99 protein-coding genes, 2 tRNA genes and 3 rRNA genes (2 of these 104 cut by a window edge) are annotated in these 115,343 nt (G+C 67.4%); 31 read left to right on the plus strand and 73 right to left on the minus strand.

Translation table 11 applies throughout. The features are described 5' to 3' along the window. A protein-coding gene (locus ACZ5QD_RS06380; RefSeq protein WP_045538900.1) for a 3-hydroxyacyl-CoA dehydrogenase family protein crosses the window boundary here: on the minus strand, window positions 1-500 show its 5' portion. Its footprint begins 343 nt before the window's first position; only the first 500 of its 843 coding nucleotides appear in the window; it begins with the start codon at window positions 498-500; its stop codon lies off the left edge, out of view. A 92-nt stretch (window positions 501-592) separates the two neighbouring features. Continuing rightward, window positions 593-1,477 (minus strand): AMP-binding protein, encoded by an 885-nt coding sequence (locus ACZ5QD_RS06385; RefSeq protein WP_231650261.1) that lies wholly within the window; start codon window positions 1,475-1,477, stop codon window positions 593-595. A 1-nt stretch (window position 1,478) separates the two neighbouring features. Here ACZ5QD_RS06385 and ACZ5QD_RS06390 point away from each other — a divergent pair, with 1 nt between their 5' ends. Beyond that, the gene (locus tag ACZ5QD_RS06390; protein WP_081598069.1) at window positions 1,479-2,030 is read left to right on the plus strand and encodes a phage major capsid protein; all 552 of its coding nucleotides are present in this window, start codon (window positions 1,479-1,481) and stop codon (window positions 2,028-2,030) included. A gap of 91 nt (window positions 2,031-2,121) precedes the next feature. Then, the gene (locus ACZ5QD_RS06395; RefSeq protein WP_006895126.1) at window positions 2,122-2,658 is read left to right on the plus strand and encodes a hypothetical protein; all 537 of its coding nucleotides are present in this window, start codon (window positions 2,122-2,124) and stop codon (window positions 2,656-2,658) included. A 43-nt stretch (window positions 2,659-2,701) separates the two neighbouring features. Here ACZ5QD_RS06395 and ACZ5QD_RS06400 read toward each other — a convergent pair whose 3' ends face one another. The 10 genes from ACZ5QD_RS06400 to ACZ5QD_RS06445 all read right to left on the minus strand — a co-directional run bounded on the left by ACZ5QD_RS06400 (window position 2,702) and on the right by ACZ5QD_RS06445 (window position 12,051). Further along, window positions 2,702-4,054, minus strand: a complete 1,353-nt coding sequence (locus ACZ5QD_RS06400; protein ID WP_375003997.1) for an ApeA N-terminal domain 1-containing protein — start codon at window positions 4,052-4,054, stop codon at window positions 2,702-2,704. A gap of 102 nt (window positions 4,055-4,156) precedes the next feature. Beyond that, window positions 4,157-4,230, minus strand: a tRNA-Pro gene (locus tag ACZ5QD_RS06405). Between the two features lie 71 nt (window positions 4,231-4,301). After that, window positions 4,302-4,565 (minus strand): hypothetical protein, encoded by a 264-nt coding sequence (locus ACZ5QD_RS06410; protein WP_045537997.1) that lies wholly within the window; start codon window positions 4,563-4,565, stop codon window positions 4,302-4,304. Between the two features lie 59 nt (window positions 4,566-4,624). After that, the gene (der, locus tag ACZ5QD_RS06415; RefSeq protein WP_006898304.1) at window positions 4,625-6,064 is read right to left on the minus strand and encodes a ribosome biogenesis GTPase Der; all 1,440 of its coding nucleotides are present in this window, start codon (window positions 6,062-6,064) and stop codon (window positions 4,625-4,627) included. Continuing rightward, window positions 6,061-6,741, minus strand: coding sequence for a (d)CMP kinase (gene cmk / locus ACZ5QD_RS06420; protein WP_039868219.1), 681 nt, complete (start codon window positions 6,739-6,741; stop codon window positions 6,061-6,063). The genes der and cmk overlap by 4 nt, the downstream gene beginning before the upstream one ends. Before the next feature lie 32 nt (window positions 6,742-6,773). Beyond that, window positions 6,774-7,808: a pseudouridine synthase gene (locus tag ACZ5QD_RS06425; protein WP_062367681.1), complete on the minus strand. Its 1,035-nt coding sequence runs from the start codon at window positions 7,806-7,808 to the stop codon at window positions 6,774-6,776. A gap of 53 nt (window positions 7,809-7,861) precedes the next feature. After that, on the minus strand, window positions 7,862-8,536 hold the full coding sequence (gene scpB, locus ACZ5QD_RS06430) for an SMC-Scp complex subunit ScpB (protein ID WP_412475731.1): 675 nt from the start codon (window positions 8,534-8,536) through the stop codon (window positions 7,862-7,864). Between the two features lie 50 nt (window positions 8,537-8,586). After that, the gene (locus ACZ5QD_RS06435; RefSeq protein WP_045537992.1) at window positions 8,587-9,462 is read right to left on the minus strand and encodes a segregation and condensation protein A; all 876 of its coding nucleotides are present in this window, start codon (window positions 9,460-9,462) and stop codon (window positions 8,587-8,589) included. Then, window positions 9,459-10,361, minus strand: a complete 903-nt coding sequence (locus ACZ5QD_RS06440) for a ParA family protein (protein ID WP_006898309.1) — start codon at window positions 10,359-10,361, stop codon at window positions 9,459-9,461. The genes ACZ5QD_RS06435 and ACZ5QD_RS06440 overlap by 4 nt, the downstream gene beginning before the upstream one ends. A 247-nt stretch (window positions 10,362-10,608) precedes the next feature. After that, entirely contained in the window at window positions 10,609-12,051 is a 1,443-nt protein-coding gene (locus ACZ5QD_RS06445; RefSeq protein WP_412475168.1) for an HNH endonuclease signature motif containing protein, read from the minus strand. 138 nt (window positions 12,052-12,189) lie between these two features. On the opposite strand from ACZ5QD_RS06445, the gene ACZ5QD_RS06450 reads away from it, so the two are divergent. Beyond that, entirely contained in the window at window positions 12,190-13,089 is a 900-nt protein-coding gene (locus ACZ5QD_RS06450; RefSeq protein WP_278123858.1) for an LLM class flavin-dependent oxidoreductase, read from the plus strand. A gap of 19 nt (window positions 13,090-13,108) precedes the next feature. Here ACZ5QD_RS06450 and xerD read toward each other — a convergent pair whose 3' ends face one another. The 25 genes from xerD to pheS all read right to left on the minus strand — a co-directional run bounded on the left by xerD (window position 13,109) and on the right by pheS (window position 47,076). Next, on the minus strand, window positions 13,109-14,035 hold the full coding sequence (gene xerD, locus ACZ5QD_RS06455) for a site-specific tyrosine recombinase XerD (RefSeq protein ID WP_045537988.1): 927 nt from the start codon (window positions 14,033-14,035) through the stop codon (window positions 13,109-13,111). An 11-nt stretch (window positions 14,036-14,046) separates the two neighbouring features. Continuing rightward, entirely contained in the window at window positions 14,047-14,673 is a 627-nt protein-coding gene (locus ACZ5QD_RS06460) for an NUDIX domain-containing protein (protein WP_006898313.1), read from the minus strand. Window positions 14,674-14,685: 12 nt separating this feature from the next. Further along, on the minus strand, window positions 14,686-16,422 hold the full coding sequence (locus ACZ5QD_RS06465; RefSeq protein ID WP_006898314.1) for a CTP synthase: 1,737 nt from the start codon (window positions 16,420-16,422) through the stop codon (window positions 14,686-14,688). 132 nt (window positions 16,423-16,554) lie between these two features. After that, window positions 16,555-17,484 carry a copper transporter gene (locus ACZ5QD_RS06470; RefSeq protein ID WP_006898315.1) on the minus strand — a complete coding sequence of 310 codons (930 nt, stop codon included), beginning with the start codon at window positions 17,482-17,484 and terminating at the stop codon, window positions 16,555-16,557. Continuing rightward, complete coding sequence (gene steA, locus ACZ5QD_RS06475) at window positions 17,481-18,674, minus strand: putative cytokinetic ring protein SteA (RefSeq protein WP_039868216.1); 1,194 nt, start codon at window positions 18,672-18,674, stop codon at window positions 17,481-17,483. The genes ACZ5QD_RS06470 and steA overlap by 4 nt, the downstream gene beginning before the upstream one ends. Window positions 18,675-18,789: 115 nt before the next feature. Further along, window positions 18,790-20,532 (minus strand): DNA repair protein RecN, encoded by a 1,743-nt coding sequence (gene recN, locus ACZ5QD_RS06480; protein WP_045537986.1) that lies wholly within the window; start codon window positions 20,530-20,532, stop codon window positions 18,790-18,792. A gap of 6 nt (window positions 20,533-20,538) precedes the next feature. Further along, window positions 20,539-21,507, minus strand: a complete 969-nt coding sequence (locus ACZ5QD_RS06485) for an NAD kinase (RefSeq protein ID WP_006898318.1) — start codon at window positions 21,505-21,507, stop codon at window positions 20,539-20,541. Window positions 21,508-21,521: 14 nt separating this feature from the next. After that, the gene (locus ACZ5QD_RS06490) at window positions 21,522-22,439 is read right to left on the minus strand and encodes a TlyA family RNA methyltransferase (protein WP_045538021.1); all 918 of its coding nucleotides are present in this window, start codon (window positions 22,437-22,439) and stop codon (window positions 21,522-21,524) included. Between the two features lie 57 nt (window positions 22,440-22,496). Then, window positions 22,497-22,757, minus strand: a complete 261-nt coding sequence (locus tag ACZ5QD_RS06495) for a hypothetical protein (RefSeq protein WP_045537983.1) — start codon at window positions 22,755-22,757, stop codon at window positions 22,497-22,499. A 12-nt stretch (window positions 22,758-22,769) separates the two neighbouring features. Then, the gene (locus tag ACZ5QD_RS06500) at window positions 22,770-24,416 is read right to left on the minus strand and encodes an HAD-IIA family hydrolase (RefSeq protein ID WP_045537981.1); all 1,647 of its coding nucleotides are present in this window, start codon (window positions 24,414-24,416) and stop codon (window positions 22,770-22,772) included. 947 nt (window positions 24,417-25,363) lie between these two features. Beyond that, window positions 25,364-25,480 (minus strand): 5S ribosomal RNA (gene rrf, locus ACZ5QD_RS06505). 181 nt (window positions 25,481-25,661) lie between these two features. Continuing rightward, window positions 25,662-28,805: ribosomal RNA gene (locus ACZ5QD_RS06510) — 23S ribosomal RNA — on the minus strand. Window positions 28,806-29,259: 454 nt separating this feature from the next. Next, window positions 29,260-30,780, minus strand: a 16S ribosomal RNA gene (locus ACZ5QD_RS06515). The 16S, 23S and 5S rRNA genes sit together here, the layout of an rRNA operon. Before the next feature lie 533 nt (window positions 30,781-31,313). Beyond that, the gene (gene tyrS / locus ACZ5QD_RS06520) at window positions 31,314-32,585 is read right to left on the minus strand and encodes a tyrosine--tRNA ligase (protein WP_006895479.1); all 1,272 of its coding nucleotides are present in this window, start codon (window positions 32,583-32,585) and stop codon (window positions 31,314-31,316) included. A 7-nt stretch (window positions 32,586-32,592) separates the two neighbouring features. Next, window positions 32,593-32,811: a Trm112 family protein gene (locus tag ACZ5QD_RS06525; protein WP_039867034.1), complete on the minus strand. Its 219-nt coding sequence runs from the start codon at window positions 32,809-32,811 to the stop codon at window positions 32,593-32,595. A 69-nt stretch (window positions 32,812-32,880) separates the two neighbouring features. After that, complete coding sequence (locus ACZ5QD_RS06530; protein ID WP_006895477.1) at window positions 32,881-35,871, minus strand: AMP-binding protein; 2,991 nt, start codon at window positions 35,869-35,871, stop codon at window positions 32,881-32,883. A 174-nt stretch (window positions 35,872-36,045) separates the two neighbouring features. Beyond that, window positions 36,046-37,494 carry an argininosuccinate lyase gene (gene argH, locus ACZ5QD_RS06535; RefSeq protein ID WP_006895476.1) on the minus strand — a complete coding sequence of 483 codons (1,449 nt, stop codon included), beginning with the start codon at window positions 37,492-37,494 and terminating at the stop codon, window positions 36,046-36,048. 63 nt (window positions 37,495-37,557) lie between these two features. Next, window positions 37,558-38,094: an arginine repressor gene (locus ACZ5QD_RS06540; protein WP_006895475.1), complete on the minus strand. Its 537-nt coding sequence runs from the start codon at window positions 38,092-38,094 to the stop codon at window positions 37,558-37,560. Then, a complete protein-coding gene (gene argF, locus ACZ5QD_RS06545) occupies window positions 38,094-39,023 on the minus strand; it encodes an ornithine carbamoyltransferase (protein ID WP_006895474.1) in 930 nt (309 codons plus the stop codon). Before argF ends, ACZ5QD_RS06540 begins: the two co-directional genes overlap by 1 nt. Before the next feature lies 1 nt (window position 39,024). Then, complete coding sequence (locus ACZ5QD_RS06550) at window positions 39,025-40,215, minus strand: acetylornithine transaminase (RefSeq protein ID WP_006895473.1); 1,191 nt, start codon at window positions 40,213-40,215, stop codon at window positions 39,025-39,027. Next, the gene (gene argB / locus ACZ5QD_RS06555; protein ID WP_006895472.1) at window positions 40,212-41,132 is read right to left on the minus strand and encodes an acetylglutamate kinase; all 921 of its coding nucleotides are present in this window, start codon (window positions 41,130-41,132) and stop codon (window positions 40,212-40,214) included. The genes ACZ5QD_RS06550 and argB overlap by 4 nt, the downstream gene beginning before the upstream one ends. Beyond that, entirely contained in the window at window positions 41,129-42,316 is a 1,188-nt protein-coding gene (gene argJ / locus ACZ5QD_RS06560; RefSeq protein WP_231650268.1) for a bifunctional glutamate N-acetyltransferase/amino-acid acetyltransferase ArgJ, read from the minus strand. The genes argB and argJ overlap by 4 nt, the downstream gene beginning before the upstream one ends. 98 nt (window positions 42,317-42,414) lie before the next feature. Next, the gene (gene argC, locus ACZ5QD_RS06565) at window positions 42,415-43,452 is read right to left on the minus strand and encodes an N-acetyl-gamma-glutamyl-phosphate reductase (RefSeq protein ID WP_006895470.1); all 1,038 of its coding nucleotides are present in this window, start codon (window positions 43,450-43,452) and stop codon (window positions 42,415-42,417) included. A 51-nt stretch (window positions 43,453-43,503) separates the two neighbouring features. After that, window positions 43,504-45,981, minus strand: coding sequence for a phenylalanine--tRNA ligase subunit beta (gene pheT / locus ACZ5QD_RS06570; protein ID WP_006895469.1), 2,478 nt, complete (start codon window positions 45,979-45,981; stop codon window positions 43,504-43,506). A 42-nt stretch (window positions 45,982-46,023) separates the two neighbouring features. Continuing rightward, complete coding sequence (gene pheS, locus ACZ5QD_RS06575) at window positions 46,024-47,076, minus strand: phenylalanine--tRNA ligase subunit alpha (RefSeq protein WP_006895468.1); 1,053 nt, start codon at window positions 47,074-47,076, stop codon at window positions 46,024-46,026. 241 nt (window positions 47,077-47,317) lie between these two features. Here pheS and ACZ5QD_RS06580 point away from each other — a divergent pair, with 241 nt between their 5' ends. Continuing rightward, a complete protein-coding gene (locus ACZ5QD_RS06580; protein ID WP_464367187.1) occupies window positions 47,318-49,681 on the plus strand; it encodes a protein kinase domain-containing protein in 2,364 nt (787 codons plus the stop codon). On the opposite strand, the gene ACZ5QD_RS06585 is transcribed toward ACZ5QD_RS06580, so the two are convergent. The 6 genes from ACZ5QD_RS06585 to infC form a co-directional block, all read right to left on the minus strand. Next, complete coding sequence (locus ACZ5QD_RS06585) at window positions 49,682-50,536, minus strand: ABC transporter ATP-binding protein (RefSeq protein ID WP_082083861.1); 855 nt, start codon at window positions 50,534-50,536, stop codon at window positions 49,682-49,684. 73 nt (window positions 50,537-50,609) lie between these two features. Beyond that, complete coding sequence (locus ACZ5QD_RS06590) at window positions 50,610-50,963, minus strand: gamma-glutamylcyclotransferase family protein (protein ID WP_006895465.1); 354 nt, start codon at window positions 50,961-50,963, stop codon at window positions 50,610-50,612. 62 nt (window positions 50,964-51,025) lie between these two features. After that, a complete protein-coding gene (locus tag ACZ5QD_RS06595) occupies window positions 51,026-51,853 on the minus strand; it encodes a TrmH family RNA methyltransferase (RefSeq protein WP_039867011.1) in 828 nt (275 codons plus the stop codon). Between the two features lie 11 nt (window positions 51,854-51,864). Next, complete coding sequence (gene rplT, locus ACZ5QD_RS06600) at window positions 51,865-52,245, minus strand: 50S ribosomal protein L20 (protein ID WP_006895463.1); 381 nt, start codon at window positions 52,243-52,245, stop codon at window positions 51,865-51,867. 34 nt (window positions 52,246-52,279) lie between these two features. After that, window positions 52,280-52,474, minus strand: coding sequence for a 50S ribosomal protein L35 (gene rpmI / locus ACZ5QD_RS06605; RefSeq protein ID WP_006895462.1), 195 nt, complete (start codon window positions 52,472-52,474; stop codon window positions 52,280-52,282). A gap of 84 nt (window positions 52,475-52,558) precedes the next feature. Then, window positions 52,559-53,131, minus strand: a complete 573-nt coding sequence (gene infC / locus ACZ5QD_RS06610; protein ID WP_006895461.1) for a translation initiation factor IF-3 — start codon at window positions 53,129-53,131, stop codon at window positions 52,559-52,561. A gap of 218 nt (window positions 53,132-53,349) precedes the next feature. Here infC and ACZ5QD_RS06615 point away from each other — a divergent pair, with 218 nt between their 5' ends. Together ACZ5QD_RS06615 and ACZ5QD_RS06620 are read left to right on the plus strand one after the other, a co-directional pair. Continuing rightward, on the plus strand, window positions 53,350-53,766 hold the full coding sequence (locus ACZ5QD_RS06615) for a DUF1844 domain-containing protein (protein ID WP_006895460.1): 417 nt from the start codon (window positions 53,350-53,352) through the stop codon (window positions 53,764-53,766). Window positions 53,767-53,854: 88 nt separating this feature from the next. Then, window positions 53,855-54,145, plus strand: a complete 291-nt coding sequence (locus ACZ5QD_RS06620; RefSeq protein WP_006895459.1) for a hypothetical protein — start codon at window positions 53,855-53,857, stop codon at window positions 54,143-54,145. Here ACZ5QD_RS06620 and ACZ5QD_RS06625 read toward each other — a convergent pair. Together ACZ5QD_RS06625 and uvrA are read right to left on the minus strand one after the other, a co-directional pair. Then, window positions 54,142-54,930 (minus strand): class I SAM-dependent methyltransferase, encoded by a 789-nt coding sequence (locus ACZ5QD_RS06625; RefSeq protein WP_006895458.1) that lies wholly within the window; start codon window positions 54,928-54,930, stop codon window positions 54,142-54,144. The two genes, ACZ5QD_RS06620 and ACZ5QD_RS06625, sit on opposite strands and share 4 nt — an antisense overlap. After that, on the minus strand, window positions 54,927-57,785 hold the full coding sequence (gene uvrA / locus ACZ5QD_RS06630) for an excinuclease ABC subunit UvrA (RefSeq protein ID WP_006895457.1): 2,859 nt from the start codon (window positions 57,783-57,785) through the stop codon (window positions 54,927-54,929). The genes ACZ5QD_RS06625 and uvrA overlap by 4 nt, the downstream gene beginning before the upstream one ends. A 106-nt stretch (window positions 57,786-57,891) precedes the next feature. Here uvrA and ACZ5QD_RS06635 point away from each other — a divergent pair, with 106 nt between their 5' ends. The 3 genes from ACZ5QD_RS06635 to ACZ5QD_RS06645 all read left to right on the plus strand — a co-directional run bounded on the left by ACZ5QD_RS06635 (window position 57,892) and on the right by ACZ5QD_RS06645 (window position 61,843). Beyond that, on the plus strand, window positions 57,892-58,590 hold the full coding sequence (locus ACZ5QD_RS06635) for an MBL fold metallo-hydrolase (RefSeq protein ID WP_006895456.1): 699 nt from the start codon (window positions 57,892-57,894) through the stop codon (window positions 58,588-58,590). Between the two features lie 114 nt (window positions 58,591-58,704). Next, window positions 58,705-59,451 (plus strand): DoxX family protein, encoded by a 747-nt coding sequence (locus ACZ5QD_RS06640; protein WP_006895455.1) that lies wholly within the window; start codon window positions 58,705-58,707, stop codon window positions 59,449-59,451. 67 nt (window positions 59,452-59,518) lie between these two features. Beyond that, complete coding sequence (locus ACZ5QD_RS06645; protein ID WP_045536807.1) at window positions 59,519-61,843, plus strand: HelD family protein; 2,325 nt, start codon at window positions 59,519-59,521, stop codon at window positions 61,841-61,843. Between the two features lie 94 nt (window positions 61,844-61,937). Here the strand turns inward: ACZ5QD_RS06645 and ACZ5QD_RS06650 are convergent, their stop codons facing one another. Next, complete coding sequence (locus ACZ5QD_RS06650) at window positions 61,938-62,381, minus strand: universal stress protein (protein ID WP_006895453.1); 444 nt, start codon at window positions 62,379-62,381, stop codon at window positions 61,938-61,940. A gap of 112 nt (window positions 62,382-62,493) precedes the next feature. After that, on the minus strand, window positions 62,494-64,647 hold the full coding sequence (uvrB, locus tag ACZ5QD_RS06655) for an excinuclease ABC subunit UvrB (protein WP_039867008.1): 2,154 nt from the start codon (window positions 64,645-64,647) through the stop codon (window positions 62,494-62,496). A 124-nt stretch (window positions 64,648-64,771) separates the two neighbouring features. Between uvrB and ACZ5QD_RS06660 the strand changes: the two genes are divergently transcribed. The 8 genes from ACZ5QD_RS06660 (at window position 64,772) to ACZ5QD_RS06695 (ending at window position 73,402) form a co-directional block, all read left to right on the plus strand. Continuing rightward, window positions 64,772-65,215: a VOC family protein gene (locus tag ACZ5QD_RS06660; RefSeq protein ID WP_006895451.1), complete on the plus strand. Its 444-nt coding sequence runs from the start codon at window positions 64,772-64,774 to the stop codon at window positions 65,213-65,215. Between the two features lie 68 nt (window positions 65,216-65,283). Next, complete coding sequence (locus tag ACZ5QD_RS06665; RefSeq protein ID WP_006895449.1) at window positions 65,284-65,730, plus strand: QcrA and Rieske domain-containing protein; 447 nt, start codon at window positions 65,284-65,286, stop codon at window positions 65,728-65,730. 121 nt (window positions 65,731-65,851) lie between these two features. Continuing rightward, window positions 65,852-67,306, plus strand: a complete 1,455-nt coding sequence (locus ACZ5QD_RS06670; RefSeq protein ID WP_464367188.1) for a class I adenylate-forming enzyme family protein — start codon at window positions 65,852-65,854, stop codon at window positions 67,304-67,306. Between the two features lie 109 nt (window positions 67,307-67,415). Beyond that, window positions 67,416-69,329 carry a DUF3556 domain-containing protein gene (locus tag ACZ5QD_RS06675; RefSeq protein ID WP_464367189.1) on the plus strand — a complete coding sequence of 638 codons (1,914 nt, stop codon included), beginning with the start codon at window positions 67,416-67,418 and terminating at the stop codon, window positions 69,327-69,329. Beyond that, window positions 69,329-70,765, plus strand: a complete 1,437-nt coding sequence (locus ACZ5QD_RS06680) for a phytoene desaturase family protein (RefSeq protein WP_464367190.1) — start codon at window positions 69,329-69,331, stop codon at window positions 70,763-70,765. The genes ACZ5QD_RS06675 and ACZ5QD_RS06680 overlap by 1 nt, the downstream gene beginning before the upstream one ends. Beyond that, window positions 70,762-72,006: a PucR family transcriptional regulator gene (locus tag ACZ5QD_RS06685; protein ID WP_222111411.1), complete on the plus strand. Its 1,245-nt coding sequence runs from the start codon at window positions 70,762-70,764 to the stop codon at window positions 72,004-72,006. The genes ACZ5QD_RS06680 and ACZ5QD_RS06685 overlap by 4 nt, the downstream gene beginning before the upstream one ends. A 47-nt stretch (window positions 72,007-72,053) precedes the next feature. Beyond that, window positions 72,054-72,575, plus strand: a complete 522-nt coding sequence (locus tag ACZ5QD_RS06690) for a ribonuclease FAU-1 family protein (RefSeq protein WP_006895441.1) — start codon at window positions 72,054-72,056, stop codon at window positions 72,573-72,575. 299 nt (window positions 72,576-72,874) lie between these two features. Further along, window positions 72,875-73,402, plus strand: a complete 528-nt coding sequence (locus ACZ5QD_RS06695) for an LppU/SCO3897 family protein (RefSeq protein ID WP_308128715.1) — start codon at window positions 72,875-72,877, stop codon at window positions 73,400-73,402. A gap of 44 nt (window positions 73,403-73,446) precedes the next feature. Here the strand turns inward: ACZ5QD_RS06695 and ACZ5QD_RS06700 are convergent, their stop codons facing one another. Further along, window positions 73,447-74,205, minus strand: coding sequence for a TetR/AcrR family transcriptional regulator C-terminal domain-containing protein (locus ACZ5QD_RS06700; RefSeq protein WP_062367750.1), 759 nt, complete (start codon window positions 74,203-74,205; stop codon window positions 73,447-73,449). Window positions 74,206-74,362: 157 nt separating this feature from the next. Here ACZ5QD_RS06700 and ACZ5QD_RS06705 point away from each other — a divergent pair, with 157 nt between their 5' ends. Continuing rightward, complete coding sequence (locus tag ACZ5QD_RS06705; protein ID WP_278123921.1) at window positions 74,363-76,054, plus strand: DEAD/DEAH box helicase; 1,692 nt, start codon at window positions 74,363-74,365, stop codon at window positions 76,052-76,054. Then, window positions 76,051-76,596: an SWIM zinc finger family protein gene (locus ACZ5QD_RS06710; protein ID WP_006895437.1), complete on the plus strand. Its 546-nt coding sequence runs from the start codon at window positions 76,051-76,053 to the stop codon at window positions 76,594-76,596. The genes ACZ5QD_RS06705 and ACZ5QD_RS06710 overlap by 4 nt, the downstream gene beginning before the upstream one ends. A 53-nt stretch (window positions 76,597-76,649) precedes the next feature. Here ACZ5QD_RS06710 and ACZ5QD_RS06715 read toward each other — a convergent pair whose 3' ends face one another. Next, window positions 76,650-78,164, minus strand: a complete 1,515-nt coding sequence (locus tag ACZ5QD_RS06715; protein ID WP_464367191.1) for a PQQ-binding-like beta-propeller repeat protein — start codon at window positions 78,162-78,164, stop codon at window positions 76,650-76,652. A gap of 62 nt (window positions 78,165-78,226) precedes the next feature. On the opposite strand from ACZ5QD_RS06715, the gene coaE reads away from it, so the two are divergent. Continuing rightward, entirely contained in the window at window positions 78,227-79,174 is a 948-nt protein-coding gene (gene coaE / locus ACZ5QD_RS06720) for a dephospho-CoA kinase (RefSeq protein ID WP_197078043.1), read from the plus strand. 139 nt (window positions 79,175-79,313) lie between these two features. Here coaE and dmpG read toward each other — a convergent pair whose 3' ends face one another. The 3 genes from dmpG to ACZ5QD_RS06735 are packed head-to-tail and all read right to left on the minus strand — an operon-like array spanning window position 79,314 to window position 82,133. Next, window positions 79,314-80,339, minus strand: a complete 1,026-nt coding sequence (gene dmpG / locus ACZ5QD_RS06725; RefSeq protein ID WP_006895434.1) for a 4-hydroxy-2-oxovalerate aldolase — start codon at window positions 80,337-80,339, stop codon at window positions 79,314-79,316. After that, complete coding sequence (locus ACZ5QD_RS06730; protein WP_006895433.1) at window positions 80,336-81,301, minus strand: acetaldehyde dehydrogenase (acetylating); 966 nt, start codon at window positions 81,299-81,301, stop codon at window positions 80,336-80,338. The genes dmpG and ACZ5QD_RS06730 overlap by 4 nt, the downstream gene beginning before the upstream one ends. Further along, window positions 81,294-82,133: a 2-keto-4-pentenoate hydratase gene (locus ACZ5QD_RS06735; RefSeq protein WP_222111416.1), complete on the minus strand. Its 840-nt coding sequence runs from the start codon at window positions 82,131-82,133 to the stop codon at window positions 81,294-81,296. Before ACZ5QD_RS06735 ends, ACZ5QD_RS06730 begins: the two co-directional genes overlap by 8 nt. Window positions 82,134-82,205: 72 nt before the next feature. Here ACZ5QD_RS06735 and ACZ5QD_RS06740 point away from each other — a divergent pair, with 72 nt between their 5' ends. Continuing rightward, window positions 82,206-83,012 (plus strand): IclR family transcriptional regulator, encoded by an 807-nt coding sequence (locus ACZ5QD_RS06740; protein WP_045536798.1) that lies wholly within the window; start codon window positions 82,206-82,208, stop codon window positions 83,010-83,012. Window positions 83,013-83,072: 60 nt separating this feature from the next. Here the strand turns inward: ACZ5QD_RS06740 and ACZ5QD_RS06745 are convergent, their stop codons facing one another. From ACZ5QD_RS06745 to ACZ5QD_RS06770, 6 genes are all read right to left on the minus strand, one after another. Then, on the minus strand, window positions 83,073-84,404 hold the full coding sequence (locus ACZ5QD_RS06745) for an MFS transporter (protein ID WP_222111851.1): 1,332 nt from the start codon (window positions 84,402-84,404) through the stop codon (window positions 83,073-83,075). Between the two features lie 201 nt (window positions 84,405-84,605). Then, on the minus strand, window positions 84,606-85,598 hold the full coding sequence (locus tag ACZ5QD_RS06750; protein WP_464367192.1) for an amidohydrolase family protein: 993 nt from the start codon (window positions 85,596-85,598) through the stop codon (window positions 84,606-84,608). 1 nt (window position 85,599) lies between these two features. After that, window positions 85,600-86,121, minus strand: a complete 522-nt coding sequence (locus tag ACZ5QD_RS06755) for a 3-hydroxyanthranilate 3,4-dioxygenase (protein ID WP_006895426.1) — start codon at window positions 86,119-86,121, stop codon at window positions 85,600-85,602. A gap of 33 nt (window positions 86,122-86,154) precedes the next feature. Next, a complete protein-coding gene (locus ACZ5QD_RS06760; protein ID WP_006895424.1) occupies window positions 86,155-86,583 on the minus strand; it encodes a RidA family protein in 429 nt (142 codons plus the stop codon). Continuing rightward, window positions 86,580-87,392 carry a 2-keto-4-pentenoate hydratase gene (locus ACZ5QD_RS06765; RefSeq protein ID WP_464367193.1) on the minus strand — a complete coding sequence of 271 codons (813 nt, stop codon included), beginning with the start codon at window positions 87,390-87,392 and terminating at the stop codon, window positions 86,580-86,582. Before ACZ5QD_RS06765 ends, ACZ5QD_RS06760 begins: the two co-directional genes overlap by 4 nt. 35 nt (window positions 87,393-87,427) lie before the next feature. Further along, window positions 87,428-88,903 (minus strand): 2-hydroxymuconic semialdehyde dehydrogenase, encoded by a 1,476-nt coding sequence (locus ACZ5QD_RS06770; protein ID WP_006895421.1) that lies wholly within the window; start codon window positions 88,901-88,903, stop codon window positions 87,428-87,430. 168 nt (window positions 88,904-89,071) lie between these two features. On the opposite strand from ACZ5QD_RS06770, the gene ACZ5QD_RS06775 reads away from it, so the two are divergent. From ACZ5QD_RS06775 to ACZ5QD_RS06785, 3 genes are read left to right on the plus strand one after another with little or no spacing between them, the layout of a single operon-like run. After that, complete coding sequence (locus ACZ5QD_RS06775) at window positions 89,072-89,986, plus strand: alpha/beta hydrolase (RefSeq protein WP_231649987.1); 915 nt, start codon at window positions 89,072-89,074, stop codon at window positions 89,984-89,986. An 11-nt stretch (window positions 89,987-89,997) separates the two neighbouring features. Next, window positions 89,998-93,393 (plus strand): pyruvate carboxylase, encoded by a 3,396-nt coding sequence (locus ACZ5QD_RS06780; RefSeq protein ID WP_006895419.1) that lies wholly within the window; start codon window positions 89,998-90,000, stop codon window positions 93,391-93,393. Further along, entirely contained in the window at window positions 93,390-94,337 is a 948-nt protein-coding gene (locus tag ACZ5QD_RS06785; RefSeq protein ID WP_006895418.1) for a LysR substrate-binding domain-containing protein, read from the plus strand. The genes ACZ5QD_RS06780 and ACZ5QD_RS06785 overlap by 4 nt, the downstream gene beginning before the upstream one ends. Before the next feature lie 35 nt (window positions 94,338-94,372). Here ACZ5QD_RS06785 and ACZ5QD_RS06790 read toward each other — a convergent pair whose 3' ends face one another. The 3 genes from ACZ5QD_RS06790 to rpsA form a co-directional block, all read right to left on the minus strand. Then, window positions 94,373-94,744 carry a hypothetical protein gene (locus ACZ5QD_RS06790; RefSeq protein WP_062367743.1) on the minus strand — a complete coding sequence of 124 codons (372 nt, stop codon included), beginning with the start codon at window positions 94,742-94,744 and terminating at the stop codon, window positions 94,373-94,375. 202 nt (window positions 94,745-94,946) lie between these two features. After that, complete coding sequence (locus tag ACZ5QD_RS06795) at window positions 94,947-95,621, minus strand: DUF1361 domain-containing protein (protein ID WP_062367742.1); 675 nt, start codon at window positions 95,619-95,621, stop codon at window positions 94,947-94,949. A gap of 124 nt (window positions 95,622-95,745) precedes the next feature. Next, window positions 95,746-97,215 (minus strand): 30S ribosomal protein S1, encoded by a 1,470-nt coding sequence (gene rpsA / locus ACZ5QD_RS06800; RefSeq protein ID WP_006895416.1) that lies wholly within the window; start codon window positions 97,213-97,215, stop codon window positions 95,746-95,748. A 216-nt stretch (window positions 97,216-97,431) separates the two neighbouring features. Between rpsA and ACZ5QD_RS06805 the strand changes: the two genes are divergently transcribed. The 4 genes from ACZ5QD_RS06805 (at window position 97,432) to ACZ5QD_RS06820 (ending at window position 99,791) form a co-directional block, all read left to right on the plus strand. After that, on the plus strand, window positions 97,432-97,962 hold the full coding sequence (locus ACZ5QD_RS06805) for a 2'-5' RNA ligase family protein (protein ID WP_006895415.1): 531 nt from the start codon (window positions 97,432-97,434) through the stop codon (window positions 97,960-97,962). 83 nt (window positions 97,963-98,045) lie between these two features. Further along, the gene (locus ACZ5QD_RS06810; protein WP_006895414.1) at window positions 98,046-98,861 is read left to right on the plus strand and encodes a class I SAM-dependent methyltransferase; all 816 of its coding nucleotides are present in this window, start codon (window positions 98,046-98,048) and stop codon (window positions 98,859-98,861) included. A gap of 165 nt (window positions 98,862-99,026) precedes the next feature. Further along, complete coding sequence (locus tag ACZ5QD_RS06815; protein WP_062367741.1) at window positions 99,027-99,488, plus strand: DnaJ family domain-containing protein; 462 nt, start codon at window positions 99,027-99,029, stop codon at window positions 99,486-99,488. 9 nt (window positions 99,489-99,497) lie between these two features. Beyond that, a complete protein-coding gene (locus ACZ5QD_RS06820; RefSeq protein ID WP_006895412.1) occupies window positions 99,498-99,791 on the plus strand; it encodes a DUF2277 domain-containing protein in 294 nt (97 codons plus the stop codon). Here the strand turns inward: ACZ5QD_RS06820 and ACZ5QD_RS06825 are convergent. Continuing rightward, the gene (locus ACZ5QD_RS06825) at window positions 99,779-100,231 is read right to left on the minus strand and encodes a MarR family winged helix-turn-helix transcriptional regulator (RefSeq protein ID WP_006895411.1); all 453 of its coding nucleotides are present in this window, start codon (window positions 100,229-100,231) and stop codon (window positions 99,779-99,781) included. The two genes, ACZ5QD_RS06820 and ACZ5QD_RS06825, sit on opposite strands and share 13 nt — an antisense overlap. A 324-nt stretch (window positions 100,232-100,555) precedes the next feature. On the opposite strand from ACZ5QD_RS06825, the gene ACZ5QD_RS06830 reads away from it, so the two are divergent. After that, complete coding sequence (locus ACZ5QD_RS06830) at window positions 100,556-101,266, plus strand: VOC family protein (protein ID WP_222111393.1); 711 nt, start codon at window positions 100,556-100,558, stop codon at window positions 101,264-101,266. 9 nt (window positions 101,267-101,275) lie between these two features. Here ACZ5QD_RS06830 and ACZ5QD_RS06835 read toward each other — a convergent pair whose 3' ends face one another. From ACZ5QD_RS06835 to ACZ5QD_RS06865, 7 genes are all read right to left on the minus strand, one after another. Then, window positions 101,276-102,028 carry an amino acid ABC transporter ATP-binding protein gene (locus ACZ5QD_RS06835; protein WP_222111398.1) on the minus strand — a complete coding sequence of 251 codons (753 nt, stop codon included), beginning with the start codon at window positions 102,026-102,028 and terminating at the stop codon, window positions 101,276-101,278. Window positions 102,029-102,063: 35 nt separating this feature from the next. Then, on the minus strand, window positions 102,064-103,008 hold the full coding sequence (locus ACZ5QD_RS06840) for an amino acid ABC transporter permease (RefSeq protein WP_006895408.1): 945 nt from the start codon (window positions 103,006-103,008) through the stop codon (window positions 102,064-102,066). 4 nt (window positions 103,009-103,012) lie between these two features. Beyond that, window positions 103,013-103,915 (minus strand): ABC transporter substrate-binding protein, encoded by a 903-nt coding sequence (locus ACZ5QD_RS06845; RefSeq protein ID WP_045536784.1) that lies wholly within the window; start codon window positions 103,913-103,915, stop codon window positions 103,013-103,015. A gap of 95 nt (window positions 103,916-104,010) precedes the next feature. Further along, entirely contained in the window at window positions 104,011-105,075 is a 1,065-nt protein-coding gene (locus tag ACZ5QD_RS06850; RefSeq protein WP_222111392.1) for an isocitrate/isopropylmalate dehydrogenase family protein, read from the minus strand. A gap of 154 nt (window positions 105,076-105,229) precedes the next feature. After that, a complete protein-coding gene (gene polA / locus ACZ5QD_RS06855; protein WP_260868703.1) occupies window positions 105,230-107,923 on the minus strand; it encodes a DNA polymerase I in 2,694 nt (897 codons plus the stop codon). A gap of 121 nt (window positions 107,924-108,044) precedes the next feature. Further along, on the minus strand, window positions 108,045-108,656 hold the full coding sequence (locus ACZ5QD_RS06860) for an ANTAR domain-containing response regulator (protein ID WP_006895403.1): 612 nt from the start codon (window positions 108,654-108,656) through the stop codon (window positions 108,045-108,047). A 59-nt stretch (window positions 108,657-108,715) separates the two neighbouring features. Then, window positions 108,716-108,797: transfer RNA gene (locus ACZ5QD_RS06865), tRNA-Leu, on the minus strand. 203 nt (window positions 108,798-109,000) lie between these two features. On the opposite strand from ACZ5QD_RS06865, the gene ACZ5QD_RS06870 reads away from it, so the two are divergent. Together ACZ5QD_RS06870 and ACZ5QD_RS06875 are read left to right on the plus strand one after the other, a co-directional pair. Then, window positions 109,001-111,049 (plus strand): CocE/NonD family hydrolase, encoded by a 2,049-nt coding sequence (locus tag ACZ5QD_RS06870; protein WP_045536777.1) that lies wholly within the window; start codon window positions 109,001-109,003, stop codon window positions 111,047-111,049. 7 nt (window positions 111,050-111,056) lie between these two features. Continuing rightward, a complete protein-coding gene (locus ACZ5QD_RS06875; protein WP_411815544.1) occupies window positions 111,057-111,863 on the plus strand; it encodes a copper homeostasis protein CutC in 807 nt (268 codons plus the stop codon). On the opposite strand, the gene ACZ5QD_RS06880 is transcribed toward ACZ5QD_RS06875, so the two are convergent. The 4 genes from ACZ5QD_RS06880 to lgt form a co-directional block, all read right to left on the minus strand. Next, window positions 111,785-112,288: a hypothetical protein gene (locus tag ACZ5QD_RS06880; RefSeq protein ID WP_045538804.1), complete on the minus strand. Its 504-nt coding sequence runs from the start codon at window positions 112,286-112,288 to the stop codon at window positions 111,785-111,787. The genes ACZ5QD_RS06875 and ACZ5QD_RS06880 overlap by 79 nt on opposite strands. A 9-nt stretch (window positions 112,289-112,297) precedes the next feature. After that, entirely contained in the window at window positions 112,298-113,197 is a 900-nt protein-coding gene (locus tag ACZ5QD_RS06885) for an acyl-CoA thioesterase (RefSeq protein ID WP_045538805.1), read from the minus strand. A 79-nt stretch (window positions 113,198-113,276) separates the two neighbouring features. Continuing rightward, window positions 113,277-114,710, minus strand: a complete 1,434-nt coding sequence (gene pyk, locus ACZ5QD_RS06890; protein WP_045538806.1) for a pyruvate kinase — start codon at window positions 114,708-114,710, stop codon at window positions 113,277-113,279. Between the two features lie 68 nt (window positions 114,711-114,778). Continuing rightward, window positions 114,779-115,343 carry the 3' end of a prolipoprotein diacylglyceryl transferase gene (gene lgt / locus ACZ5QD_RS06895; protein ID WP_278123955.1) on the minus strand. Its footprint extends 1,040 nt past the window's final position, so only the last 565 of its 1,605 coding nucleotides appear in the window; its start codon lies beyond the right edge, outside the window — the gene reads right to left on this strand; the stop codon is at window positions 114,779-114,781.

Consider the following 115,343-nt stretch of genomic DNA (forward strand, 5'->3'; position numbering starts at 1 on the left):
TGAGCATCGGCGACCAGTGTCTCGGACGTCTTCGTGCCGACGACGATCTCGACGAGGTCGCTGGCCGGCACCGGGTTGAAGAAGTGCAGACCGATGAACTTCTCCGGTGAGGTGAGTGAATCGGCCAGACCGTCGATCGACAGCGAACTGGTGTTGGTCGCCACGACGGCGAGCGGAGCGGTCTTCTCTATGCGCGCCAGGACCTCCGCTTTGACCTCGACGATCTCCGGCACCGCCTCGATGACCAGTCCGCATTCGGCGAGGTTCTCAGCGCCGGTGGTGACGTCGGCTCGGCGAAGTACGTCGTCGACGGAATCGGCGAGCACGCCCCTCTCCGCCGCTTTGGTCAGACTCGAAGCGATCCGATCGCGAGCGCGGTCGGCGGCGGAGTCGTCCGCTTCGATCACCGTGACCGCGGTGCCGGAACACAGGAAGGCGTGCGCGATCCCGGCTCCCATCCGTCCGCCTCCGTACACCCCGACCCTGGTGGGCAAGCTCATCTTCGTCTCCGTCTCTTGCATGGTCTGGTCCGGCCTGCGGGAGTTCCGCAGCACCTCGATGTAGTCGTCGATACATGACATGGCGCGTCGATTCAGCCCGCGCCACCGACTCCGTCAGTCAGCGATTCCCGCAGTCGGAACTTCTGAATCTTGCCGCTGGGCGTGATCGGCAATTCACCGCGCGTGACAATACGTTCGGGGAGGTAGTGCTTCGAGAGCCCTTGCGCGAGAAGGTATTCCGACAGCCCTGCGAGCGTGCGCGCGGGCCGGCCGTCCTTCATCACGAGCACCGCGCAGACACGTTCACCGAGCCGTTCGTCGGGAATGCCGATGACGGCCGTGTTCAACACGTCGGGGTGGTCGAAGATCAACGACTCGATGTCGGTCACCGGGACGTTCTCGCCGCCCCGGATGACGATGTCCTTGCTCCGTCCCGACAGGGAGATCCAGCCGTGTTCGTCGATGCCGGCTCGGTCGCCGGTCGAGAACCACAGTCCCGGGCGATAGTCTCGCGTTGTGGCATCGGGTCGGTCGAAGTAGCCGTAGACCACACCTGGGCTCCGCATCAGGAGGTCGCCGACCACTCCGGCCGGGCACTCGTTGCCGTCGACATCGACCACGCGCATCTCCGAGCCCTCGAAGACCGACCCGTCGGTGCGCAGAATGGCGTCCGACTCCTTCGGCGTACACGAGACGAGGATGCTGCACTCGGTCATCCCCCAGGCGGGAGCCACGTAGGCGCCGAGAGCCTCCGCGGCTTGGACCGGCAGATTCCGCGGTACCGACGATCCGGCGATCACCAGGCACGAGAGCGGGTTGTCCGCATCACCGGCGAGATCGGTGCGCATCATGTCCTGCAGGAACGTGGGTGCGCCGAAGAAGGTGGTCACCCCTTCCTCCCGGATCACCTGCACGCCCCAGTCCGGGTCCCATCGGTCGACGTGCACGGCGGTACCGCCGAGAACGACGGTGAACACGATGCCGGCGCCACGAGCTCGCCGCCGGTCTTGTACAGTTCTCGTCTACGGCCTGGACAAGGCCCTGGAGGTCGAGGTGATCGGCGGAGACGGCACCGGCGCCCACCTGACCGGACTCCTCAACACCAGCGGCGTGCAGATCCAGGCGTTCGCCACCAACGCCCTGACGTCCATCCGTAAGGCCATCACGGCCCAGGAAACCCTCGGCTACGAGCCGAGCGTCCTGTTCATCTCCCCGGCCGATTGGGAGGCCGTGGAACTCCTGGCCACCTCGGACGACGCCATCGCATTCCGAGTCGTCCCGATTGACCTCATGGAACGTGAGCTGTGGGGACTCCGCGCGGTCCTGACCACCGCGCTCCCGGCAAAGACAGCCGTGGTCCTGGACCCGTCGGCAGTGAGCGTGGACGTCGTGGGCGCGGCCGTCGATATCGAGTGGGACACCTCGGGCGAACTGTTCGAGCGCAACCAGACCCGCGTCCGTGTCGAGGGCCGGTTCGGCGTGAGCGTCTACCGCCCCGAGGCCATCGTCAAGGTCGGCACCGCCGCCTGACAATGACCCTCTGACTCCGAGGCCCAGGTTCCGCACTCCGCCGCGCGGCGCCTGGGCCTCGGTTCCGTTTCAACACAAGGAGATTCACGCCGTGGGCATCATGGACCATATCCCGCACTTCGGCATGGAGTGGAGCGGATCACGAGTCACCTGGCTGGCGAAGAACCTACCGTTCGTTGGGGACGTCGATCTCAGTTCCGCTGGCATCTCCCCGTTCCGCGATGGCGGCCAGATTCCGAACTTCCGCAACGGGGGCCAGATCCCCGACGACCGAGCCGCCCGGCCCCAAGTCTCACTAGCCCGTCTCCACCGCCAACACGGCACCAGCGGAGAGCGCGCGACGTCTGCGCAGCGAGCCGGCGGAGCACTCCCGACCAACCGCGCCCAGGCCACGGAGGCCAACATGGCCGCCCGCCGGCGCCAGGGCGGGGCGTCGGCACCGACCCGACGCCGGCCGAACCCACCACGAGCTCCACGGCACTCCGCCGGCCAGCACACCGGCATCGGCGCCGACATGGCCGCCCTCACTCCGGCATCGGCCGGACTCAGCGGAGGCGGACCCGTCGGACTCCACGCCGTCACCGGCGCGCGGCGCCAGAAACACGAGTTCTGTCCCGGCGTGGCCTGACCGTCATGCGCGGCCGGGATCACCACGCCTGTGAGGTAACGCGCTACCGCCGAAAGAGCTTCGGATTACTCGCCATGAGGTCCCGCGTGCGCTCGCCCAAGTGATAGAACTGGGTGGACTGACAGATCCACCTCGTGGGCGCTTTAGAACCTGCTACCCGGTTGAGTAGAGCACACATCAGGAGTATCCGTCCGCTCCTCATCAGGGTCGAAACCTCGTACGAGTCATACGAAACCAATGGGTCGTGTTTCAGAGCTGTGTATCGGTCCCAGAACAGACGCGCCCACTTGCACTCATCACCACCGACGAACTTCCGGAACGCTGAACCAACGTGCATAGCCAGCAATTCGGCGTACCCCTTGTTCTTGACCTTGGTCCACTTCGGCCTCGTAGTCGACTCCTTCTTGCACGCTCCGACCCAGTACTCGATAGCGACGGCGATGTTCATTAGCTCGACCTCGACCGTCGTCATGCCGAATCGGCGAGCGCTGGTCAACGGCCCCACCGCGCGGGGATGCGTCTCAGCCAACAACAGCCATCGCCGCACGCCTGGCGCACCACCAATTGCCCCGAGTGAGAAGGCCGGCCGCTCGGACTTCTCCGAGGCACGCTTTACCCCCTCGGGAACGTCCATGAGCGAATTGCTCCACAGCGCACCCTTGCTCGGCTCAACGTCCTTCCGGTAGTGAGGGACTAGCGAACCGCCGACGCACGGGACGAAAGCGTCGTAGGCCAAGTTGATTAGATCCTGGAAGGCAATCACCGGGCGAATGAGTTCATACCATGTACCGGGCCTAGATCTGGTGATGGTGAATGTCAGTGGTGTCGACGCCGAGAACTGATCGAACTGGCGCTCGCTAGCTTCCCAACTGACACCAATCTCCAGGGTCCGCCGGTCGCTGATCTCCGCAGTGATCGGAGTCACCCGGCGAACCGTGTAGGTCATTGTGTTGACCCGGCCGTCTGGCTGCCGGTCGTAGTCGATGTGAGCGCCCTTCGCTCCGCTCCACATGACAAGTCCATAGAAGTTCGCGGTGATCGAGACAACCTTCGCACTGGCTAGCTCGCTCGGGTCAACACCGACAACGAATCCGCGCGCGAGGTAGGAGCGTACAGAGATCTTGTTACCCCCCATTACGCTGTTCTCGGGGACACTTCGAATGTCGTAGGCAACCGTCCCGCCGACCTCAGTAGCGCCATAAACGGCGTCTGGCATGGGAGTACTCCCCGGCTGTGGGAGTCCCTCGTCGGGTCGTTTGATAGTCCGAATGGCGAGGTAGTCGTCCTGTTGCTCGGCATGCCCTTGCCAGGAGGTGTCGGCTCGGTTGTAGGTCGCCAGGTCTACCCAAAAATGACCCATAGTTCCACCGAGAGTCTCATCTACCTTCTTGTCCACCGCGTAATCAAAGCACGGACGAAGATTGCGGATTGACGCGCAAGAGTGGGCACGTAGAGGGCACACACGACTGTGACCAGCACATAAGTGCTGGTCACGACGTCGGGCTGACAGGATTTGAACCTGCGACCACTTGACCCCCAGTCAAGTGCGCTACCAAACTGCGCCACAGCCCGTCTGCTCCGCCTGGCGAAGCGAATTCACCTTAGCTCACCCGACGGCCAGACTGCTAATCGCCTGCGTACGGCTACTTTTCGGCGCGCTGACGGTCGACCGCGATCCAGATCGCGGAGACGATCAGAGCCCCGATGATGGAGCCGATGATGCCGCTGGGACGGAACTCGATACCGTCACCGGCGATCAGGCTGATCAAGAGTCCGCCCACGAATGAGCCGATGAGGCCCGAGGCCAGAGCCATGCCCCAGTTGAGCCCCTTGCGGCCGGTTCCGAGGATCAGTTGGGCGGCAGCACCGATGAGCATGCCCCAGAGGACGATTCCGATGATCAACATGCCGGAATTGTGCCACAGCGCCCGAGCACTACTCGTACTCAGGCGCTGTGGGCACGTAGTTACTTCTTTCGGTCGCGCTTGTCGCGCACACGGACGTTGATCCGCACGGGCGAACCGTCGAAGCCGAACCGCTCGCGCAGTTTCCGCTCCAGGAAGCGGCGGTACCCCGCCTCCAGGAAGCCGGTGGTGAACAACACGAAGGTCGGAGGTCTGGTCGCGGCCTGCGTGGCGAACATGACACGCGGCTGTCGCCCTCCGCGCACCGGCGGCGGCGTGGCGGCGATGATCTCCTTGAGCCACGAGTTGAGCTGACCGGTGGAGATGCGCTTGTCCCACGACTCCAGCGCGCCCTCGAGCGCGGGAACCAGCTTCTGGACGCTCCGCCCGGTCATCGCCGAGATGTTCACCCGCCGTGCCCATGGAACGCGCGCCAACTCACGGTCGATCTCGTTGTCGAGTTCGTAGCGGCGGTCCTCGTCGACGAGGTCCCACTTGTTGAACACGACGACGAGCGCACGACCGCTGTCGACGATCATCGACAGCACGCGCAGGTCCTGCTCGGTGATCGTCTGACTGGCATCGATCAGCAGCAGAGCCACCTCGGCCGAGTCCAGTGCCGCACGGGTCCGCAGCGACGCGTAGTACTCGTGCCCGGTGGCGTTCCGCACCTTGCGGCGCAATCCGGCGGTGTCGACGAACTGCCAGGGCTTGCCGCCCAGTTCGATCAACTCGTCGACGGGGTCGACGGTGGTGCCCGCGACGTTGTCGACCACAGCGCGTTCCTCACCGGCCAACTTGTTCAGCAGCGAGCTCTTACCGACGTTCGGCTTTCCGACGAGCGCGACACGCCGCGGACCGCCGACGGCGAATCGTTCGCGCGGCGACTCCGGCAGAACCTCGAGGATCTTGTCCAGGAGATCTCCGGTACCGCGGCCGTGAGCAGCCGAAATGGTGTGCGGCTCCCCCAGCCCGAGCGACCACAGCGATGCAGCCTCGGCTTCCATCCGCTCAGAGTCGACCTTGTTCGCCGCCAGCAGCACCGGGGTCTTCGACCGCCTCAGCACACGGGCGACGGCCTCATCGGTGGCAGTGGCGCCGACGGTGGCGTCCACGACGAGGACGATCGCATCAGCCGTGCGCATCGCGTACTCGGCCTGGGCGGCGATCGCCAGGCCCATCCCCTTGGCATCCGGCTCCCAGCCACCGGTGTCGGTGACCATGAACTGGCGGCCGATCCAGTCGGCCTTGTACGACACACGGTCGCGCGTGACACCCGGGACGTCTTCGACGACCGCCTCACGACGACCGAGAATGCGGTTCACCAAGGTCGACTTGCCGACGTTGGGCCGTCCCACGATCGCGACCACCGGCAGTGCGGCGCTCTCTCCCGCGGCGTCGTCGGTCACGAAATCGGACAGGTCCCAATCGCCCTCGTCCGACCATGTGCCGTCGCCGGCCAGGTTGGGGTCGGCGAACTCGGTGGAGAAATCGTCACTCATGGGCGGACTCCGATCCGCTCGGCGACCAGCTCGGCGAGCCGGTCGATCACTTGCTCAAGGGTCATGTCGCTGGTGTCGACCAGCACCGCGTCGTCGGCCGCGCGCAGCGGCGACACCGCTCGGGTCGAATCCAGATGGTCGCGACGGTTCACGCTGTCGAGGACCTCGGAGAGAATGCTCTCGCGGCCGGCAGCGAGATTCTGCCGGTGACGCCGCTCGGCCCGGGCCTCGGGCGTCGCGGTCAGGAACACTTTGAGTGCGGCGTCCGGGAACACCACGGTGCCGATGTCACGTCCTTCGACGACCAGGTACGCGTCGTCGGCGTGCGCGCGCTGCAGTTCGACGAGCTTCTCGCGCACCCGCGGGTTCGCCGACACCGCGGACACCGCCGCGGTGACCTCGTCGGTGCGGATCTCTCGGGAGACGTCTTCACCGTCGAGGAACACCTGGGTGTCCCCCGCGTCGTCGCCGCCGACCGTCAGCCGGATGTCGGCGGCGTCGACGATGTCGCCGACCTCGTCACCGTCGGGCCGAACTCCCGCCCGCAGGACGGCGAGCGTCGCGGCACGGTACATCGCGCCGGTGTCGAGCATGTGGGCCCCGATGCGGGACGCCAGCTTGCCCGAGACCGTCGATTTGCCGGTTCCCGCGGGGCCGTCGATCGCGACGACCCTCATCGACTCAGCAGCACTCGGTTCGCTGACGCCGGTCACATTCCCACCGCCTTGTACAGCGCGCCGATCTCCTTGTTGTCGAGGACGCGCAGGCTGCCGGGACGCTGCTTGCCGAGCGCCACCGGACCGATGTCGGTACGGACCAGTCGTGTCACGGGGAAACCGACCTCGGCGAGCAGGCGACGCACGACTCGCTTGCGGCCTTCGTGCAGGGTCAACCGGATCAACGACTTGCCCTGATTCACCTCCAGGAGTGCGAACGAGTCGACGCTCACCGGGCCGTCCTCGAGCTCCACTCCCCGACGCAGCTCTCGACCGAGCCCGCGGTTGACCTCGCCGCGCACCGTCGCCAGGTACGTCTTCGGCACCTCGTACGACGGGTGCATCAGGCGATGCGCGAGCTCGCCGTCGTTGGTGAGCAGGAGCAGTCCTTCGGTGTCGGCGTCGAGCCGCCCGACGTGGAAGAGGCGCTGACCGGCCATCACACGCTCGGCGACGATGTCACCGATGCAGGGTCGGCCGTGCTCGTCGCTCATCGTGGAGTGCCAGCCCTTGGGCTTGTTCAGCGCCAGGTACTGCTTGGACTCGTCGATGACGACGCGGGCGCCGTCGACCTTGATGATCGCGGTGTTCGGGTCGATCCGCAGTCCCTGCTCGACGACCACTTCGCCGTCGACCTCGACACGTCCGGCGGCGATCAGTTCCTCGGCGCCTCGACGGGAGGCGACGCCCGCCGCCGCGAGGACCTTCTGCAGTCGCATCCCGTCGGAGACGTAGGTGACGCCGTCGCCCTCCACCTCAGCCACCTGGTGGCGGGCGGGTTTGGAGTTGTTGAGGCGGATCTTGCCCGACTCGACGTCGACGCGGGAGCTGCCTTTGCGATGCGGCTTGCGGCTCGACGGCTGCTGTCCCGGACCACCCCGTTTGGCCGGCGCGCCGCGCTTGCCCGAGGGAGCGCCCTTCTTGCCTGCCGCGTTCTTGCCGCGTGCATTCTGTTTGTCCGACGACGAGCGGTTGGTCCCGCTCCCTCGTCGCTTTCCCGGTGTGCCGTCTCGGCTAGCGGATGCCATGAAGTGTCCTTCGACTGTATTGATTTTCAGGTGGTGTCACGGCCCGAGGCGGCTCAGCCCTCATCGGCCTCCGCCAATGCCTGCGCCGAGACATCAACATTCGATTGTGCCTGGCCACCGCCCAGTTTGGCGAATCGCGGATCGTCGAGGAGTTCCTCGCCGAGGTCGTCGATCACGTCGACGCCCGGAAGCAGGGGTGCGATGTCGGGCAGATCACTCAAGGACGCGAGACCGAGCCGCTCGAGAAAGAGCTCGGTGGTGACATACAGCGTGCCGTTCGTCGTCTCGTCGGTCCCGGCCTCGCTGATGAGCCCGCGTGCGAGCAGTGTCCGCACCACTCCGTCGACGTTGACTCCGCGGATCGCGCTCACGCGAGCACGGGTGACGGGTTGCCGGTAGGCGACCACGGCGAGCGTTTCGAGCGCCGCTCGCGTCAGCTTGCTCCGCGTGCCGTCGAGCAGCAGCTTCTCGACGTAGGGCGCGTAGTCGGAACGGGTGTAGAAGCGCCATCCGTCGCCGGCGAAGCGAAGGTCGATCCCACTGCATGCCGCGGTGAGGTCGGCGCTCATCCGCCGAAGCATCTGCCGGACGCGTGTGCGGTCCTGACCGACAGCGGACGCGAGTTCGTCCACCGTGGCCGGCGTGTCGACGACGAGGAGCACCGCTTCCAGAGCGGCCCGCAACTCGTCGTCTTCCAGGTGATCGCCCTCGTCGATGCCGGCGTCCATGTCGGGTTCGTCCGTCCGCCCATGATCGCTCGTCATCCCCGGTTCTGTCGTCATCCGTAGTCCTCCGACTTCTCGATGTCGATCTCCTGTGCTTCGCGGTCGCCGGTCCAACAGACTTTGAGCTCACCGAGCGGCTCCGGCTGCTCGAACTGCACCGCGCGCTCCCGATACAGCTCGAGCAATCCCAGGAACCGGGCCACCACCTCGAGCCCGTTCGCGCACTCTGCCACCAATGCCCCGAACGTCAACCACTGACCATCCGCCGCGGTGAGCAGTTCGGTGAGCCGTTTGGCCTGTTCGGGCACCGACACCGTGGATCCGTGCAGGTGGTCGAGCCCGACGGTCGGCTTCGGCTTCGGTACGACGGCCGCCGCAGCGATCTCCGCGAATCGCTGCGGATTCACTCCCAGATCCACCTCGGGCAGGAGATCTTCGAACCTCGCCTCCAGCGAAACAGCGCGCGGATACCGTTGCAGCGCTGCCGCCTCCAGTTCGCCGAACAGGACGGCGACCTGCTTGTAGGCACGGTACTGCAGAAGCCTCGCGAACAGGAGGTCGCGGGCTTCGAGCAGCGCCAGGTCTTCGGGGTCCTCCACCTCGCCGGAGGGCAGCAACCGCGCGGCTTTGAGATCGAGCAGGGTTGCGGCGATCACCAGGAACTCAGTGGTCTGTTCGAGGTCGGCCTCGGCGCCCAGCGCCTTGGTGTATGCGATGAAATCGTCGGTCACCACGTGGAGCGCCACCTCTGTGACGTCGAGGCGGTGCTGGCTGATCAGGTTGAGCAGTAGGTCGAACGGCCCGGAGAAGTTGGCGAGGCGGACCTGGAAGCCGTCGCTCCGCCCGCCCGCCTCGGCGTCTGCCGTCTCCGGGCCGGAGGTCGCGGGCCCGTCGCCGACGGGGGTCAGAGTCTCCTCGGTCCCGGTCACGCCTGAGTCTCGTTGCGGGCGATCACCTCACGTGCGAGGTCGCGATACGCTTTCGCCCCCGACGACTTCGGCGCCCATGACGTGATCGGCTCACCGGCGACCGACGTCTCCGGGAACCGCACGGTTCGGTTGATGACGGTGTCGTACACGGCGTCGCCGAACACCTCGACCACGCGGGCCATCACTTCCCGCGAGTGCAGAGTGCGCTGGTCGAACATGGTGACCAAAATGCCCCCGAGTTCCAGCTTGGGGTTGAGTCGATCGTGAACCTTCTCGATGGTGTCGGTGAGAAGTGCGAGCCCGCGAAGGCTGAAGTACTCGCACTCCATGGGAATCACGACGTTGTCGGCGCACGCCAGCGCATTCACGGTGAGCAGGCCGAGCGACGGCTGACAGTCGATGAGGATGTAGTCGTAGCGGTCGGCCACCGGGTGCAGCGCACGGGCGAGCGCCTGTTCGCGCCCGACCTCGGTGACGAGCTGGATCTCGGCCGCCGACAGATCGATGTTCGACGGGAGCAGATCGAGTCCGTCGACGCGGGTGCGCATGAGGACGTCGTCGGTCGCCGCGTACGGCGGGACCAGGAGGTTGTGGACCGTCTCTTCGAGTTCATGGTGCGCCACCCCGAGACCGGCGGACAGCGCCCCCTGCGGGTCGAGGTCGACGAGCAGTACGCGTCGACCGCATTCGGCAAGTGCGGCACCGAGATTGATCGTCGAGGTGGTTTTGCCGACGCCGCCCTTCTGGTTGCACATCGCGACGATGACCGCCGGGCCGTGCTTCTCGCGGGGCGCGGGGTCTGGAATGTCGCGGTAGGGGCGTCCCGTCGGCCCGAGCTTGTCCGCCGGCACGTCGAGTTGACCCTGCTGTGCTTTGCCGCGGGGGTTGGATGCACTCACCTGTTCGATGCTCCTCCCCGGTTGTGCACGCTGCGAAACTGGTCGTCTCGATCCTAATGTGTCGAGACGGACGTCCACGGCAGGCACTCCGCAGACCTGCTGCACCCGGCCGGTCCGTCCATGATCGCCCGACGTCGCAGCCGCAATCGGCGGCGTCGGAGTGTCGGCCGAGTCCTCAACCTCGCCTTGAGACTGAAGCCGACCGCCCGTCGGCGGCTGAACGGGATAGCCGTCGCGACAGCGCGATTCACAGCCTCGGGTGCGGCAACGGCGGCGGCTGGGGTCGGTGGCCCGGGAGGAGTTCGGCGTGGTGGATCTGGTTGACCCGCCACCCGGGCCGCGTTCTCCTGCCGCTGGTTGTGCCGCTGGGTCGCCAGACGACGCGGCCGGCGTGGGGTCCGTCGATCAGGATGGTGGTCTGCCATTGCCCGGGGCGGGGGCCGACGGAGCGGTTGTGACGCCCGCATGCGGCGCCGAGGTGGTCGATGTCGGTGGGTCCGCCGTCGGCCCAGTCCGGGAAATGATGGGCCTGCGTCCGGGTGAACGGGGCTGCGCAGCCGGGGGCGGTGCAGCCGCGGTCGCGGGCGAAGAGCATCAACCGCTGCGCCCGCGACGCCAGCCGGCGTCCCCGTCCGAGGTAGAGGGCTTGTCCGGTGTGGGCGGAGAAGACGGCCAGGTGCGGGGTCGCGGCGGCGGCGACCTCGATCAACTCCGCCACCGGCACCCGAGTCCCGGTCGCGGTCAACGCCACCCCCGCCCGCTCGGCCAACTCCCGGTCGGTGACAGTGATGACCAGATCACCCGACCGCCGACCACCCCCAACACCAGTGCGGGAGGCGCGCAGCAGCGCCTGCAGACCATCGTGGGTGCGCTGCCCGGGCGTGCGAGTATCACGCTCCACCGCGGCCGCCAGAGCGGCCGGGTCGGCCGACTCCACGGTCCCCGACGGGGAGTCCGGGTCGTCGGGATTGTTCATCCCCGGTGCCGCCCACGACGGCAGTGCCGCCTCCATCTCCGCGCGCAACGCCGGGGTGAGGTAGCCGCGGACTTTGCTCATCAGCCGCAGATCCTGGGGCAGGATCGTGAAGCCGCGCAGGCGTTTGCGGTCGCGTTCGTCGGTGACGGTTCCGTCCGGATCCAGGTGCGCCAGCAGTCGGATGCCGGCGGTGCGGACACCGGCCGGACTCAACTCACGCGCGACCCACGCCAACTGCACCTCGGCCCGTGCCCGGGTCTGCGCGTCGATCGCGGTGGGAATCTTGTCCATGACGGCGTCGATCTCCCGGACGTGGTCGGCACCGATCGCACCCTCGCCCACCGCGACCGCAGTCGCCGGCAGTACCGGTTCGCGGGTCTGGCCTTGCAGGTCGGTGAATCGTCCGATGCCGGCGGCGCTGACGCGTCGGCGTCGGGCGGCACCGTCACCGAGCCGCAACCCCTGCGCCAAATACTGATGCACCGACAAATACCCGACCTTGCGGTAGGCGCCGCGGTCGGAGACCTCCACCAGCACCGCGGCGTCCACACCGTCGAGACGACGATGAGTACGTTCCAACGTCTCGACCGTCTCCAGCAGGGTGTCTTCGGTCACCGCGGACAGCGGCAGCGACGCGAACTTGGTCGCCGCAGCCTCCAACAGGCGGGCGAGGGCGGCCGGATCGTCCGGCAGCAGCACTTCTGACGCGACCATCGAACCCACCCCCCGCGACCTGCACAGTGTCCGAGAACACTTCTGCTGTGCTTCTATGTTCGAATCATACGGCCGACCTCTGACAAAACAGTCGGCGCTCGCCTGCGCTCGCGCACTCGTCGTCGTAGTCTGCGAACCATGAGCGACTACGGTCTCGACCTTCGTTTCGGCGTCTTCGTCACAGGTACGTCAAAGGCACCTCAGCAGGCCGTCGACCTGGCTCTGACCGCCGAAGACGCCGGCATCGACATGGTGACGATCCAGGACCACCCGTACCAACCGGCGTTCCTCGACACCTGGACCCTGCTGAGCTTCATCGCCGCGCGGACCGAGCGCGTGATTCTGTCCGGAAACGTCCTCAACCTCCCGCTGCGGCCTCCCGCTGTTCTCGCCCGCGCCGCTGCGAGCCTCGATCTGCTCTCCGCCGGTCGATGCGAGATCGCACTGGGTGCAGGCGGCTTCGTCGACGCGATCGCGGCGATGGGAGGTCCGCGTCGCACCCCCGGAGAAAGCCGTCGTGCACTGGACGAGGCGATCGACGTGATGCGCGCGATCTGGGACACCTCGGCCCGCGGCGGCGTTCATCTCAGCGGTGACTTCTACCAGGTGGACGGCGCCAAACGCGGCCCGGCGCCCGCCCACCCGATCGGCATCACCGTCGGCGCGTACAAACCGCGCATGCTCCGACTCGTCGGCCGCAAATGCGACGGCTGCCTGCCGTCGCTCAGCTATCTGCCGAACGGGGTCAGCGATCTGACCTCGATGAATGCCGTGATCGACGCAGCCGCGATCGACGCCGGCCGTGACCCCTCGGCTATCCGGCGATACCTGAACGTCGGCGGTCACTTCAACGACGCTCGCGGAGATCTGCTCAGCGGTCCGCCGGCATCCTGGGTGGACGAGCTCGCCGGTCTCACCCGCGACTACGGCATCACCGGGTTCATCTTCGCGACGGACGACGCGGCCGAGATCGAGACCATCGGCACCCAGGTGGCACCCGCTGTGCGGGAACTGGTCGCCGAGCACCGGTCGGCGTGAGGGTGGCGAGGGGCGGTACTCAGCGCGCCCGCGGGTGCGCGGTCGCATACACCTCGCGCATCGTGTTGACCGTGACCAGCGTGTACACCTGAGTCGTCGTCACCGACGAGTGACCGAGCAATTCCTGCACCACGCGAACGTCAGCGCCGCCGTCGAGCAGATGCGTGGCGAAACTGTGCCGCAGAGTGTGCGGCGAGACCTCCTTGTCGACACCGGCACGTTCCGCGGCGTCGACGAGCACCTGCCAGGCACTCTGCCGGGACAGTCTTCCGCCCCGGACGTTCAGGAACAGCGCCGGCGTCGCCCGTTTCACCAACGCCGGCCGGCCGCGCACGAGGTACGCGTCCACGGCGTCGATCGCCGGTCCGCCGACCGGCACGATCCGCTCCTTCCCGCCCTTGCCGCGCAAGACGACCGCGCGGTGCTCCAGATCGAGGTCGTCGAGGTCGAGCGAGGTGACCTCCGAAATCCGGGCACCACAGCTGTAGAGCAGTTCGACGAGCGCTCGATCGCGCAGGCTGCGCGGCCCGTCGCCGGAGCCCGCGGCGTCGAGGATCGCGAGAACATCGTCTACCGGCAACGATTTCGGGAGGCGCCGCGGCGGCTTAGGCGGACGTACCGCATGCGCGACGTCGGATCCGGCCAACCCTTCGGCCGTACAGAATTTGTGAAAGCCACGCGCCGCCACCAGCGTCCGCGCGACCGACGAGTCGGCCAGTCCCGGAACACCGCTGCCAGGGTCCCCGCGCCGCAGAGCGACGAGGAAGTCGCGCACATCCTCCTCGGTGATGGCGGCGATCTCGGAGATTCCGCGCCCGTCGAGAAACGACCGATACCGTTCGAGGTCGCGACGGTAGGAGGCGACGGTGTTGACCGCCGACCCGCGTTCCACCGTGAGATGGTCGAGGTAGCGGGCGATCGCGTCGTCGACGGTCGCGGTGGACATCTGTCGCCGCCCTATCGGCGTGCCGCGAAGGCCGTCGGCTCATCTCGCCACGGTGCGTCCGTGGCGCGGAGTTCCGTACCGCTCGCGTCGGCCGCCGCCGCGGCGAGCACTCCGGACACGGCCGTCGCGTTGACGATCTCGCCCGACAGGCACATCCGCACCGCGTCGGCCAACGGCACCCATTCCAGGACGAGATCCGCCTCCTCGTCCTCACGATCAGCGGCGTGCAACTGATGGAGACTCTCCGCCAGATAGACGCGCAACGCCTCGTCGGTGAACCCCGGAGACACGACCAGGTCGACGAGCACTCGCCACCGGTCCGCAGCCAGATCCGCCTCCTCGGCGAGTTCCCGCTGTGCGGCCGACAACGGCGATTCCTGCGGTCCGCCGTCGAGCAGACCCGCGGGCAGTTCCAGCAACCGGCGTCCGATCGGGTGACGATACTGCCGCACCATCGCGATCCGACCTTCGTCGTCGCGTGCCACCACGGCGACGGCACCGTGGTGCTCGACCACCTCGCGGCGGGCCGTCCGGCCCCCTGGCATCTCCACCTCGTCGATGCGCAGAGCCAGGATCGCTCCGGTGTACTCGGTCCGCGACGACCGCGTGACGAACTCGTGCGATCCCGGCTCGCTCATCGGCTCAGCACCTCATTCCCCGTCTGCGACGGTCTCGAGGATCTCGACTCCGCTCGCGTCGTAACCTTCCAGTTCCACCGGCAGCCGCACTGCGGTCTTGTACTTCAACGCGGCCTCGATGAACGCCTTGAACAACGGGTGCGGGCGAGTGGGACGGCTCTTGAGCTCCGGATGCGCCTGGGTGGCGACCAGGAACGGATGGACGTCCTTCGGATATTCGACGAACTCGACGAGCTTGCCGTCCGGCGACGTGCCCGAGAACACCAGACCGGACTCGGCGATCTTGTCCCGATAGGCATTGTTGACCTCGAAGCGGTGGCGGTGCCGCTCGCTCACCTCGGTGGCGCCGTACGCCCGCGCCACCTGAGATCCCGGGATCAGCGTGGCCGGGTACGCGCCCAGCCGCATCGTCCCGCCGAGGTCCGCATCGCCCGCCACGGCCGCTTCCTGATCCGCCATCGTCGCGATGACCGGCGAAGGGGTATCGGGATCGAACTCGGTGGAACTGGCATCGGCCAGTCCCGCCTGCCGCGCGGCCTCGATCACGACGCACTGCAGACCGAGGCACAGTCCCAGCAGCGGGATCCCGTTCTCCCGCGCGTACTTGATGGCACCCAGCTTGCCCTCGATCCCGCGGATCCCGAACCCGCCGGGCACCAGAACCGCGTCGACGTCCCGCAGGGCCGCGTGCGCACCCTCGTAGGTCTCGCAGTCGTCCGACGGAACCCAGGAGATCTCGGTGCGCGTGTGGTGGGCGAAGCCGCCGGCACGGATCGCCTCGGTGACCGACAGATACGCGTCCGGCAGGTCGATGTACTTGCCGACCAACGCGATCCGCACCGTCTCGCGCGGCGAATGGACCCGGTCGAGGAGATCGCCCCACACGGTCCAGTCGACGTCGCGGAAGGGCAGTCCCAGCTGACGGACCACGTAGGCGTCGAGTTGCTCCGAGTGCAGCACCTTGGGGATGTCGTAGATCGACGGTGCGTCCGGCGTCGAGATGCATCCGTCGATGTCGACGTCGCACATCAGGGCGATCTTCTTCTTGAGCGCCTCCGGCACGGGCCGATCGCACCGCAGGATCAGTGCGTCGGGCTGGATGCCGATGCTCCGCAGCGCCGCCACGGAATGCTGGGTCGGCTTGGTCTTCAGCTCGCCGGAGGGCGCCAGGTACGGAACCAGGGAGACGTGCAGGAAGAAGACGTTGTCGCGCCCGAGGTCGTGGCGGATCTGCCGAGCCGCTTCGATGAACGGCTGCGACTCGATGTCGCCGACGGTTCCGCCGATCTCCGTGATGACGACATCCGGCTCCTCGCCGTCGGCGTCGGGGTCGTGCATCGCCATCATCCGCGATTTCAGCTCGTCCGTGATATGCGGAATCACCTGCACGGTGTCGCCGAGGTACTCACCGCGGCGTTCCTTCGCGATGACGGTCGAGTACACCTGCCCGGTGGTCACATTCGCCGATCCGGACAGATTGCGGTCGAGGAAGCGCTCGTAATGACCGATGTCCAGGTCGGTCTCGGCGCCGTCCTCGGTGACGAAGACCTCGCCGTGCTGGAACGGATTCATCGTGCCCGGATCGACGTTCAGGTACGGATCGACCTTCTGCATCGTCACCCGCATACCGCGGGCGGTCAGGAGCTGGCCGAGGCTCGAGGCCGTCAGACCTTTGCCGAGTGACGAGGCGACACCGCCGGTCACGAAGATGTGCTTTGCTCCGGCGCGCTGGTCACGCAATGATCGCAATTTTTCTCCCGTCGGGCGGTTCAAGCCTCTGCGAAATCTTGAATACCTACGGGACTTCAGCCTAACAGCATCGGCGCGGAATGCCGCTACGAGCAGCCGACTCCACCGTCGCCGGGAGTGTCGCGGCTCCGGTCACTTCGAGGGAGCAGCTCCCACCGTGATCGCCGTCGCACCCGGTCCGGTGCCGTACGCGCCGGTGCGGCCGTCGGTCTCATCGCCGAGAGCGAGCACCGTGGTCAGCTGACCGGTCTGTTGGTCGACGTTGTCGACGGTGCTGACGGCATTGTTCAGCGACGGGTCGGACCGGACCACACCGATCGGTGAACCGCCCTCGGCGGAACCGGACCGCCCGGCGAGTACGCCACCGGAACCGCGTGCCGCCATCGCTGCGGAGAACCTGCCGACGAACTGCCCCTGCGCACCGGAGTCCGACGACATCTCCCCGCCCGTCACGACCAGCACCAAGTCGGCCGGCCGCACCGCACCGTCCGGATACTCGAGGAACCCGGCCTGCCGAAGCGTCTGAAGTGCGGTGGACCGATCACTGTCCGACGCGGGCGCCTGTCCGGGCCGGGTCAGAAGTGCGGTGCCCAGCAGATCACCGAGCCGCGAGCCCGAATCGGTGTACTCCACGCGCAGCTGAGCGCCGGCAGGGATCGATTGGTCGACGACGGTGCGCAGCTTGGACGCCTGCTCGTCGCGGACCAGCGCGGTGGTCAACGCGATCTGGCCGGTCACCGTGCCTCCCGCACCGTTGACCAGCCCCTTCAGCGCTTCCACATCGCCGTCGGCGGCGTCGGGCGCGGTGACGATGAGCACGCCGCGCTTGTTCAGAACACCCTTCGTCAGTTCGGGACCGATCGCCTTGATGAAGGCGGTGTCGTTCCCGACCTCTTTGTCGAGGGCATCGCGCTCGTCTTGCAGCTTCCCGATTCTGTCGCGATCGGTGCCGGTCAGGGCATTCACTCGGTCACCGATGAACCCGGAACCGAGGAACAGGCCCAGAGTCAGAGCCAAGAAGACTGCGATCAGCGAAACGGCGTGCTGGCGCAAAGAGATCATTTGGTATTCCACACACTGCTGACCCAATCGGTCAGCGAGTGCCACTGGTCGACCATCCAGTCGCTGGCGGCTGCCCCGCCGCCCTGGGTGATCACAACCGCCACGATGATCGCGATCAGTGCCGCGACCATCAGCATGGCGATCAACGTTCCGCTGATCCGACTGCGGTACAGCGTGGCGACAGCCTTCGCATCCACCAACTTCGCTCCGACCTTCAGTCGCGTGAGGAAGCGCGAAGGGATCTGGTCACGCATCGTGCGGTCGAAGAAGTCGTTCATCGAGCCGCTGAGTCCGGCGGTCACGATCAGGTCGGCACCGTGGTAGTCGGCCAGCAGGAGCGCGAGGTCCGGCGCCGACCCGGCGGCCGGGAAGGTGGTGGCGCCGATGCCGAGATCCTGGATCCTCTCCAGGCCCGGTGCGTGGCCATCGGGGTCGGCCGGCAGAACCACCTCGGCGCCGGACTTGAGCGTCTCGGTGCGGATGTCGTCCGGGTCCCCGACGATGAGGGCCGGGCGGTAACCGGCCTTGATCAAGGTGTCCGCACCGGCGCCGACGCCGACGAGCACCGGTTGGTATTCCTTGATGAAGGGTTTGAGCGATTTGAGGTCTGCGGCGCGGTCGGAGCCGTCGGCCACGATCACGACATGCCTGCGGTCGAATTTGACGTTCACCTTCGGCACGCCGACGCCGTCGATCAGCAGCGGCGACTCGCTGCGGATGAACTCGATCGTGTTGCCGGAGAAGGCTTCGAGATGATCGACGAGGCCGGTCTTCGCGTCGAGCATCAGGTCGGCGATCTCGCGTTCGCCGAGTTCCTGACCTCGAGCGATGACGCGTTCGCCGATGTACAGCTTGCCCTCGTTGAGGCGTACCTTGGTGCCGTCCTTGACTCGCGAGAACACTTCGCTGCCGACGTTGTCGATCAGCGGGATGCCGGAAGCCGCGAGCACTTCGGGACCGAGGTTCGGGTATCGGCCGGTGATCGACTGCGAGACGTTCACCACCGCCGCGACCTCGGCCTCCACCAGCGCGTCAGCGGTGACCCGGTCCAGGTCGACCTGGTCCAGGATCACGACCGCACCGTGGTCGACTCGGTTGACGAGGCGTTTGACGTCCTTGTCGATCCGGGCGATGCCGGTGAGTCCGGGGAGTGCTTCGGTGTTCCGCGAGAGCAGGGCTGGCATCCTCATGGGTCCCATAGTGACCTTCAGGCACATCAGTCACACGGAGGCGCGCCGTATCAATATCAACTTTCGTCACACTGGAAACACTCGCCTCCGGCGGCGAAACAATGGCGGCTCCCCGTCAGGAATCCGCGCGCGCCCGCTCCGCGGTGTCGAGGAGTTCCTCCGCATGAGCCCTGCCGGTCTCCGAGTCCCCGAGACCGGCGAGCATTCGGGCGAGCTCCGCGATGCGTTCGTCGCGGTCGAGCATGGTCAGCGTCGAGGTCTGCCTGCCCTTGCTTCCACCACCGGACTTGCCGATCACGAGGTGGTTGTCGGCAAAGGCGGCCACTTGCGGAAGGTGCGTCACCACGATCACCTGATGGCGTCGAGCCAACCGTGCGAGGCGCGCACCGATCTGCACGGCGGCCGCGCCGCCGACGCCTGCGTCGACTTCGTCGAACACCATCACCCCGCCAGAATCCGGCTCGGCCAGAACCACTTCCAACGCGAGCATCACCCGCGACAGTTCGCCTCCCGACGCCGATTTGGCGATCGGCAGAGGCGCCGCGCCCTTATGCGCCACGAGTCCGAATTCGACGCGGTCGGCACCGTCTCCGCCCGCGTGCGCACGCCGTCCGCCGACGTCGATCGCGAGCCGGTCGTCGTCTGCGGGCAGCAGCGAGACCGAGACGGCCAGTGCGCTGCCGCCCATCGCCAAGCCCGCCAGTTCGGCCGAGACCTTGCTCGCGAGGCTCTTGGCCGACTTCGTCCGCACGGTGTGCAGCTTGCCGGCCAGTTCTGCCACCTTGTCCCGCGCGGCCGCGGCCCGAGCCTCGAGTTGTTCGATCGCACCCTCGGGGTCCTCGATCTCGCTCAGGCGTTCACGTGCGTCGTCACGCCAGGCCAGGACGCCGTCGATGTCCGCGGCGTACTTGCGCGTCAACGACTTGAGTTCCGCTTGACGGTTCAGCAGGCCGTCGAGGTCACCCGCGTCGTCCGGCAGGCCTCCGAGAAACGAAGTCAGCTCTGCGCCGAGGTCGGTGACGACCGTCAGTGCTTCGGCAACGCGCGGCTGCAGATCGCGCAATGCGTCATCCGACGCCGACTCCAACAGCGAGCGGACGGTGCCGAGACCGTCGACCACCGACGCGCCTTCGGCACCCGCCACGATCTCCTGTGCTTGATACGCAGTGGACCTGATCTCCTCGAGATCGGTCATCCTCCGGATGGTCGCGATCAGATCGGTGTCCTCACCGGGCTCGGGTCCGACGGCGTCGATCTCGTCGATTCCGAACCGCAACCGGTCGGCCTCCTGGGCCAGTTCTCGGGCGCTGTCACGACGCCGGTCGAGTTCGTCGAGCAGTTCCACCCAGTCCGCGCGCGCCGCGCGGTACTTCTTGAGCGTCGAGGCCGCCGCCGGACCGGCGTACCGGTCCAACGCGGAGCGCTGCTGCTCCGGCCGGATCAACCGCAACTGATCGTTCTGCCCGTGGATCGCGAGCAGTTCGCCCGTCAGCTGCGCGAGCGTGCCCACGGGTACGGCGCGGCCGCCCAGATGTGCGCGCGAGCGACCATCGGCATTGACCGTCCGCGCCGCGATCAGGGTGTCGTCGTCATCGACGTCGGCACCGGTCTCGTCGAGGACTGCGGCCACCGATGACCGATCCTCGGGAAGGCGGAACCGGCCTTCGACGATCGCCTTCGCGTCTCCGGTCCGGACACGTCCCGCGTCCGCTCGTGCTCCGGACAGCAGCCGCAGGCTGGTGACGATCATCGTCTTGCCCGCACCCGTCTCACCGGTCAGAACGGTGAATCCGGGATGGAACTGCGCGCTCGCGGATTCGAGCACACCGAGACTGCGGATCGACAGTTCTTCCAGCAACGGGTCTCAGCTCCTTCCCCGCCAGCCGGTGACCGGCAGCGAGAACTTGGTGACGAGTCGGTCGGCGAAGGGCTCCGAATCGATGCGGACCCAGCGAAGCGAACGCTGCGCCCGCACCACCTCCACCCTGGACCCCGCGGGTACGTCGAAGATCCGGCGGCCGTCGCACAAGGCGACGCCGTCGCGCCCCTCGCGGTGGACTTCCACCGCCACGCGCGATCGCGGACTGGTGACCATCGGGCGGGCGAACAGCGCGTGGGCGTTGCTCGGCACCACGAGGATCGCCTCCAGATCCGGCCACATCACCGGACCGCCGGCGGAGAACGCGTACGCAGTGGAACCGGTGGGCGTGGCGACGAGCAGTCCGTCGGCGCCGTAGGCCGCAACCGGCCGCCCGTCGACCTCGGTGACGAGTTCGAGAACACCGTTGTGCGACGTGTTCTGAATGACGACCTCGTTGAGCACCCAGTCGCGCGCACGGGGCTCATCGCTCCCCGGGTCGATCACCGATACGTCCAGCACCATCCGGTCGACGACCCGGTAGTCGCCGGCGATCAGCAGGTCGAGCACTTCGTCGATCCGGTGCGCCTCCGCCTCCGCGAGGAATCCGATGTGGCCGAGATTGATCCCCATCAATGGGACGCCCGCGGGGTACGCCAGTTCGGCGGCACGCAGGAAAGTGCCGTCTCCGCCGAGCACAAGCACCAATTCACACCCCTGCGCCGACACCGAGTCGGCGTGAGCGACCTCCACATCCGCTCCGGCGTCGCGCAGCATCTCCGGATCGACCGGGTGGGTCTCGACGTTCGGAGGCGGCGGCCGGCGGGTGTCGTGGTCGACGACACGGACCGCGATACCGGCGTCACCGCAGCGCTTCGCGATGGTCAGGAGCGTATCGGTGACCTCGTCACGGCCGGTGTGCGCCACGACCAGGAAGGTCCGGGTACCGTCCGGCGACCCGCTCGATGATGTCATCACCCTCCCCCTCCCTATTGCGGACCGTCGGCGACGGCTTGATCGATCAGAGCGCGGACGCGTGTGGCCTCATCCTGATCCACCCAATCGTGATCGGTACCGTCCGAGCCGATCTTCGAGTCAACGGTATCGCCGGGGTGTGACATCTGCTCACTCAGGACCTTCGGCTCCGAAACGACGCCGTCGTCCTTGTGCAACCAGAGGAAGAATTCCACATTGCCGGACGGTCCGGGAAGCGGGCTCGCCACGACCGCTCGAGTGGTGAGCCCGAGAGATGCCGCCATCGCCGCGACGTCCTCGACCGCCTCTGCCCGCAGTCGCGGGTCACGGACCACCCCACCCGCTCCGACACGGTTCTTTCCGACCTCGAACTGCGGCTTCACCATCGGCAATGCGTCGCCCCCGGGGCGGAGACAGCCGGCGAGCGCAGGCAGCACCAGCTTGAGCGAGATGAAGGAGAGGTCTCCGACGATGAGATCGACCGGGCCGCCGATCACTTCCGGCGTGAGATGACGGACGTTGGTCCGATCGTGGACGTGCACCCGCTCGTCGGTCTGCAGCTTCCACACCAGCTGCCCGTAGCCGACGTCGACCGCTTCCACTTCACGAGCACCGCGTCGCAGCAGCACGTCGGTGAAACCGCCTGTGGACGCGCCTGCGTCCAGACACCGTTTACCGTCGACGGACACCCCGAGCGGTTCGAATGCGGCGAGGGCGCCGAGCAGCTTGTGCGCCCCGCGGGAGGCCCAGTCGTCGGTCTGCCCTTCAGTCACCACGATCGGCGTGTCCCTGGCGACATTGGTCGCAGGCTTGCTGGCCGGCGTTCCGTTGACTTTGACATTCCCGGCGTCGATCAGCTCGCGGGCCTGCTCGCGGGACCTGGCGAGTCCGCGCCGCACGAGTTCGGCGTCGAGCCGTGCACGAGCAGCCATCATCGGCCTTTCTGTCTAGGGCAACGGATCCTTCTACGGCAGCAGATGCGGTTGCGTTCAGCCACGGCCGGCGTCTTCCAGCGCCGCGGCGAGTCTGTCGTGTGCGCTGGTGAGCAGTTCCGCCTGCCGGGCGAGCGCACCGAGGTCGAGTTCGTCACCGGCGGCCGATCGAACCATCTCCGCCTCCTCCAGCAACTGCGCGGCAGCGGCCAGCGCCGGATGCTCTGCCGGGTCTGCGGGCGGCGCATTGCGTGCGGCCAGATCCGCGGCGACCGACGCCGGTGACGGACCGGGGCGGGGTGTATTCGGCTCACTCATGACGAGACCAGGCTAACGCAGCGGTGTCAGTCCGAGGGCGGTGAGAGTCTCCGCCGCCACGTCGTCCTGGGCGGCGATCCGCAGATCGAACGAACCGACGTCGGCAGTCCACACCGCGTGCGCGAGCGCCGCGGCGAGACTCGCCTCGGTTCCCGTCGAACGCGCGGCGACCGCGACGTGCTGGCCGTTGATCTCGATGCTCCACTCGGGACGGGGACCGATCGCGGACTCCGCCGCCGGCTCCTTGAGCGCGTCCAGCCCGGACGCGATGTACGTCGGCCGCTGCCGCGGTTCGGCGGCGAGCAGTTCGGGTCCGCTCGTGACGCCGCCCAGGACGAGCAGACTGTCGATCCCCACGGTGTGCGCGCCCTCGATGTCCGTATCGAGCCGGTCCCCGACCATCAGGGGCCGCTTGCCGTCGGTGCGCGACAGTGCGCCTCGCATGATCGGTGCCGCGGGCTTCCCTGCCACGGTGGGCTCCTGGCCGGTCGCCGAGGCGATCGCCGCTACCATCGATCCGTTTCCGACCATCAGTCCGCGCTCGGTCGGCAGGGTCGAGTCGACGTTGGTCGCCACCCAGGCAGCGCCACGTCGCACCGCCAGAGCGCCCTCAGACAGCTGCGCCCAACCGGTCTCCGGGGAGTGGCCCTGGACGACAGCCGCCGGCTCATCGTCGGCGGAGTCGACCACAGTCAGCCCGCGCGCCCTGATCTCATCGCGAAGAGCATCAGCACCGACGACGAGGACCTTCGAACCCGTCTCGACCGTCTCCGCAACCAGGTCCGCTCCGGCCTGAGCGCTGGTGACCACCTGCTCGGACTTCGCGTCGAACCCCAGTGAGAGGAGATGATCGCGCACCTGCTCGGGACTACGGCTGGCATTGTTCGTGACGAACAGCGCGGTGCCGTGTGTTTGCGCCACGGCCTCGATCGCGCCGGGCAGTGCTGTGGAACCGGTGTACAGAGTTCCGTCGAGATCGAGCAGAAGCACGTCGTACGCATCGCCCAGAGCCACGGAGGCCGACGACGGTTCACTATGGCCGGAGGTCGACGTATCTACGCTCGGTGTGCTCTCGAGCAGGTCCATCAGCCGGAACTCGGCGTCGGTCTGGTCATCGATATCGGCGGCTGCCGCATTCTGGAACCAGGTCACCGCGTCGGCTCGACGGCCAGCAGCCTCGAGGGCCGAAGCGTAGGCGAAGAACAGCCGCGCGGCCTGGGTTCCGGTCCGACCTGGACGCAGGTCCTGATCACTCAGCGCACGCACCGCCGACTCGGGATCTTTCAGGTCGATGAGAGCACCGGCCTTGACCATGGCCATCTCGAGCGCAGCCTCAGCGCTGAGATCGCGTGCCTCGTCGCTGTCGGCGATCTCGACCGCACGTCGGGGCTGTCCCAGCCCGCGTTCGCTGTCGGCGATCAGCGGCAGCAGCGCATCGCTCCCGCTCATCCTTCGCGCGGCACGCAATTCGGAGATCGCTTCCTGCCATTCCCCGGCCGAGTACGCCACAATGCCCGCGGTCTCGCGGACGACGGCGATCCGTGCGGCCCGAGCCCGAGCGGCACGGGCGTGCGCCAACGCCTCCTGCGGATCGTCCTCCAGCAACGACGACGCCATCACCAGATGACGTGCGACCCGGTCGGCCGTCGGCTTGTCCAAAGCTGACAGATCCCGCCTGACTTCCGGATCGAGATCCGATGCCGAGACGTCGTCGGGAATCCCGGGTCCGGATGACGCATGGTCGTCCGTCCGTCGCTGCCGCCCGTTTCGCCGGCCGCCCGGATTCCGTCCGCCACCAGTAGTACTCATAACCGTCTAATCTATTCGCCGACCTGCGAACAAGCTAACTGAGAACGAGTGGATGGCCAGCCGCTGGTCCGTACCGAGACACCGCGCCACTGTTTGTGCTGAGTTTCGTTGGCTCAGCAAGCGTGATGAATGGCCATGACGGTGGTGCGGCCCCGAGGACGGGGCACGATCCGCTGCATTCTCGCTTGGTTTCGACTCGCTCCGCTCGCTCAACCGGCCTGCAGCGGGTGCGCGCTCAACCAGCCTGCGGGAACCGCTCTCCGACCCCCCGCGGTTTGTCGAGTAGGCGGGTGAGCGCAGCGAGCACGCCGTATCGAGACCACTCTGCCCGTCGTGTGGTGGTTTCGACTCGCTTCGCTCGCTCAACAAGCCTAAGAGGGTGCGCGCTCAACCAACCTGGAAAGAACGTCGCCCGAGGTTTGTCGAGTAGGCGAGCGAGCGTAGCGAGCACGCCGTATCGAGACCACTCTCCTCCCGTGTCGTGGTTTCGACTCGCTTCGCTCGCTCAACCAGCCTAAGAGGGGTGCGCGCTCGACCGGACTGGAAAAGACGGCCCCTCGAGGTTTGTCGAGTAGGCGAGCGAGCGTAGCGAGCACGCCGTATCGAGACCAGCCTGCCCGTCGTGTGGTGGTTTCGACTCGCTTCGCTCGCTCAACCAGCCTGAAGCCAGCCTGAAGAGTGCGCGTTCGCGGTCCGTCAGGCGCGCCGTACCCCAGACAACACTCGCCGGGGGGCACGTCCCGGGAAATGGGTTGAGCCCCGATCAGACGGTGTCTGATCGGGGCTCAACAAGTTGTGTTCGGCGGTGTCCTACTCTCCCACACCCATTACAGTGCAGTACCATCGGCGCAGGTGGGCTTAGCTTCCGGGTTCGGAATGGGACCGGGCGTTTCCCCACCGCTATAGCCGCCGTAACAATATGAAACCATCCACACCACAACCCCTCACCAGAGTTGTGGTCTGTGTGTTGTTTCAGAAGTACATAGTGGATGAACGAGCAAACATTCTGTGTGCGTGTACGCAATCACCGAAACCGACTCACACAACCCATCCGTCGTGATTCGTTGAATCCGAAAAGAATTGTTGGTGAGTGTTGTTGGTAAGTCCTCGGCCGATTAGTACCGGTCACCTGAACACATTACTGTGCGTACAGTTCCGGCCTATCAACCCCATCATCTGTAGGGGGCCTTACCCCACCCGAAGGTGGGTGAGAAACCTCATCTTGGAACAGGCTTCCCGCTTAGATGCTTTCAGCGGTTATCCCTTCCGAACGTAGCTAACCAGCAGTGCTCCTGGCGGAACAACTGGCACACCAGAGGTTCGTCCGTCCCGGTCCTCTCGTACTAGGGACAGGTTTCCTCAAGTTTCTACACGCGCGCGGCGGATAGAGACCGAACTGTCTCACGACGTTCTAAACCCAGCTCGCGTGCCGCTTTAATGGGCGAACAGCCCAACCCTTGGGACCTACTCCAGCCCCAGGATGCGACGAGCCGACATCGAGGTGCCAAACCATCCCGTCGATATGGACTCTTGGGGAAGATCAGCCTGTTATCCCCGGGGTACCTTTTATCCGTTGAGCGACACCGCTTCCACATGCCGGTGCCGGATCACTAGTCCCGACTTTCGTCCCTGCTCGACATGTACGTCTCACAGTCAAGCTCCCTTGTGCACTTACACTCAACACCTGATTGCCATCCAGGCTGAGGGAACCTTTGGGCGCCTCCGTTACACTTTAGGAGGCAACCGCCCCAGTTAAACTACCCACCAGGCACTGTCCCTGAACCCGATCAGGGTCCGAGGTTAGAAGCCCAATACGATCAGAGTGGTATTTCAACAACGACTCCACCCACACTAGCGTGCCGGCTTCACAGTCTCCCACCTATCCTACACAAACCGCACCGAACACCAATACCAAGCTATAGTGAAGGTCCCGGGGTCTTTTCGTCCTGCCGCGCGTAACGAGCATCTTTACTCGTACTGCAATTTCGCCGAGCCTGTGGTTGAGACAGCAGAGAAGTCGTTACGCCATTCGTGCAGGTCGGAACTTACCCGACAAGGAATTTCGCTACCTTAGGATGGTTATAGTTACCACCGCCGTTTACTGGGGCTTAAATTCTCAGCTTCACCACCCCGAAAGATGATTAACCGGTCCTCTTAACCTTCCAGCACCGGGCAGGCGTCAGTCCGTATACATCGTCTTACGACTTCGCACGGACCTGTGTTTTTAGTAAACAGTCGCTTCTCTCTGGTCTCTGCGACCACCACCAGCTCACACCGAAAAAGTGATCACCGGTCGTGGTCCCCCTTCTCCCGAAGTTACGGGGGCAATTTGCCGAGTTCCTTAACCACAGTTCACTCGATCGCCTTAGTATTCTCTACCTGACCACCTGTGTCGGTTTGGGGTACGGGCCGTGTACCAACTCACTAGAGGCTTTTCTCGACAGCATAGGATCACCGAATTCACCACAACGGCTACGCATCACCTCTCAGGCTCAAAAAGACACGGATTTGCCTATGTCTCACCCTACAGGCTTACACCAACTATTCCACCAGTTGGCCCGGCTACCTTCCTGCGTCACCCCATCGCTTGACTACTACACCCAAGGTCCCACGCAGCCACCATCAGAGAAATCCGAAGAAATCAACGACAGCTTTTGGATGGTTAGTACAGATGATTCATCACTGGGCGCGGATACACGGGTACGGGAATATCAACCCGTTGTCCATCGACTACGCCTGTCGGCCTCGCCTTAGGTCCCGACTCACCCTGGGCGGATTAACCTGGCCCAGGAACCCTTGGTCATCCGGCGGACAAGTTTCTCACTTGTCTTTCGCTACTCATGCCTGCATTCTCACTCCCACACCCTCCACAACTGGATCACTCCGCTGCTTCCACGGATGCAGGACGCTCCCCTACCCACCCACACCACTACACACCCACCCGCAGGCAGGCATGGATGAAATGTGTGAGTGCCGCGGCTTCGGCGGTGTACTTGAGCCCCGCTAAATTGTCGGCGCAGAATCACTTGACCAGTGAGCTATTACGCACTCTTTCAAGGGTGGCTGCTTCTAAGCCAACCTCCTGGTTGTCTCAGCGACCCCACATCCTTTTCCACTTAGTACACGCTTAGGGGCCTTAGCCGGCGATCTGGGCTGTTTCCCTCTCGACTACGAAGCTTATCCCCCGCAGTCTCACTGCCACGCTCTCACTTACCGGCATTCGGAGTTTGGCTGACGTCAGTAACCTGATAGGGCCCATCGGCCATCCAGTAGCTCTACCTCCAGTAAGAAACACGCAACGCTGCACCTAAATGCATTTCGGGGAGAACCAGCTATCACGGAGTTTGATTGGCCTTTCACCCCTACCCACAACTCATCCCCTCCATTTTCAACTGAAGTGGGTTCGGGCCTCCACAACCTCTTACAGCTGCTTCACCCTGGCCATGGGTAGATCACTCCGCTTCGGGTCTAGACCCAGCGACTCAACACGCCCTATTCAGACTCGCTTTCGCTACGGCTACCCCACACGGGTTAACCTCGCCACTGAGCACTAACTCGCAGGCTCATTCTTCAAAAGGCACGCCATCACCCACCACCCCGAAAGGTGCGCAGGCTCTGACGGATTGTAAGCGTCCGGTTTCAGGTACTATTTCACTCCCCTCCCGGGGTACTTTTCACCTTTCCCTCACGGTACTAGTCCGCTATCGGTCACCAGAAAGTATTTAGGCTTACCGGGTGGTCCCGGCAGATTCACAGCAGATTCCACGAGCCCGCTGCTACTTGGGAACAATCGAAGCCAGTCAACACGCTTTCAGCTACGGGACTCTCACCCACTACGGCAGACCATTCCAGGCCACTTCACCTAACATGTCGATTTATCACTGACCCACCGCACGGCAGCACGATGAACGATCACCCCACAACCCCACACGCACAACCCCTGCCGAGTATCACATACGCATGGTTTAGCCTCCTCCGCTTTCGCTCGCCACTACTCACGGAATCACACTTGTTTTCTCTTCCTGTGGGTACTGAGATGTTTCACTTCCCCACGTTCCCTCCACACCCGCTATACATTCACGAGTGGGTAACACCACATCACTGGTGCTGGGTTTCCCCATTCGGACACCCTCGGATCACAGCTCGTTTGACAACTCCCCGAGGACTATCGCGGCCTACCACGTCCTTCATCGGCTCCTGGTACCAAGGCATCCACCGAACGCCCTCAAACACTTACAACAACACCCACAAACACACCCCACACACCACAACAGTGCCCGAGACGCGAATGCGGACAACAAACAAAAACAACGATCACAACACGCGATCGCACAAACCAGAATCGAAATTGCAGAACACACAACCCAACAAGAACACGAAAGAACTCGCTGGGCTAGATGCTCGCATCCACTATGCACTTCTCAAACAACACACACCCACCACCCCCAACACCCCACACTCGGGGCGGAAAACAGTGAGCACCAAGACAACCCGCGCAGAACGCGTGTTCCCTCAGAACCCCGATAGTGTGCTTCGTCCACAACCGCAATCACTCACGGTCGACCACCCGCCGGCCCGCCCGCATCTCGCAGGCCACCGACAAACAAATGATGGATTCTTGTGTTTCACCCATGAACAAACACCGACCCGATACACATTCGGCACCAGCATCGACGTGTTGTTTGCTCCTTAGAAAGGAGGTGATCCAGCCGCACCTTCCGGTACGGCTACCTTGTTACGACTTCGTCCCAATCGCCGATCCCACCTTCGACAGCTCCCTCCACAAGGGTTAGGCCACCGGCTTCGGGTGTTACCGACTTTCATGACGTGACGGGCGGTGTGTACAAGGCCCGGGAACGTATTCACCGCAGCGTTGCTGATCTGCGATTACTAGCGACTCCGACTTCATGGGGTCGAGTTGCAGACCCCAATCCGAACTGAGACGCGCTTTAAGGGATTCGCTCCACCTCACGGTCTCGCAGCCCTCTGTACGCGCCATTGTAGCATGTGTGAAGCCCTGGACATAAGGGGCATGATGACTTGACGTCATCCCCACCTTCCTCCGAGTTGACCCCGGCAGTCTCCTGCAAGTCCCCGGCATAACCCGCTGGCAATACAGGACAAGGGTTGCGCTCGTTGCGGGACTTAACCCAACATCTCACGACACGAGCTGACGACAGCCATGCACCACCTGTACACCAACCACAAGGGGGGCCGTATCTCTACGGCTTTCTGGTGTATGTCAAACCCAGGTAAGGTTCTTCGCGTTGCATCGAATTAATCCACATGCTCCGCCGCTTGTGCGGGCCCCCGTCAATTCCTTTGAGTTTTAGCCTTGCGGCCGTACTCCCCAGGCGGGGTACTTAATGCGTTAGCTACGGCACGGAACTCGTGAAATGAGCCCCACACCTAGTACCCACCGTTTACGGCGTGGACTACCAGGGTATCTAATCCTGTTCGCTCCCCACGCTTTCGCTCCTCAGCGTCAGTTACTACCCAGAGACCCGCCTTCGCCACCGGTGTTCCTCCTGATATCTGCGCATTTCACCGCTACACCAGGAATTCCAGTCTCCCCTGTAGTACTCAAGTCTGCCCGTATCGCCTGCACGCCTGCAATTGAGTTGCAGAATTTCACAGACGACGCGACAAACCGCCTACGAGCTCTTTACGCCCAGTAATTCCGGACAACGCTCGCACCCTACGTATTACCGCGGCTGCTGGCACGTAGTTGGCCGGTGCTTCTTCTCCAGGTACCGTCACTTACGCTTCGTCCCTAGCGAAAGAGGTTTACAACCCGAAGGCCGTCATCCCTCACGCGGCGTCGCTGCATCAGGCTTGCGCCCATTGTGCAATATTCCCCACTGCTGCCTCCCGTAGGAGTCTGGGCCGTGTCTCAGTCCCAGTGTGGCCGATCACCCTCTCAGGTCGGCTACCCGTCGTCGCCTTGGTAGGCCATTACCCCACCAACAAGCTGATAGGCCGCGGGCCCATCCTGAACCGCAAAAGCTTTCCACCACCAACCATGCAATCAGTGGTCCTATCCGGTATTAGACCCAGTTTCCCAGGCTTATCCCAGAGTCCAGGGCAGATCACCCACGTGTTACTCACCCGTTCGCCACTCGAGTACCCAGCAAGCTGGGCCTTTCCGTTCGACTTGCATGTGTTAAGCACGCCGCCAGCGTTCGTCCTGAGCCAGGATCAAACTCTCCAACAAAAAATGCAGAAACCACAAGATTTCAACACAAAGCCAGAAAACAGAACCTGACCAAATCCAAAAAACTGACATGGTAAAAAATTCATCCAAAACACTCACCAACCCCCCAAAAGGGCCGGCAAGCACAATCTGTCCAAAAATCTCCCACGCCACAAAACAAAAAAATAGTGGCACAAGAAATCCAAAACACACTATCGAGTTCTCAAAGAACACACACCCACCAGAACCAACCCCCACAAACAAGGGCCGAACACCAGCAGACATCTGCAATTATCCGCCACCCCGTCTCCGAGGCGACCTTCCCAGCCTACCAGACTGGAATCTTCCCTGCAACCGCGACATTCTCGCTCTCCGAAGAAGAACGGGAAGTCTGCCAGGCGCAGGACCGCTACTCTACCCCCACCGCCCCGGCAAGATCAACTCACCGACCGGAAGGGCATTTCGCTCGCCAGCACCGACGCGCTGACCTGCAATAAGTTACACACCGTTGAGGCTGAGTCCCAAATCGCCAGGTCAGCGGTCCGACTGTGCGGTCAAGCGCCGATCTTGGCGCCGGCGAAGGTCTTCTTACCGCGGCGCAGGACGAGCCACTTGCCGAACAACAGGTCATTCGAACCCGGCGTCCAGTCCGCGTCGGTGACCTTGACGTTGTTCACGTAGGCACCGCCCTCGTCGACGGCCCGGCGAGCGGCCTTGTTGCTGTCGGCGAGTCCGGACGCGACGAGGAGCTCGACGATAGAGGGCGTGGCACCGGCGTCGAACTCGGCGAGGCCCGTCTCCCCCAGCGCGGCGGCGAGGGTGGGCTCATCGAGCTCGTTGAGTTCGGCGCGCCCGAACAGTGCGCGACTCGCCAGCTCCGCGGCGGCCGTCTGGTCTGCACCGTGGATGAGGGTCGTCAGCTCTCGAGCGAGGCGCTTCTGCGCCTCGCGGAGGAATGGCTTCTCGGCCGTGAGCTTCTCGAGCTCCTCGATCTCCTCCCGGCTCAGGAAGGTGAACCACTTGAGGAACTTCACGACATCGGCGTCAGCCGTGTTCACGAAGTACTGGTACCAGGCGTACGGACTGGTGAGCTCAGGATCGAGCCACACGCTGCCGCCCCCGGTCGACTTGCCGAACTTCTTCCCGTCGGCCGAGGTCACCAGCGGCACCGTCAGCGCATGGGCCGTACCACCGTCGACCTTCCGGATCAGGTCGACGCCGCCGATGATGTTGCCCCACTGGTCGGATCCGCCGATCTGGAGCACGCAGCCGTACTTGCGGTACAGCTGAAGGTAGTCGTTGGACTGCAGGAGCAGGTAGCTGAATTCGGTGTAGCTGATTCCGTCGGATTCGAGGCGCCGCTTCACCGTGTCACGCGCGAGCATGACGTTGACGGAGAAGTGCTTGCCGATGTCGCGCAGGAACTCGATGGTCGACATCGGGGCGGTCCAGTCGTTGTTGTTGACCAGAACGGCACCTGTGTCGGAGTCGTCGATGGTCACGAACCGCTGGAGCTGGCCGACGATCTTGTCCGCCCACCCCGCGACCGTGTCCACGGAGTTCATCGTCCGCTCGCCGACGTCGCGCGGATCACCGATGAGACCGGTGGCGCCGCCCGCCAGCACCACGGGACGGTGACCGGCGAGCTGGAACCGGCGCAGAGTCAGCAGCGGGACCAGGTGTCCGGCGTGCAGGCTGGACGCGGTCGGATCGAAGCCGGCGTACAGCGAGATCGGCTTCTCCAAGGTCTCGCGCAACGCTCCCTCGTCGGTACTCTGCCCGATGAGTCCGCGCCAGATCAGGTCGTCGAGGATGTTCTCGGCCACCGGCGGTTCACGCTTCCTTTCCGGTGAAGCGGGCGTGCTCCTCATCTGAGACCGCACGCGCGTCGTCGATCAGCATGTCGGGGATCCCGTGGGCGTCGATGGCATAGGCGACGCGCAGACGCGGGTTGTAGAGTTCGTCGCCCGCATCGATCAATTCACCCAGATCCTGGGGGCACACCAGTCGGTCGCGAACCACCGGATCGATGCCCTCGGCACGTGTTGCCATCAGCTCCCACTTCGTCTCGTCGATCGCGCCGCTCATCGCCTGTCGCGAGCGGCGCCTACCGCCTTCAGGCTACTCGGCGCCACCATCGTCTCCGGCGGGGAGCGCCGTCCAGTCGATGGTCGCGGCCGCGGACGCCGTGTAGCGGCGATAGCGACCGTCCTGGTCCCGATACCAGACCCGCGGTCCGGGCTTCGGCAGACCGCGCGCCGCGATCCGGCTGGTCATGGCCCGGAACGACTCCGACAGCGGGATGGAGTCGGCGACCCACACCAGGTGCGGGCGCTCGGCCGCGGGAAGCTCGCCCAGGCCGACGCGGATCTGGGTCGGAGTGAGCGACGTGGCGCCGCCGCGCAGCGTGACGGCGGCGACGGCGAGCTGCTCGCCCGGCTCGCCGACCGCGTACACCGCAGCGAGTTTGATGTCCGGGATCAACGAGAGCGCATGTTGGATGGGCACCGGATAGATCGGGCCCGACCGGCTCCGGATCACCGCCTGCGCCGATCCCATGTACCAGAGGTCGCCGTCGGCGTCGGATTGGAACAGACTCCCCCCGACCTCCCAGCGATCGTGCGGGCGGAACACGTCGCGCAGGACCAGACCTGCCGCCTCGAAGCGCTGGCCGGCGTGCGCGACCAGCATGCCGACCTCGCCCGGTCCCGCTTCCCGGACGAAGCCGGTGTCGCGGTCGATCTCCATTCGCTCGGCCACCGGGTCGTAGGCGGCGACGCGCACCGGGTTGGTCTCGGGCAGGGCACGGCCCATCGCTCCGATCTTGCTGTCGTCGACATTCGCCAGGATCGCGGATCCGTCCGCGGTGGCGAAGAACTCGAGCACCCGCGCATTCGGCAACGTCTCGCGCAACCGAGTCCAGACCCCCGCCGACAGTCCGGAACCCATGAACAGGCGGACGCTGCCGAGCTGACCGGGATCGAACTCCGGCGCGTCGACGATGTCGGCCAGCATGTTCCAGGTGTACGAGACCACGGTGACGCCGTAACGGCGCACTTCACGGGTGAATCGCTCGGGATCGATCCCCGTGGACAGCGCGATGCGCGACCGCCCGGCGGCGGTGGCTCCCAGCGTGGTCAGCAGACCCGAGGCATGGTGAAGTGGCGGCAGGCAGTAGACCGTGTCCCGGTTCGACAGTCCGGCCGCGGCGGCAGCACCGAATGCGGACATGGCGAAGCGATGGTTGGTGACCGACCACCGATTGAGCCGGCCCTGCGTCTCGGTGAACAGGATGAACGCGAGGTCGCCCGCCAGTCCGGGGTCCGGGCGGTACCAGACCGGCATACGGACGCGTTCCGGGTCGATCTTCTCCATGTCGACGATGTGCTCACCGTCAGCGCGCTCGATGGCACGGGCGTCGCTGCTGCCTCCACCCAGCACCAGCACCCGGTCGCACACGGCGGCCGCACGGTCGAGGTGAACCGGATCGGAGACGATGATCCGCGTCTCCGCCAGGGTGAGCATCTCCGGCAGCGCGTCGCTCGACGAGAGCAGCACCGCCACGGCGCCCAGTCGCGACAGCGCGGCGATCGTCACCAGGGCGGACGGGCGCGGGTCCATCATGAGGCCGACGTGCACCCCCGGCCGGATGCCGCACTCGATGAGGCCGGCGACCACGTTGTCGATCCGCGCGTTGACCTGAGTGTGCGTCAGCACCCGGTCCTCGAACAGAAAGACCTCGTCGTGGGGCGTGCGCTTCGCGTTCTCGCTCATCAGCTTGCCGAGCGAGACGCGGGTCGACGGCTGGATCTGGCCGAGCCGGAACAGCCGCGGAACGGTGCGCACCGACTCGGTCGCCACGGCCCGGGTGGTGCGCTGGAGCGAATTGACCGCCTCGAGAAGCTCCTTGGAGACCGCGGTGCCCGCACCGGCGACCTGTCCGACACCGTAGGTCAGCCGGTTGCTCCAACTGATCCCGCTTCCGGACTCGCTGCGAGTCCTGCTCATCGGCGTCACCGCCGCCGGCTGCTCTCCGTTGCCCTCGCGCCATTGGATCCACTCGCCGACCGTCGGCCAGGTGAGACGTCCGGCGTTCGATCCGACGACGAGACCGAAGTGCCCGACCGGCGCGGCGGTCTCGTACACCTCGGCGTCGGGCGCGGCGCGGACGATGCCGCGCACGGCCAGTGGCTGACCGATGTCGTCGGTCTCACCGACGAAGGCGAGGACCGGGCAGGTGATCTCGGTCATCGACACCACTTCGCCGTCGATGACGAAGCCACCCGACATCATGCGGTTGTGAACCACGAACTGGCGGAGCAGTTCGGCCACGGCCGGACCCGACCACGCGACCCAGCCCTCCTGCTCGATGAATCGTCGCTGGTCCTCGCGCGGCAGCAGGGCGTCGCGATCGTGGAGTTTGCGCAGGAAGTCGATCCGGCTGCGGGCCGTCTTGACCGGATCGGCCAGCTGGAACCCGGTGCGTGCCAACCAACTCGGGATCCACAGTCGGTTGAAGACATTGTCGGCGACGAACTCCGCACCGGGAACCACGAGCTGTGCGGGCAGGCCCAGCGGAAGGGCCGCCAGTACGTCGACCGGACTACCGAAGGTGACCACGCTGGCAAGTCCCTCTGAGCGCCGGTAGGCCGCCGTCTGATAGGCGAACATGCCGCCCTGCGAGTATCCGCCGAGGTGAACGTCCTGGCCGACGACCCGCCGGACCAGATCGATCACCCGGCTGATCGCCACCACGTGGTCGGTGAGCGTGCGCTCCATCCCGCCCTCTTCGTGGTCGGGCGAACCGAAGTCGACCACCCAGGGAATCACCTTGTGCCGGTACAGAACCGAGACTGCGCCGTTCTCCTGCGTCACGTCGTAGACGTTGGCCGACACCATCATCGGCGGGATCAGGATGATGTGGGCGAAGCCGTCGCCGGCGTCGTCTGGAAAGTACCGGCGGAGGCGGTACATCTTCTCGGTCTCGACCACCTTGTAGGGTGTCGGCTCGGTGCCGGTATCCAGGCCCCCCATCCGAATGACTTCGAGACCGTTCTGTGCGGTCGCGACGATCCGTCCGACCGTGCCGGCGACATTTGGCAGACCCTTCACCGCGGTAACTCCCCTCACCACTTCCGATGCCGCGGCCGCCGACTGATTCGGCGTGTGCGAGCACGTGCAGTGTACTAGTCGCCGAATCCGTCACGGCCGTCACCGACTGTGAAGTACCCGCGAGTCGGCGCGTACGGTGATGCCGGTTACCTGCCCGGACACGCCGCGCCGGAGTCAGGCGAGCGCCGTCCGGAGGTCGGCGATCGTGGCGTTGGCCACCGAGATCTGGCGCTCCACCTGCGACGAGGCGGTACCGCCGAAGGCATTGCGTGACTCGATCGAGCCCGAGACCGTCAGCACCTCGCGCACCTGCGGCGTCAGCGCCGGATTGATGCGGGCCATCGTCTCATCGTCGAGTTCGTCGAGTCCGACCCCGCGGCTCTCGGCCTCACGGACGCAGGCGCCCGCCACCTCATGCGCGACCCGGAAGGGAACACCTTGGCGGACAAGCCATTCCGCGATATCGGTCGCGAGGGTGAAACCGGCCGGCGCGAGTTCGGCCATCCGGTCCGGATGGAAGGTCAGGGTGCCGACGAGTCCCGCCATCGCCGGCAGCAGCAGTTCCAGCTGCGCGACGGAGTCGAAGACCGGTTCCTTGTCCTCCTGCAAGTCGCGGTTGTACGCCAACGGCTGGGCCTTCAGCGTGGAGAGCAGACCGGTGAGGTTGCCGATCACTCGACCGGCCTTGCCGCGTGCCAACTCGGCGACGTCGGGATTCTTCTTCTGCGGCATGATCGAGCTGCCCGTCGACCACGCGTCGGCCAACGTCACATAGCCGAACTCCGGGGTGCTCCAGAGGATCACGTCCTCCCCCAGGCGGGACATGTCGACCGCGACCATCGCGAAGACGAAGGCCGCCTCGGCGGCGAAGTCGCGGGAGCTGGTCGCGTCGATGGAGTTCTCGGCCGCACTGGCGAAGCCGAGGTCGGCGGCGATAGCCTCCGGGTTCAGCCCGAGCGACGAGCCGGCGAGCGCACCCGACCCGTAGGGCGAGACGGCGACGCGCCGATCGGCGTCCACCAGACGCGCGACGTCGCGCAGCAGGGGCTGGGCGTGCGCGAGGAGAGTATGGCCGAGGAGCACCGGCTGGGCCGCCTGCAGGTGCGTCTTACCCGGCATCACCACACCCGGGTTGGCGGCGGCCTGGTCGACGAGCGCCTGCGCGAGGTCGAGCACGCCCGCGCCCACCCGCCGCATCGCTGCCCGCAGCCACATCCGGAACAGGGTCGCGACTTGGTCGTTGCGGGACCGGCCCGCGCGCAGCCTGCCACCGAGTTCGGGGCCGACCCGTTCGATCAGCCCGCGTTCGAGCGCGCCGTGTACGTCTTCGTCCGACTCCGCGGGCACGAACACGCCCGCGGCGACGTCCGCGGCCAGACGATCGAGTCCGGCCTGCATGGCCTCGGCGTCCGAGTCCGTCAGTAGACCCGCCGTCGCGAGGACGCGGGCGTGCGCCTTCGACGCCTGGATGTCGTACGGGGCCAACGCCCAGTCGAAATGCGTCGACTTGCTCAGCGCGGCCATCGCCGCGGCCGGGCCGTCGGCGAACCGGCCGCCCCACAGAGCCCCCTCGTTGGTGCCCTCGTGGCTGTTCTCGGACGATGTGGTGTCGGATGTCGACATGAGGGCAGTACTCCTCGCGTGGGTGTGTTTCGGTTCGGTGGTCGGTGAGCGCGTTCGCTCAGCCTACGATCTGGAGACCAGTCCCTCGATCCGCGCGGCCAGATCGGCGCCCGTGAGCGGCCGTCGGGCCAGGACGAAGATGGTGTCGTCGCCGGCGATGGTGCCGACGACTCCGGGCAGTCGCGCGCGGTCGAGCGCGCTGGCGAGATAACCGGCGGCGCCGGGCGGTGTGCGGAGCACCGCGACGTCGCCGGACGAGTCGGTCGACACCAGCAGTTCGGACACCAGTCGCGAGACCCGGTCGGTTCCGCCGGACACGCCGCGGACCGGACTGCCGTCCTCGGGGACGGTATAGACCCCCGCGCCGCCGTCGGCGGCGCGCAGCTTCACCGCGCCGAGTTCGTCGAGATCGCGCGACAGCGTCGCCTGGGTGGCCTCGATCCCCAGCTCGGCCAGCTTCTGCTGCAGTTCGCCCTGGCTCCGGATCTGTTCGGTCGCCAGGATCTCGACGATCCGGGCGTGCCGGCCGGCCCGCGTGGCGGCGAGCCTCGCCGACTCGGCCCGGCGGGCAGCGGTTCGGTCGGGGTCCGCGCGGTCCACTAGCGGTCCATCAACCAGGCCAGCAACGCCTTCTGGGCGTGCAGGCGATTCTCCGCCTCGTCGAAGACGACGCTCGCCGGACCGTCGATCACCTCGTCGGTGATCTCCTCGCCCCGGTGCGCGGGCAGGCAGTGCAGCACGATCGCCTCGTCCGCGGCGTACCCGAGCAGCTCCGAGTTGATCTGGTATGGACGGAAGGGACCGACCCGGTCGAGCCCGTCGCCCTCATGCCCCATCGAGACCCACGTGTCGGTGACGAGGACGTCGGCGCCGGTCGCCGCAGCGATCGGGTCGCCGATCAGTTCGACGCTGCCGCCGGTCTCGGCCGCGCGCCGCCGCGCCGCTTCGACCACGGCCGGATCCGGTTGGAAGGCCGTCGGTCCGCTGACCCGGACATGCATGCCCGCGGTGACGCCGCCGAGCATCAGGGAATGGGCCATGTTGTTGGCGGCGTCTCCGAAGTAGGTCAGCGTCAGGCCCGCGGCCCGACCCTTCCGCTCGATGATCGTCTGCAGATCGGCGAGCACCTGGCACGGGTGGAAGCTGTCGGACAGAGCGTTGACGACGGGAACGGTCGCGTACTCCGCCACCGCCTCGAGGCGGTCCTGACCGAAGGTGCGCCACACGATCGCGTCGACGAACCGCGACAGCACCCGGCCGGTGTCTGCGAACGACTCGTCACGGCCCATCTGCGTGTTCGCGCCGTCGACCACGACGGCGTGCCCGCCGAGCTGGCTGATGCCGACTTCGAAGGAGAACCGGGTCCGCGTGGAGTTCTTGTCGAAGATGACTCCGACAGCGCGAGGGCCATCCAGCGGGCGGAACCCGAAGCGGTCGCGCTTCATCCGCGCCGCCAGCTCGAGCACCTCCGCCTGTTCGGCGGGTGTCAGATCGTCGTCGCGCAAGAAGTGCCGAGTGTTCTCTGTCATGTCACGCATTCCCATTCTGTGCGTCGATCGCAGCGTCGAGGATGTCCGGCAGGTCGGCGACGAATCCGGCCGCCTGCTCGTCGGTGAGGATGAGCGGAGGCGCCAGCCGCAGCACGTCGGGCGCGGGTGCGTTGATCAGGTACCCGGCCGCCCGCGCGGACTTCTCGACGCTCGCCGAGATGCCGGAGTTCAGCACGACGCCGAGAAGCAGACCGTCGCCGCGCACACCCGCGATTTGCGGATGGCCGAGCTCCTCGATGCCGTCGGCGAGCGATTTCCCGACGCGCTCGACGTGCGAGAGGAGGTCGTGGTCGTCGATGTAACGCAGGACGGCGAGCGAGGCGGCGGCGCACGCGGGATTGCCTCCGAAGGTGGTGCCGTGCTGGCCGGGCTCGAACAGCGCCGCCGCCGGCCCCGTCGCCACCACGGCACCGATCGGCATGCCGCCGCCCAGGCCCTTGGCGAGGGTCATGACGTCGGGCACGATTCCCGCGCGCTGGTGCGCGAACATCCAGCCCGTGCGGCCGATACCGGTCTGTACCTCGTCGAGCATCAGCAGCGCACCGTGCTCGGCGGTGATCGCCCGTGCCTGAGCGAGGTAGTCCGGGGGCGGGACCACCACGCCGTTCTCGCCTTGGATCGGCTCCAGGATCACCGCTGCGGTCCGCTCGGACACGGCGGCGCGGAGCGCCTGCGCATCGCCGTAGGGAACGAAGTCGACGCCGGCGGGCATCGGTTCGAAGGGGGCGCGCTTGGCCGGCTGCCCGGTCATCGCGAGCGCACCCATGGTGCGGCCGTGAAATCCCCCCTCGGCCGCGATGATCTGCGGTCTGCCGGTCCTGCGGGCGAGCTTGAAGGCCGCCTCGTTGGCCTCCGTGCCGGAATTGCACAGGAAGGCGCGGGCCCCGTGGCCGACGGCCGCGCAGAGCCGCTCGCCCAGTTCCACGACCGGCCGCGAGATGTACAGATTCGACACGTGGCCGAGAGTCGAGAGTTGAGCGGTCACCGCCTCGACGATGGCCGGGTTCGCATGGCCGAGCGCGTTCACCGCGATGCCGCCGAGCAGGTCGAGGTACTCCCGGCCGTCGGCGTCGTACACGACCGCGCCGTCGCCGCGCACCAGCGCGACCGGCGGGGTGCCGTAGTTGTTCATCAGCGCAGCGGACCACCGCTGCTGCAGGGGTGCGGTCACTGCCGTCCTCCATCGGGATCGTCGGCGACGACGGTGGTTCCCGACGTCGACGCGGTGAGCAGGGCGGCCAGCACGGAATGCGCTTCACGGCCGTCGATGACGTGTGCGGCACCGATCCCCTCCTGAACGGCGCGCATGCAGGCCTCCATCTTCGGCACCATGCCGGAGTCGAGGGAGGGCAGAAGTGTCGCGACCTCACCCGCGGTGATCGTCGAGACCAGCGACGAGCGGTCCGGCCAGTCGGTGTAGAGACCCTCCACATCGGTCAACATCACCAGATGCTCGGCACCGAGCGCTGCAGCGACGGCGCCCGCGGCGGTGTCGGCGTTGATGTTGTGCACCTGGCCGTCGGCATCCGGCGCGATGGTCGAGATCACCGGGATCCGGCCGGCCGCGATCAGGTCGTCGACCGCGGAGGTGTTGACCGCCGCGATGTCGCCGACCAGCCCGATATCGGTGGGCTCTCCGTCGACCATCACCGTCCGGCGCGTCGCCGTGAACAGGTGGGCGTCCTCGCCGGTGATGCCGACGGCGTACGGTCCGTGCGCGTTGATCAGGCCGACGAGTTCACGGCCCACCTGGCCGAACAGGACCATCCGGACGACGTCCATGACCTCGGGCGTGGTGACGCGGAAGCCGCCGCGGAACTCGCCTTCGAGACCGAGGCGTGCGAGCATCGCGGAGATCTGCGGACCGCCGCCGTGCACCACCACCGGATGGATGCCGCACGCGCGCAGGAGGACCATGTCGGCGGCGAACGCCGTCTTCAGGTCAGCGTCGACCATCGCGTTTCCGCCGTACTTGACGACGACGCGCTTGCCGTGGAGCGCCTGCAGTGCGGGCAGCGATTCGGCGATGACGCCGGCCTTCTGCAGCGGTGTGGCGGTGCTCAGCGGTGAGGTGTCAGTGTTCGTCATGACGAGTAGGCCGAATTCTCTTCCACGTAAGCGTGCGACAGGTCGGTGGTGCGAATGGTCGCCTCGGCGTTCCCGAGGCCGAGGTCGGCGACGACCTCGATGCGATCGCCGGAGAGGTCGACATCGCGGGCCCCGGGTACTCCGGTGCCGTTGCGGCAGATCGGAGAACCGTTGAACGACACCGTGATCCGATCGGGATCGATGGTCACGGGCGCGGCGCCGATGGCGGCGAGGACGCGGCCCCAGTTCGGATCGGAGCCGAAGAGCGCGGTCTTGACGAGCGAGTCGCGCGCCACCGACCGCGCGATCACCAGCGCGTCGTCCTCGGTCGCCGCGCCGGTCACGGTGATCGCGATCCGCTTGGTGACGCCCTCGGCGTCGTTCTGCAGCTGACCGGCCAGATCGTCGCACACGGCGAAGACCGCGGCGTCGAGCTCGGCCTGGGAGACCTCGATCTGGCTGGCGCCGGACGAGAGCAGCAGCACTGTGTCGTTGGTGGAGATGGAGCCGTCGACGTCGAGACGGTCGAAGGTGCGCGCGGTGGCGCGGCGCAGCGCGAGGTCGACCGACTCCGCGCTCACCTTGGCGTCGGTGGTCAGCACCACCAGCATGGTCGCGAGCGACGGGGCGAGCATGCCCGCACCCTTCGCCATGCCGCCGACGTTCCAGCCGCCGGTGTGGTGCAAGGCCACCTGCTTCGGGACGGTGTCGGTGGTCATGATCGCGTAGGCGGCGTCGGTCCCGCCTTCGAGTCCGCCGCCCATCTCGTGCACGATCTCGGTGACTCCGGCGAGCACCTTGTCCATCGGCAGCCGCTCGCCGATCAGGCCGGTCGAGCAGACGGCCACCTCGACGGGCCCGGTCTCGGTACCCCAGCTCGACAGCGTCGACGCGACCGCTTCCGCGGTGGCGTGCGTGTCCTGAAAGCCCTCGGGCCCGGTACATGCGTTCGCTCCACCGGAATTGAGGATCACGGCGCGCAGAGACCGGTTCTCGATCACCTTCTGCGACCACAGCACCGGTGCGGCCTTGACCTGATTGCGAGTGAACACCGCCGACGCCGCCAGGTCGGGGCCCTCGTTGAACACCAGCGCGAGGTCGGGCTTCCCGTTGGCCTTGATCCCCGCCGCGATTCCCGCCGCCCGGAAGCCCAGCGGCGCCGTGACGCCCTGGCGGCGGGTCATCCGCGAGCCGACCAGGAGATCGATGTCCGGCACGGGAACGGTCTGGGTGTCTGTCACGGTCGGGTCCTTCACGCTGTTCGAGCCTGTCTCTGCTTCGGTCACGGTGCCACTCCCACGGTCGCCAGGCCCTCGCCTTCGCCCCAACCCAGGGCCAGGTTCATCGACTGGACGGCCGCACCGCCGGTGCCCTTGGTCAGGTTGTCGACGGCGCCGACGGCGACGAAGGTGCCGGACCGCTCGTCGACGGACAGACCGATCGAGACCATGTTGGTTCCGACCACGGACCCGGTCTCGGGGAACTCTCCCTGCGGCAGGAGATGCACGAAGGCCTCGTTCTCGTATGCCTTCTCATAGGCCGACCGGAAATCATCGATCGACGCGTCGGTGCGCGCGGTGCACGTCGCGAGGATGCCTCGCGACGTGGGCACCAGCACCGGAGTGAAGGAGACCGACACCGGGAGCGATGCTGCCCGCGAAAGAGCCTGCGTGATCTCCGGAGTGTGCCGGTGCACACCGCCGACACCGTAAGCGCGGACCGATCCGATCACCTCGGACGCCAGCAGATTCACCTTCGGCGCCCGGCCGGCACCCGAGGTGCCCGACATCGCGACGATGGTGACCGCCGGTTCCACCAGGCCCGCGGCCAACGCGGGCAGCAGAGTCAGAATCGACACCGTCGGATAGCACCCGGGCACCGCGATCCGGCTCGCTCCGGCGATCACGTCCCGGTTGCCCGGCAGTTCCGGCATGCCGTACGGCCAGGTGCCCGCGTGGTCACCGCCGTAATAGGCCGTCCACTCCGAGGGGTCCTCGAGCCGGAAGTCGGCGCCGCAGTCGACGATCAGGGTGCTGGGAGGCAGGGCATCGGCGATCGCAGCCGACTGTCCGTGCGGCAGCCCGAGGAAGACCACGTCGTGACCCGCCAGAACCTCCGGCGTCGTCTCCTCGAGCACGCGGTCGGCGAGCGGGAACAGGTGGCGGTGATGCTCACCCAGCCGCGTGCCGGCGTTTCCGCCCGCCGTCAGTGCGCCGATCTCCAGTTCACCCGAACCCAGGCGCGGATGCCCGCACAGCAGTCGGAGGATCTCACCGCCCGCATAGCCGCTCGCACCGGCGACAGCAACCTTGATAGTCATGAAATCATTATGCACTACAGCGCAAAATAATTCACCTAGTCGTGCTCCGCGTCAGCGCAAGCGGGCGCCCACGACCTCGCCCGCATGCGCTACCGCAGCCATCTTGGCCTCGGTCCCCTCATCCTCGGTGAGCGTGCGGTCGGCGGCGCGGAAGGTGAGCGCGAAGGTCAGGGACTTGTTGCCTTCGCCGACTTGAGCACCGACGTAGACGTCGAAGAGCGAGATGGATTCGAGCAGTTCTCCCGCGCCGGCGACCAGCGCATCCTGCACGTCCTGGGCGGCCACGTCCGCGGCCACCACGACGTTCACATCCTGCAGCACGGCGGGGAACGGCGACACCTTCGGCGACGGCAGGTTCTGGCGCAGCGGCAGCGCGTCCACGTCGATCTCCACCGCGCACAGCCGCGCGGGCAGACCGGTGCGTTCCAGCACCGCCGGATGCAGTTCCCCGGCATGACCGACGACGACGCCGTCGACCTCGAGCCGAGCGCAGCGGCCGGGGTGCCAAGGCCGATGGTCGTCGGCCACGAGTTCGAGCTCCACCCCCGCGGCCCGGCCGATCTGCCGAGCCGCCTCGAACGCGTCGTAGGCGTCCGCGGTGCGGCCCGGCCCGAGCGGACCCGCCGGCTCGCGCAATCCGGTGAGCAGGACGGCCACGTGCAAGGGCTGGTCGGGCAGGGATGCGTCGAGCGCCGTCTGCTCGGCCTCGGTAGGCCGGCGCGTCACATCCAGCGGGGGCACGGTCGGACCCTGCTGACCGCCGATGACGACCTGACCGATCGTGTACAGCGCGAGATCACGGCGGCCGCGGGCGATGTTGCGCGCCGCCATCTCCATCAGTCCGGGCAGCAGAGTGGTGTTCAGCTCCGGCCGGTCGGACTCGAGCGGATTGAGCACGGAGACGGTCCGGCGGCGGACGTCGTCGGCGGGCAGATCCCATGTATCGAAGACGTCTGCGGGAAGGAACGGGTAAGGCAGGACTTCGACGTACCCATCGGTGGCCAGGCCGACGCCGATGGCACGGCGACGGCGCTGAGCGGGGCTCAGCCCGCGACCACCGGTGGCTCGCGGCACCACGGCCGGGATGTCCTCGAGACCCTCGAGTCGCAGCACCTCCTCGACGAGGTCGGCACGCTGGCGCAGGTCGGGTCGCCACGACGGCGGGGTCACCAGCAACGGCGAGTCACCGTCGACGACGCATCCCACCTCGCGCAGACGCGCGGCGGTGGTCCCAGCCGGGTACTCGACACCGGCGGTCGCATCGGGAAGTCCCGGGTCGATCTGGATGGCGGCGGAGGGAACGGTCGCGGTACGGACGTCCGACAGCGGACCGGCGACGCGGCCGCCCGCCAGTTCGGCGATCAGCGCGGCGGCCCGGTCGGAGGCCACCGCGGTGATCTCCGGATCCACGAGCCGTTCGTAGCGCTTCGCCGCCTCCGACGACAGCTTGTGGCGCTTGCCCGTACGGAACACCCGCACCTGGTCGAAGTTGGCCGACTCCAGAAGGATGTTCGTGGTCTCGTCGGAGACCTCGGTCGCGGCTCCACCCATCACCCCCGCGAGGGCGATCGGGCCGGAGTCGTCGGCGATCACCACATCCTCAGGGTCCAGCTTGCGCGTGACGCCGTCGAGAGTCTCGAGGGTCTCCCCCGCTCGTGCGGAGCGGACGCTGACCGTGCCGCGGATCTTGTCCGCGTCGAAGGCGTGCAGTGGCTGACCCAGTTCGATCATCACGTAGTTCGTGACATCGACGATCGCGGAGATCGGCCGGATACCCGCCACCATCAGTCGTTTGGCGATCCACCACGGCGACGACGCCGTAGCGTCGACACCGGTGACGACGCGGGCGGTGTAGCGGGTGGCGTCACTGTCGGCGTCGATCGCGACCGGCCATGACTCCCGATCGACATCGGCCGCCAGCGGCTCCCCGGCCAGACCGTGATCGACGTAGGGCACTTCGAAAGCACTGGCCAACTCGCGGCCGAGTCCGCGCATGGAGAAGGCGTAGCCGCGGTCGGGCGTGACGTTGACCTCGATCGCCGTGTCGGCCAGGCCGAGGACCTCGCGGGCGTCGGCACCGGGCTCCGCGGTCCCCGGTGCGAGCACCAGGATGCCGGAGTGGTCGTTCCCGATCCCGAGTTCGGTGACCGAACAGATCATCCCGTCGGAGGTCTTGCCGTACGTCTTGCGCGTGGCGATCGCGAAGTCGCCCGGCAGCACTACGCCGGGCAACGCCACGACCACCAGGTCGCCGACAGTGAAATTGCGTGCACCGCAGACGATGTCGCGAGGCGCCTCCTCCCCGACCGCCACCTGGCAGAAGCGGATCGGCTTCTTGAACTCGGTGAGCTCCTCGATGGCCTCGACACGGCCGATGACGAGCGGACCGGTGATCTCCGGGAAGGGCTCGATGTCCTCGATCTCGAAACCGACGCGTACGAAACCCGCGTCGATCTCCTCGGTCGAGGCGGTCCAATCCGGGGAGCCTTCGCGGAGGACCTCGGTCAGCCAGGACTTTGGGAGACGCACTTGTTCACCAACTACTTTCGTGTGATCGCTGCGAAGATTCTGCTAGAGGGCCGGACCGAACGGGAGGGTGAAGCGCACGTCGCCTTCGACCATGTCGCGCATGTCGGGCAGGTCGTTTCGGAACTGGAGGGTCCGCTCGAGTCCCATTCCGAAGGCGAAACCGGTGTACACGTCCGGGTCGATGCCGCTGGACCGGAGGACGTTCGGGTTCACCATGCCGCAACCGCCCCACTCCACCCATCCGGCGCCGCCCTTCTTTCCCGGGAACCACACGTCGACCTCGGCGGAGGGTTCGGTGAAGGGGAAGTAGCTGGCGCGCATCCGAGTGGTGGTCTCGGGACCGAAGAGCGCCTTCGCCAGCACCTCGAGCGTGCCGCGCAGGTTGGCCATCGTCAGGCCCTTGTCGACGGCCAGCCCTTCGATCTGGTGGAAGACCGGGGTGTGGGTCGCATCGAGTTCGTCGGTCCGGAAGGTGCGGCCGGGGCAGGCGACGTAGATCGGCACTTCGCGGCTGAGCATCGAGCGGACCTGCACCGGCGAGGTGTGGGTGCGCAGCACCTGCCGCGATCCCTCGGGCGCGATGTAGAACGTGTCCTGCATCGAGCGCGCCGGGTGGTCGGGCAGGAAGTTGAGAGCGTCGAAGTTGTGGTGCTCGGTCTCCACCTCGGGGCCCTCGGCGATCTCCCAGCCCATGCCGACGAAGACGTCGGCGATCTGGTCGCCGATCACCGTGATCGGATGACGGGCACCGCGGCTGCGGCGGCCCGATGGAAGCGTGACGTCGATGGTCTCGGCGACCAGTACCGCGGCGTCGCGTTCGGCGGTCAACGTCTCGGTGCGGGCGTCGAGTGCCGCCTGAACCCTGCCGCGGACCTCGTTGACGAGCTTGCCCGCCGTCGACCGCTGATCCTTCGGCAGCGTGGCCAGTGCCCGTCGCGCGAGAGCGATGGGCGACCGGTCACCGAAGTACGCGGCTTTGGCCTTGGCCAACGCCTCCAGATCGCCGGCGGCGTCGAACGCGGCGACGGCGTCCGCGACGGCCGCGTCCAGCTCGGCGCTGGTGGGGAATTCGTTGACAGCAGAATCGTCAGCCACCGGGCTCGCATCTCCTATTGCGTAGAGGCCTGAAAGAACTCGGGTCAAGGGTAGTCGAAACGACCCGCGCCCCTCCCCTCAGGCCGCCGTCGGCCGCCGTCGCGGGCCCGCCCCGGCGTCGACGTCGTCGTTCGCTCGGGAGACGGTGTCGCGCGTATCGGCCCGCTTATGGTCTACCGTCATCAAAACATCGATTTCAGCAGGTCGCACTGTTGGGGGCCGAGCAGAGGAAGGCAGCCAGTTGTCGAAAGCGCCGGGAACGACCATCGCCGGTTATCGCGTGGTCGAACTGCTGGGTTCGGGTGGCATGGGCGACGTCTACGTCGTCGAGAACGAACAACTCAGCCGCCGCGAGGCGATGAAGGTGATCTCCGTCGGAGGGGCGTCGAACCCCGATTTCCAGCAGCGTTTCAGCAATGAGGCGCGGACGATGGCGGCACTCGATCATCCGTCGATCGTCACGATTCACAATTACGGGATCGCCGACGACCAGCCGTGGTTCACGATGAGTTTCATCGACGGACCCAATCTCGCCTCGGCGCGGCTGACTCCCGCCGAGGTGGTCCAGGCGATCGTGCAGGTGGCAGACGGACTCGACTACGCCCATTCGCGGTCAGTGGTGCACCGGGACATCAAGCCCGCGAACATCGTGGTCACGCGGTCGTCGGACGGCTCCCTGCACCGGGCGGTCCTTCTCGACTTCGGCATCGCCAAGCTCGCCGATTCGCCGCAGCTGACGGCGGTGAACTCCATCATCGGCACTGTCGCCTACACGGCTCCCGAGGTGATCGGCGGCGCCCACGCCGGACCTGCGTCGGACCAGTACTCACTCGCGTGCACCGCGTACGAGCTCCTGGCCGGGCGGCCGCCCTTCGCCGCCGAGAACCCGACGGCGCTGATGATGGCCCACGTGCAGCAGCCGCCGCCTCCGCTCGGCGCGGTGCGTCCCGACCTCGACGCGCTCACCCCCGTCCTGATCCGCGCGATGGCGAAGGATCCCGCAGCGCGATTCCCCGACTGCCGCGGCTTCGCCGCCGCGCTCGACGCGGCTCTGCGCCAGACCGCAGCCGGACAGCACACGATGGTGGCGCCGGTGGCGCCGCCCGGTCCGAGCGGACCCACCCCGGCACCCGCACCGACACCGGCTCCCACGCCCGCGCCGACCCCGTGGCCGGGACCGCAGCATCACGGCCAGGCGCCGATGCCGTACGGCGACAGCGGCCCCCAGCCCGCCCCGCAGTACTCCGGACAGGCGCCCTACCAGGCGGCACCGCACTACCCGGGCCAGCCCTACCCGGGACAGCAGTTCTCGGGACCCGGCCCCTTCCCCGGCGGACAGCAGGCGGGACCCGGCCCCTACGGATTCGCGGGACCACCGCCGCAGCCGCCGAAAAAGCGGCGGCGTATCGGCTGGATCGTGGCCGCCGTCGCCGCGGTCGCCGTCGTCGCAGTGGCCGCGACCTCGCCTCTGTGGTGGCCGTCGTCCGACGAGCCCGCCGCCGAGGTCTACGCGACCCCGCAGATCGCCGGGGCGTACGGCAGCGAGTGCATGATCGGCTCCGGCATCCTCTACTGCTGGGGCGACAACTCCAGCGGCCAGCTGGGAGACGGCACCACATCCGAACGCAAGACGCCGACCAAGGTGGCCGGGCTCTCGAACGTCACCGCGGTCTCGATGGGCGCCTTCGACTCCACCGGATCGAACTCCGCGGTCACCACCTGCGCGGTCGCGGACGAATCGCTGTACTGCTGGGGAGACAACCTCTTCTGGCAGGCCGGCGACGCCGGAACGATGAGCAAGAAGACCACCCCCTTCAAGGTGCCCGGGCTGGGCAAGGTGACCACGGTCTCGACGTCCAACTCCTCGACGTGCGCGGTCTCCGACGGCGACCTGTACTGCTGGGGCTTCTACTCGGGAGGGCAGCTGGGCAGTGGGTCGACCACCGACAGTCTGAAGACTCCCACGAAGGTGGCCGGGCTCTCGAACGTCACGGCGGTGTCCTCACGGGCCGGGTCGGTCTGCGCCGTCGCATCCGACGAGCTGTACTGCTGGGGGCGCAACTGGGACGGCCAGCTGGGCGACGGAAGCACCGACGATCACAGCACCCCCACCAAGGTCACCTCTCTCAAAGACGTGTCCGCGGTGTCCGTCGGTGGCGGCACCATCGACAACACCCCGTTCTGGAACACCTGCGCCATCGCCGAGGGCGCTCCGTACTGCTGGGGCAGCAACAAGAATCAGCAGCTCGGCAAGGACTCCGAGGCCAAGAAGAGCTCACCGGCGAAGGTGGAGGGTCTCACGGGCGTCAGCGGGATCTCCGTCGACATCGGAACGTTCTGCGCGGTGGCGGACGGCGACGTCAGCTGCTGGGGCAACAACCTCTACGGTCAGGTCGGTGACGGGTCCACCTCACAGCAGTACAGCCCCCAGCACGTGTCAGGCGTGAGCGACGTCCGCCAGGTCGTCACCTCCTACAGCGTGACGTGTGCGGTCACGGGTTCGAGTCAGTACTGCTGGGGTCTCAACAAGACCGGACAGCAGGGCGACGCGACGCGTACGGAGGATCAGATCACCACGCCGCACGAGGTGAAGCTCGCTGCATGATCAGCCGGCGTGCCTGCCGCGCCGGCCGATCGGCACCACCATCGGTGTGCCGCCGATCGGATCGGTGACGATCTGTGATTCGAGACCGAAGGCCGCCGCGAGCAGTTCCGGGGTCAGCACGTCGTTCGGCGATCCCTCGGCGACGATCTCGCCCGAGCGCATGACCACGAGCGAATCGCTGTAGCGGGCCGCGAGATTCAGATCGTGCAGCACCATGACCACCGTCTTGCCGTGCTCGGTGCGCAGTTCGTCGACCAGATCGAGGACGTCCACGGCGTGCGCCAGATCCAGGTAGGTGGTCGGCTCGTCCAGCAGCACCAGATCGGTCTGCTGCGCCAGCGTCATGGCGATCCACACGCGCTGGCGCTGACCGCCGGACAGGGAGTCGACGGCGCGGTCGGCCAGTTCGGTGGTCGAGGTCAGTTCCATCGCCTCGGCGACGGCGACCTCGTCCTCCCGCGACCACTGCCGATACCAGGACTGATGCGGGTGCCTGCCGCGGGTGACGAGATCGGCGACGGTGAGGCCGTCGGGCGCGATCGGGTTCTGCGGGAGCAGACCGAGGGTGCGCGCCACCTGCTTCGGCTTCTGCGTCGCGATGTCCTTTCCGTCGAGGATCACCACTCCCGCCGACGGCGACAGCAGCCGCGAGAGCGTGCGCAGCAGAGTCGATTTGCCACAGCCGTTGGGACCGACGATGGTGGTGACCCGGCCGGTCGGGATCGTCACGTCGAGGCCGTCGATGATCGTCGTGCCGTCGTATCCGACCGACAGCCGCTCGGCCGACAGCCGCGGTTCGGCGGAGCCTGCGATCACGGCGTCGGTTCGGTCGGCGACCTCCGGAGAAACTGACACCTCACACCCCTTCGATTAGGTTTCCGCACCATCGACTCCGATAGTAGCCTCACCTAACTTAGGTGAGTGAAGCCTATCCCTCCAAGACTGCCGCGTCCTCGTGTGCCAGATACACCCACGCACGGATGCCGGAGCTCAGCGTCACCTCGACGCGACGATAGTCGTCGACCTCGTACTCGTCCGCCGCACGCAGACCGGCGTCGTCGAGTTCCAGCCGGGCGCCGGGCACTTCCGCCTCGGGTGCCCCCGGCCGCAGAATCAGGTGGGTCGCGGTACCGCTCAATGCGATGACCTCGGGATCGGTGATCGTCACCGTGCCGATCTCGAAGCCCGGCAGGGTGTCGGGCTCCGTCGGCATCCGGGCGCCGAAGACGCCCTCCTGCACCGCGGGATCCGTCAAGGTGCCGTAGCTGAAGAGGACGTGCATTCCGGAATCGTACTGCCGCAAGGATTTCCGGAGAACCTCACCCGGCCAGGACCCCTCGGAGATCAGCGTCCGCGGTTCTGCACGCGGGAGCTGGCGTACAGGCAGATCGCGCTCGCGGCGGCGAGGTTGAGGCTCTCCGCGCGCCCGCGCAGCGGAATCCGGACGCGGTGGTCGGCGCCGTCGAGCACCTGCCCGGGCAGTCCGTGGGCCTCGTTCCCGAACAACCACGCGTGCGGCCGGGCGAGGACCTCGTCGGCGTCGTCGAGGCTCAGCTCGCCGTCCATCTCCGTCGCCAGCGTCGTGATGCCCGCCGCGGCGACGGCGGCCAGTGCACCCGCGACATCCGGTTCGCGGACGGTCGGGATGTGGAAGAGACTCCCCGCACCCGCCCGGACGCTCTTGCCGTTGTGCGGGTCGACGGACTCCCCCAGCAGGACCACCGCGTCGGCCCCCATGGCGTCCGCACACCGAGTCAGGGTGCCGAGGTTTCCCGGCTCGCGCGGCTCGACCGCGATGACCAGAAGCTTCGGTGAGCGCGCGAGGACGTCGCCGAGCGCCGCCGTCAGCAACTCGCACACCGCGAAGATCCCGGGCGCCGTCGACGTCTCGGACAGTTTGTCCGCCGCGCGGTGTGAGAGGCGCTGCACACGAACGCCCGCGTCGAGCGCACGGTGGACCAGATCGGCGTGCCGATCGGCGTCGTCGTCGCGCACCAGTACCTGCAACGCACGGCCGGTGCTCAGCGCCGCATCGACGGCATTGAATCCCTCGACGAGGAATCGGCCCTCGCTCCGGCGCACCGACGCGCGATGCAGCTTCGCCAACGAAACGACCCGCGACGAACGTTCGGTGAGAACATCCGTCGCGGGTCCAGAACGCGTCACTGCGATCTCAGCGGAGATCAGGCAGCGGGAGCGTTGACGTCCGCGGGCAGCGCGGCACGAGCCACCTCGACCAGACCGGTGAACGCGGCCGGGTCGGTGACGGCGATGTCGGCGAGCACCTTGCGGTCCACCTCGACGCCGGCGAGCTTGAGGCCCTGGATGAAGCGGTTGTAGGTGATGTCGTTCGCACGAGCCGCCGCGTTGATGCGGGTGATCCAGAGCTTGCGGAAATCACCCTTCCGCGCCTTGCGGTCCCGGTACGCGTAGGTCAGCGAGTGGAGCTGCTGCTCCTTGGCCTTGCGGTACAGGCGCGACCGCTGTCCGCGGTAGCCCTTCGACGCCTCGAGAACGGAGCGGCGCTTCTTCTGGGCGTTGACAGCCCTTTTCACACGTGCCATTAGTCAGTGTCCTTCTAAAGTCTTAAGCGGAAAGTCAGCGGTTCAGCAGGCGCTTGATCCGCGGGGCATCGTTCTCGCTCACCACGGTGATGCCGTCCAGGCGACGCGTGACGCGCGAGGACTTGTGCTCCAGGAGGTGGCGCTTGCCTGCCTTCTGACGGACGATCTTGCCGCTGCCGGTCACCTTGAATCGCTTCGCGGTGCCCTTGTGCGTCTTGCTCTTCGGCATTGGTTTCCTTCATTCGGGCGGACCCGAGTCCCGCCCGGAGCGATCCGGGCGGTTCGGGTCCACTGCTACTTCAGTGTGGTGGGTTCAGGATCCCTGCTGGGCCTTGGCCCTGGTCTTCGCGCCCTTATGCGGGGCGAGGACCATGGTCATATTGCGTCCGTCCTGCTTGGCCGAGGTCTCGACGAAGCCGTACTCCGCGACGTCGTCTCCCAAGCGCTGCAGCAGGCGGTAGCCCAACTCGGGGCGGGACTGCTCGCGACCGCGGAACATGATCGTCACCTTCACCTTCGAACCCGCTTCGAGGAACCGGATGACGTGACCCTTCTTGGTCTCGTAATCGTGGTCGTCGATCTTCGGGCGGAGCTTCTGCTCCTTGATGACGGTCATCTGCTGGTTACGGCGGGACTCGCGCTTCTTCTGCGCCGCCTCGTACTTGAACTTGCCGTAGTCCATGATCTTGCACACCGGCGGGCGCGCGTCGGGCGCAACCTCCACCAGGTCCAAGTCGGCTTCGTAAGCCAGGCGAAGCGCATCTTCAACACGCACAATGCCCACCTGCTCACCGCCGGGTCCGACGAGACGGACCTCGGGGACGCGGATGCGCTCGTTGATGCGGGTTTCAGTGCTGATGTGGCCTCCTCGATCAATGTTTTCCATGTGGCCGGCCAATACGACTGGCAAGCGTGAGGAGATTCGAGGCCGAGAACACCATAATGCCCGCCGAGAGCCGAGTGACCTCGGTTCATCGACTGGCGATGGTGTGACCGGAACCGTGAAACTGCGTGTCTGGGACAGCGTCGCACGGTGGGACTCGAAGAATCCTCTTGCTACCCCGGCGCGAACCGAGGCGGTCATGCTGTGACAGTCTAACAGGCGTGAACGATAACTCCTATTCGACCGGCGACACCTCCTCCGACGACGCGAACGTCCACGTCGCCCCGGGAGGTGTCGGCGGAGACGACGCGAACCAGGACAACGTTCGCGAGCTCGCCACTATTCCCGCAGTCGAGGTCACCACCCGCGCGGCGATCATGCTGATGAGCGCCGCGGCCGAGAAGATCGGCCCCGATGCGGGCGGAGACGAGGAGTTCAAGGATCTGCCCGACGCCCGCGCGCTGATCAACGCACTGGCCGGCCTCGTCTCCGCCGCCGCCCCTGATCTCGGCCTGCATCGCAAGCCGATCCAGGACGGGCTCAAGGCGCTGCAACTCGCATTCCGCGAGGCGTCGTCGTACCCCGACGCTCCCGGCGAGGGGCCCGGCGAGAAGTACACCGGACCGGTCAAGGGCTGATCACGCCGCCCGGGGTCGTAGACGTCCGAGTCGGAGGCGTCCGGGTCGCAGACGTCCGGGTCGCAGGCGTCCGGCGTAGGCTGGAGCGATGACCCACTCCGGCGACGACGAACCCCTCGACGCCGAAATCGTGCCGCCCGACTCCGCGCCGCCGGTACAAGCACCCTCGTACGAAGACGTCACCGGATACACGCCGGCGGGTGTGCCGACCTTCGATCATGTCCGCGACAAGATCGAGCAACGCACTGCGACGGCCATCGGGAGCCAAGAGCTGTCGGAGATGTCGGCGGAGGCCGAAGCGCTCGACGACGCGATGGCGAAACGTGAAGAAGCCGCCAAGAAGAAGCTCGAGGAGCTCCGGCGGTCGATGGGGCTCTAACGCCGCGGCGCGGCCGCCACCACGACCACCGTCTGCCCGTCCTCGCCGGACACCACCCGCGGGCGCAGGCCGACAGCGCGAGCGGTCTCATTGGCCGCGGGCGCCTGTCGGGCGTTCATCTCGATCGCGACAGCGCCCCCCGGCGCCAGCCACTCGGTCGCCTCGCGCAGCAGATCCGACGCGTGCCCCAGACCGTCGTCGCCCCCGCCGATCAGCGCCGAGCGCGGCTCGTGATCGGTGGCCTCATGCGGAAGCAGCTCCAGCGCCTGGGCCGGCACGTACGGCGGGACCGCCGCGATCACGTCGATCTCCCGGCGCAGCTCCGCAGGCAGTCCCGACAGCCCCGCGCCCCGGTACACCGCGCCCGAGATGAGATTGCGGGAAGCGAACCCGACCGCAACCGGATCCGCGTCGGTCGCGGCCACCTGCGCGGACCGGCACCGGGCCGCGACGTACGACGCGATCGGCGCGACTCCGCAGAACGCCTCGACGAACACCGGCGCGGGCCGGGCTCCGAGCAGGTCGACAGCTACCCGCGCCAGCAGCCGCGACCGCTGTCGTGGCACGAAGGCTCCCGGCCCGACGGCCAGTTCCAGACCGGCGAAATCGACGTGTCCGACGACGTGCTCCAGCGGCTCACCTGCGGCCCGCTGCCGCGCCCACTGGCCGAGTTGTGCCTCGCCGTCCGCCCAGCGGCGGAGAATCGCGGCCTCCTCTTCAGCGAACACGCAGCCCGCCGCACGCAATCGCGTGGTCAGCCAGTCGTCTCCGCCGGCCGAGGTCACGGCGCGAGCAACTCCCTGATGAAGGCGCCGGTGTGGCTCCGGGCAACCTCTGCCACCTGCTCGGGTGTGCCCTCGGCGACCACGGTGCCGCCGCCGCTGCCGCCCTCGGGTCCCATGTCGATGATCCAGTCGGCGGTCTTGATCACGTCGAGGTTGTGCTCGATGACGATGACCGTGTTGCCCTTGTCGACGAGCCCGTTGATCACCAGCAGCAGCTTGCGGATGTCCTCGAAGTGCAGGCCGGTGGTCGGCTCGTCGAGGATGTACACCGTGCGGCCGGTCGACCGCTTCTGGAGTTCGGCCGCCAGCTTCACCCGCTGCGCCTCGCCTCCGGACAGGGTGGGTGCGGGCTGACCGAGCCTCACGTACCCGAGACCCACGTCGACCAGCGTCTTGAGATACCGGTGGATCGAGGTGACCGGCTCGAAGAAGTCTGCGGCCTCCTCGATCGGCATATCGAGGACCTCGGCGATCGTCTTGCCCTTGTAGTGCACCTCGAGCGTCTCGCGGTTGTACCGCGCGCCGTGGCACACCTCGCAGGGCACATAGACGTCGGGCAGGAAGTTCATTTCGATCTTGATGGTGCCCTCGCCCATGCACGCCTCGCACCGGCCGCCCTTCACGTTGAACGAGAACCGACCGGGCTGGTAGCCGCGCACCTTCGCCTCGGTGGTCGCCGCGAACAGCGTCCGGATCTTGTCGAAGACGCCCGTGTACGTGGCCGGATTCGATCGCGGTGTGCGGCCGATCGGCGACTGGTCCACCTGGACCAGTTTGTCGAGGTGGTCGAGGCCCTTGATCCGCTTGTGATGGCCGGGCACCTGCCGCGCGCCGTTCAGCTTGTTCGCGAGCACCGTGGCGAGGATGTCGTTCACGAGGGTCGACTTGCCCGACCCCGAGACGCCGGTGACCGCGGTCAGGACCCCCAGCGGGAACGACACGTCGATGTTCTTGAGGTTGTTCTCGCTGGCACCGACGACGGTCAGCATGCGCTTCTTGTCGATCGGACGCCGGATCGACGGAACCGGCAGCACTTCGCGGCCGGACAGATACGCGCCGGTGATCGACTCCGGATTCGCCAGCAGGTCCGGGTAGCTGCCGCTGTGCACCACTCGCCCACCGTGCTCGCCCGCACGCGGGCCGATGTCGACGATCCAGTCGGCGGCCCGGATGGTGTCCTCGTCGTGCTCGACGACGATCAGCGTGTTGCCCAGGTCGCGCAGCCGGACGAGAGTGTCGATCAGCCGCCGGTTGTCCCGCTGGTGCAGACCGATGGACGGTTCGTCGAGCACGTACAGCACTCCCGCGAGCCCGGCTCCGATCTGCGTCGCGAGGCGGATGCGCTGAGCCTCGCCGCCGGAGAGCGAACCCGCCGCCCGCGAGAGCGAGAGGTACTCGAGGCCGACATCGAGCAGGAATGTGATGCGCGCCTGCACCTCCTTGAGGACCCGTCCGGCGATGGCGGCCTCGCGCTCGCCGAGTTCCAGACCGTTCAGGTAGTCGGCGCACTCGGCGACCGACAGCGACGTGACGTCGGCGATCGACTTGGGACCGTACACCGGGTGGTCGAGCGTGACCGCCAGGATCTCCGGCCGCAGCCGGGCGCCGTTGCAGGCCGGGCACGGCACGTCGCGCATATAGCCCTCGTAGCGGTCCTTCATCTGCTCGGACTCGGTGGTCTCCGCACGCCGCGACAGGAACGCCATGACGCCCTCGAACTCGGTGTAGTACGACCGCGTCCGTCCATACCGGTTGCGGAACTTCACATGGACCTGATGATCGGAGCCGTTCAGCAGTGCTCTGCGCGCGGTACGCGGCAACGACTCCCACGGGGTGTCGACGTCGAACCCCATCTGGTCGCCCAGACCCTCGATCAGCCGGAGGAAGTAGTCGGCGTTATGACCGGTCGACCAGGGGGCGATCGCACCCTCCCGCAGGGTGAGGTCGGGATCCGGCACCACGAGCGATTCGTCGACCTCCTTGCGGACGCCCAGACCGTCGCACTCGGGACAGGCGCCGAACGGCGAGTTGAACGAGAACGCGCGCGGCTCGAGATCGTCGATCGCGATCGGGTGGGAGTTCGGGCAGGCCATCCGCTCCGAGAAGCGCCGCTGCCGGTTCGGGTCGGATTCGTCGACGTCCACGAAGTCCAGCACCACGATGCCGTCCGCCAGCCGCAGCGCCGTCTCCACCGAGTCGGTCAGACGCTGGCGGGCCGACGGCTTCACGACCAGGCGGTCGACCACCACGTCGATGTCGTGCTTCTCCTGCTTCTTGAGCTTCGGCGGATCCGACAGCTGGTGAACGGCTCCGTCGACCATCGCGCGCGCGAAACCCTGGACCTGCAGTTCGGCGAACAGATCCACGAACTCGCCCTTGCGGCTGCGCACCACGGGGGCGAGGACCTGAAAGCGCACGCCCTCGGCCATCGCCAGCACCTGATCGACGATCTGCTGCGGCGTCTGGCGGGCGATCTTCTCGCCGCACACCGGACAGTGCGCGGTACCGGCGCGCGCGTAGAGCAAGCGCAGGTAGTCGTAGACCTCGGTGATGGTGCCGACCGTCGAGCGCGGGTTCCGGTTGGTCGACTTCTGATCGATCGACACCGCGGGCGAGAGCCCCTCGATGAAGTCGACGTCGGGCTTGTCCATCTGCCCGAGGAACTGCCGCGCATACGCCGACAGGGACTCGACATAGCGTCGCTGCCCCTCGGCGAAGATCGTGTCGAACGCAAGCGACGACTTCCCGGAACCGGACAGGCCGGTGAACACGATCAGCGAATCGCGCGGCAGGTCGACATCGATCCCGCGCAGATTGTGCTCCCGTGCACCCCGGACGATCAGGCGATCAACCACAGAAAGTTCCTTACGTTCACGTCGCAGAATTATCCGGCTGCAAGCGTACGCGGACCCTCCGACAATTCCGGCTGGGCATCACGGCCGAGGACGTTAACCTGGGAATATGAGCATCGAGGTAGAACTGACCGACGACTACACGGGCAACGTGTCCCCCGATCCCGATCACCACGGCGCGCATGCGCAGCGCCGGGCGCTCGACAACGCGACGATCGTCAAGATGTCGGTGGGACCGATGGACAACAACGTCTACATCGTCACCGACTCCGCGACCGGGAAGAGCCTGCTGATCGATGCGGCGAACGATCCGGAGACCATCCTCGCGCTGCTCGACGCGCTCCCCGGCGAGGTGACGCAGATCCTCACCACGCACGGACACTTCGACCACTGGCAGGGCCTCGAGGAGGTCCATCGGGTGCTTCAGGTGCCGATCGTCGTCGGGGAGGCCGACGCCGACGAGCTCCCGCTCGACCCCGACCGCACGCTCACCGGCGGCGAGACCATCGAGGTCGGAGACCTGTCGCTCGAGGTGATCGCCATCAGCGGCCACACCGCCGGATCCGTCACGCTGGTCCTCACCGAACGCTCCGGACGCGTGCACCTGTTCACCGGCGACACCCTGTTCCCGGGCGGCGTGGGCAAGACCTGGCAGCCGGGCGACTTCGAGATCCTGCTCGACGGCGTCACCGAGAAACTCTTCGACCGATTCGGGGACGACACCGTCGTCTACCCCGGGCACGGCAAGGACACCACTCTCGGCGCCGAGCGTCCGCATCTGAGCGAGTGGCGCGAACGCGGCTGGTGAGCCGGGCCCGGATCGGTAGCCTCGGAGGAGGGACGTCGCTCGGCCACTGCCGACCGCATCGAGGATCGGGCCGGCCGGGCGTCCGGATCACAGTCCCCCGATGAAAGGACGACCATGCTGTTACGCAAGATCGCACGACCTCTGCTCGGCACCGCGTTCATCGCCTCCGGCGCCGACGCGCTCACCTCACCGTCGCGCCGCGCCCAGGCATCCGAGCCGCTGGTCGATTCCACGGTTCGCGCCGAGACCGTCGTTCAGGTCGCCGGAGCCGTACAGATCGCCGCGGGCGTCGCCCTCGCCACCGGCCGCGCACCGCGGCTGGCGTCGTCCGTCCTCGCCGGAACCATCGTTCCGACCATGGTCCTGGCCAGCGACTTCTGGAACGAGACGGACCCGGCCCGGCGTGCGCTGAAGCAGTCGTTGTTCGTGAAGGATGTGGGACTGCTCGGCGGAGTCCTGATCGCCGCCGCCGACACCGAGGGACGCCCGTCCCTGGGCTGGCGCGCCCGGCGGACGCTCGAGCAGGCGCAGGTGCAGGCACACCAGCTGGCGGACCGGGCTGCGAAGCCGCTGCACGCCGCGGCCGAGGTGGAACCGGAACGGTTCACCGACCGCGCGAGTGCGCTCGCGCACGATGCGGCCGAACGCGCACAGGAAGTGGTAGACCGCGTGCCCGTGGACGAGATCCGGGACCGCGCCTCACAGCTCGCGGGCACCGCCCGCGCGCAGCTCGCCGACACCACCCAGGAGATCGTCGATCGCGCACCCGAGTTCGCCGAACACGCACGCGACGTCGCGACGAGGGTCGGCGAGGAGACCGCTGTCCGCGCCCGCCGGTGGCGCCGCCAGCTCGCGAGCTGACTCCCGGCCCCTTCTGGGCAGATCCCGGTAACATGGAACGACTGTGACAGCGCCACACCCCCGTTCCGTGCCCTCCGACCCCACGCCGGCCGACACCGCATCCGATCCGCGACTCGCGCAGGAGCAAGTCCATCTGGATGCGGTGTACGGCCGGCTCGACCGCATGCGTGCCAACGCCAAGCGCAGGCTGAGCGAGACTCTCCGCGAGTCGGCGGGCACACCGCAGGCGCTCTCCGAACGCGAGTCGTACGAACGGATGTACCAGGAGGACCTGGTCAAGATCGACGCCGCCGAACACAACCTGTACTTCGGTCGGCTCGACATGACCGACGGCACCGACACCGACACCGTCCGGCGCATCGGCCGGATCGGAATCCTCGACGACGACGAGCAGGACACGACGCTGCTCCTCGACTGGCGCGCCCCACTGGCCCGGCCCTTCTATCTCGCGACCCCCGCGTCACCGGAAGACGTGGAACGCCGCAGGCACATCCGGACGCGGTCGCGTGCGGTCCGATCCGTGTCCGACGAGTACCTCGCATCCGGCCGCATCGAGACGAGCTCCGACGGCGCCGAGCTCGGCGGCAACGTCGTCAACGAGGCGGCCCTGGTGGACGCTCTCAACGCCGCTCGCACGGGCGAGATGACCGACATCGTCGAGACGATCCAACGCGAGCAGGACGAGATCATCCGCTCCACGCATCGCGGCGTCACGGTGGTCCAGGGCGGGCCGGGCACCGGTAAGACCGCGGTAGCGCTGCACCGCGCCGCATACCTGCTGTACACCTACCGCGACATGCTCTCGCGCAGCGGTGTGCTCATCATCGGGCCGAACGCCGATTTCCTTCAGTACATCGGCCAGGTTCTTCCCTCGCTCGGCGAGACGGGAGTCCTGCTCTCCACCGTCGGAGACCTGTTCCCCGATGTGCGCGCGCGGGCCAGAGACTCCCGCACCGCAACCGCGCTGAAAGGCGACCAGCGGATGCTGAACGTGCTCCGCGCCGCGGTCCGCGCCAAACAGGCGCTCCCCGGCCGCGGTGTCACCGTCCCGTTCGACGGCTATGAGCTCCCGATCGACGCCGAGGTGGTCAAGGCTGCGCGGGCGCACGCGCGGTCCACGCGACGGGCCCACAATCTCGCGCAGCGCGCCTTCCTGCGGGCGGCGCTCGACGAACTCGCAGAGGTGCACGCCCGCCAGGTGGGAGCAGACCCGCTGGACGGCAGCCAACTGCTCACCAGCGCCGATCTGGAGGACATCCGCCGGGAGCTGGAGTCCGATCCCCACGTCGTCCAGGCGCTCGGCGAGTTCTGGCCTGCCTTGACACCGCAAGGGGTTCTCCGCGAGCTCTACGACGACCCCGCACTCCTGCGGAAGTCGACGCGCGGTTGGACCGACGAGGAACGCGACGCACTCCGTCGCGATGCGCATCCCCTGCGCGACGGCGCCGACTTCTCTCCCGCCGACGTCCCGCTGCTCGACGAACTCGCGGAACTGATCGGATACCGTACCGACGAGGCCGAACAGGTCCAACGCGCGCAGTGGCGGCAACGGCTCGCCGAAGCCCAGGACGCCCTCGACATCCTGACCGGTTCGGCACCGCAGGATCTGGAGGACGACCTCGACCCCGAGATCCTGATGGCGTACGACCTGATCGACGCCGAGCAACTGGCCGAACGGCAGGTGCACACCACGAGCCGGACCACCGCCGAGCGGGCCCACGACGACCGGACCTGGACCTTCGGGCACGTCATCGTCGACGAGGCGCAGGAACTCTCCTCGATGGCGTGGCGAATGGTGATGCGGCGGATCCCCAATCGCTGGATGACCGTCATCGGCGACACCGCCCAGACGGGCGATGCCGCGGGCGCCGATTCGTGGCGCGAGGTCTTCGAACCCTACGTCGCCGACCGCTGGCGATTGCACGAACTGACCGTCAACTATCGCACTCCGTCGGAGATCACGCGGTACGCCAACCGTGTTCTGAACTGGATCAATCCGGATCAAGCACCGCCGGAGTCGTTGCGCTCCAACGGGATCGAGCCATACGCGATCCGATCCGACGATGCCGCCGCCGCGGCAGTCGCGCTCGCGGAGGGCTCCCGCTGGCCCGGCCTCACCACGATCATCGCCTCGGACGGCACCGCCGAGGACGTCCGCGCACTCGCGTCGCCCGGCGATCGGGCCACGGTGCACGCGATCACCGCGGCGAAGGGTCTGGAGTTCGACAACGTGATCCTGCTCGAGCCCGCCGACCTGATCGCGGAGTCGCCGCGCGGATACAACGACCTGTACGTGGCGCTCACCCGAGCCACCCAGCGTCTGGTGGTGGTACACGCGCGCGCCCTGCCGCCCGACCTCGCCGACCTCCCGGACGACCTCCCGCACGAATGACGAGAAACGGAGCCCGGCCGAGCCGCGTGAGGCGGTTCGGCCGGGCTCCGGTTGACCGTGGCGGTCGATACGAATCGCCCCGCGTCGTGCCGGTCTACGTGGTGTGGACGATCAGGACATCGCAGGCGGCCTTGCGCGCGACGTCGGCCGGGACCGAACCCAGCAGGCGGCCGGCGATCGAGTTCAGGCCCTTGTTGCCGACCACCAGCAGATCCGCCTGCACGTCGACGACGAGCTGCAGAAGCGCGTCGACCGGGGCGCCCTGCACCGCACGCTGGACCACCTTGGTGGCACCGGCCTTGACGGCCCGCTCCTTCGCGGTGCGGAGGATCTCCTCGGTCGGCGACGATCCCATCACCTGGTACGCCTCGTCACGCAGCGTGTCCGACGCGGCGGCGGCCGCCTTCCCGTCGTTCGGGAAGTACGCGCACGCGATGACGACGGTTGCGTCCCCGGCGATCGCTCCAGCACGCTCGACTGCCTTCATCGACGACTCCGAGCCGTCCGTGCCGACCACGACTGTGGTGTAACCGCTCATGCCTGTCTTTCCCTCCAGAAGCGACGTGGGGCCGATATGTGAACGATCTCCGCATCCGGCCTCGGAATGCCTTACCGGTCATGAACATACCTTGACTCACCGCGGATCTGCGTCACTTGATCCCTGCGGCGTCCATTCCGCGCAGTTCCTTCTTGAGATCTGCGATCTCGTCACGCAGGCGTGCCGCCAACTCGAACTGCAGATCACGGGCCGCATTCATCATCTGCTCGGTGAGTTGTTGCACCAGATCGGCCAGTTCCGCGCGGGGCATGGCCGATGTGTCCCGATTCTCGATGACCCCCGAGGTTGCGACCTTCGACACTTCGCCCTGCGCGCGTCGCCCTCGACTGGCGTTGCGTCCTGAGCCGCCGATCTCCACCGCGTCCTCGGCCTCCGCGTACACCTGGTCGAGGATGTCGGCGATCTTCTTCCGCAGCGGCTGCGGGTCGACCCCCTTCTCCTCGTTGTAGGCGATCTGCTTGGCACGACGCCGGTCGGTCTCCTCGATCGCATTCGCCATCGAATCGGTGATCTTGTCGGCGTACATGTGGACCTCGCCCGAGACGTTTCGGGCGGCGCGACCGATGGTCTGGATCAGCGATGTGGTGCTGCGTAGGAAGCCCTCCTTGTCCGCGTCGAGAATCGCGACCAACGAGACCTCCGGAAGGTCGAGGCCCTCACGGAGCAGGTTGATGCCGACGAGCACGTCGTATTCACCGGTGCGCAGCTGTCTGAGCAACTCCACGCGCCTGAGGGTGTCGACCTCCGAATGCAGGTAGCGCACCCGGATGCCGAGTTCGAGCAGGTAGTCGGTGAGGTCTTCGGCCATCTTCTTGGTGAGGGTGGTGACCAGCACCCGTTCCTGGCGGTCGGTGCGTTCGCGGATCTCGTGCACCAGATCGTCGATCTGTCCCTTGGTCGGCTTCACCACGATCTGCGGATCGAGCAGGCCGGTCGGTCGGATGACCTGCTCGACGAACTCGCCTCCGGACTGGCCGAGCTCGTAGGGTCCCGGCGTGGCGGACAGATACACGGTCTGTCCGACTCGGTCGACGAACTCGTCCCACGTGAGCGGACGGTTGTCGACGGCGGACGGCAGACGGAACCCGTATTCGACCAGATTGCGCTTGCGGGACATGTCGCCCTCATACATCGCGCCGATCTGCGGGACAGTCACATGAGACTCGTCGATCACCAGGAGGAAGTCGTCCGGGAAGTAGTCGAGCAGGGTCGCCGGGGCGGTCCCCGGTCCGCGGCCGTCGATATGGCGCGAGTAGTTCTCGATACCCGAGCAGAAGCCGACCTGACGCATCATCTCGAGGTCGTACGTGGTCCGCATCCGCAGTCGTTGCGCTTCGAGCAGCTTGCCCTTGGCCTCGAGGTCGGCGAGCCGCTCCTCGAGTTCCTTCTCGATGCTCGCCATCGCGACCGCCATCCGTTCCGGACCGGCGACGTAGTGGGTCGCGGGAAAGATCCTCAGCGAGTCGACCTTGCGCACCACCTCACCGGTCAGCGGATGCAGATAATAGAGCGCGTCGACCTCGTCGCCGAAGAACTCGATCCGGACCGCGAGCTCCTCATACGAGGGGATGATCTCGACGGTATCGCCCCGTACGCGAAACCCGCCACGGGTGAACGCGACGTCGTTCCGCGTGTACTGGACGTCGACCAGCAGCCGCAGCAGCGCGTCGCGGTCGATCGAGTCGCCGACGGACAGTTCCACCGAGCGGTCGAGGTACGACTGCGGCGTCCCCAGGCCGTAGATGCAGGACACGGACGCAACCACCACCACGTCTCGGCGCGACAGCAGACTCGACGTGGCCGCGTGCCGGAGCCGCTCCACGTCGTCGTTGATCGAGCTGTCCTTCTCGATGTAGGTGTCCGTCTGCGCGATGTACGCCTCGGGCTGGTAGTAGTCGTAGTACGAGACGAAGTACTCGACGGCGTTGTGCGGCAACATCTCTCGCAACTCGTTCGCGAGCTGAGCGGCAAGCGTCTTGTTGGGCGCCATCACCAGGGTGGGCCGCTGCACGCGCTCGATGAGCCACGCGGTGGTCGCCGACTTGCCCGTGCCGGTGGCACCGAGCAGGACGATGTCGCGTTCACCGGCCTTGAGCCGTCGCTCCAGGTCTGCGATCGCGGTCGGCTGGTCGCCCGCGGGCTCGTATTCGCTGACGACCTCGAACTTCGCGTCGGTACGCTCGATCTCTCCGATCGGCCGGAACTCCGAGTGCGCGATCACCGGTTTCTCCGCTGGGAATGCCATGACACCAGGGTAGACGCGTGGTCTGACATGGGCCGGATCGAAACGAGGGCGCCCTGGAGGGGTAGTCGATGTCCGACCCCTGGTGCAGAATCGCCGTACAGCCAATCGGTCCTCGGAGGTCGCCATGACAGTTCCCGCCGTTCCACCTCCCGTCAGCGCGATCACTCTCGGCGTCCGCGACGTCGAGCGGTCGACGACGTTCTATGCCGATGGACTCGGCTTCCGCGTCCTGAACTCGATCCCCGGCGAGATCACGTTCCTGCAGATCGGCCCCGGCTTGATGCTCGCACTGTGGAACGTCTCCTCCATGCCCGGCGAGTACGGCGCTGTGGGTCACGGCGAGCTCGCCCCGCCGATGTCGCTCGGACACAACGTCGGCGACGCCGCCACCGTGCAGCGCATGTTCGACGCGGCCGTCGCCGCCGGCGCGTCAGCGATCAACCCGCCGACGACTCAGGAGTGGGGCGGCACCAGCGCATGCGTCGCCGACCCGGACGGCTTCCGGTGGGACTTCGTATGGAACCCGGCCTTCTCCGTCGACGACGACGGAACCATCCGCGGCGTCTGACCGCACCGGCACTCGGGCTGCGCGATGATGAATCCGCATCGACTCGCTACCGAAGGGACCGACCAGCCATGTCTTCTGACACCCCGACCTCAACCAGCCCCGCGGGCGTCTCGCGCCGGACCTTTGTCGCGGGCGCGGGTGCCACCGCCGGAGCCCTGACTCTCGGCGTCGCGCTGAGCGCGTGCGGTTCGCGCGAGTCCGCTCCGGCGGGCGTGACCCCGCCGTCCGGAGCCCCGGCCGGCACGCTGGCCACCGTCTCCGACGTCCCCGTCGGCGGTGGGGTGATCGCCGGTGACGTGGTGATCACCCAGCCGAGAGCGGGCGATTACCAAGCGTTCAACGCTACGTGCACGCATGCGGGCTGCACCCTCTCCGGAGTCAGCGACGGCACCATCGACTGCCCGTGCCACGGCAGTAAGTTCCACCTCGACGGCACCGTCGCGAACGGCCCCGCCGACCGGCCGCTCAGCAAGGTCTCGGTGCGAGTCGACGGTTCCAACATCATCCGGCAGTGACGCCGCGGGCCTTGTGCTCAGTGCACAATCACCGCCGCGAATTCTGGCTTCGCAGGCCGTAGCCCGCCCACGAACACCTTTCTAGTGTTGTCTCTCACAACATCAATGAAAGGTGACCCACGTGACTCCGACCGCGTCGTACTTCCCCTGGGACAATGCCGTTCGAGGCGAGGCACCGTGCATTCGAGACGACCGCCACGAACACTCGTATGCGGCGTTCGCGACTCGGGTCGACGCTTGCGCAGAACAACTCGCCGCACGCGGCGTCGTCGCGGGCGACGTCGTGGCCGCGATGCTGCCGAATCGTGCGGAACTGATCGTGGTGATGGCCGCCGCGTGGCGGCTCGGCGCGACCGCGACGCCGGTCAATCCGGCGTTCACCGACGAGGAGTCCACCCATCAGCTCGACGATGCCGGCGCGAGAGTCGTGGTCGCCGACCGTGCCGTCGGCGACCGGCCCGTCCTCGACGTGGAGGACCTCGCCCTCGAACCGAGTTCCGGGTGGATCGCGCCTGCGGCCCCGCCGCGTGATGCGGTGGCCCTGCTGATCTACACATCCGGGTCCACCGGGCGCCCCAAGGGCGTGCAGCTGACCCACGCCAACCTGCACTTCATGGCGACGTCGATGGTGCGGTTGCTGGAACTGACGGCCGCCGATCACGCCCTCCTCATTCTGCCGCTCTTCCACGTGAACGCGATCTGCGTGTCCGTCCTCTCACCGTTCCTCGCAGGCGCTCAGGTCAGCATCACCGGACGGTTCTCCGTGAGCAGGTTCTTCGACGACGTGCGTCGCCTGCGGCCCACGTACTTCTCCGGTGTCCCCACCGTCTACGCGCTCCTCGCGTCCTCCTCCGACTCCGCCGACGCCGACATGTCCTCGATCCGAGTCGCGATCTGCGGTGCGGCTCCGATCTCGCGAGAGCTCCTCACGCTGGTCCAGTCGCGGTTCGCGTTCCCGATCCTCGAGGGCTACGGACTCACCGAAGCCACATGCGCCAGCGCCTGCAATCCGCTGCGCGGCGAACGCCGGCTCGGCACGGTGGGACCCGCCCTGCCCGGCCAGACGATCGCCGTCGTGGACGCCGAGGGCCGCGCGCTGCCCGCAGGCGAGACGGGCGAGATCGTGATCAGCGGTCCGGCGGTGATGCTCGGCTACCTCGGCCGGCCCGGCGCGACCGCTGACGTCCTCGTCGACGGGCGGCTGCACACCGGTGACGTCGGACGCCTCGACGCCGACGGCTACCTCACCGTGGTCGACCGCATCAAGGACATGATCATCCGCGGCGGCGAGAACCTGTATCCGAAGGAGATCGAGGCGGCGCTCGCGACGCACCCGGACGTCCTCGAGTGCGCCGTCGTCGGCGCACCGGACAGCCTGTACGGAGAAGTGCCCGTCGCCTACGTCGTCCGCCATCCCGGCGCCACCGTGGACTCCCATGAGATCACCGCGCACCTCGCCGGGCGGCTGGCGCGGGTCAAACTCCCCGACGCCGTCCACATCGTCACCGAACTCCCCCGCAACCCGGTCGGCAAGATCGACAAGCCCGCCCTCCGTCGCGGGCTCGTCTCCGGCTGACGCTCTCGCACCCCGACTTCCCGCACGCCGCGCACGCCGCGGCGCGATACCCCCTGTCCGGCGAACACCTGCTCTCCGCTCTCTCCCTACACGATTGGAGTGACCAACCATGGGTCTCACGCAACCCGACTTCCCGCCGGTCGATCCGGCGACCTTCCGCCGGCGACCGCTGCTGGACCGCCTGCGCGTGCTCAGCACGCACTGGGCCGAGTACGGCTTCGGTACGCAGAAGGCGGTTCACCTCATCTACCTCGCCAAAGTCCTCATCCTTTACATCGGTGTCGGCGTCACGATCGCCACGCTGAGCTCGGGCCACTCGCCGCTGGCCGTCTCGGAGTGGTGGAACCAGCCGGTGGTGTATCAGAAGCTGGTCCTCTGGACACTCCTCGTCGAGACGCTGGGCGTCGGCGGCTCGTGGGGACCGCTGGCCGGGCACTTCAAGCCGATGACCGGCGGCGCGCTGTTCTGGCTCCGGCCCCGGACCATCCGGCTGCCACCGTGGCCGGACAGAGTTCCCTTCACCAAGGGTGACTCCCGAACCCTCTTCGACGTCGCGCTCTACGCGGCGATCGTCGTGAACCTCGTCGTGGCACTGTTCCTGCCCACCGTGCACGGGAGCCGGCTCGACGCTCTGGTGCCGGGCAATCACGGTCTCGTGGATCCGGCCGTGCTCTATCCCTACCTCGCGATGATGGTGATCCTGGGGCTGCGGGACAAGGTGCCGTTCATCGCGGCGCGATCAGAGCAGTATCTGCCTGCGGTGGCCTTCTTCGCCTTCCTGCCCTTCGTCGACATGATCCTCGCGCTCAAACTGCTCATCGTGGTGGTGTGGGTCGGTGCCGGCGTCTCGAAGATGGGCAAGCACTTCTCCATGGTGATCGGGCCGATGATGTCGAACACGCCGTGGCTCGCCCTGAAGTCGGTCAAACGCCTCAACTACCGCTCGTTCCCCGACGACCTGCGTCCGTCGAAGATCGCCGGGTTGCTCGGCCACGTACTCGGCACCGTCGTCGAGATCGCCACTCCCCTGGTCCTGCTGTTCTCAGCCGATCGGACACTCACCGCGGCGGCCGTGGTCCTGATGGTCTGCTTCCATCTGTTCATCTTCTCAACGTTCCCGCTGGCGGTCCCGCTCGAGTGGAACATCCTCTTCGCCTACAGCGCGGTCTTCCTGTTCCTCGGCTTTCCGGCATGGGACGGCTACGCCCTGTCCGACACCGGCTCACCCTGGCTGATCGTGCTGATCGCGGTGGCGCTGCTGGTATTCCCGGTCCTCGGCAATCTGCGCCCCGACCTCGTCTCCTTCCTCCCGTCGATGCGGCAGTACGCAGGCAACTGGGCGGCGGCCACCTGGGCCTTCGCGCCCGGCGCCGAGGAGAAGCTCAACCGCCACGTGGTGCGCTCCTCGCTCAACACGAAGACGCAGCTCACGGCGACGTTCCCGGACGAGGTCGCCGACGTGGTGATGCACCAGATGCTCGCCTGGCGATCGATGCACAGCCAGGGCCGCGGCCTGCTGTCGCTGATGCAGCGGCATCTCGGCGACGACCGGATGAACACCTACGACCTGCGCGAAGCCGAGTTCTCCTGCAACTCGCTGGTCGCGTTCAACTTCGGTGACGGCCATCTCCACGACACCAAGATGATCGCCGCCCTGCAACGTCGCTGTGGATTCGCACCGGGCGAGTTCACCGTGGTGTGGGCCGAGTCCCAGCCCATCCACCGTGGAACCCAGGACTATCTGATCATCGACGCCGCACTCGGTGTCGTGGAGCGCGGCCGGTGGCGGGTCCGCGACGCGGTGAACGAACAGCCGTGGCTGCCGCACGGCCCGATCCCGGTGGAGGTGACCTGGCGTCGCGAGTTCGCGAGCCCGCATCCGGGCATTGACGCCTATACCAGCGTCGACCAGGCTGAGACCGTGAATCATCAAGCCGGACCCCGCACTTCGACGGAGACGGAGACAGTCGCGAAGACGGACAAGCCGGCGGAGACGGATACGCCTGCGGCGGAGACCGTCTGATGTCCACCGCGGTCATCGTCGGCGGCGGGCCCAACGGGCTCGCCGCCGGGCTGCAGCTCGCACGCAACGGCGTGAAGGTCCAGGTGCTCGAAGCCGCGGACACCGTCGGCGGGGGTGCTCGCTCGGCGGAGTCACTGGTGCCGGGTGTGATCCACGACCTGTGCTCGGCGTTTCATCCGATGGGGGTGGGTTCGCCGTTCTGGAGGGAGATCGATCTCGGCCGCTACGGCTTACGATGGCGCCGGCCCGAGATCGACTGCGCCCATCCCCTCGACTCCGGTGAGACCGCGCTGCTGTTCCGGTCGATCACCGAGACCGCGGACGGGCTGGGCGCCGACGGGCGCCGTTGGCGCGCCGCCCTCGGGGATCTCGCCAGGAACTTCGACGATCTCGGACACGATCTGCTGCGGCCGATCGCCCATGCACCCGTCCACCCGTTCGAACTCGCGGCCTTCGGCCCGCGGGCGCTGCTCCCGGTGTCAGTGATGGCCAGGCTGTTTCGCACCCCCGCCGGGCGTGCACTCTACGGCGGCATCGCCGCCCACGTGTACACCGACTTCGACCGACCGCTGACCGCCTCGCTGGGCTTGATGATCGCTGCGAGCGGGCACCGATACGGCTGGCCGGTGGCCGAAGGCGGCTCCGGCTCCATCATCGCCGCGGTCACGGCCGCCCTGGCCGATCACGGCGGCACGATCGAGACCGGTGTCACCATCACGTCCCGCGATCAGATCCCCGCCGCCGATGTCGTGCTGCTCGACCTCTCTCCCGCACAGGCCGAACGGCTCTACGGCGATCGGATGCCGCCGCGTATCCGGCGCGCTTACCGCAGGCACCGGGTCGGTGCCGCCGCGTTCAAGGTCGATTTCGCGATTCGCGGCGACATCCCGTGGCGCGATAAGGACTGCGGACGTGCGGGCACGGTCCATCTGGGCGGGACCTTCGAGGAGATCAGGCGCGCCGAGAAGCTCCGTGACCGGGGAGTCCTGCCCGACCGGCCGTTCGTCCTGGTCGGACAGCAATACATCGCCGATCCGACGCGCAGTTCGGCGGGGATCAATCCGATCTGGTCGTACGCGCACGTTCCGGCCGGTTACTCCGGCGACGCGACGCAGCAAGTGATCTCGCAGATCGAGCGGTTCGCGCCCGGATTCCGCGACACCATTGTGGACATGAAGACCACGACGGTCCCCCAGATGGCCGCGTACAACCGGAATTACGCCGAAGGCGACATCATGGGCGGGGCCAATGACGGCCTGCAGCTCCTGTTTCGTCCCAGGGCAGCGTTGGATCCGTACTCGACCGGAGTGGACGGGGTGTTCCTGTGCTCGCAGTCCACACCGCCCGGCCCCGGCGTCCACGGTCTGTGCGGCTATCACGCGGCCGAGTCGGCGTTGCGGCATCTGCGACGGGCGGGCGACGGGCGACGACGGTGACCGAGATCGTCCGTGCCCGGGCCGCGGAGGTCGGCCGAGCGCTCGGCGCCGGACACCTGGCACTCTCGGACGTCGTCGCCGAGGCACTGGCGCGCGGGATCGAACCGCTCGACACCGATCCGGTGCTGGTCGAGATGCTCGAGGCCAGTGTCCACGCCAACGTGACCAACATCGTTCACATCCTGACCAACGACATTCCGCTGGCTCATCTGCAGCCGCCGACCGCGGCCGTCGAATACGCGCTGCGTCTGGCTCAGCGCGACATTCCGTCGAACGCGCTGGTCCGGGCCTACCACATGGGCCAGAACCTGGTTCAGCAGCGCTGCTACCGACTCATCGCCGACCAGCACCTGGGTGCGGCCGAGACCGTCGAGCTCACCGAGTACGTCTCGACCGTGCTGTATCGCTACATCGACTGGATCACCGCCGCGGTGTTCGAAGTGTACGAGGACGAACGGCGCAGGTGGATCGGGACGCAGGGCACCGTTCTGTCCTCGACGGTGCACAATCTCCTCGCGGCTCCCGAAGCCGGCGCGGCCACATTCGAACGCGAGACCGGCTACCGCCTCGATCGGGTGCATCGCGCGATCATCCTGTGGCTCACCGAACGCGCGTCCCTGGAACTGGCGGACCTCGATCGGGTGGCGCGCCGAGTCTTCGCCGGAATCGGGTCGGCGGGACCGGCGCTCATCGCTCCGGTCGACGCCTCCACCCTCTGGGCGTGGGTGCCCCTGGCGGACCGTGCGCGCGGCACGGACGCCGTCGCCGCCCTGCGGACCGCCTCACTGCCGGAGGGTGTGCGGATGGCGTTCGGCGACGCTGCGCCGGGGACCGCCGGATTCTGCCGGAGTCACGAGCAGTCGCGCGCCGCATTCACCGTCGCGCATCTGCCGGACAGCCCGACCGGCCAGGTGACCGGCTTCGGGGATCGCGGGATCGCGCTGGCGGCGATGCTGGAACGCGACATCGAGCACACCCGGCCGTGGGTCCGCGAAGTCCTCGGCGACCTCGCGGAAGACAGCCCGTCGGCCGCGTCGCTGCGGGAAACCCCGGCCGTCTTTCTCGCGACGGGCGACAGTCACGTGCGGACCGCCGAACGGCTCAGCCTCCACCGGAACAGCGTCAAGTACCGCATCGACAAGGCGCTGGCGACCGTCGGGCCGGACCACGACCGGCTAGACGTGGGGTTGGCGCTGACCGCGTGCGAGTTCCTCGGCCCGATGGTGCTCATCGCACGATGACGCCGTTCCGCACCGCCGGCCGTCCGTCGCTGTGACAAGCTGGGCGCATGGCCGATCTGCATCCGCCCAAGCGCGAGGTCTTCGACGTCCCCGCGATGACGAACACCGATAACAAGGGCGTCGTGCGCGAGGTGCTCGACTACCGCGTCACCGACTTCGGGCTGTACATGTCGCGCACCGCCGACCATCCGCGCTTCACTCATCTGGAGAGCTGGCTGCTGCCGTCTCTCGGACTGCGCGCCAACATCTTCCACTTCGTGGCCGGCCACCGCCCGGGGCAACGCCTGTATCTCGATATCGGCGAGTTCTCCGGTCCCGACGAGGCGGGCCGCTGGCACGCGGTCGACTGGTATCTGGATCTCGTAGACGTTCCGGGCGAACCGCTCGCGCTGATCGACGTGGACGAATTGTTCGACGCGCATGCCGCCGGGTTCCTGACCACCGCACAGGCCGAAGACGCCGTGCGGATCGCGACGACGGCGCTGATCGGCGCGACGACCTCGGGAGATGTGCAGTCGTGGCTCGACGCGCAGGCGGGTACACCACTCGAATGGCTCGATCGAGCCTGATCGCCGGTATCGGACGAACGTGTGACAGACTCCCCTACGGTTCTCATCTGCCTCACAGGAAGTCCGCCGTCGATGACGCCTCCGACCCCGCCCCACCAGCCCGAGCCGGCCGACAACCTGCGCCGTATCCGCAGCCCGGACCCCAGCCTCAACCGTATCCTCAGTACGGACAGCCTTACCCGCAGCCGCAAGCGCCCGTCGGCGGGTTCGCTCCCGTCCCCGGCACGCCGGGCTATCCGCCGCCGCCGAAGAAGAACGGGATCCGACGCGTCGTCATCGTCGCCGTCATCCTCCTCGCAGTGGTGATCGCCGGAGCCGTAGCTGCGACGATCCTGAAGGACAAGGACAGCGGGACGAGCGTCGACTCGAGCCCCATCGGTTCGTGTATCACCGTGGACGGATCGACCACCGATGTGACGACCGCCGCCATCGACTGCGCCGACACGAGCTCGGTCTCGTACATCGTCGGCGCCAAACTGGACTCCCAGGCGGCATGCGAAGCCGGCCACTACAACTACTACGTGTACGAATACGGCACCGGCGCAGCAGACAAGGTGATGTGCCTGATCCCGAACTACCGGGTGGGCACGTGCTACGAGGAATCGACCATCTCGATCGGCGCCGACCTCAAGACCGTCGCCTGTTCGACGCCCTCGTCGAGCCTGACCGCCCGATACAAGATCACCGAGCGCGCCGAGTCCGCGAACGTGCCGAACTGCACCGATTCCGAGAAGCAGAAGGCGTTCACCTACGAGGTGCAGACCGATCCGGCGCGCCGGATCGGCTTCTGCGCCGAGATTCAGGGCGACGGGTACGGCTGGAAGTAGCCCGTCCCGGCACCGGCCTCATCCGACCGATCGCGCACCCGCACTCATCCGCGGATGATGCCGGCGATCAGTCGGGTGAGGCCGAACTCGTACGCGTGGTCGGCGTTTCCCGGGCCGGCGAACTCCTCGCCCACGGCGGTGCCGACCCGGGACGAGATCGGATACCGCCCCTCGGGCATCGCATCGGCGAGCAATGGCCCGGCCGTCTCCCACCACTGTTCGTCGGTCATTCCCGAGTTCGCGTACGTCACCATCTGGTCGATCCGCGAGCGGGCATTGCCGATGGCGAAGGCTCGCAGCGAAGCGATCACCGCGTCCAGCTCCACATCGCCGAAGTGCTTCCCCGACCTGGCCCCGGCCGCCGCGACGGCGGAGAGCTGGACCTCGTATCTATGCGAGGAGCCCGGTCCCGGGACCGGGCGCCACGCAGGGACGTCGAGCAGCCACGGATGCCGGAGGATCTCGTCACGGTACTGATCGGCAACCGCCCGCAGCACTGCGTCGATAGTCGCGCTCGTGTCGATCGCGGTGTCTTCGACCGCCACCGCGTCGACCATCAGAGCCAGCAGAATCTCCCGGTTCGGCACATACGTGTAGAGCCCCATCGGCTTGAGTCCGACGTCCGCGGCGAGCACCCGCATCGACAGCTGCGCCAGCCCGTTCGCATCGGCGATCGCCACCGCCGCCCGCACCACCGCCTCGACGGTGGTGCGCTGCCGCGGTCCCGGCCGGACCTGAACATCACTCGGTGCCCGCCACAGCAGTTCGACGGTGCGCCGCACGTTCTCGGTCTCGTCCGCCATCCTCGACAATCCTCTCCGTAAGGCGTACGGTATCAGTTCCGTACATCGTACGTCATCCCCACAGTTTCTCGGAGGAGACATTCTGACCAGGCAGAACGTACCCCTGCACGCCACCTATCTGACCGACCGGCATGCGTTCGCCCTGTGGGCGCCTTCGGTGTCCGCAGGGCGAACGCATACCCTTCGCATTCCGCTGCCCTCCGGGCACGGGCCCACGGCAGGCCTCGTCCCCTCGAACGTCGCCTGCCGGATCGTCGACGCCGACCACCTGCCCGCCTGCCAGACCCCGTCGGCGCAGGCCTGGTCGCGCATCGCTGCCGACCCGGACGCGGACGTCGAGTTGCCTCCCGCCGCGCACGCGGTCCTGAACGCGACCGGTGACGCCGCGACCTCGGCCGCCTACGCTCGTGCGGTCTTCGTCGACACCCTCGCCGCGGCCGAGTCGCTCCGGCCCCTGCTCACCGCGGACCTGCGCGCCTACCAGCTGCGGGGCGTCACCTGGCTCGCCGAGGTATGCGCGGAGGGCGGTGGAATCCTCGCCGACGAGATGGGGCTGGGCAAGACGTTGCAGACCATCGCCCACCTGGCCCGCGCCGACCACGGGCCGGCGCTGGTGGTGTGTCCCACCGGCCTCGTGACGAACTGGATTCGCGAGATACGCCGCTGGACTCCCGGTCTGGAGGCCGCCGACTTCCGCGGCGGCGAACTGCCACCGCCCGGCGACCGCACCGTTGTCGTGACCGGGTATCCCACCCTTCGCCGTCACACCGGCGCACTCGCGGCCGTGAGATGGGCCACCGCCGTATTCGACGAAGCGCAGGCGCTCAAGAACAGCCGGACCCAGGTCTCGCGCGCCGCGCGGGCGATCACCGCCGACGCACGGATCGCGCTCACCGGGACGCCGATCGAGAACAATCTCGACGAACTCTGGTCGGTGCTGAACCTGGTCGCGCCCAGCGCCTTCGGCAACCGCGCGCTCTTCCGCCGCCGCTACACGCTGCCGATCCAGAACGGCTCGGCCACGGCCAAGCACCGTCTGCACGATGCGATCTCGGGACACGTTCTGCGACGCACCAAGAGCGAGGTCGCCGCTAACCTCGGACCCAAGATCGAGACGGACGTGCAGTGCGACCTCACCGAGGAACAGGGCAGGATCTACGACGCGATCCTCGACCGCGCCGAGGCAGAGGGATTCGGAGCCGGGATGGCGCGACGCGGCGCGATCCTGGCGGCCCTGACCCGGCTCAAGCAGGTCTGCAATCATCCGGGTCTGATCGCTTCCGGACCGGTCACCGGTCGTGTGGAGGGTCGTTCGGGAAAGCTCGACGTCGCCGCGGAGATCGTCGGTACCAACGTCGAGAACGGTTCGCCCACCGTCGTGTTCACGCAGTACCGCCAGACCGGTGAACTGCTCGCCGCTCATTTCGGCGACCTCCTCGGAACGCGGGTTCCCTTCCTGCACGGCGGGCTCACGCGGACTGAACGCGACCGGATCGTCGACGAGTATCAGTCGGGCGCGGGTTGCGGCGTTCTCGTCGCGAGCCTCAAGGCCGCCGGCACCGGTCTCACCCTCACCCGCGCGGCCGACGTCGTTCACTTCGATCGATGGTGGAACCCCGCGGTCGAAGCTCAGGCGACCGACCGGGTGCACCGGATCGGCCAGGATCGCATCGTCACCGTCACCACGCTGACCACGGCCGGAACGCTGGAGGAGCACATCGCCACGATGCACCGGAAGAAGGCCGCGCTGGACCTCGACGCCGACGCCGGCGCGCTCGCGGTTCTCACCGAGCTCTCCGACGAACGGCTGATCGAAGTCCTGCGCCGGAACCGAGAGGAGACCGCATGAGTACCAGTAGCACAGAGTTCGGATTCACCGTCTGGGGCCGGGACTTCCTCCGGATCGCGGAGCCGACCCACGTCACCAGGCCGGAGCCCGCCCTGCCGAGAGCGAGGCGCATGGCGCGCAATGCGATGAACGACGTGCACGTGGAGGGACGTCTGATCCGCGGCACCGTCGTCGCAGGCGATGCGGCGTCCGTCGCGTATCTCGAGTTCGCTCCGATGGGACGGGACGCGGCGCGTGCGGTCGCTGACCTGGTCGGTGCCACACCCGGCCCATCCGCGTTGACCGACGAGGTCCACGCCGCACTCGGCCCGCGACCGCCGGAACTCGCAGTGGTCGACTGCTCGTGTCGCGCGCGGTCACCGCGCTGCGTGCACGTCCTCGCGCTGCTCTACGAGACGATTCGCCTGGTCGACGAGGATCCCCGGCTGGCGTTGTCGCTGCGAGGCTTCGGCGACGCTCTCGACGGCGAGGTGCCTGCGGACGACCGCATCGGCCCGTGGACGCCGCTGTCCGCACTGGATCCGGCGACGTTCTACGGGTGAGGCGCGGCCCCGCCGGTCGCGTGGCGGATCGGTTCACGATTGCGCGACACCGGTCAGGAGGCGTAGCGGGCGATCCAGCCGGGTCCGTAGCCGGTCGAGCCGACCGAGTAGAGAACGCGCCCGACTTGCTGCCAACCGGCATCCCGGTCTGCCGGGTCGATGGTCCACCGCCTGCTTCCGTTCTCGCCGTCGAACGCCGTCAGTCGTGGAGCATTGGGCCGCTGGTGCTCAGCCGGGTCGCCGGCGAACAGCAGTCGCCGACCGTCGAACCCGAACAGCCATGCCCCGAAGTTCGACGTGACGGTTCCACCGGACTCGCCGGTGGCCGCATCGATGAGCCGCCAGGTCTCCGAGTACGCATCGCCGGGCCCGAACTCGCTCGTTCCGACCGCCACGTGTCGTTCGTCGAGGGCGCGGACCTTTGCGATGCCGTCGCCCGTGACCGCTCGGGTCCAGCGCAGCGCGCCCGTGTCAGCGGTGACGACGCCGACCTTGCGCCCGGAGACGACGGGGATCGACTCGGGTTCGACGAGCTGGCCGTCGCGCACGACATCGTCATCATCGGCGAGCCGCCACCCGATCAATCGGCCGGTCTGCCGCCCGGTCTCGTCGTACGTCACGGTCACCGGACTCCCGCCCGCCGGGTTGACCGCGAATCCACCTTCATAGAGCAAGTAGTTCGGTCTCGACGGCTGCCCGACGATCGACGTGCACACCATCATTCCGGTGACCTCGTCCGGCGCGCCACAGCTCGGAGCCGACGACGTCGGTTCACGGTGGACCAGGGTGCCGGTGTCGGCCCGGTAGAAGGAGACGGCACCGTCGCCGGACTCCATCACGATCACCCCGGAGCCGACCACCGACCGCACGGTGCGCTCTCCGGTCGACCCGTTGACCGACCACGAACGCTGCCCCGTCGGCTCGAATCGCGTGATCAACGGTCTCCGGTCCACGGTGGCAGCACCCCTGTCGGGGACCGGGCCCTCCTCGCGGAGTCCGACGCCTGAATCCCTGGGCACCGCAACGACGAATCCGTCATCGACCGTCACGATGCTGGGCGCCCCGTGGACGCGGACGGTCTGCACGACGCGCTCGGCACCCGAGCTCAGGTCGAAGAAGGAGACGCGAGCCACGGCTTCGCCGCTCACTCGGACGTTCTTCGTACATGCCAGCGTCGGGCCGTCTCCGACGGCGCAGTCGGCCCAGTGACCCGCCTCGCGTCGGCTCCACAGCACCTTCCCCGACTGCACGTCGACCGCCGCCAACGGCGTCGTACGCGCGTACGGCTCGGCAGCGCCGACGACCACCACCACATCATCCGACTGCGCCTTGATCGAGATCGACGCACGTTCGTCGGCGGGTTCGTCAGCTCCCAGGACGTCGTCCGCGGTCAGCTTCCACCGTTCACCCGGCGCCGACGGCATGGACTGCAGCGCAATCGGTCCCGGCCCGTACTCGAGATCGTCGTCTCCGCGCGGCCACAACACGACGCCGACCACGACCACCTCGACGATCATCAGGAGAACTACGACGACGGGCAGAACACTCCGATGCGACAGTGGCGGCATATCGCCGATTCAACCATCACGCCGTACGTTGCGGTGACCGATGGTCTGACACACTGGGACTCGTGATCAGAGTGGGACTCACCGGCGGCATCGGCGCCGGCAAATCGACGGTTGCCAAGACCTTCATCGAACACGGCGCGTATCACGTCGACGCCGACCGCATCGCCCGCGAGGTGGTGGAGCCCGGCACGCCGGGTCTGGCTCAGCTCGTCGACGCCTTCGGACCGGAGATCCTCGACGCCGACGGCGCTCTCGACCGTCCGGCCCTCGCGGCGCGTGCATTCGTCGACGACGACAGTCGCAAGCTCCTGAACTCGATCACGCATCCATTGATCGGCGCGCGGACCCAGGAGCTCACCGACGCGGCGCCCGCCGACGCGATCATCCTTCACGACGTCCCGCTCCTCGTCGAAGGGAACATGGCGCCGTTCTATCACGTGGTCGCCGTGGTGCACGCGGATGCGGACGTCCGGCTGGACCGCCTGGTGAATCTGCGCGGCATGGATCCCGAAGACGCGCGGTCCCGAATCGCGGCGCAGGCGACGGACGACCAGCGTCGAGACGTCGCCGACATCTGGCTCGATAACTCGGGGACCCCGGACGAGCTCGCGGCTCAGGCTCTGCGCGTCTGGAACGAGCGATTGATTCCGTTGCGCGACAACGTTGCCGGCCGCGTCTGTGCCGAGCTGCCGACACGGCCACAGGAGTACGACCCTTGGTGGGCCGTATTGGGACGCCGCGTCGTGAACCGCGTATGGGCGCTGGTCGGGGCCGGAGCGACGGCGGTCGAGCACGTCGGCCCGACCGCCGTCGTCGGGCAGTCGGCGCCACCGGTGATCGATATCCGGGTGACGGTCGCCGACCTCGGCTCCGCGGATTCGCTCGCGGACGCACTCGCCGACGGCGGGTTCCCGCGGCTGTCGTCGTCCGAGGACGAACGCCTGCACGCCAGCGCCGATCCGGCGCGTCCGGTCCGCGTGCACGTGCGTCCGGTAGCGCCGTCGGCGTAGCGGTTCGCGTGGCGGACGTCAGACTCCGGTCGCCCGTCGAATCAGCGCCGACGACGCCAGACAGGGTCCGGTATCCGCTCGGCACGACGAAGCCCGCGCAGTCGGTGACCGCGCGGGCTTCGTCGAATTGAGCGAGATGCTAGGCGACCTCGCCGTCGCGCTCCGCCACCAGAGTGAGGGCGATGTCGACGATCATGTCCTCCTGGCCACCGACCAGACGCCGTTCACCGCACACGGTGAGGATGTCGCGCACGTCGAGGTCGTACCGTTTGGCCGCGGCCTCGGCGTGACGCAGGAACGACGAGTACACGCCGGCGTATCCGAGCGTCAGCGTCTCGCGGTCGACGCGGACCGGGCGGTCCTGCAGTGGCCGGACGATGTCGTCGGCCGCGTCCTCCAGCTTGTTCAGGTCGCAGCGGTGCTCGAAGCCCGACAGATTCGCGACGGCGACGAAGGGCTCGATCGGGCAGTTGCCCGCTCCGGCACCGTGGCCGGCCAGCGAGGCGTCGACGCGGTAGACGCCGTTCTCGACCGCGACCACCGAGTTGGCGACCGACAGCGAGAGATTCTCGTGAGCGTGGATGCCGATCTCGGTCTCCGGATTCAGCACGGCCCGGTAGGCCTTCACTCGCGCGACCACGTCGTTCATCGTCAGGCGTCCGCCCGAATCGGTGATGTACACGCAGTGCGCGCCGTAGCTCTCCATCAGCTTGGCCTGCTCCGCCAGCTTCTCGGGGGTCGACATGTGCGAGAGCATCAGGAAGCCCGAGACGTCCATGCCGATCTCCCGCGCCGCGGCGATGTGCTGTGCGGAGACGTCGGCCTCGGTGCAGTGCGTCGCGATGCGGACCGACCGGACGCCGAGATCCCATGCGTGCTTCAGTTCCTCGACAGTGCCCACGCCCGGCAGCAGCAGAGTGGTGAGCCGTGCGTTCTTCAGAACACTCGCCGCGGCCTCGATCCACTCCCAGTCGGTGTTGGAACCGGGCCCGTAGTTCACCGAGCCGCCCGCCAGACCGTCGCCGTGCGCCACCTCGATGGCGTCGACGCCGGCCTCGTCGAGCGCAGAGACGATGCGCTTGACGTCGTCGGTGCTGATCTGATGGCGGATGGCATGCATGCCGTCACGCAGCGTGACGTCCTGGACGAAGATGGGGGTGCTCATGCGTTGGACTCCTTCAGCGCTGCGATCCGCTCCGCGTACTGCAGGCCCGCGGACGTCATGATGTCGAGGTTCCCGGCATAGGCCGGCAGATAGTGCGCGGCACCCTCGACTTCGAGGAAGACCGACACCTGGTGGGTGGGAGCCGACTCCGGCTCCTGGGTCATCAGCGTCTGAACCGGCGACCCCTCGGCGATCGGGTTGATCTGTACCTTCTGCTTCAGTCGGTACCCCGGGACGTATGCGGAGACGTCCGCGACCATCTTCTCGACCGAATTGCGGATCCGCTCCTGAGTGTCCAGGTCCGGCGCATCGACCAGCGCATACACGGTGTCGCGCATTATCAGCGGCGGTTCGGCCGGGTTCAGGATGATGATGGCCTTGCCGTTGCGGGCCCCGCCGACCTGCTCGATGGCCGCCGACGTGGTCTCGGTGAACTCGTCGATGTTGGCGCGGGTGCCGGGTCCGGCCGACTTGGACGCGATGGACGCGACGATCTCGGCGTAGGCGACCGGCGCCACGCGGGACACCGCGGCGACGATCGGAATGGTCGCCTGCCCGCCGCAGGTCACCATGTTGACGTTCTGCGCATCGAGATGGTCGCCGATGTTCACCGCCGGCACCACGTACGGTCCGATGGCCGCCGGCGTCAGGTCGATCAACCGCTTGCCCAGCGGCTGCAGGATCGACGCATTGTGCTCGTGGGCTTTGGCCGAGGTGGCGTCGAAGACGATCTCGATCTCGTCGAAGTTCGGCATCGCGACGAGACCCTCGACGCCTTCGTGCGTGGTGGGCACGCCGAGGCGCTGGGCGCGGGCCAGGCCGTCGGAGTCGGGATCGATGCCGACCATCGCACCCATCTCGAGGTGCTTGGCGGTCCGCAGCACCTTGATCATCAGATCGGTCCCGATGTTGCCGGAGCCGATGATGGCGACCTTCGTCTTGCCGCCTGACGTCTTACTCATGGGAGTTCCCTTCACTGAAACGGGCTTTCACCGATCCGAGGCCGTCGATCACGACGGTCACCTCGTCTCCGGGTTGAATCGGGCGCATGGGGCCGAGCGCTCCGGACAGGATCACCTGACCCGCGCGCAGGGGTTCGCCGAAGTCGCGGGCGGCCCGGGCCAACCAGGCGACGGCGTTGAGCGGGTCTCCGAGGCAGGCCGCGCCCTCACCGGTCGAGACCTCCTCGCCGTTGATGAGCATCGACATGCCGACGTCGACGGGACGGAACTCGTCGAGCGTCCTGCGGTCGGTGCCGAGGACGTAGACCCCCGAGGAGGCGTTGTCGGCGACCGTGTCGGCGAATGCGATGTCCCAGCCGTCGATGCGGCTGTCGCAGACCTCCAGTGCGGCGACGCCGTAGTCGATCGCATCGCGGATCTGTTCGATGTCGAGCGGACCGTCGGCGAGATCCTTCTTCAAGACGAAGGCGACCTCCGCCTCGGCCTTGGGCTGCAGCAGCCGGTCGATCGGAACCACCTCGCCGTCGCCGTACGCCATGTCGTCGAAGAGGACGCCGAAGTCGGGCTGGTCGACGCCCATCTGGTCTTGAACGGCCGCAGAGGTGAGGCCGATCTTGCGGCCGACGATCGTCGCGCCGCCGGACACCCGGCCCGCGGTCAGCCGTTCCTGGACGCGGTAGGCCGCGGCCAGATCCGTGGGTCCGATCAGGTCGCGCACCGGAGTGCACGCCTGTCTGGTCTGGAGGGCGGTGAGCAGCCGCTGCGCGGCCTGGTCTTCGGCGACCGGATTCTGCGCCGGTTCGCGTTCGGTGGTCTCGATCATGGTGACCATGCTCACCGCTGCGCCGCCCGAAGAGAAGAGCGTCGTCTCGCTGAGCGAGACGGAGGCGGTAGTGTCGTCCGCATGGCCAGAACGACGCCCTCGAAACCGTCGGATCCGGGCGACGGCGAGCACGCCGTGGACCGCGCCACCGTCGTCGGCAAAGTGGTGACCATCCTCCGGGCCTTCACTGTCGACGACAACGAACTGAGCCTCGCCGAACTGGTGCGCCGCACCGGTCTGCACAAGGCGACGGTGCATCGGCTGGCCGGTGAACTCGTCGGGGTCCGGCTCCTCGACCGGACCGACGACGGGTACCGACTGTCCGGCGGCCTGTTCGAACTCGGGATGCTCGCGTCGGTGGAACGCAGTCTGCTGGAGATCGCGATGCCCTTCCTCCAGGACCTCTACGGGCGAACCCGGGAGACCGTGCACCTGGGTGTCCTCGACGGCCACGAGGTGGTCTACGTGGCGAAGATCGGCGGTCACCGTCAGGCCAGCGCGCCCTCGCGCACAGGCGGCCGGATGCCGTTGCACTGCACGGGGATCGGCAAGGCACTCTTGGCGCACTCGGATCCCGCTCTGCAGCAGAGCGTCCTCGCCGGACCGCTCCCCCGCCGCACCCCGCGAACGATCGTCGCGCCGGGCATCCTGGCGCGCCAACTCGATGCCATCCGCGAATCCGGAGCGGCCTTCGAGTACGAGGAGTCGGCTCCCGGCATCGCGTGCGTCGCGGCGCCGATCCTGGACGTCGCGAACAACACCGTGGTGGCCGCGGTCAGCGTGACCGGTCCGCTCACGCGGTACCGACCCGAGGCGCACACCGACGCGGTCCGCGCCGCAGCGACCGGGATCGCGTCCACCCTCGACCGTCGACGCACGCTGCGTTGACGAGGCGGGGCGGCCGATCGAATCGGCCGCCCCGCCTCGTCGCCGGAGTGTCGCGAGTCGTCACACGGTCGCACCTTCGGCGGCCGCCTCAGCGGGTTCCGGCTCCGGCACCCGAGAGAACAGCACCACCGCGCACACCAGGCTGAGCAGGCAGACAACGGCGAGATACGCAGTGACGCCGGCGGCGCCACCGGACTCCCCGACCAGCGCCGAAGAGACGATCGGTGCCAGTCCCCCGCCCAGAATCGCGCCGACCTGCAGGATCAGCGAAGTTCCCGAGTAGCGGACGGCGGCCGGGAAGGTGTCGGCGATGATCGCGCCCTGGACGCTGTGCGTGATCGGCACGATGAGGCCCATTCCGAGGAATGCCGCGGCGGTGATCACCGCACTGCCCGTGCCGAGCATCGGCAGGAAGACCAGACACCAGATCAGCAGCGCGACCGACCCTCCGACGAACATGGAGCGCCGGCCGCTGCGGTCGGCGATCCGAGTCCAGAACGGGATGGTCGCGAACCAGATCACGGCCGCGACCGAGACGCAGACGATGAGGAAGGAACGGCTGTAATCGAGGTGCTCGGTGCCGTACGAGAGGGTGAAGACCATGAACACGTAGGCCACCGCTGAGTTCGCGATCATCACGCCGAGCGTCAGTGCCATCCGCCCGACACCCACGCGCATCGCCTCTCGCAGCGGGAACCGCTCGACGGCCCGGTGACTGACGACCCGGCTGAACGAGGGTGACTCCTCGACGTGCAGGCGGATCACCAGACCGATCACCACAAGCACCGCGCTGAGCAGGAACGGGATCCGCCAGCCCCACGCGTCGAAGGCTCCGGACGGCATCACCGCATTGGTGGTCAGGAAGACGACGTTCGCCAGGACCAGTCCGGCGGGAGTGCCCATCTGCGGGAAACCCGCGTAGAGGTTCCGCTTGCCTGCGGGCGCGTGCTCCATCGACATCAGCGTGGCGCCGGCACCCTCGCCGCCGAGACCGAGCCCCTGGACCACGCGAAGCAGCACCAGCAGGACCGGCGCCCACACTCCGATGGACCCGTAGTTGGGCACCACGCCGATCAGCGTCGAGGCCGCACCCATCATCAGGAGCGAGACGATGAGCGTGTTCCGCCGTCCGACCCGATCGCCGAAGTGACCGAAGACGAGGCCACCGAGCGGACGCGCGACGAAGCCGACGGCGAACGTGCTGAAGGCCGCGAGCGTGCCGGCGGCGGGACTCAGGGACGGGAAGAACTGTTTGTTGAAGATCAATGCGGCAGCTGTGCCGTAGAGGAAGAAGTCGTACCACTCGAGAGTGGTGCCGACGAGCATCGCCGAGGCGACCCGGCGTCGCGCCTGCTGATCGCTCAGCGCCTTGTCGGAGGATCGGGTGAACATCGATATCGGCCTTTCATGGGTGTGAGGTGGCGACGCCGACGAACGCTCAGTAATCGGGGTCACATTCAGAAGACGGCATACGGCGGCGCGTGAGAAATGCCTTTCGCCGCGGTACCGATGCCCCGGCGGGCATAGGGATGGAGCGGGCCGTCGGCGCACCACCCGGCGGCCGGACACCGCCCGGCTCCGGTGCGGGGAGACTCAGAGTCCCAGGAAGCGCTCGGCGTTCCCGTGTGTGATCAGCGATCGGGTGGTCGAATCCAGGAATTCGCTCTTTCGCACCACTTCGCCGACCGGCCGCTCTCCGAGCGGATAGGGGTAGTCGCTGCCCACCAGCACCCGGTCGCGCCCGATCGTGTCGACCAGCAGCCGCAACGCGCGTTCGTCGAAGACCACCGAATCGACGTAGAACCGTCCGAGATAGTGCGACGGCGGATATTCGGAGGTGCCGATGACATCGTGGCGCCGATGCCAGGCGTTCTCCATCCGACCGAGCCAGAAGGCGAACGAGCCGCCGCCGTGCGCGAAGGCGATCTTGAGCCGCTCGTCCACTCGGTCGAACGTGCCGCCGAGGATCATCGCCAGAATCGACAGATGCGACTCGGCGGGCATCCCCACCAGCCATCGCGCCATCCAGCGGTCCAGTCGCGGCGATCCCTCCATGTCCCAGGGGTGAACGAAGACGGGGACGTCGCGGTCGGCGCAGTGCTGCAGAAAGGTGACGACGCCTTCGTCGTCCAGATCACGATCGCCGACGTGGTTGCCGATCTCGACGCCGCGGTGCCCGTTGGCGAGGCACCGGTCGAGTTCCTCGCATGCGAGATCGGGATCCTGCAGCGGCACCTGACAGAACGGGATCATCCGTTCGCCGGCCGCGTCGACGATCTCGAGTGCCAGATCGTTGAACACCGCGGAGATCCGCGCGGCCTGTTCACCGGTCCTCGCGTAATTGAAGAACACCGGCGTCGGCGAGACCACCTGGGTCGCCACCCCGTCCGCGTCCATATCGCGCAGGCGCACCTCCGGATCCCACGCGTCGGACTGGATCCGGCGGAACTCGACGTCGCCGGTCATCATCATCGCCTCGCGTTCGGACTCCACACGCAGCCACGGCGCTTCGGGACCGGCGACGTCGCGCAGGTCGGGCCATCCCTTCGGCACATAGTGGGTGTGGACGTCGATGATGTCGCTCACTTCAGCCCTTCCCCGGATGGAGGGCGCCGCATTCACGGCAGGTCCTGGCCTGCTCATCGGAACCGAAGGAGTCGAAGACCGGAGGCATGTCCTCGACGAGGTCGCGCACCTGCAACTCCACCTCGTGCAGCTTGGTGTGACATTCCAGGCAATACCACTGGAATTTCTCCAGCGTGCCCTCCTTGCGGACCCGCTCGATCACCAGACCGATCGAATCGGGGTCTGGCCGCTGCGGCGAATGCGGAATGTTCGCAGGCATCAGCCACGTCTCCCCTTCCCGGACATCGACCCGTCGCGGCCCGTCCTCGGTCATCAGGTTGACGTGGATGTCGCCGCGGAGTTGGTAGAACCACTCCTCGTACGGCTCGTAGTGGTAGTCGTAGCGCTCGTTGGGGCCGCCGACCACCTGAATGATGAAGTCGTCTCCGAGCGCCATCATCTGGTTGTTCACCGGCGGCTTGAGCAGATGGCGGTTGTCGTCGATCCAGCGCTGGAAATCGATGACGGGCGGAATGGTCGTCATGGGAACTCCTGGGGTTGTGAGTGGGTGGCCGAGTCACGGCCGCCGGCGATGTGCGATCGCCTGGATCTCGATGAGCAGGTGCGGATGCGGGAGCTGGTGCACCGCGACGGTGGTCCGCGTGGGACCGTTCTCGTCGAAGTACTCGCCGTAGACGCGGTTGTAGGCGCCGAAATCGTTCATCGACACGAGGTAGGCCGTGACCTGACAGAGGTCGTCGAGTCCGGCGCCGACCTCGGCGAGGATGTCGCGGATGTTCTCGATCACCGCTCGCGTCTGCGCCTCGATGTCGAGGGAGGCGGTGCCCATCTCGTCGACCTCGACGCCGACGAACGTGTTGTCCGGACGGCGCGAGCTGGTGCCGGAGACGAAGATCAGATCGCCGACCGTCTTCACGTGCGGGAATCGTCCTCGAGGGGTGGCTTTTCCGCTGACGACGAGCGCCTCGGCGCCGGCGGCGCTCATCGGCGGGCCGCCTCTCCGACTGCCGTGAAGGAGACCGTTCCGAGTCCTTCGACGGTGCACTGCACGTCCGTGCCGTCGGGCGTGGAGGCGGTGAGCGGCAGCGCGGCGGTCGCCGCGCCGGCGAGTATCACGTGGCCGGCCTCGAGCGGAATGCGCCGCCGCCGGCACATGTCGAGGAGCGCGAGCAGGGCCTGAGCCGGATCGCCGAGGATCGCGGCGGTGGAACCGTGCACCGAGTCGGCACCGACGCGCAAGGTCACGTCGAGGTCCGCCGCGTCGCACAGCGGCGACCACTCCCCGATCGCATATCCGGCCGCCGAGGTGTTGTCGGCCACCACGTCGGCGTAGGTGAAGGCGAAGTCCAGATAACGCGAGTCGATGACCTCCACCGCCGGAGCGATCGCCGAGACCGCGTCGAGGATGTCCTCGTTCAGGTCGTCGAGGCGCACATCGCGCGAGAGCAGATACGCCACCTCCGGCTCCGCCTTCGGGTGGATGAACTTCCCGAGGTCCACCGTGCCGCCGTTCGCGACGGTCATCGCGTCGGTGAGCCGGCCCACGATGACGTCGGAGACGCCCATCTGCGCCATCTTGGCCTTGCTGGTGAACCCGAGTTTCACTCCGACCACGCTCTCGCCGCGCGCCGTTCGCAGCCCGATCAGTTCTTCCTGCACCCGATATGCGAGGTCGACGTCGAAGGCGATGCCGACCGCGGGATCACGTTCGATGCTCGGGGTCTCTCGACATCCGGTCTGGGCGTGGTCGAGACGGCCGGCCAGCGCGGCCGCCTCGTCGTCGGTGGTGTGCATATGCGGTCCTTTCGCTTCGGACGGAGGTGTGGTGGTCACAGTTGCAGGCAGACGTTGGTCGGTTCGGTGTAGAAGTGCAGCGAGGATTCTCCGCCCTCGCGGCCGATGCCGGAGAGCCCGACGCCGCCGAACGGGGCTCGCAGATCACGCAGGTACCAGGTGTTGACCCACGAGAGCCCGACGTTCATCCGCGCGGCGACGCGGTGACCGCGACGCAGATCGTCGGTCCAGACAACCGACGCGAGCCCGTACTCGGTGTCGTTGGCGAGTGCGATCGCCTCCTCCTCGGTGTCGAACGGGACCAGACCGGCCACCGGGCCGAAGATCTCCTCGCGCATCACGCGACTGCTGTTGTCGACGCCCGTCCACAGCGTCGGCGCGATCCACGAACCCCCGTCGAGGTGCTCTCCCACGTCCGGGACCCGGCCCCCGCACACCACATCGGCGCCTTCCGCGCGGGCGAGGTCGAAGTAGCTCAGGACCTTCCTCCGGTGCTTCTCTGAGATGAGCGGGCCGGTCGTCGTCGCCTCGTCGAACGGATCTCCCAGCCGCAGCGAGGCGGCCTCGGTCGCCAGGCCGGCGACCACCTCGTCGAAGATCCGCCGCTGAACGTATACGCGCTCGGTGCACAGACACACCTGGCCGGTGTTGGTGAAGATCGACCGGCTCAGTCCCTTGACCGCCTCGTCGACGTCCGCGTCATCGAAGACGATCGCCGCGTTCTTGCCGCCGAGCTCCAGCGAGACCGGCCGCACCCGCGGCGCCACCGTCCGCATGACGTGACTGCCGGTGGCCGACGATCCGGTGAAGGTGACACCGTCGATTCCGGGATGCTCGGTCAGGAACGCCCCGGCCGAATCGGCGCCGAAACCGTGGACCACGTTGTACACACCGCGCGGCAGACCGGCTTCCGCGAGCACTTCGGCCAGCAGCGAGGCGGTGGCGGGAGTGTCCTCGCTCGGCTTCACCACCACCGCGTTCCCGCAGGCGAGCGCCGGTGCGACTTTCCAGGTGAGGAGCAGGAGCGGGAGGTTCCAGGGGACGATGATCGCGATCACGCCGAGCGGTTTGCGGACCGTGTAGTTCAGGGCTCGGCGACCGTCGGCGGTGTCGGTCAGGTACGACTGCTCGCCGGCGCTCGACACCAGGTCGGCGTACGCGCGGAAGTTCATCGGAGCGCGGGCGACGTCGAGGGCACGCGCCTGTGTCACCGGCTTGCCGGTGTCGGCGAGCTCTGCGGCGACGAAGTCGTCGAAGCGCTGTTCGATCAGGTCGGCGGCACGACGGAGGATCCGGGCCCGATCTGCGACCGGCCGGTCGGCCCAGCCGGCGGCCAGCGCACGTCGCGCCGAACCGACGGCACGGTCGACGATCTCGGCTCCGGCCTCGTGAACCCTGGCGTACGCGGTGCCGGTGGCGGGGTCGACCGCGTCGAACGCCGACGCCGGATCGGGGTCGAGGAATGCGCCGTCGACGTAGTTGCGAATCCATTCGGGGTGGGGTGCGGTCATGAATCCACTGTGATCCGCATCGCCATGTGGTTCAAATACCTAGCGGAATCACTCACATACCGAAATAGTCATAACGGAGATGGTCACAACCGCCGACCGGAGTGCCGGTCGTCATAGCAAAAATGGCATAGTCGGGTACGTGTTCGGTATTAGACGGGTATGAGTTGCGTGCCAGACCCTGAAGACGATTCGTTGCCGTTCGAAGGAGCCCCGTTGTTCGACCCCGAGATCGCCGCCGCATACAGCGCCCGCGGAACCGTGTCCCCGGAAACCTTCGCCAGGGTGATGGACGATTACCGAACGCGGTCCGAGCGCGCAGTCCGGGATCTGCCCGGCGCCCGCGGCGTCGCCTACGACGAGCACAGCGACGAGGTGCTCGACGTGTGGGGGATCGCCGACGCTCCCCGTCCGGTATTCCTGGTGATCCACGGCGGATACTGGCGCTCGCTGTCACGCCTGGACACCGCGTTCATGGCGCGCACGCTGGCCGACCACGGTATCGCCACTGTCGCTGTCGACTACGGACTGGCTCCGGCGACCTCCCTGCCCGAAATGGTCCGTCAAGTCAGGGCGGCCGTCGCATGGGTGCATCGCGACGGACCCGCGCACGGCCTCGATCGCAACAGGATCGTGGTCTGCGGCAGTTCGGCGGGTGCTCACCTCGCCGCGACCACCATGATCGGCGGTTGGCAGGCTGACCTCGGGCTGCCCGATCGCGCAGTGCACGCCGGCCTGCTGATCAGCGGACTCTATGATCTGCGGCCGCTGATCCACGCCGAGGCGAACGAGTGGCTCTTCCTGACCGAGCAGTCCGCTGCCGACCTCAGCCCGGCCCTCGCACCGCTGCCCGACGATCCCGCTCCGGCGGTGATCGCCATGGCCGAGCACGAGGCCGACGGCTTCCGCCGGCAGAGTCGGGACTTCCACCGGCACTGGGCCCGCGGAAGTGCCGGCCCGCTCCTGACCGTTCCCGGACGGAACCACTTCGACGTCTTCGTCGACCTGGCCGATCGCGACACCGAACTGTCGTCGGCCGTGCATCGTCTCTTCGCCCTGACCGCACCGACCCACACCCCGAAATGAGGACCCCCGTCATGTTCCGCAAGATCCTTGTCGCCAACCGAGGCGAGATCGCGATCCGCGCCCTCCGCGCGGCCGTCGAGCTGGGCATCACCACCGTCGCGGTGTACCCGCACGAGGACCGGAACTCTCCCCACCGGTTCAAGGCAGACGAGGCGTACCGGATCGGCGAGCCCGGGCATCCCGTTCGGGCCTACCTCGATGTGGACGAGATCATCCGTGTCGCGAAGGAATCCGGTGCCGACGCCGTCTACCCCGGATACGGATTCCTCTCCGAGAACCCCGAACTCGCACGGGCGTGCGCCGCGGCCGGGATCACCTTCGTGGGTCCGACTGCCGAAGTCCTTCAGCTGACGGGCAACAAGTCTCGAGCGATCGCCGAAGCCCGCGCCGCCGGGCTCCCGGTCCTGGCGTCGACCGAACCCTCCACCGATGTGCAGACGCTGCTGGACGCCGGCGAGTCGATGACCTTCCCGGTCTTCGTCAAGGCCGTCTCGGGCGGCGGTGGTCGCGGCATGCGCCTCGTCGACGATCCCGCGCTCCTGCGCGCGGCGCTCGAAGAGGCCTCCCGCGAAGCGGAGTCGGCGTTCGGCGACGGTGCGGTGTACATCGAGCAGGCGGTGAGCGGGCCGCGGCACATCGAGGTCCAGGTCCTCGGCGACGCCACCGGCGATGTCGTCCATCTCTATGAGCGCGACTGCTCCGTCCAGCGTCGCCATCAGAAGGTCATCGAGCAGGCACCCGCTCCGGACCTGCCCGCGGACCTGCGCGAGCGCATGTGCGCCGACGCCGTGCGCTACGCACGCCACATCGGCTACACCTGTGCCGGGACGGTCGAGTTCCTCCTGGACACCAGCGGCGACTACGTGTTCATCGAGATGAATCCCCGCATCCAGGTGGAGCACACCGTCACCGAAGAGGTGACCGACGTCGATCTCGTCCAGACCCAGTTGCAGCTCGCCGCCGGAGCCACCCTCGCCGGTCTCGGACTGTCGCAGGACACGATCGCGCTGCACGGTGCCGCCATGCAGTACCGGATCACCACCGAGGACCCCGCGAACGAATTCCGGCCCGACACCGGACGCATCACGGCGTACCGGTCGCCCGGCGGCGCCGGCGTCCGCCTGGACGGCGGGACCACGGTCGGCGCGGAGGTCGGCGCCTACTTCGACTCCATGCTGGTCAAGCTCACCTGCCGCGGGTCCACTCGCGACATCGCGCTCGCCCGCGCCCGCCGCGCGCTGATGGAGTTCCGGATCCGAGGGGTGACGACGAACATCCCGTTCCTCCGCGCAGTGCTCGACGATCCGACGTTCCAGTCCGGCGCCGTCGACACCGGCTTCATCGCCGCGCATCCGGAGCTGCTGCACGGCAACGCTCCGGCCGACCGCGGCACACGCATGCTGAACTACCTGGCCGACATCACGGTCAACTCCCCCAACGGCAAGGCTCCGGCGGGCGTGGACCCGGCCTCCAAGCTGCCGCGGCCGGCATCCGAGCGATCCGTGCCGGAGGGCTCCCGCCAGCGGCTCGCCACCCTCGGCCCCGAACGCTTCGCCGCCGATCTCCGTGCGCAGAAGGCGCTGGCGATCACCGACACCACCTTCCGCGACGCGCACCAGTCGCTGCTCGCCACACGCGTCCGCACCAAGGACCTGACCGCGGTCGCCGGCCACGTCTCCTCGAGTATCCCGGAACTGCTGTCGATCGAGGCCTGGGGCGGTGCGACCTACGACGTCGCCCTGCGTTTCCTGCACGAGGATCCGTGGGACCGCCTGGCACGACTGCGCGAGGCGGTGCCGAACATCTGCCTGCAGATGCTGTTGCGGGGACGCAACACCGTCGGCTACACCCCTTATCCCACCGAGGTGACCGATGCCTTCGTGGCCGAGGCCGCCGCCACCGGCGTCGACATCTTCCGCATCTTCGACGCGCTGAACGACGTCGACCAGATGCGTCCGGCGATCGACGCCGTGCGCGCGACCGGCACTGCGGTCGCGGAGGTGGCCCTCTGTTACACCGGTGACCTGACGGACCCGGCGGAGGATCTCTACACTCTCGACTACTATCTCCGGCTGGCCGAGCGCGTCGTCGACGCCGGCGCGCACATCATCGCCGTCAAGGACATGGCCGGGCTGCTGCGCGCCCCGGCCGCCACCACGCTCGTGACGGCCCTCCGGTCGCGTTTCGACCTTCCCGTTCACGTCCACACGCACGACACCGCGGGCGGCCAGCTGGCGACGTACCTCGCGGCGTGGAACGCCGGCGCGGACGCGGTCGATGTGGCCGCGGCCCCGATGTCGGGCGGTACCAGCCAACCGTCGATGTCGGCGGTGGTCGCGGCGACCGCCCACACCGACCGCGACACCGGCATCGACCTCGACGCGGTCTGCGAGCTCGAGCCCTACTGGGAGTCGATGCGCGGGCTCTACCACCCGTTCGAGGCCGGCATCCCCGCTCCGACCGGCCGTGTGTACACCCATGAGATCCCGGGCGGTCAGCTGTCGAATCTGCGTGCGCAGGCCACCGCTCTGGGGCTCGCGGACCGGTTCGAGGAGATCGAACGCGCCTACGCCGGTGTCGACCGGGCCTTCGGCCGCCTCATCAAGGTGACGCCGTCGTCGAAGGTCGTCGGCGACCTCGCCCTCGCTCTCGTCGGTTCGGGCGTCAGTGCCGAACAGTTCGCCGCCGATCCGACGGTGGTCGACCTCCCCGAGTCGGTCACCGGGTTCTTCCGCGGCGAGCTGGGCACTCCGGCCGCGGGTTGGCCCGAACCGCTCCGCACCCGGGCGCTCGGCAACACGCCGGCCGTGGCACCGCCGCTCGCCGAACTGACCGACGACGACCGCGCCGGGCTCGCAGCCGACTCGCAGACGCGCCGGACCACACTGTCACGGCTGCTGTTCCCCGGTCCGTCCAGGGAATTCATCGAGCACCGCGAGACCTTCGGCGACACCTCGGTGATCGGCACCCGCGAGTTCTTCTACGGTCTGGTTCCCGGCACCGAACACGTCGTGGAACTCGGACCCGGTGTCACGCTCCTTCTCGGCCTCGAGTCGATCTCCGAAGCCGACGAACGCGGGATGCGCACGGTGATGTGCTGGATCAACGGCCAGCTGCGGCCGGTCCAGGTGCGCGACCGCTCGATCGAAGACGCACGGCCGCGGGCCGAGAAGGCCGATCCGTCGGTTCCCGGTCAGGTGCCCGCCCCGTTCGCCGGCGTGGTCACCCTGGAGGTGTCCGAAGGCGACGAGGTGGCCGCGGGCGACACGATCGCCCATATCGAGGCGATGAAGATGGAGGCGGCGATCACCACGCCGGTGGGCGGCGTGGTCGGCAGGATCGCGGTGCCGGGGGTGGCGCAGGTGGAGAACGGCGACCTGCTGATCACGATCACCTCCGGGGTATGAGTGCGGCGGACCGGCCGTCGATCGATCTGCCGAAACTGCTCGACGGCCGGCTGAAGATCCGGCACCTGGTCTTGATCGACGCGCTGTCGCGGCAGGGCAGCGTGATCGGCGCAGCCGCGGAACTCCACGTCACTCAGCCGGTCGCCACGCGAAGCCTGCGCGACATCGAGGCGATCGTGGGAGTGGAGCTGTATGAGCGCGGCCCGCGGGGAATCACGCCCACGATCTTCGGGGCGGCGTTCACCGAGCACGCGCGGGCGATCCTCGCACAACTGAACCAGGCGGGTCGCCATGTGGTGGAGCTGGCGGACGCCGATCGCGGAACCGTGATCGTCGGGACGCATCTCGCGGGATCGAATGTGCTTCTGCCGCAGGCGATTGTGCAGTTGAAAGCGAAGCATCCGCGACTCACCGTCGTGGTACGAGAGGGCTCGCCGGAAGCGCTGCTCGCCGAGCTCGAGGCGGGTCGCATCGACATGATCGTCGGTCGTCTGACATCGCCGAGCACATCGACCATCACGCGTCTCCCGTTGTACGAGGAGTCGGTGGAGGTCTTCGCCGGCTCCACCCACCCCCTCGCGGGGGCCGGACCCTTCTCTCTCGCCGACACCCGCGGTTACCCGTGGGTACTCCCCGGCGTCGAGACCGCCCTGCGCGGGGAACTCGAAGCGGTGTTCGCCCGCAGCGGAACCGCGTTGCCGGAGAACCGTGTGGAAGCGACGAGCTTCCTCACGGTACGGGAGCTGCTGCACCATACGGAGACGCTCGCTGTGCTGCCCAGCCTCATCGGACGCGGCGACGCCCGCCTCACCCCGCTCGACGTGGACCTCGGATCCATCGGGCACAGCGTCGGACTCACCGTCGCCGCCGACCGTCCGCTCAGCCCGTCGGGCCAGGCTCTCGTCGCGCACCTGCGGACGGTCGCCGAAGTACGGCTCGGGTGAGACTGCAGGAAACGGACAGGTCGGCGGCGCCGCCGTCAGTGTTCGGACAGGGTGATCGAAGCTCCCGAATCAGGGTGGTAGTTCCAGAACATCTCCCAGCCCTCCCAGTCGGCCTGCTGCGTTCCGTCGATGGCGCGCGTGCCGAGCACACGCGCGTCCACGCTGGACGGTGCCTTCGTCTGCTCTAGGAGGCAGTCGTACACGGCCTGGGAGGTGGACCGGTCGGGGTGATAGGTGAATTCGATCGTCTTCCCGTCTTCGGCAAGAGTGAGCGTCGAAGAGCTGGAATCGCATTCGGCGACGACGGAACTCGCCGTAACTCGTGACGGCCCGCTGTCGACGACGACGAGGACGATCACCGCGACGATGACGCCGAGAACCACCGTCCCGGCCGCGATCCACGGCACGATGCCGCGTCTCCTCCCCCTCCCGGCGGGCGGTACCGGTGCTGACGGCACCGGAGAATGCGGGACCGAAGGATGCGGAGTGGGGAGCGGCTGCTGCGGGGGACGGTTCATTCCAGTCATGGGCGGAAGTTATCAACCGACTACGACAAAACCGGTGTATCCGACGTTGCGCCGGTCCGCGGACCGCGGTTGGGCGCCGCCGTCAGTGGCCGGCGGCGCCGATCGACTCGTAGGCCCACATCGTCAGGTATGCGGCGGCCAGGAAGACAGCGACCGCGACGGCGACGCCGGACGACTGCACGTGCGCGAAGGGTGATCTCACCCATCCCATCGTCTGGGCGACGACGGCGTCCGGCCGGGTCACGAGATCCCAGGAGTTCCAGCGCTGGAATCGGCCGATGACCACTCCTACGGCGCAGAGGATCACCGATGCGGCGACGGCGGCCCAGCCCGCGGCCCGTCCCCAGTCCGCTTCGATGCGTCGGTGCACCAGCCGCATCGAGACCACGCCGAGCATCACGCCGGTCCATGCCGCGAATCCGTACTGGAGAATGTGCCGCCAGAGTTCGTAGCCTTCGCCCAGATGCACGAGGTCGGTGATCAGGTAGGGCGCGTTGGGCAGGAAGGCCAGCCACGCGAGTCCGAGCGGAATCAGCGCAAGCTTGTTTCGCACGATGACGAAGGCGCACGCGATCAGCAGCGGAAGCCAGGCGAGGAATAGGTTCCAGATCAGGAAACGGGTCGGATACACCAGCGGCGCATGGGGATCGGTCACACCGACGACGATCGTCAACGCCGTCGTCGCGGCCAGGGCGCCGATCAGGGCGAGCCGGCGCCAGGTGAAAGACATCGTGTCCGAAGTCGGCTCTTCTCGCATGGCCACACGGTACGCGAGCGGCCGAGCCCGAGCTCGCCCCGACTCGTCCGGACAGACGACAACACCCCGGAACCGAGGTTCCGGGGTGTTGTTCAGTCAGTCACTCCGACCGACCGCGCGTGAATCAGGCGTTGCCCGACAGCTTCTCGCGCAGTGCGGCGAGCTGCTCGTCGCTGGCGAGCGATCCGCCGGTCTGGGCCGGGCCGCTGCTCGACGAGGTCGACTGCGAAGCCGAGCTCGACGACGAGTAGTCGCTCGGAGCGTTCTCCGCCTCGGCGGCAGCCGCGGCGAACTTCTCGATCTGAGCGGTGTGCAGCTTGTGACGGCGCTCGGCCTCCGCGTAGCGGGCCTCCCACTCCTCACGCTGCTTGTCGTAGCCCTCGAGCCACTCGTTGGTCTCGGCGTCGAAGCCCTCGGGGAAGATGTAGTTCCCCTGGTCGTCGTAGCTGTCGGCCATACCGTACTTCGAGGGGTCGAACTCCTCGGTGTAGTCCTCGTTGGCCTGCTTCAGCGACAGCGAGATGCGGCGGCGATCCAGGTCGATGTCGATGACCTTGACCATCGCGTCGTCGCCGACGGAGACGACCTGGTCCGGAACCTCGACGTGGCGCTCGGCCAGCTCGGAGATGTGGACCAGACCCTCGATGCCCTCTTCGACGCGCACGAAGGCGCCGAACGGCACGAGCTTGGTGACCTTGCCCGGAACGATCTGACCGATCGCGTGGGTACGGGCGAACTGGCGCCACGGGTCTTCCTGGGTGGCCTTCAGCGACAGCGACACGCGCTCGCGGTCCATGTCGACGTCGAGGACCTCGACGGTGACCTCGTCGCCGACGGTGACGACCTCGGACGGGTGATCGATGTGCTTCCACGACAGTTCGGAGACGTGAACCAGACCGTCGACGCCGCCGAGGTCGACGAACGCACCGAAGTTGACGATCGAGGACACGACGCCCTTGCGGACCTGGCCCTTCTGCAGCTGGTTGAGGAACTCGCTGCGGACCTCCGACTGGGTCTGCTCCAGCCAAGCGCGGCGCGACAGAACGACGTTGTTGCGGTTCTTGTCGAGCTCGATGATCTTGGCCTCGACCTCCTTGCCGATGTACGGCTGCAGGTCGCGGACGCGACGCATCTCCACCAGCGAAGCCGGGAGGAAGCCGCGCAGGCCGATGTCGAGGATCAGGCCGCCCTTGACGACCTCGATGACGGTGCCCTTGACGGCCTCGTCCTTCTCCTTGAGCTCCTCGATCGTGCCCCAAGCGCGCTCGTACTGCGCACGCTTCTTCGACAGGATCAGGCGGCCTTCCTTGTCCTCCTTGGTGAGAACGAGGGCCTCGACCTCGTCGCCGACGGTGACGACTTCGTTGGGGTCGACGTCGTGCTTGATCGACAGCTCGCGCGAGGGAATGACGCCCTCGGTCTTGTAGCCGATGTCGAGCAGGACCTCGTCGCGATCGACCTTGACAATGGTGCCTTCGACGATGTCGCCGTCATTGAAGTACTTGATCGTCGAGTCGACAGCGGCGAGGAAGTCCTCGGCCGAGCCGATGTCGTTGACGGCTACTTGCGGCGAGGAAATCGTGGGGGACGACATATGTTGAGTTGCTCCGGACAGGTATCTAGTAGGTACGGTAAACGGGACAGTCTTCGCAGGCTGCGCCCGGTTTCCTTCGATTGTGCGCACCGCCTCGACGTGACGTTCCGGTCGGCGCAGAGTGCATGCTTCGCGCATACACGTGTGCAAGCGTACTACTGCGGGCCTACCTGCACAAATACTGTCTCCGGGACGCGCGCACAGAAGGAGCCGAGGATGGCACATTCGATCGAGATCCTGCCCGATCCCGAGACCGAGGCCGCCGTTCGTGCGCAGTGGGACGCGCTCGAAGCCGCCGGATTGCCGAGCGCGGGCCGGGTGCGGGCCCGGACCAATCGGCCGCACTGCACCCTGCTCGCCGGCACTGCGATCTCGCCCGCCGCCGATTCCGCCCTGGCCTCCACGGCCCAGCGACTGCCCTTCGAGTTCCGAGTCGGCGGCGCGGTCGTGTTCGCCGCCGGCCGCAAGTACACACTGGCCCGCGCGGTGGTGCCGTCGTCGGAACTGCTCACCGTCCATGCGACGATCGTCCGGCTCACCCGCGAACGGGTCACCGAGCTCGCGCAGCACAGCCTGCCCGGACAGTGGACGCCGCACGTGACGCTCGGGCTGCGACTGACTGCCGACGAGCTCGCGGCCGCGCTGCAACTGCTGTCGTGGCCGACCGTCGTAGGACGGGCGTCGGCCATCCGCAGGTGGGACGGCGACGCGAAGGTCGACGTGGTGATTCCCGGCCGAGGCTGCTGAGGTCGACGTGTGCTCCGCGTTCAGTGACCGGCATGCGGTCACTAGGCTCGGAGCCAACGCCATGCCACGAGAGGACCATCTCCATGACTTCCCGACCGCCTCGCGTCCTCGGTGAGATCGACTCGGCCGTCAGCGAACGAGCGAACCGGACATGGTGGGACGGCGAAGCCGACGAGTACCACGAGGAGCACGGCCACTTCATCGGCGGCGACACACCGGGAGGCGAGTTCGTCTGGGGCCCCGAGCGCTACCGGGAGTCGGAGGCCCGGCTTCTCGGCGACGTCGCCGGCCGCGACGTGCTCGAGGTCGGATGCGGCTCGGCGCCGTGCGCGAGATGGCTGAAAACCCAGGGCGCCAACGTGATCGGTCTCGACGTGTCGATCGGCATGCTGCGGCACGGCCTGGAGTCGATGCAGCGCGACGACGCACCGGTTCCCCTCGTCCAGGCCGGCGCCGAGCACCTCCCCTTCGCCGACGAGTCGTTCGACAAAGCCTGCTCGTCGTTCGGCGCCGTCCCGTTCGTCGCCGACTCGGCCCGCATGATGCGCGAGGTCGCGCGGGTGCTGCGCCCCGGCGGCCGATGGGTGTTCGCCACCAACCATCCGATTCGCTGGATGTTCCTCGACGACCCCGGACCCGAAGGTCTCGTGGTTCGTATGTCGTACTTCTCGCGAACCCCATACTCGGAGACCGGCGACGACGGCGAAGTCACGTACGTCGAACACCACCGGACGATCGGTGATCGCGTTCGCGAGATCGTCGCCGCGGGTTTACTGCTGGAGGACATCGTCGAGCCGGAGTGGCCCGACGACCTCGAGGACGAGTGGGGCCAGTGGTCGCCGCTGCGGGGCTCCTACTTCCCGGGCACCGCCATCTTCGTCTGCCGCAAGCCCGAATGAGGCGCGCAGAGCCGTCGAGTCTCGACGGCGCGACCGTCCGCCGTCTCGGGTCTCCCGCCGACCGAGCGAACCCAACCCTCCCGCCGACGAGCGAACCCGGCCCTCCCGCTGGTTGAGCGAGCGGAGCGAGTCGAAACCACCCAGACCACCCTCCCGCGTGCACCAATGGATTTCGACTCACTGCGCGCACGCAACCCGCTGACGGTCACCCAGCGTCAAGCTCGACGCGGCGACTTCGACGATCTGCCCGGAGCCGGCGAACCTCTCGATCTGTCAGACCACGACGACCCGGATTGGTGGATCAAGCGCTACTTGAAGCGAGAGCGGCTCGTCTCACTGCCGCCGTCCCTCCAATTGCGGAAGGACGACGCCGAACTCGACGCCGAACTCGATGCGATGTCCAGCGAGCGGGCCGCGCGCCGCGAGGTGGAGGATTTCAACACCCGGGCGGTCAACGCCCGGTATCAGACCCCGGAAGGGCCGCCACTGATCACGATGCCGCGCGACGTCGAGGCGACCATCGGCGCGTGGGCCGCCCGCCGGGCGGCTCGAGCCGAGCAGGCTCGCACGCACGCTGAGATCGCGACCGACTCCGCTCCGGGCACGAGACGTGGCGGCGCGGCGTAGCCTGGGCTCATGTGCCGCAACATCACCGAACTGCGCGGCCTTGAGCCGGCAGCGACTGACGAAGAGATCCGGGCAGCCGCGCTGCAGTACGTGCGGAAGGTCTCCGGAATCCGCAAAGTCACCGACGCCAACCACGACGCGATCGAGACGGCGGTAGACGCCGTGACCGCGGCGACCGTTGAACTCCTCGACGCACTTCCGGCCCGCAGGCAGCCTCCGCGAACCGTCCCGCCGCTGCGGCGTCCCGAAGTACGAGCACGAATCGCGGCGCGCGAGGCGCGCCGACCGATTCAGTCCTCCTGATCGATCTCCGCCAATACCTTGCGCAATCGACTCCGATCGGAGGACGAGAGCCGACGGAACAACGCCGACTCGACCACGTCCAGGCCCCTGTCGGCCTCACCGAGCCGCTCGGTGCCGGCAGGGGTGATCGTGACGATCTGCCGACGCCGATCCTTCGGGTCCGGGGAACGCGCGGCCAGCCCCTCCTTCACCAAGCCGTCGATGTACGGAACGAGATCGGGCGGATCGACGCGCACCGCCTCGGCGAGCTGCCGCTGATAGAGCCCCTCGCCGTCGACGAGCACCGCGAGGATCGCGTGTTGATGCGGCAGGAGCCCGTGCCGTCTCAGCTCCGCCGCATACGCCCGGCGCACCCCGATCGCCGCCTTCACCAACTGGAAGCCGAGCCGTGCGCTCAGCGAATCGCCGAGAAGGTCTTCTGGCGGCGCCTTACCTGTCATCCCGTCAGCCTATCGAGTGCGGCAACTCTCACCGATTTCGTTATGGATCATAATTGTTGGTTGACCCATTCATTATTGCGGTCTACCTTCAGACGCGAGAACACGTTCCCCAAGCGAAGGACTCTCGAATGATTCAAGAACTCTCGTACGTCGGCTTCGGCTCACCGCGCTCGTCGGACTGGGCGACCTACGGACCCGAGATCGTCGGCGCGATGATTCACAGCCGAACCCGACGGTACGGTCCGGCTCGCTGTCGACGACGTCGACTTCCGCATCTGCATCCACCCCGGCGCGACCGACGAACTCCGATACACCGGCTGGGGCTTGGCCAACGAGACCGATCTGCACGCGTTCGCCGAGCATCTCGCGCGCCGCGGATTGAGCCTGGAGTGGGCCGACGCACCGGTCCTGCGCGACCGCGGCGTCGCCGAACTGGCCTGGTTCACCGACCCGTGGGGACTTCGCCACGAACTGTCCTGGGGCAAGGGCGCCACCCCCAACTCGTTCCGCGCGGGACGGACCATGCGCGGCGGGTTCGTGACGGGCGATCAGGGGCTGGGACACATCGTCTACCAGGTACCGGACCTCGCGGAAGCCGACGAGTTCTATTCCGGGGTACTCGGATTCCGGCTCTCCGACCGAATCGTGTCGGATCACTTCGACGTGCGGTTCTACCACGTCAACGGCCGCCACCACTCGCTGGCGCTCGCGGAGGCGCCCGGCCACATCGGCGTGAACCACCTGATGCTGGAATACCAGCACATGGACGATCTCGGCCGCGCGATCGACCTGGTCGAGAAGCATCGCGTCCCGGTGATGCAGACGCTCGGCCGGCACTCGAACGACCTCATGACATCGACCTATGTCGGGACGCCGTCGGGGTTTCAGCTGGAGCTCGGCTACGGGGGTCTGGTGGTCGACGACCTGAGCTGGATCGCCCGCACCTACCGCAAGCCGAGCTTCTGGGGCCACCGCTTCACCGAGGCGGCCCGGACCGATCCGCCCGGGATCCTCACGCCGATCGCCACCGTGTGAGCGGGCCCGCTACAGCAGCTTGGAGAGGAACTCCTGGGTTCGCGCCTGCTGCGGGTTCGACAGCAGCTCACGGGGATCCCCGCGTTCGACCACCACTCCACCGTCCATGAAGACCAACTGGTCGGCCACCTCGCGGGCGAAGCCCATTTCGTGGGTGACCACCACCATCGTCATCCCCTCCGCGGCGAGGGTCCGCATGACCGCCAGCACGTCGCCGACGAGTTCCGGGTCGAGAGCCGAAGTCGGCTCGTCGAAGAGCATCAGCTTCGGATCCATGGCGAGCGCGCGGGCGATGGCGACGCGCTGCAGCTGTCCGCCCGAGAGCTGGGCCGGGTAGGCGTCGGCCTTGGCCCGCAGGCCCACCTGGCTCAGCAGGTCCAGAGCGCGCTCGGTGGCCTCGCTCTTGGACTTCCCGCCGACCAGGACCGGAGCCTCGATGATGTTCTCCAGCGCGGTCCGGTGCGGAAACAAGTTGAAATGCTGAAACACCATCCCGATGTCGCGGCGCTGCCTGGCCGCCTCGCGCGGGCTGAGCTCGTAGAGTCGGCCGCCGCGCTCTCGATAACCGATCAGTTCGCCGTCCACCTCCATCCGTCCGGCGTTGACCTTCTCGAGGTGATTGACGCACCGCAGAAAGGTGGACTTCCCCGAGCCCGAGGGGCCGATCAGACATGCGACCTCGCCGGGTTGCACCTCGATGGACACACCCTTCAGCACCTGAAGGGCACCGAAGTTCTTGCATACGCGGTCGGCCAGCACCATCGGCCGGCCGCCGTCGGACGAAACACCGGTGTCCGTCACTTGCCCTCCTCCACGACCGTCTTGTTGGCGGCGGCGAGCGCCTGCAGCTGGCCCTCCGACAGCTCGCGCGAGGCACCCTTCTCGTAGTGCTTCTCGACGAAGTGCTGCCCGATCATCAGCACCGAGGTGACGACCAGATACCACGTCGACGCCACGAGCAGCATCGGGATCGGCTGGAAGTTGACGCCCGAGATATCCCGTTGGCGGCCGTACAGTTCGAGGCTGAAAGGCACCGCGGCCACGAGGCTGGTGGTCTTGAGCATGCTGATGACCTCGTTGCCGGTGGGCGGGATGATCACCCGCATCGCCTGTGGCAGCACGATTCGCCGCATCGTCTGCCACCACGACATGCCCAGCGCCACCGACGCCTCCATCTGTCCTTCGCCCACGGAGGAGATGCCGGCGCGGACGATCTCCGCCATATACGCGGCCTCATTGAGGGCGAGCCCGATCACGGCGATCAGGAAGACGTACTTGAGGCTGAAGGCCTGGATGTCGATTTCGAACGCGGTCGGGCCGAAGGGTATGCCGACCCGGACGGTCTTGTAGAGCGAACCGACGAGCCCCCACAGGACCAGCTGAACGAAGATCGGAGTGCCACGGAATACCCACAGGTACACCCAGGCCGCGGAACTGAGCACCTTGTTCTGCGACATCCGCATCACCGCCAGGATCACGCCGAGGATCACCCCGATGATCATCGCGAGGACGGTCAGCGCCAGCGTGTATCCGACACCCGACAGGATGCGTTCTTCGAACAGGTACTTGCCGTAGGTGGACCAGTGGTAGGCGGGATTGGTGGCCGCGCCGTACACGAAGAGCCCGACCAGCCCGAGAATGATCACAGCGGCGATCCACTGTCCGGGATGCCGGAGGGGGACGGCCTTGATCGGTGCGGGGGTCTCCGCCGTGTCGCCGGCCCGGATGTCACTTGCCGTCATCGGTTCAGCCCTTCGCTCCGTTGATCTCGGATCGCTGAATCATTCCTGCTTCCACTCCCCAATGTGTGGCGATCTTCTCGTACTGACCGTTGTCGATGAGGTACTGCAGGGCTGCCTGCAGAGCGGGTCCGAGCGCAGAGCCCTTGACGATCGGCCACCCGTACGGCGCCGCGTCGTACAGCGGCCCCACTTCCTCGAGCTGACCGTCGGTCTTCTTGATCGCGTACGCGGTCACCGGAGAATCGGCCGAGAACGCGTCGATCTGGCCCAGGAGCAAGGCGTTCACCACCTGATCCTGGGTCTCGAACTTGACTTTGATGATCGGGTCCTTGCCCGCCTTCTCGCATGCGGCGCTCTTGGCGGGGACCTCATCGGTGTCTTCGACCGTGGTGCTCTGCACTCCGACGCGGAGGCCGCAGGCGTTGTCCGGGTCGATCCCCCTGCCCACCTTCTGCGCCCATTTGATTCCGGCGCTGAAGTAGTCGACGAAGTCGACCTCCTTCTGCCTCTCCAGCGAGTCGGTGAACGACGACATCCCCAGATCGAACGTGCCGCCCTGCATCGCGGGGATGATCTTGTCGAAGTCGGACTCGCTGTACTCGGCCCGCAGCCCGAGGACGCCGGCCACGGCGTTCATCAGGTCGACGTCGAATCCGATGATGTGACCTTCTCGGTCCTTGAACTCGTTCGGCTGGTACGGCGGGTTGGTACCCACACGCAACACTCCGGATTCCCGAATGCTCGCGGGCAGCATCGCGGCGATCTCGGGCTGCTTCTCCACCTTCACCGTGATCGGCTTGGTGTCGAGCGCCGACTCGTCGACCACGCAGCCCGACAGCACGGGAACTGCGAGCGCCGCGGCCGCCACACCGGCCAGCACCCGCACGCGCAGCGATCGCACTCGCATCGGCACCTCTCCGTCGTGACCGGGGATCGGTGTGATCCCCCGGAGTCTATGAGTATGACGGGTTCGCCGGCCGCCGCGGCCGACCGGGGCGAGATTCAGCCGACCTGCGCCGCGACCGCCGCCCCGAACTCCGAGGTCGACGCACGGCCGCCCAGGTCGGCCGTGGCGATCCCCTCACCGAGCACATGGGCCACCGCGCCGTCGATCGCATCGGCCGCCGCCGACACTCGGCTGTCGCCCGAACGCGCAGCATGCCAGCGCAGCAGCATGGCGCCCGAACCGATCATGGCGACCGGATCGGCGATGCCGCGGCCGGCGATGTCCGGTGCGGCGCCGTGCACCGCCTGCGCCATGGCGCGCGTGTCCGAGGCGTTGATCGACGGGGCCAGGCCGAGGGAACCGGATAGTTCAGCCGCCAGGTCCGACAGGATGTCGCCGAACAGGTTCTCGGTGACGATCACATCGAAGTCAGCCGGGCGACGCACCAGCAGCGCCGCCATCGCGTCGACGTGCTGCTCGTCCACCCGGACGTCCGGGTAACGCTCGGCGACCGCGAGGCATTCGTCCCGGAACAGTCCCGTCGTCAGTCGCAGCACGTTGGCCTTGTGCACCACGGTGACGTGCCCGCGCCGCCGGCGTGCCGCTTCGAAAGCCTCGACCGCGATGCGTTCGGACGCCGCGCGGGTGACCACGCCCACCGCGAGCGCGACGTCCGGCGTCGGCATGAACTCGCCGCTGCCGATCGTCATGTTCCGGTCCGCGTACAGTCCCTCGCTGTTCTCCCGGACCACCAGGACATCGATGTCGGGCGCGGTCGCCGTCACACCGGAGACAGCCCGGGCGGGCCGCAGGTTCGCGTACAGACCGAACTGCTTGCGCAACACCGCGCCCGGCGGCGGATACCGCACTTCGGCCGGGTACGAGGCGCTGTCATGCGGTCCGACCACCCAGAGATCGAACTTCTCCAGCGCGTCGAGCGTGCTCGCGGGCACGGGCGCGCCGTCGGACTCGACGGCGGCGGCACCGAACGGCAGCGCGGTCGTCTCCACCGTCAGCCCCTGCGCCGCGAGGGCCCGGGTCGCGACGTCCACGGCCACCGGGACCACCTCGGGTCCGATTCCGTCGCCCTCGAGGACTGCGAGGCGGAGCGTGTCTGTCATTCGCGGGTTCCTGTTCATCGGGACTGTCTCTGTAAGAGAAGGTCCCATACTTCGGCTGACCGTCGCCACGTTGTCGCGGAGTCACCGTGGCTGGTGTTCGTCTCGATGCGCTCCGTCGCTTCGCTCCTGCGCTTACTCGACAACCCTGTTCGGATCAGTGCGCGGCGTCGTCCCAACTCCGGCCGTAGCCGACCGAGACCTCCAGTGGAACCGAGAGCTCGATCGCTCCGCCCATCTCGGCGCGGACCACCGCCTCCACCGTCTCCCGCTCGCCCCGGGCTACCTCGATCACCAGTTCGTCGTGCACCTGCAGCAGCATCCGCGACGACAGCTTCTCGGCCCGCAACCGGTTCTGCACGTTGATCATCGCCACCTTGATGATGTCGGCGGCGGTGCCCTGAATGGGGGCGTTGAGCGCCATCCGCTCGGCGGCCTGACGACGCTGGAAGTTGTCGGAGTTGAGGTCGGGCAGATACCGGCGCCGGCCGAACAGGGTGGCCGTGTACTCGTTCCGGCGCGCCTCCTCGACGACGCGATGAAGATAGTCGCGGACGCCGCCGAAGCGATCGAAGTACTGCTCCATCTGCTGCTTCGCCTCTTCGCGGCTGATCCCGAGCTGAGCGGCCAGACCGTATGCCGACAACCCGTAGGCCAGGCCGTACGACATCGCCTTGACCCGTGAACGCATCTGCGGGTCCACCTGGTCCACCGGAACCCCGAAGGCACGCGAACCGACGAAGTTGTGCAGGTCCTCACCCGTGTTGAAGGCCTCGATCAGTCCCTCGTCCTCCGAGAGGTGCGCCATGATCCGCATCTCGATCTGCGAGTAATCGGCCGTCATCAGGCTCTCGAACTCCACGGGCGCGGCCCCGATCGGCACCGGGCCCGGCGCCACCACGAAGGCGTGCCGGATCTGGCGGCCCGCATCGGTGCGCACCGGGATGTTCTGCAGGTTCGGGTCCGTCGAGGACAGCCGACCCGTCGCCGCCACGGTCTGATTGAACGTGGTGTGGATGCGCTGATCGTCCGCGACGGTCTTCTGGAGGCCCTCCACCGTCACCCGCAGCCGGGTGGCGTCGCGATGCTCGAGCAGATGCTTCAGGAACGGATGCTCGGTCTTCTCGTACAACGACGTGAGAGCGTCCGCGTCGGTGGTGTAGCCGGTCTTGGTCTTCTTCGTCTTCGGCATGTCGAGCTTGTCGAAGAGGATCGCCTGCAGCTGTTTGGGCGACCCGAGGTTCACCTGCTCGCCGATCACCTCGTACGCCGCCTCGGCCGCGTCGCGCACCCGCTGCGCGAACCCGCGCTCGAGCGCGTCCAGGTGTTCGACGTCGACGGCGATGCCCGCGCACTCCAGTTCGGCGAGAACGAACGCGAGCGGAAGTTCCATCTCTCGCAGCAGCGCCGAGCCCTCGATCCGCTCCAGTTCCGTGTCCAGCGTGTCGGCGAGTTCGGCGACAGCCTGGGCCGACAGCATCAGTTGATCTGCCGCGCGCTGCGCGTCGGCGTCGTCGTCGAGCAGCGAGAGCTGACCGTCGTCGGTCTGGGCGTCGTCCGCCTTGAGCTCCCGTCGCAGGTACCGGAGCACGAGGTCGTCGAGGTTGAAGGTCCGCTGTCCCGGCCGCACCAGATACGCGGCGAGAGCGGTGTCGGAGGTGACTCCGGCCAGCGTCCACCCGCGTCCGCGGAGCGCGTGCAGGGCCCACTTCACCTCGTGCACGGCCTTGGGCCGGGTCTCGTCGGCCAGCCAATCCGCCAGCGCCGCATCGTCGTCCACACTCAGCGAGGTGGGATCGATGAACGCGGCCTCTCCGTCGGACCCGGCGATAGCGAGCGACTCGACGTCGCTGCCGACCACCGCGCGCCGACCGGTCACCGCGAGTCCGCTGCGCCCCGACGCGGTGTGTTCGGCCAGCCACCCGGCCACCTCACCCGAGCCCAGTCGCGTCCCCCGCAGGTCGAAGCCCGACTCCGCCTCGGGCTCCACCGAGGTCAGGGTGGAGAACAGCCGGTCGCGCAAGACCTTGAACTCGAGATCGTCGAAGAGCCGGTGGATCCGGTCCCTGTCCCAGCCGTGCAGGGCCAGGTCGTCGGGGCCGGCGGGCAACTCCATGTCGCGGACCAGTTCGGTCAGCCTGCGGTTCATGATGACGCCGGCCAGATTGGCGCGCAGTGAATCACCCACCTTGCCCCGCACCTCATCGGCCCGGTTCACCAGTTCCTCGAACGAGCCGTATTCGCGGATCCATTTGGCCGCCGTCTTCTCCCCGACCCCCGGGATGCCCGGGAGGTTGTCGCTGGGGTCGCCTCGGAGCGCGGCGAAGTCCGGATACTGCGACGGCGTGAGGCCGTACTTCTTCTCCACCTCTTCGGGGGTGAAACGGGTGAGCTCCGACACCCCGCGCTTCGGATACAGCACGGTGATGTTCTCGTTGACCAGCTGCAGTGAGTCGCGGTCGCCGGTGACGACGAGGACCCGGTACCCCTGGCGGTCGGCGGCCGTCGCGAGCGTGGCGATGATGTCGTCGGCCTCGTACCCCTCGATCGCCATCACCGGGATGCCCATCGCGTCGAGGACGTCCTTGGTGAGGTCGACCTGGCCCCGGAATTCGTCGGGCGACGAACTCCGCTGCGCCTTGTACTCGGGGAACATCTCCGACCGGAAGGTCTGCCGGGAGACGTCGAACGCGGCGGCGATGTGGCTCGGCTCCTCGTCGCGCAGCAGATTGATCAGCATCGACGTGAAGCCGTAGACCGCGTTGGTGCTCTGGCCGGTGTTCGTCTTGAAGTTCTCGGCGGGCAACGCGAAGAACGCCCGGTAGGCCAGCGAGTGACCGTCCAGAAGCATCAGCGTCGGCCTGCCGCCCGCCTTGCCCGCGGCTCTGGTCCCCGCACCCGACTTGTTCGTTGTCTGCGCTGCACTCACGCAGACGAGTCTAGGGCGTGGGTCGGACAGTCGCGGCAGCCCGCTACGACCGCGGCTGGTCGGTCCCGTCGCCGAGCGTGTCGACCACGATCTCGGCGACGGCCTTCATCGTGGCGCGCTTGTCCATCGCGTTCCGCTGAATCCAGCGGAAGGCCTCCGGCTCGGTCATTCCCTGCTTGTCCATGAGCAGACCCTTCGCCCGCTCGATGAGTTTCCGGGCCTCGAAACGGCCTGACATGTCGGCGATCTCAGCCTCGAGCACCTTGAGCTCACGATACCGGCTGAGCGCCACCTCGATCGCGGGGACGAGGTCGGCCTGGTTGAACGGCTTGACCAGGTACGCCATCGCGCCGGCGTCGCGGGCACGTTCGACGAACTCACGCTGGCTGAACGCCGTCAGCATGACGACGGGTGCGATCCTCTTGCGCGCGATCTCGCTGGCCGCGTCGATGCCGTCGCGGACCGGCATCTTCACATCCATGATGACGACGTCGGGACGGAGCTGCTCGGCCAGATCGACGGCGACCTGACCGTTCGGGGCCTCCCCGACGACGTCGTATCCCTCGTCGCGCAGCATCTCGATCAGATCCATGCGGATCAGCGAATCATCCTCGGCGACAACGACTCTGCTCGCCGGCTTGTCGGGGTCGTTCATCGCTTCGCTCCGATCGCTGACGGCGGTCACGCATCTGCGCCGAACGCAGAATCCATACGTGCCCCGGGCCGGACTCGAACCGGCACCTCGTTAGAGACCGCATTTTGAGTGCGGCGCGTCTGCCAATTTCGCCACCGGGGCCGGTGGTGGTGCGAGATGCAAGTGTACTCATGCTCTGGTCCGGATCGCGCATCCGCCCCATGCCGCGGCGCGGTGGCGGGCGACGCGCCCCACACGACTCTTCCCTTTCCTTCACCTCCGACTTATTGTTACCTGAGAGTCAGGTCACAGAACGATGAAGGCGTGTCCGGTTCGACTCTGCTTGCTCGGGGAGGAAACACCAGGTGAAGTCATCACTACGCGGCCGGATCGTGACCGCTGCCCTCGCACTGCTCATCGCCCTGCCGCTGGTGGCGCTGCCGATAGGCACCGGCCCGTCGGACGCCGCGGTCTTCGGGACGCTCGGCGCCCGATGGACACGCACGCAGGACGGCCCCCAGAAGTACTCGGGGTACCGAGTGACCCCGGACGTGCCGATCCGCATGTCGGACGGGACGGTGCTGCGGGGCAACCTGATCCGTCCCACGGACCGGTCCGGCGCGCCGGTGCGAGAGAAGCTGCCGACCATCGTCAACATGACGCCCTACACCAAGATGGTGTCGGCGCTCGCGAGCGAGGTGATGAACTATCCGGTCCTGGCCCCGCAGCTGATCGACCTGCTGAACGGGATCAATCTCCAGGGCACGGTGCTGTCGGGATACAACGAACTGGTCGGCGCGCTGCGCGGCGGCCTGATCCAGACCTTCTCGTACGATCCCAAGCTCATCAAGAGCGGCTACAACATGCTCGTCGTAGACGTGCGCGGCACCGGCTTCTCGCAGGGCACCTGGCAGGTCTTCGGCGATCGCGAGCGCCGCGACACCGTCGAGGTGCTGGACTGGGCGTCCAAGCAGCGATGGTCGAACGGGAAGACCGGCATGGCCGGGGTCTCGTACTCGGGGATCAACCAGTTGCAGGCCGCCGCCGACGCGCCGGGCAAGCTGGGCGCGATCTTCCCCGTCGTCCCCGGTGCGGATCTGGTGCGTGACATCATCGCGCCCGGCGGCGGTCTGGGCGTCGGATTCCTGAGCTTCTGGCTGGCGATCGTGAACGGGACCAAGATGATTCCCAACATCGCCTCGATGCTGAACGGAACCTTCGACTGGAAGTGGCTCGCCGACCGCGTCAAGGACCCGCTGACGTACTTCGACCTGCTGATCGACGCGCTCGTGACGCGTGACGTCAACGGCTTCAGCCCCCAGACGCGCAGCATGATGACGGCCGGTACAGCTCGGCGCGACTCGCTGTACACGGATGTCGGCGCGATCACGACGCCCTCCTTCACGATCGGCGGGTGGAACGACCTGTTCACCAACTCCGAATCCCGGATGCTCCGGGGCCTCTCGCAACTGCCGGATGCGAAGAAGAAGCTCATCATGGACGACGGCTACCACGTGACGTCGAGTTCGAACTTCGGCCGGCCCGGATACCCACCGCGCCTCGACGTCCTCGCGCGAGCCTGGTACGACAAGTGGCTCAAGGGCATCGACAACGGCATCGACCGGTACCCCCAGGCCACCTTGGCGTCGGAACCGAACGGCGGGTTCCTGCAGGGCCCGTCGTTCCCGCTGCCCGGACACACGTACCAGCGCCAATACCTGCGCGGCACACCGTCGCATTCGGTGAACACACCGGTCGCAGGCGACGGGTCACTCAGTGCGAGCAGGCCCGCGAAGCGCGCCACGCGCGAGGTCAAGCCCGGACTCTCGACACTCTGCGACCGCGACTCCGCTCAGTCGACCGCCGGCGTGACCGCACTGTTCGACTTCTGCGGCAACGACACCCGGCTCTCGGAGACGGCGGCGCAGACCTTCACCGGCCGGCCCGCGACCGCTCTGACCCGGATCAGCGGCACCCCCGTCGTCCATCTGCGGCAACGGCTGAACGCGCCCGACGGCTACTGGCACGCGACGCTCAACGTCGTCTCCCCCGACGGCCGGTCACGCGTGGTGTCCATGGGACAGCTGATGGTGTCGTTGCGCGCGGTGGACCCGAGCCGAAGCGGATACGCACCGAACGGAGACCTCACCGACCCGGTCCTGTACCTCTCGCTCGACCACTACGCCAAGGTCCGGCCGGGCCAGATCCTCGACGTCGACATCCCGATGTCGGCGACGCAGGCCGCGCTGAAGCCCGGAGATCGACTGCGGGTGGACCTCTACTCGCTCAACTTCCCGAAGTCGCTGCCGCTCGGCCCGGGTCTGTGGTCGTCGCAGCTGCGGCCGCAGTACATCGAGATCGATCCGGCGAAGCCCAGCTGGGTCAACGTCCCGCTCTCGCGTCCCCTCGGCTGAGCTCGCCGTGCGGCCGGCAGTGGAGATCGCGGTGCAGGATGCCGAGGGCGCCGCGACGGCACGGGCGAACGGCGCCGATCGCGTCGAACTGTGCACGGCGCTGGGAGTCACCGGCGGACTGACGCCGTCCGCGGGACTTCTCGACGCGGTGTGTGCGGTCGGGATCGACGTGCACGCCCTGATCCGCACCCGGCCGGGAGGATTCGTCTACTCGGACGCCGAAGTCGATGTCCTCGCGGCCGACGTGGCCGCAGCCGTCCGGCTCGCCGTCCGGCTCGGTGCGCGAGGCGTCGTGATCGGCGCGCTGCACGCCGACGGGACGGTCGACGCCGGCGCGACCGGACGACTCCTCGCGGCGGCGCGTGACGCCGAGCAGCGGGCCGGCCGGCGCATCGACGTGACTTTCCACCGCGCCATCGACGCCGCCGCCGATCCGATCGCCGCCCTCACCGTGCTCGCCGGTCTCGGCGTCGATCGCGTCCTCACCTCGGGAGGTGCTGCTCGCGCCGGCGACGGACTCGATGTGCTGCGTGCGCTCGTGGCCGCCGACACCGGTGTCGAAGTGATGGCGGGCGGGGGGCGTCACGGCGGAGGCCATCCCTGCCATCCGGGGCACCGGCGTGCACGCGGTGCACCTGTCCGCGAAACGCTCGGTGCGGGATCGGGGCGTCGCCGGCCCGGGTGGAGGTGCCGCGTCGGATCTGGAGATGACCGACGCCGGTCTGGTGCGAGCGGCTACGAGAGCAGCGCACCGTCCTTGAGTGCCTCCTCCGACACGAGAGTGCGGTACAGCCTCCCGATCTCGACCGTGTAGAGCGAGGCGACCCGGACGTCGCGGATCTCGAATCCGGCAAGGCAGATACCGCTCGGGAGTGCGCGGAATCGGTCGAGCGTCGACTGGCCGTAGCGTTCGCCCGACTGAGCATCGAAGATCTGCACGAGGGAGCCGAAGCCCACGGCGGGGAGCCGCGGCATGTTCCGCGTGGTGCAGTCCACCTCGACGGCACCGGTGGCGGTGTAGCGCGAACTCGACACCACGCCCGAGCCGATGGCGAGTGCGGCGAAGGCGATCAGCACCACTGCGGCGACGGCGCTGCCCACGCGGATGCCGATCTTCCATCGGCGCTGCCACCGTTTGGGCGACAGCGGCGGGCCCGGCGGCAGGAAGAAGCGCAATTCGGACGGAGCCTGCCCGCCGGACGGAAGGGCGGGCTCCGGATTCGGGATGCTCTCGGTCATTCTCGGGCCTCAGTCGCGCGGCGGGAAGTACTTGATGAGCGCCTCCTGCACCACAGAGGTCGCGAGCGTGCCGTCGCGCTTGAAGAATCGGCCCGAGCCCAGCCCGCGCGAGCCGGCCGCGACCGGGGACTCCGTCGCGTACAGCATCCACTCGTCGAACCGGAAGTCGTGATGGAACCACATCGAATGGTTGACGGTCGCCGCGAACAGCCGGTCGTGTCCCCACGACAGTCCGTGGGTGGTGATGATCGAGTCGAGGACCGTGGTGTCCGACGAGTACGCCATCGTCGCGACATGCATGAGCGGATCGTCCGGCAGCACACCGTCGGCCTTCATCCAGGCGCGGTTGTGGGTCAGCTTCTCGCCGGTCCCCTTCATCACCCAGGCCGGATCGTTGGCGAACCGGATGTCCACCGGGTGCAGTGCGTTCACGAACGCCTCGATGGTCTCTTCGTACCCCTTGAAATGCTCGTCGAGCGGCGGCAACTCCTCCGGATACGGCACTTCGGGGATCTCCACGGCGTGCTCGAGACCCGCGGAGTTGTCCTGGAAGGCCACCAGCATCGTGAAGACCACCTCGTCACCCTGCTTGGCAGTCACCTGCCGGTTCGCGAAGGCCCGTCCGTCGCGGTAACGGTCGACGTGATACTCGATCGGCTCGGTGACGTCGCCACCGCGGATGAAGTGCGCATGCAGTGCGTGGACCGGCGGCGCACCCTTCACCAGGGTCCGGCCGGCCGCCACCACGCCCTGCCCGAGCAACTGCCCGCCGAAGGTGCGGGCCATCACTTGATCGCCGTGCTGCCCGATGAACAGGTCGTCGTCGACGCGCTCCAGATCGAGGAGTTCGAGCAGCTCGGCCAGATCGGCGGACGTCGTCGCCGCAGCGTCGGTGTTCGGGTTGGTCATGCCACAACCCTATGCCAGCAATGCGGGCCGCCCGCCGCCCCGTCGACTCGACGGGCGGCGCCGCACCGCTGGTCGCGGATCAGTGGTCCTGCTCGCCGATGCGATGGACGTGGACGAAGTTGGTCGACCCGATCACCGAAGCCGGAGCTCCGGCGATGATGACGACCGTGTCGCCCTTCTTGAGCCGCCCGTTCTCGGTGAGGACGTCGTCGACCTGGTCGATCATGTCGTCGGTGTGCTGCATCCGCGGCACGAGGTACGAGTCGACGCCCCAGCTGACCGCCATCTGATTGTGCGTGGCCTCGGTCGCGGTGAACGCGATCAGCGGAACCCGCGAGTGCAGTCGCGCCACCCGGCGGACGGTGTCACCCGACTCGGTGAAAGCGATGATGGCGGTGGCGTTGAGTCGCTCCGCGATGTCGCGAGCCGCGTAGGTCACGATGCCGCGGCGGGTGCGCGGGACGTGCTTGAGCGGCGGGACGTCGCGCGTGCCGCCTTCGACCGCCGACACGATGCGGCTCATGGTGCGCACCGTCTCGAAGGGGTACTTGCCGACCGAGGTCTCGCCGGAGAGCATCACGGCGTCCGCGCCGTCCAGCACGGCATTGGCCACATCCGAGGCCTCGGCACGCGTGGGCCGGGAGTTCTCGATCATCGAGTCGAGCATCTGCGTCGCGACGATCACCGGCTTCGCGTTCTCACGCGCCATCTGGATGGCCCGCTTCTGCACCAGAGGCACCTCCTCCAGCGGCATCTCGACGCCCAGGTCGCCGCGGGCGACCATGATCGCGTCGAACGCCAGCACCACGGCCTCGAGGTTCTCGATGGCTTCGGGCTTCTCCAGCTTGGCGACCACTGGAACGCGACGGCCGACGCGGTCCATGACCTCGCGCACCAACTCGATGTCAGCGGGGCTGCGCACGAAGGACAGGGCGATCAGGTCGACGCCGAGTTCCAGGGCGAACTCCAGATCGGCGATGTCCTTCTCCGACAGGGCGGGCACCGAGATCTTCATGCCCGGCATCGACAGGCCCTTGTTGTTACTGACGGTGCCGCCCTCGGTGACGGTGCACACGACGTCGTTCCCGTCGACCCGGTCGACCACCAGGCCGACCTTCCCGTCGTCCACCAGCAGACGGTCTCCCGGCTCGGCGTCCTGGGCGAGCTGGGAGTACGTGGTCGACACCCGATCGTGGTCGCCGATCACGTCGTCGACGGTGATCCGCACCTGCTCGCCGTCGTTCCAGTCCACGGCGCCGTTGGGCCGGCCGTTGTCGGCGAACTTGCCGAGCCGGATCTTGGGGCCCTGCAGATCCGCCAGGATGCCGACGGGCTTACCGGTGGCGAGGCTCGCTCCGCGAACGTTGTCGTAGACGCTGCGGTGGTCGGCGTGCGCGCCGTGGCTGAAGTTCAGTCGGGCGACATCCATGCCGCACTCGACGAGTTCGGTGATGCGTTCGAGGGTATTGGTGGCGGGGCCGAGGGTACAGACGATTTTTGTTCGACGAGTCACCCCTTAAGGCTAGCGGTCGCGCCACAGCGTGTCGCCTCGGTCTCAGCCGGACACCGGTGACGACCGACTCACTTGTCCTTCGAGGTGTCGGGACCGCTCCGTTCGTCGCCTTCGGCCGGTCGTTCCCCGTCGGTCTCGACGGTCTCGTCGGCTGTGTCATCGGCGGTCTGATCGACCTCTTCGGGCGCCTCGGGGGCCTCAGTGACCCCGCGGGCCTCGGGTGCGTCGGGCTCGGGTGCGTCGTCACTGCGGCGGATCTCGATGGACCCCGCCGAACCGCCCGGATTCTGCTCGATGATCGTGATGCCCGAGAGCTCCTCGTCGTCCGCGGGAACGATCGTGTACCCCTGCTCCACAGTCGATTCGGCGATCGACGGTTCGACGCCCGGGACCACCGTGCCCTCCGGCTGGGACCCGGCGGCATCGGTCTCGGCGGCATCGGTCTCGGTCTCATCGGTCTCGTCCGCGCCGACAGCAGCCTCCGCGGAGTCCGCCTCCGGAGCGAAGAGAGCGTCGGAGGTGGCCGCCACCTCGAACTCCGGTTCAGCGGCCTCCGGAACCTCCGATGCGGCCTCGTCGTGAGTCCCGGCCTCGGCGTCATAGTCCGCCGGGCCCTCGTCGACCACCTCGTTC

The sequence above is a fragment of the Gordonia sp. J1A genome (assembly GCF_055393515.1).

Excerpts from the sequence above, each read along its gene's own strand:
- ACZ5QD_RS06390 (WP_081598069.1), top strand. The coding sequence starts at position 1,479 with ATGCCGGCGCCACGAGCTCGCCGCCGGTCTTGTACAGTTCTCGTCTAC.
- ACZ5QD_RS06410 (WP_045537997.1), bottom strand. The coding sequence starts at position 4,565 with ATGTTGATCATCGGAATCGTCCTCTGGGGCATGCTCATCGGTGCTGCC.
- der (WP_006898304.1), bottom strand. The coding sequence starts at position 6,064 with ATGAGTGACGATTTCTCCACCGAGTTCGCCGACCCCAACCTGGCCGGC.
- cmk (WP_039868219.1), bottom strand. The coding sequence starts at position 6,741 with ATGAGGGTCGTCGCGATCGACGGCCCCGCGGGAACCGGCAAATCGACG.
- ACZ5QD_RS06425 (WP_062367681.1), bottom strand. The coding sequence starts at position 7,808 with ATGGCATCCGCTAGCCGAGACGGCACACCGGGAAAGCGACGAGGGAGC.
- scpB (WP_412475731.1), bottom strand. The coding sequence starts at position 8,536 with ATGGACGCCGGCATCGACGAGGGCGATCACCTGGAAGACGACGAGTTG.
- ACZ5QD_RS06445 (WP_412475168.1), bottom strand. The coding sequence starts at position 12,051 with ATGGTCGCGTCAGAAGTGCTGCTGCCGGACGATCCGGCCGCCCTCGCC.
- ACZ5QD_RS06450 (WP_278123858.1), top strand. The coding sequence starts at position 12,190 with ATGAGCGACTACGGTCTCGACCTTCGTTTCGGCGTCTTCGTCACAGGT.
- xerD (WP_045537988.1), bottom strand. The coding sequence starts at position 14,035 with ATGTCCACCGCGACCGTCGACGACGCGATCGCCCGCTACCTCGACCAT.
- ACZ5QD_RS06460 (WP_006898313.1), bottom strand. The coding sequence starts at position 14,673 with ATGAGCGAGCCGGGATCGCACGAGTTCGTCACGCGGTCGTCGCGGACC.
- ACZ5QD_RS06470 (WP_006898315.1), bottom strand. The coding sequence starts at position 17,484 with ATGATCTCTTTGCGCCAGCACGCCGTTTCGCTGATCGCAGTCTTCTTG.
- steA (WP_039868216.1), bottom strand. The coding sequence starts at position 18,674 with ATGAGGATGCCAGCCCTGCTCTCGCGGAACACCGAAGCACTCCCCGGA.
- ACZ5QD_RS06485 (WP_006898318.1), bottom strand. The coding sequence starts at position 21,507 with ATGACATCATCGAGCGGGTCGCCGGACGGTACCCGGACCTTCCTGGTC.
- ACZ5QD_RS06490 (WP_045538021.1), bottom strand. The coding sequence starts at position 22,439 with ATGGCTGCTCGTGCACGGCTCGACGCCGAACTCGTGCGGCGCGGACTC.
- ACZ5QD_RS06495 (WP_045537983.1), bottom strand. The coding sequence starts at position 22,757 with ATGAGTGAGCCGAATACACCCCGCCCCGGTCCGTCACCGGCGTCGGTC.
- ACZ5QD_RS06525 (WP_039867034.1), bottom strand. The coding sequence starts at position 32,811 with ATGGCAACACGTGCCGAGGGCATCGATCCGGTGGTTCGCGACCGACTG.
- argH (WP_006895476.1), bottom strand. The coding sequence starts at position 37,494 with ATGTCGACATCCGACACCACATCGTCCGAGAACAGCCACGAGGGCACC.
- argF (WP_006895474.1), bottom strand. The coding sequence starts at position 39,023 with ATGACAGAGAACACTCGGCACTTCTTGCGCGACGACGATCTGACACCC.
- argB (WP_006895472.1), bottom strand. The coding sequence starts at position 41,132 with ATGACGAACACTGACACCTCACCGCTGAGCACCGCCACACCGCTGCAG.
- argJ (WP_231650268.1), bottom strand. The coding sequence starts at position 42,316 with ATGACCCGCCGCCAGGGCGTCACGGCGCCGCTGGGCTTCCGGGCGGCG.
- argC (WP_006895470.1), bottom strand. The coding sequence starts at position 43,452 with ATGACTATCAAGGTTGCTGTCGCCGGTGCGAGCGGCTATGCGGGCGGT.
- ACZ5QD_RS06590 (WP_006895465.1), bottom strand. The coding sequence starts at position 50,963 with ATGCACGTCCTCTTCAGCTACGGCACCTTGACGGATCCCGCGGTGCAG.
- rplT (WP_006895463.1), bottom strand. The coding sequence starts at position 52,245 with ATGGCACGTGTGAAAAGGGCTGTCAACGCCCAGAAGAAGCGCCGCTCC.
- rpmI (WP_006895462.1), bottom strand. The coding sequence starts at position 52,474 with ATGCCGAAGAGCAAGACGCACAAGGGCACCGCGAAGCGATTCAAGGTG.
- infC (WP_006895461.1), bottom strand. The coding sequence starts at position 53,131 with ATGGAAAACATTGATCGAGGAGGCCACATCAGCACTGAAACCCGCATC.
- ACZ5QD_RS06620 (WP_006895459.1), top strand. The coding sequence starts at position 53,855 with ATGACCCACTCCGGCGACGACGAACCCCTCGACGCCGAAATCGTGCCG.
- ACZ5QD_RS06635 (WP_006895456.1), top strand. The coding sequence starts at position 57,892 with ATGAGCATCGAGGTAGAACTGACCGACGACTACACGGGCAACGTGTCC.
- ACZ5QD_RS06640 (WP_006895455.1), top strand. The coding sequence starts at position 58,705 with ATGCTGTTACGCAAGATCGCACGACCTCTGCTCGGCACCGCGTTCATC.
- ACZ5QD_RS06650 (WP_006895453.1), bottom strand. The coding sequence starts at position 62,381 with ATGAGCGGTTACACCACAGTCGTGGTCGGCACGGACGGCTCGGAGTCG.
- uvrB (WP_039867008.1), bottom strand. The coding sequence starts at position 64,647 with ATGGCATTCCCAGCGGAGAAACCGGTGATCGCGCACTCGGAGTTCCGG.
- ACZ5QD_RS06660 (WP_006895451.1), top strand. The coding sequence starts at position 64,772 with ATGACAGTTCCCGCCGTTCCACCTCCCGTCAGCGCGATCACTCTCGGC.
- ACZ5QD_RS06665 (WP_006895449.1), top strand. The coding sequence starts at position 65,284 with ATGTCTTCTGACACCCCGACCTCAACCAGCCCCGCGGGCGTCTCGCGC.
- ACZ5QD_RS06675 (WP_464367189.1), top strand. The coding sequence starts at position 67,416 with ATGGGTCTCACGCAACCCGACTTCCCGCCGGTCGATCCGGCGACCTTC.
- ACZ5QD_RS06680 (WP_464367190.1), top strand. The coding sequence starts at position 69,329 with ATGTCCACCGCGGTCATCGTCGGCGGCGGGCCCAACGGGCTCGCCGCC.
- ACZ5QD_RS06690 (WP_006895441.1), top strand. The coding sequence starts at position 72,054 with ATGGCCGATCTGCATCCGCCCAAGCGCGAGGTCTTCGACGTCCCCGCG.
- ACZ5QD_RS06700 (WP_062367750.1), bottom strand. The coding sequence starts at position 74,205 with ATGGCGGACGAGACCGAGAACGTGCGGCGCACCGTCGAACTGCTGTGG.
- ACZ5QD_RS06710 (WP_006895437.1), top strand. The coding sequence starts at position 76,051 with ATGAGTACCAGTAGCACAGAGTTCGGATTCACCGTCTGGGGCCGGGAC.
- ACZ5QD_RS06715 (WP_464367191.1), bottom strand. The coding sequence starts at position 78,164 with ATGCCGCCACTGTCGCATCGGAGTGTTCTGCCCGTCGTCGTAGTTCTC.
- dmpG (WP_006895434.1), bottom strand. The coding sequence starts at position 80,339 with ATGAGCACCCCCATCTTCGTCCAGGACGTCACGCTGCGTGACGGCATG.
- ACZ5QD_RS06730 (WP_006895433.1), bottom strand. The coding sequence starts at position 81,301 with ATGAGTAAGACGTCAGGCGGCAAGACGAAGGTCGCCATCATCGGCTCC.
- ACZ5QD_RS06735 (WP_222111416.1), bottom strand. The coding sequence starts at position 82,133 with ATGGTCACCATGATCGAGACCACCGAACGCGAACCGGCGCAGAATCCG.
- ACZ5QD_RS06740 (WP_045536798.1), top strand. The coding sequence starts at position 82,206 with ATGGCCAGAACGACGCCCTCGAAACCGTCGGATCCGGGCGACGGCGAG.
- ACZ5QD_RS06745 (WP_222111851.1), bottom strand. The coding sequence starts at position 84,404 with ATGTTCACCCGATCCTCCGACAAGGCGCTGAGCGATCAGCAGGCGCGA.
- ACZ5QD_RS06755 (WP_006895426.1), bottom strand. The coding sequence starts at position 86,121 with ATGACGACCATTCCGCCCGTCATCGATTTCCAGCGCTGGATCGACGAC.
- ACZ5QD_RS06760 (WP_006895424.1), bottom strand. The coding sequence starts at position 86,583 with ATGAGCGCCGCCGGCGCCGAGGCGCTCGTCGTCAGCGGAAAAGCCACC.
- ACZ5QD_RS06765 (WP_464367193.1), bottom strand. The coding sequence starts at position 87,392 with ATGCACACCACCGACGACGAGGCGGCCGCGCTGGCCGGCCGTCTCGAC.
- ACZ5QD_RS06770 (WP_006895421.1), bottom strand. The coding sequence starts at position 88,903 with ATGACCGCACCCCACCCCGAATGGATTCGCAACTACGTCGACGGCGCA.
- ACZ5QD_RS06780 (WP_006895419.1), top strand. The coding sequence starts at position 89,998 with ATGTTCCGCAAGATCCTTGTCGCCAACCGAGGCGAGATCGCGATCCGC.
- ACZ5QD_RS06785 (WP_006895418.1), top strand. The coding sequence starts at position 93,390 with ATGAGTGCGGCGGACCGGCCGTCGATCGATCTGCCGAAACTGCTCGAC.
- ACZ5QD_RS06795 (WP_062367742.1), bottom strand. The coding sequence starts at position 95,621 with ATGCGAGAAGAGCCGACTTCGGACACGATGTCTTTCACCTGGCGCCGG.
- rpsA (WP_006895416.1), bottom strand. The coding sequence starts at position 97,215 with ATGTCGTCCCCCACGATTTCCTCGCCGCAAGTAGCCGTCAACGACATC.
- ACZ5QD_RS06805 (WP_006895415.1), top strand. The coding sequence starts at position 97,432 with ATGGCACATTCGATCGAGATCCTGCCCGATCCCGAGACCGAGGCCGCC.
- ACZ5QD_RS06810 (WP_006895414.1), top strand. The coding sequence starts at position 98,046 with ATGACTTCCCGACCGCCTCGCGTCCTCGGTGAGATCGACTCGGCCGTC.
- ACZ5QD_RS06815 (WP_062367741.1), top strand. The coding sequence starts at position 99,027 with ATGGATTTCGACTCACTGCGCGCACGCAACCCGCTGACGGTCACCCAG.
- ACZ5QD_RS06820 (WP_006895412.1), top strand. The coding sequence starts at position 99,498 with ATGTGCCGCAACATCACCGAACTGCGCGGCCTTGAGCCGGCAGCGACT.
- ACZ5QD_RS06825 (WP_006895411.1), bottom strand. The coding sequence starts at position 100,231 with ATGACAGGTAAGGCGCCGCCAGAAGACCTTCTCGGCGATTCGCTGAGC.
- ACZ5QD_RS06835 (WP_222111398.1), bottom strand. The coding sequence starts at position 102,028 with ATGGTGCTGGCCGACCGCGTATGCAAGAACTTCGGTGCCCTTCAGGTG.
- ACZ5QD_RS06840 (WP_006895408.1), bottom strand. The coding sequence starts at position 103,008 with ATGACGGCAAGTGACATCCGGGCCGGCGACACGGCGGAGACCCCCGCA.
- ACZ5QD_RS06845 (WP_045536784.1), bottom strand. The coding sequence starts at position 103,915 with ATGCGAGTGCGATCGCTGCGCGTGCGGGTGCTGGCCGGTGTGGCGGCC.
- ACZ5QD_RS06850 (WP_222111392.1), bottom strand. The coding sequence starts at position 105,075 with ATGACAGACACGCTCCGCCTCGCAGTCCTCGAGGGCGACGGAATCGGA.
- polA (WP_260868703.1), bottom strand. The coding sequence starts at position 107,923 with ATGCTTCTGGACGGTCACTCGCTGGCCTACCGGGCGTTCTTCGCGTTG.
- ACZ5QD_RS06860 (WP_006895403.1), bottom strand. The coding sequence starts at position 108,656 with ATGAACGACCCCGACAAGCCGGCGAGCAGAGTCGTTGTCGCCGAGGAT.
- ACZ5QD_RS06880 (WP_045538804.1), bottom strand. The coding sequence starts at position 112,288 with ATGACCGAGAGCATCCCGAATCCGGAGCCCGCCCTTCCGTCCGGCGGG.
- ACZ5QD_RS06885 (WP_045538805.1), bottom strand. The coding sequence starts at position 113,197 with ATGACCAACCCGAACACCGACGCTGCGGCGACGACGTCCGCCGATCTG.